Origin of the sequence: Desertivirga arenae (genome assembly GCF_017355785.1) — a bacterium.
Lineage (GTDB): Bacteria > Bacteroidota > Bacteroidia > Sphingobacteriales > Sphingobacteriaceae > Desertivirga > Desertivirga arenae.
The window spans coordinates 288,358-403,700 of record NZ_JAFEWE010000004.1 but is presented as its reverse complement, the minus strand read 5'-3'; the positions used below and the strand labels follow the sequence as shown (position 1 = coordinate 403,700).

109 protein-coding genes (2 of these 109 only partly in view) are annotated in these 115,343 nt (G+C 39.6%); 40 read left to right on the top strand and 69 right to left on the bottom strand.

The genetic code is table 11. The annotated features are described in order from the left end of the window. The 3 genes in view from J4N24_RS11490 to dnaG are tightly spaced (at most 11 nt apart) and all read right to left on the bottom strand, a layout consistent with a single transcriptional unit that may run on beyond the window. Nucleotides 1-904, bottom strand: the 5' portion of a protein-coding gene (locus J4N24_RS11490; protein ID WP_207533829.1) for a glutaminyl-peptide cyclotransferase. 134 nt of this gene lie to the left of the window's left edge; only the first 904 of its 1,038 coding nucleotides appear in the window; its start codon is at nucleotides 902-904; its stop codon lies off the left edge, out of view. An 11-nt stretch (nucleotides 905-915) separates the two neighbouring features. Continuing rightward, nucleotides 916-1,272 (bottom strand): YraN family protein, encoded by a 357-nt coding sequence (locus J4N24_RS11485; RefSeq protein WP_207533828.1) that lies wholly within the window; start codon nucleotides 1,270-1,272, stop codon nucleotides 916-918. Further along, a complete protein-coding gene (dnaG, locus tag J4N24_RS11480) occupies nucleotides 1,273-3,303 on the bottom strand; it encodes a DNA primase (RefSeq protein WP_207533827.1) in 2,031 nt (676 codons plus the stop codon). It lies immediately after the preceding gene. 215 nt (nucleotides 3,304-3,518) lie between these two features. On the opposite strand from dnaG, the gene J4N24_RS11475 reads away from it, so the two are divergent. Beyond that, nucleotides 3,519-4,274 carry a hypothetical protein gene (locus J4N24_RS11475; protein WP_207533826.1) on the top strand — a complete coding sequence of 252 codons (756 nt, stop codon included), beginning with the start codon at nucleotides 3,519-3,521 and terminating at the stop codon, nucleotides 4,272-4,274. A gap of 21 nt (nucleotides 4,275-4,295) precedes the next feature. Here the strand turns inward: J4N24_RS11475 and J4N24_RS11470 are convergent, their stop codons facing one another. The 11 genes from J4N24_RS11470 to miaB all read right to left on the bottom strand — a co-directional run bounded on the left by J4N24_RS11470 (nucleotide 4,296) and on the right by miaB (nucleotide 18,855). Further along, nucleotides 4,296-5,246, bottom strand: a complete 951-nt coding sequence (locus tag J4N24_RS11470) for a hypothetical protein (RefSeq protein ID WP_207533825.1) — start codon at nucleotides 5,244-5,246, stop codon at nucleotides 4,296-4,298. Nucleotides 5,247-5,376: 130 nt separating this feature from the next. Further along, nucleotides 5,377-6,561 (bottom strand): M20 metallopeptidase family protein, encoded by a 1,185-nt coding sequence (locus J4N24_RS11465; RefSeq protein ID WP_207533824.1) that lies wholly within the window; start codon nucleotides 6,559-6,561, stop codon nucleotides 5,377-5,379. A 6-nt stretch (nucleotides 6,562-6,567) separates the two neighbouring features. After that, entirely contained in the window at nucleotides 6,568-9,882 is a 3,315-nt protein-coding gene (gene secA / locus J4N24_RS11460; RefSeq protein WP_207533823.1) for a preprotein translocase subunit SecA, read from the bottom strand. A 194-nt stretch (nucleotides 9,883-10,076) separates the two neighbouring features. Further along, on the bottom strand, nucleotides 10,077-10,877 hold the full coding sequence (locus J4N24_RS11455; RefSeq protein ID WP_207533822.1) for a mechanosensitive ion channel family protein: 801 nt from the start codon (nucleotides 10,875-10,877) through the stop codon (nucleotides 10,077-10,079). Nucleotides 10,878-11,218: 341 nt separating this feature from the next. Further along, on the bottom strand, nucleotides 11,219-12,856 hold the full coding sequence (gene groL, locus J4N24_RS11450; protein ID WP_207422026.1) for a chaperonin GroEL: 1,638 nt from the start codon (nucleotides 12,854-12,856) through the stop codon (nucleotides 11,219-11,221). A 100-nt stretch (nucleotides 12,857-12,956) separates the two neighbouring features. Next, on the bottom strand, nucleotides 12,957-13,232 hold the full coding sequence (locus J4N24_RS11445; RefSeq protein ID WP_207533821.1) for a co-chaperone GroES: 276 nt from the start codon (nucleotides 13,230-13,232) through the stop codon (nucleotides 12,957-12,959). Nucleotides 13,233-13,460: 228 nt separating this feature from the next. Then, nucleotides 13,461-13,793 carry a preprotein translocase subunit SecG gene (gene secG, locus J4N24_RS11440; protein ID WP_207533820.1) on the bottom strand — a complete coding sequence of 111 codons (333 nt, stop codon included), beginning with the start codon at nucleotides 13,791-13,793 and terminating at the stop codon, nucleotides 13,461-13,463. 11 nt (nucleotides 13,794-13,804) lie between these two features. Then, the gene (locus tag J4N24_RS11435) at nucleotides 13,805-15,613 is read right to left on the bottom strand and encodes a DUF8458 domain-containing protein (RefSeq protein WP_207533819.1); all 1,809 of its coding nucleotides are present in this window, start codon (nucleotides 15,611-15,613) and stop codon (nucleotides 13,805-13,807) included. A 30-nt stretch (nucleotides 15,614-15,643) separates the two neighbouring features. Then, nucleotides 15,644-16,051: an LptE family protein gene (locus tag J4N24_RS11430; protein WP_369806225.1), complete on the bottom strand. Its 408-nt coding sequence runs from the start codon at nucleotides 16,049-16,051 to the stop codon at nucleotides 15,644-15,646. A 110-nt stretch (nucleotides 16,052-16,161) separates the two neighbouring features. Beyond that, a complete protein-coding gene (locus J4N24_RS11425) occupies nucleotides 16,162-17,409 on the bottom strand; it encodes a sigma-54 interaction domain-containing protein (protein ID WP_207533817.1) in 1,248 nt (415 codons plus the stop codon). A 24-nt stretch (nucleotides 17,410-17,433) separates the two neighbouring features. Continuing rightward, complete coding sequence (gene miaB, locus J4N24_RS11420; RefSeq protein WP_207533816.1) at nucleotides 17,434-18,855, bottom strand: tRNA (N6-isopentenyl adenosine(37)-C2)-methylthiotransferase MiaB; 1,422 nt, start codon at nucleotides 18,853-18,855, stop codon at nucleotides 17,434-17,436. A gap of 182 nt (nucleotides 18,856-19,037) precedes the next feature. Here miaB and J4N24_RS11415 point away from each other — a divergent pair, with 182 nt between their 5' ends. Beyond that, on the top strand, nucleotides 19,038-20,852 hold the full coding sequence (locus J4N24_RS11415) for a hypothetical protein (RefSeq protein ID WP_207533815.1): 1,815 nt from the start codon (nucleotides 19,038-19,040) through the stop codon (nucleotides 20,850-20,852). A gap of 12 nt (nucleotides 20,853-20,864) precedes the next feature. Here J4N24_RS11415 and J4N24_RS11410 read toward each other — a convergent pair whose 3' ends face one another. Further along, nucleotides 20,865-21,929, bottom strand: coding sequence for a branched-chain amino acid aminotransferase (locus J4N24_RS11410; protein ID WP_207533814.1), 1,065 nt, complete (start codon nucleotides 21,927-21,929; stop codon nucleotides 20,865-20,867). A 236-nt stretch (nucleotides 21,930-22,165) separates the two neighbouring features. On the opposite strand from J4N24_RS11410, the gene queD reads away from it, so the two are divergent. Further along, entirely contained in the window at nucleotides 22,166-22,522 is a 357-nt protein-coding gene (gene queD, locus J4N24_RS11405; RefSeq protein ID WP_207533813.1) for a 6-carboxytetrahydropterin synthase QueD, read from the top strand. On the opposite strand, the gene J4N24_RS11400 is transcribed toward queD, so the two are convergent. From J4N24_RS11400 to J4N24_RS11390, 3 genes are read right to left on the bottom strand one after another with little or no spacing between them, the layout of a single operon-like run. After that, nucleotides 22,519-23,781, bottom strand: coding sequence for a chloride channel protein (locus J4N24_RS11400; protein ID WP_207533812.1), 1,263 nt, complete (start codon nucleotides 23,779-23,781; stop codon nucleotides 22,519-22,521). The genes queD and J4N24_RS11400 overlap by 4 nt on opposite strands. 9 nt (nucleotides 23,782-23,790) lie before the next feature. Further along, nucleotides 23,791-25,083 carry an HAD-IB family phosphatase gene (locus tag J4N24_RS11395; protein ID WP_207533811.1) on the bottom strand — a complete coding sequence of 431 codons (1,293 nt, stop codon included), beginning with the start codon at nucleotides 25,081-25,083 and terminating at the stop codon, nucleotides 23,791-23,793. Nucleotides 25,084-25,143: 60 nt separating this feature from the next. Further along, nucleotides 25,144-26,115, bottom strand: coding sequence for an NAD-dependent epimerase/dehydratase family protein (locus J4N24_RS11390; protein ID WP_207533810.1), 972 nt, complete (start codon nucleotides 26,113-26,115; stop codon nucleotides 25,144-25,146). Nucleotides 26,116-26,245: 130 nt separating this feature from the next. On the opposite strand from J4N24_RS11390, the gene J4N24_RS11385 reads away from it, so the two are divergent. Both J4N24_RS11385 and J4N24_RS11380 read left to right on the top strand, forming a co-directional pair. Further along, complete coding sequence (locus tag J4N24_RS11385; RefSeq protein WP_207533809.1) at nucleotides 26,246-27,427, top strand: formimidoylglutamase; 1,182 nt, start codon at nucleotides 26,246-26,248, stop codon at nucleotides 27,425-27,427. Between the two features lie 18 nt (nucleotides 27,428-27,445). Next, nucleotides 27,446-28,579: a TlpA disulfide reductase family protein gene (locus J4N24_RS11380; RefSeq protein ID WP_207533808.1), complete on the top strand. Its 1,134-nt coding sequence runs from the start codon at nucleotides 27,446-27,448 to the stop codon at nucleotides 28,577-28,579. Nucleotides 28,580-28,655: 76 nt separating this feature from the next. Here J4N24_RS11380 and purD read toward each other — a convergent pair whose 3' ends face one another. Then, nucleotides 28,656-29,930 carry a phosphoribosylamine--glycine ligase gene (gene purD / locus J4N24_RS11375; protein ID WP_207533807.1) on the bottom strand — a complete coding sequence of 425 codons (1,275 nt, stop codon included), beginning with the start codon at nucleotides 29,928-29,930 and terminating at the stop codon, nucleotides 28,656-28,658. A gap of 130 nt (nucleotides 29,931-30,060) precedes the next feature. On the opposite strand from purD, the gene J4N24_RS11370 reads away from it, so the two are divergent. Beyond that, on the top strand, nucleotides 30,061-30,561 hold the full coding sequence (locus J4N24_RS11370; RefSeq protein WP_207533806.1) for a hypothetical protein: 501 nt from the start codon (nucleotides 30,061-30,063) through the stop codon (nucleotides 30,559-30,561). Here J4N24_RS11370 and lipB read toward each other — a convergent pair whose 3' ends face one another. Then, the gene (lipB, locus tag J4N24_RS11365; protein ID WP_207533805.1) at nucleotides 30,562-31,263 is read right to left on the bottom strand and encodes a lipoyl(octanoyl) transferase LipB; all 702 of its coding nucleotides are present in this window, start codon (nucleotides 31,261-31,263) and stop codon (nucleotides 30,562-30,564) included. A 12-nt stretch (nucleotides 31,264-31,275) separates the two neighbouring features. After that, complete coding sequence (locus J4N24_RS11360; RefSeq protein ID WP_207533804.1) at nucleotides 31,276-31,932, bottom strand: 4'-phosphopantetheinyl transferase family protein; 657 nt, start codon at nucleotides 31,930-31,932, stop codon at nucleotides 31,276-31,278. Between the two features lie 171 nt (nucleotides 31,933-32,103). On the opposite strand from J4N24_RS11360, the gene dcd reads away from it, so the two are divergent. The 16 genes from dcd to J4N24_RS11280 all read left to right on the top strand — a co-directional run bounded on the left by dcd (nucleotide 32,104) and on the right by J4N24_RS11280 (nucleotide 49,138). After that, nucleotides 32,104-32,640 (top strand): dCTP deaminase, encoded by a 537-nt coding sequence (gene dcd, locus J4N24_RS11355; RefSeq protein WP_207533803.1) that lies wholly within the window; start codon nucleotides 32,104-32,106, stop codon nucleotides 32,638-32,640. A 68-nt stretch (nucleotides 32,641-32,708) separates the two neighbouring features. Then, the gene (locus J4N24_RS11350; RefSeq protein WP_242691591.1) at nucleotides 32,709-35,423 is read left to right on the top strand and encodes a TonB-dependent receptor plug domain-containing protein; all 2,715 of its coding nucleotides are present in this window, start codon (nucleotides 32,709-32,711) and stop codon (nucleotides 35,421-35,423) included. A gap of 71 nt (nucleotides 35,424-35,494) precedes the next feature. Further along, complete coding sequence (locus tag J4N24_RS11345) at nucleotides 35,495-35,791, top strand: ATP-dependent Clp protease adaptor ClpS (protein WP_207533802.1); 297 nt, start codon at nucleotides 35,495-35,497, stop codon at nucleotides 35,789-35,791. A gap of 296 nt (nucleotides 35,792-36,087) precedes the next feature. Next, nucleotides 36,088-37,356: a PQQ-dependent sugar dehydrogenase gene (locus J4N24_RS11340; RefSeq protein WP_207533801.1), complete on the top strand. Its 1,269-nt coding sequence runs from the start codon at nucleotides 36,088-36,090 to the stop codon at nucleotides 37,354-37,356. A 2-nt stretch (nucleotides 37,357-37,358) separates the two neighbouring features. Beyond that, nucleotides 37,359-37,799, top strand: a complete 441-nt coding sequence (locus tag J4N24_RS11335; RefSeq protein WP_242691590.1) for a c-type cytochrome — start codon at nucleotides 37,359-37,361, stop codon at nucleotides 37,797-37,799. A gap of 2 nt (nucleotides 37,800-37,801) precedes the next feature. Beyond that, nucleotides 37,802-38,785: an aldo/keto reductase gene (locus J4N24_RS11330; RefSeq protein ID WP_207533800.1), complete on the top strand. Its 984-nt coding sequence runs from the start codon at nucleotides 37,802-37,804 to the stop codon at nucleotides 38,783-38,785. Between the two features lie 271 nt (nucleotides 38,786-39,056). After that, complete coding sequence (locus J4N24_RS11325; RefSeq protein WP_207533799.1) at nucleotides 39,057-39,908, top strand: UDP-2,3-diacylglucosamine diphosphatase; 852 nt, start codon at nucleotides 39,057-39,059, stop codon at nucleotides 39,906-39,908. Nucleotides 39,909-39,983: 75 nt separating this feature from the next. Further along, on the top strand, nucleotides 39,984-40,979 hold the full coding sequence (locus tag J4N24_RS11320) for a glycosyltransferase family protein (protein WP_207533798.1): 996 nt from the start codon (nucleotides 39,984-39,986) through the stop codon (nucleotides 40,977-40,979). A gap of 54 nt (nucleotides 40,980-41,033) precedes the next feature. Continuing rightward, a complete protein-coding gene (locus tag J4N24_RS11315; RefSeq protein ID WP_207533797.1) occupies nucleotides 41,034-42,014 on the top strand; it encodes a DUF6427 family protein in 981 nt (326 codons plus the stop codon). 159 nt (nucleotides 42,015-42,173) lie between these two features. After that, nucleotides 42,174-42,917 carry a type III pantothenate kinase gene (locus J4N24_RS11310; protein ID WP_207533796.1) on the top strand — a complete coding sequence of 248 codons (744 nt, stop codon included), beginning with the start codon at nucleotides 42,174-42,176 and terminating at the stop codon, nucleotides 42,915-42,917. Next, on the top strand, nucleotides 42,910-44,208 hold the full coding sequence (bamG, locus tag J4N24_RS11305; protein WP_207533795.1) for a BamG family beta-barrel-assembly machinery protein: 1,299 nt from the start codon (nucleotides 42,910-42,912) through the stop codon (nucleotides 44,206-44,208). The genes J4N24_RS11310 and bamG overlap by 8 nt, the downstream gene beginning before the upstream one ends. Before the next feature lie 2 nt (nucleotides 44,209-44,210). Continuing rightward, nucleotides 44,211-44,762 (top strand): LPS export ABC transporter periplasmic protein LptC, encoded by a 552-nt coding sequence (lptC, locus tag J4N24_RS11300; protein ID WP_207533794.1) that lies wholly within the window; start codon nucleotides 44,211-44,213, stop codon nucleotides 44,760-44,762. Between the two features lie 188 nt (nucleotides 44,763-44,950). Beyond that, nucleotides 44,951-47,041: a SurA N-terminal domain-containing protein gene (locus J4N24_RS11295; protein ID WP_369806223.1), complete on the top strand. Its 2,091-nt coding sequence runs from the start codon at nucleotides 44,951-44,953 to the stop codon at nucleotides 47,039-47,041. Between the two features lie 138 nt (nucleotides 47,042-47,179). Then, entirely contained in the window at nucleotides 47,180-47,695 is a 516-nt protein-coding gene (locus J4N24_RS11290; protein WP_207533792.1) for a DUF2480 family protein, read from the top strand. A gap of 68 nt (nucleotides 47,696-47,763) precedes the next feature. Beyond that, nucleotides 47,764-48,537, top strand: a complete 774-nt coding sequence (locus J4N24_RS11285; RefSeq protein ID WP_207533791.1) for a DUF3108 domain-containing protein — start codon at nucleotides 47,764-47,766, stop codon at nucleotides 48,535-48,537. A gap of 22 nt (nucleotides 48,538-48,559) precedes the next feature. Further along, nucleotides 48,560-49,138 carry a DUF3109 family protein gene (locus J4N24_RS11280; protein ID WP_207533790.1) on the top strand — a complete coding sequence of 193 codons (579 nt, stop codon included), beginning with the start codon at nucleotides 48,560-48,562 and terminating at the stop codon, nucleotides 49,136-49,138. A gap of 65 nt (nucleotides 49,139-49,203) precedes the next feature. Here the strand turns inward: J4N24_RS11280 and dxs are convergent, their stop codons facing one another. Then, on the bottom strand, nucleotides 49,204-51,132 hold the full coding sequence (gene dxs / locus J4N24_RS11275) for a 1-deoxy-D-xylulose-5-phosphate synthase (protein ID WP_207533789.1): 1,929 nt from the start codon (nucleotides 51,130-51,132) through the stop codon (nucleotides 49,204-49,206). A gap of 254 nt (nucleotides 51,133-51,386) precedes the next feature. Between dxs and J4N24_RS11270 the strand changes: the two genes are divergently transcribed. Further along, the gene (locus J4N24_RS11270; protein WP_369806222.1) at nucleotides 51,387-52,148 is read left to right on the top strand and encodes a segregation and condensation protein A; all 762 of its coding nucleotides are present in this window, start codon (nucleotides 51,387-51,389) and stop codon (nucleotides 52,146-52,148) included. A gap of 24 nt (nucleotides 52,149-52,172) precedes the next feature. After that, nucleotides 52,173-53,444, top strand: a complete 1,272-nt coding sequence (gene glyA / locus J4N24_RS11265; RefSeq protein ID WP_207533788.1) for a serine hydroxymethyltransferase — start codon at nucleotides 52,173-52,175, stop codon at nucleotides 53,442-53,444. A gap of 129 nt (nucleotides 53,445-53,573) precedes the next feature. On the opposite strand, the gene J4N24_RS11260 is transcribed toward glyA, so the two are convergent. Next, nucleotides 53,574-55,187, bottom strand: a complete 1,614-nt coding sequence (locus J4N24_RS11260) for an SUMF1/EgtB/PvdO family nonheme iron enzyme (protein ID WP_207533787.1) — start codon at nucleotides 55,185-55,187, stop codon at nucleotides 53,574-53,576. A gap of 230 nt (nucleotides 55,188-55,417) precedes the next feature. Between J4N24_RS11260 and porV the strand changes: the two genes are divergently transcribed. Both porV and ispF read left to right on the top strand, forming a co-directional pair. Then, nucleotides 55,418-56,614, top strand: coding sequence for a type IX secretion system outer membrane channel protein PorV (gene porV, locus J4N24_RS11255; protein ID WP_207533786.1), 1,197 nt, complete (start codon nucleotides 55,418-55,420; stop codon nucleotides 56,612-56,614). After that, nucleotides 56,611-57,093: a 2-C-methyl-D-erythritol 2,4-cyclodiphosphate synthase gene (ispF, locus tag J4N24_RS11250; RefSeq protein WP_207533785.1), complete on the top strand. Its 483-nt coding sequence runs from the start codon at nucleotides 56,611-56,613 to the stop codon at nucleotides 57,091-57,093. Before porV ends, ispF begins: the two co-directional genes overlap by 4 nt. A 13-nt stretch (nucleotides 57,094-57,106) precedes the next feature. On the opposite strand, the gene J4N24_RS11245 is transcribed toward ispF, so the two are convergent. After that, nucleotides 57,107-57,265 (bottom strand): FeoB-associated Cys-rich membrane protein, encoded by a 159-nt coding sequence (locus J4N24_RS11245; protein WP_207533784.1) that lies wholly within the window; start codon nucleotides 57,263-57,265, stop codon nucleotides 57,107-57,109. Between the two features lie 114 nt (nucleotides 57,266-57,379). On the opposite strand from J4N24_RS11245, the gene typA reads away from it, so the two are divergent. Beyond that, complete coding sequence (gene typA / locus J4N24_RS11240; protein WP_207533783.1) at nucleotides 57,380-59,188, top strand: translational GTPase TypA; 1,809 nt, start codon at nucleotides 57,380-57,382, stop codon at nucleotides 59,186-59,188. A 52-nt stretch (nucleotides 59,189-59,240) separates the two neighbouring features. Here typA and J4N24_RS11235 read toward each other — a convergent pair whose 3' ends face one another. Then, entirely contained in the window at nucleotides 59,241-60,731 is a 1,491-nt protein-coding gene (locus J4N24_RS11235) for a lipopolysaccharide biosynthesis protein (protein WP_207533782.1), read from the bottom strand. Nucleotides 60,732-60,782: 51 nt separating this feature from the next. On the opposite strand from J4N24_RS11235, the gene J4N24_RS11230 reads away from it, so the two are divergent. From J4N24_RS11230 to J4N24_RS25880, 4 genes are read left to right on the top strand one after another with little or no spacing between them, the layout of a single operon-like run. Beyond that, entirely contained in the window at nucleotides 60,783-61,784 is a 1,002-nt protein-coding gene (locus J4N24_RS11230; RefSeq protein ID WP_207533781.1) for a glycosyltransferase, read from the top strand. Nucleotide 61,785: 1 nt separating this feature from the next. Further along, a complete protein-coding gene (locus J4N24_RS11225; protein ID WP_207533780.1) occupies nucleotides 61,786-62,508 on the top strand; it encodes a class I SAM-dependent methyltransferase in 723 nt (240 codons plus the stop codon). A gap of 10 nt (nucleotides 62,509-62,518) precedes the next feature. Next, the gene (locus J4N24_RS11220; RefSeq protein ID WP_207533779.1) at nucleotides 62,519-63,415 is read left to right on the top strand and encodes a glycosyltransferase family protein; all 897 of its coding nucleotides are present in this window, start codon (nucleotides 62,519-62,521) and stop codon (nucleotides 63,413-63,415) included. A 13-nt stretch (nucleotides 63,416-63,428) separates the two neighbouring features. Beyond that, nucleotides 63,429-65,450, top strand: coding sequence for a glycosyltransferase (locus tag J4N24_RS25880; RefSeq protein ID WP_207533778.1), 2,022 nt, complete (start codon nucleotides 63,429-63,431; stop codon nucleotides 65,448-65,450). Nucleotides 65,451-65,503: 53 nt separating this feature from the next. Here the strand turns inward: J4N24_RS25880 and J4N24_RS11210 are convergent, their stop codons facing one another. The 4 genes from J4N24_RS11210 to uvrB all read right to left on the bottom strand — a co-directional run bounded on the left by J4N24_RS11210 (nucleotide 65,504) and on the right by uvrB (nucleotide 70,818). After that, the gene (locus tag J4N24_RS11210) at nucleotides 65,504-67,960 is read right to left on the bottom strand and encodes a YfhO family protein (protein WP_207533777.1); all 2,457 of its coding nucleotides are present in this window, start codon (nucleotides 67,958-67,960) and stop codon (nucleotides 65,504-65,506) included. A gap of 190 nt (nucleotides 67,961-68,150) precedes the next feature. Then, on the bottom strand, nucleotides 68,151-68,414 hold the full coding sequence (locus J4N24_RS11205; RefSeq protein ID WP_207533776.1) for a DUF4834 family protein: 264 nt from the start codon (nucleotides 68,412-68,414) through the stop codon (nucleotides 68,151-68,153). A gap of 111 nt (nucleotides 68,415-68,525) precedes the next feature. Then, nucleotides 68,526-68,726, bottom strand: a complete 201-nt coding sequence (locus tag J4N24_RS11200) for a YwbE family protein (RefSeq protein ID WP_207533775.1) — start codon at nucleotides 68,724-68,726, stop codon at nucleotides 68,526-68,528. A 46-nt stretch (nucleotides 68,727-68,772) separates the two neighbouring features. Then, nucleotides 68,773-70,818, bottom strand: coding sequence for an excinuclease ABC subunit UvrB (gene uvrB, locus J4N24_RS11195; RefSeq protein ID WP_207533774.1), 2,046 nt, complete (start codon nucleotides 70,816-70,818; stop codon nucleotides 68,773-68,775). A 243-nt stretch (nucleotides 70,819-71,061) separates the two neighbouring features. Between uvrB and upp the strand changes: the two genes are divergently transcribed. From upp to J4N24_RS11180, 3 genes are all read left to right on the top strand, one after another. After that, a complete protein-coding gene (gene upp, locus J4N24_RS11190) occupies nucleotides 71,062-71,706 on the top strand; it encodes a uracil phosphoribosyltransferase (RefSeq protein ID WP_207533773.1) in 645 nt (214 codons plus the stop codon). 48 nt (nucleotides 71,707-71,754) lie between these two features. Further along, entirely contained in the window at nucleotides 71,755-72,444 is a 690-nt protein-coding gene (locus J4N24_RS11185; RefSeq protein WP_207533772.1) for a YjjG family noncanonical pyrimidine nucleotidase, read from the top strand. 91 nt (nucleotides 72,445-72,535) lie between these two features. Continuing rightward, entirely contained in the window at nucleotides 72,536-73,501 is a 966-nt protein-coding gene (locus J4N24_RS11180; RefSeq protein WP_207533771.1) for a pectinesterase family protein, read from the top strand. A gap of 67 nt (nucleotides 73,502-73,568) precedes the next feature. On the opposite strand, the gene J4N24_RS11175 is transcribed toward J4N24_RS11180, so the two are convergent. The 12 genes from J4N24_RS11175 to J4N24_RS11120 all read right to left on the bottom strand — a co-directional run bounded on the left by J4N24_RS11175 (nucleotide 73,569) and on the right by J4N24_RS11120 (nucleotide 85,297). Beyond that, the gene (locus J4N24_RS11175; RefSeq protein ID WP_207533770.1) at nucleotides 73,569-74,774 is read right to left on the bottom strand and encodes a lytic transglycosylase domain-containing protein; all 1,206 of its coding nucleotides are present in this window, start codon (nucleotides 74,772-74,774) and stop codon (nucleotides 73,569-73,571) included. Nucleotides 74,775-74,824: 50 nt separating this feature from the next. Beyond that, nucleotides 74,825-76,258 (bottom strand): Asp-tRNA(Asn)/Glu-tRNA(Gln) amidotransferase subunit GatA, encoded by a 1,434-nt coding sequence (gatA, locus tag J4N24_RS11170; RefSeq protein WP_207533769.1) that lies wholly within the window; start codon nucleotides 76,256-76,258, stop codon nucleotides 74,825-74,827. 159 nt (nucleotides 76,259-76,417) lie between these two features. Next, nucleotides 76,418-76,600 carry a Sec-independent protein translocase subunit TatA/TatB gene (locus J4N24_RS11165; RefSeq protein ID WP_207533768.1) on the bottom strand — a complete coding sequence of 61 codons (183 nt, stop codon included), beginning with the start codon at nucleotides 76,598-76,600 and terminating at the stop codon, nucleotides 76,418-76,420. A 2-nt stretch (nucleotides 76,601-76,602) separates the two neighbouring features. Then, nucleotides 76,603-76,872, bottom strand: a complete 270-nt coding sequence (gene tatA / locus J4N24_RS11160) for a twin-arginine translocase TatA/TatE family subunit (protein ID WP_207533767.1) — start codon at nucleotides 76,870-76,872, stop codon at nucleotides 76,603-76,605. A gap of 49 nt (nucleotides 76,873-76,921) precedes the next feature. Further along, a complete protein-coding gene (locus J4N24_RS11155) occupies nucleotides 76,922-78,193 on the bottom strand; it encodes a murein hydrolase activator EnvC family protein (RefSeq protein WP_207533766.1) in 1,272 nt (423 codons plus the stop codon). 17 nt (nucleotides 78,194-78,210) lie between these two features. Beyond that, entirely contained in the window at nucleotides 78,211-79,005 is a 795-nt protein-coding gene (lolB1, locus tag J4N24_RS11150) for a lipoprotein insertase outer membrane protein LolB1 (protein ID WP_207533765.1), read from the bottom strand. Beyond that, nucleotides 78,983-80,701 carry a tetratricopeptide repeat protein gene (locus J4N24_RS11145; protein WP_207533764.1) on the bottom strand — a complete coding sequence of 573 codons (1,719 nt, stop codon included), beginning with the start codon at nucleotides 80,699-80,701 and terminating at the stop codon, nucleotides 78,983-78,985. The genes lolB1 and J4N24_RS11145 overlap by 23 nt, the downstream gene beginning before the upstream one ends. A gap of 1 nt (nucleotide 80,702) precedes the next feature. Next, nucleotides 80,703-81,137 carry a dUTP diphosphatase gene (dut, locus tag J4N24_RS11140; protein ID WP_207533763.1) on the bottom strand — a complete coding sequence of 145 codons (435 nt, stop codon included), beginning with the start codon at nucleotides 81,135-81,137 and terminating at the stop codon, nucleotides 80,703-80,705. Nucleotides 81,138-81,299: 162 nt separating this feature from the next. After that, nucleotides 81,300-82,796, bottom strand: a complete 1,497-nt coding sequence (locus tag J4N24_RS11135; protein ID WP_207533762.1) for a lipopolysaccharide biosynthesis protein — start codon at nucleotides 82,794-82,796, stop codon at nucleotides 81,300-81,302. Between the two features lie 30 nt (nucleotides 82,797-82,826). Next, the gene (locus J4N24_RS11130; RefSeq protein ID WP_207533761.1) at nucleotides 82,827-83,111 is read right to left on the bottom strand and encodes an acylphosphatase; all 285 of its coding nucleotides are present in this window, start codon (nucleotides 83,109-83,111) and stop codon (nucleotides 82,827-82,829) included. Between the two features lie 29 nt (nucleotides 83,112-83,140). Beyond that, nucleotides 83,141-84,085 (bottom strand): NAD(P)H-dependent flavin oxidoreductase, encoded by a 945-nt coding sequence (locus J4N24_RS11125; RefSeq protein ID WP_207533760.1) that lies wholly within the window; start codon nucleotides 84,083-84,085, stop codon nucleotides 83,141-83,143. 39 nt (nucleotides 84,086-84,124) lie between these two features. Further along, on the bottom strand, nucleotides 84,125-85,297 hold the full coding sequence (locus J4N24_RS11120) for an amidohydrolase family protein (RefSeq protein ID WP_207533759.1): 1,173 nt from the start codon (nucleotides 85,295-85,297) through the stop codon (nucleotides 84,125-84,127). Nucleotides 85,298-85,431: 134 nt separating this feature from the next. On the opposite strand from J4N24_RS11120, the gene rlmN reads away from it, so the two are divergent. Genes rlmN through J4N24_RS11105 form a run of 3 tightly spaced genes read left to right on the top strand, consistent with a single transcriptional unit; the run spans nucleotide 85,432 to nucleotide 88,601 of the window. After that, nucleotides 85,432-86,481, top strand: a complete 1,050-nt coding sequence (gene rlmN, locus J4N24_RS11115) for a dual-specificity RNA methyltransferase RlmN (RefSeq protein ID WP_207533758.1) — start codon at nucleotides 85,432-85,434, stop codon at nucleotides 86,479-86,481. Between the two features lie 35 nt (nucleotides 86,482-86,516). Beyond that, complete coding sequence (locus J4N24_RS25875; protein ID WP_207533757.1) at nucleotides 86,517-87,215, top strand: ComF family protein; 699 nt, start codon at nucleotides 86,517-86,519, stop codon at nucleotides 87,213-87,215. 3 nt (nucleotides 87,216-87,218) lie between these two features. Then, nucleotides 87,219-88,601: a hypothetical protein gene (locus tag J4N24_RS11105; RefSeq protein WP_207533756.1), complete on the top strand. Its 1,383-nt coding sequence runs from the start codon at nucleotides 87,219-87,221 to the stop codon at nucleotides 88,599-88,601. Nucleotides 88,602-88,748: 147 nt separating this feature from the next. Here J4N24_RS11105 and J4N24_RS11100 read toward each other — a convergent pair whose 3' ends face one another. The 28 genes from J4N24_RS11100 to J4N24_RS10965 all read right to left on the bottom strand — a co-directional run bounded on the left by J4N24_RS11100 (nucleotide 88,749) and on the right by J4N24_RS10965 (nucleotide 113,182). Next, a complete protein-coding gene (locus J4N24_RS11100; RefSeq protein ID WP_207533755.1) occupies nucleotides 88,749-89,405 on the bottom strand; it encodes a DUF4159 domain-containing protein in 657 nt (218 codons plus the stop codon). Nucleotides 89,406-89,442: 37 nt separating this feature from the next. After that, on the bottom strand, nucleotides 89,443-90,144 hold the full coding sequence (locus J4N24_RS11095; protein WP_207533754.1) for a 16S rRNA (uracil(1498)-N(3))-methyltransferase: 702 nt from the start codon (nucleotides 90,142-90,144) through the stop codon (nucleotides 89,443-89,445). An 8-nt stretch (nucleotides 90,145-90,152) separates the two neighbouring features. Next, on the bottom strand, nucleotides 90,153-91,478 hold the full coding sequence (locus J4N24_RS11090) for a hemolysin family protein (RefSeq protein WP_207533753.1): 1,326 nt from the start codon (nucleotides 91,476-91,478) through the stop codon (nucleotides 90,153-90,155). Between the two features lie 3 nt (nucleotides 91,479-91,481). Next, nucleotides 91,482-92,036 (bottom strand): inorganic diphosphatase, encoded by a 555-nt coding sequence (locus tag J4N24_RS11085; protein WP_207533752.1) that lies wholly within the window; start codon nucleotides 92,034-92,036, stop codon nucleotides 91,482-91,484. A gap of 7 nt (nucleotides 92,037-92,043) precedes the next feature. After that, the gene (locus J4N24_RS11080; RefSeq protein WP_207533751.1) at nucleotides 92,044-92,685 is read right to left on the bottom strand and encodes a DedA family protein; all 642 of its coding nucleotides are present in this window, start codon (nucleotides 92,683-92,685) and stop codon (nucleotides 92,044-92,046) included. A gap of 50 nt (nucleotides 92,686-92,735) precedes the next feature. Beyond that, nucleotides 92,736-94,115 (bottom strand): NADH-quinone oxidoreductase subunit N, encoded by a 1,380-nt coding sequence (locus J4N24_RS11075; RefSeq protein ID WP_207533750.1) that lies wholly within the window; start codon nucleotides 94,113-94,115, stop codon nucleotides 92,736-92,738. 26 nt (nucleotides 94,116-94,141) lie between these two features. Beyond that, nucleotides 94,142-95,617 carry a complex I subunit 4 family protein gene (locus J4N24_RS11070; protein WP_207533749.1) on the bottom strand — a complete coding sequence of 492 codons (1,476 nt, stop codon included), beginning with the start codon at nucleotides 95,615-95,617 and terminating at the stop codon, nucleotides 94,142-94,144. A 23-nt stretch (nucleotides 95,618-95,640) separates the two neighbouring features. Continuing rightward, nucleotides 95,641-97,554 carry an NADH-quinone oxidoreductase subunit L gene (gene nuoL / locus J4N24_RS11065; protein WP_207533748.1) on the bottom strand — a complete coding sequence of 638 codons (1,914 nt, stop codon included), beginning with the start codon at nucleotides 97,552-97,554 and terminating at the stop codon, nucleotides 95,641-95,643. 51 nt (nucleotides 97,555-97,605) lie between these two features. Next, the gene (gene nuoK / locus J4N24_RS11060; protein ID WP_207533747.1) at nucleotides 97,606-97,935 is read right to left on the bottom strand and encodes an NADH-quinone oxidoreductase subunit NuoK; all 330 of its coding nucleotides are present in this window, start codon (nucleotides 97,933-97,935) and stop codon (nucleotides 97,606-97,608) included. A gap of 5 nt (nucleotides 97,936-97,940) precedes the next feature. Beyond that, complete coding sequence (locus J4N24_RS11055; RefSeq protein ID WP_207533746.1) at nucleotides 97,941-98,432, bottom strand: NADH-quinone oxidoreductase subunit J family protein; 492 nt, start codon at nucleotides 98,430-98,432, stop codon at nucleotides 97,941-97,943. Nucleotides 98,433-98,473: 41 nt separating this feature from the next. Next, entirely contained in the window at nucleotides 98,474-98,971 is a 498-nt protein-coding gene (locus tag J4N24_RS11050) for a NuoI/complex I 23 kDa subunit family protein (protein WP_207533745.1), read from the bottom strand. 39 nt (nucleotides 98,972-99,010) lie between these two features. Then, nucleotides 99,011-100,084, bottom strand: coding sequence for an NADH-quinone oxidoreductase subunit NuoH (gene nuoH, locus J4N24_RS11045; RefSeq protein ID WP_207533744.1), 1,074 nt, complete (start codon nucleotides 100,082-100,084; stop codon nucleotides 99,011-99,013). Next, a complete protein-coding gene (locus tag J4N24_RS11040; RefSeq protein ID WP_207533743.1) occupies nucleotides 100,084-101,088 on the bottom strand; it encodes an NADH-quinone oxidoreductase subunit G in 1,005 nt (334 codons plus the stop codon). The genes nuoH and J4N24_RS11040 overlap by 1 nt, the downstream gene beginning before the upstream one ends. 20 nt (nucleotides 101,089-101,108) lie before the next feature. Then, nucleotides 101,109-102,476: an NADH-quinone oxidoreductase subunit NuoF gene (gene nuoF / locus J4N24_RS11035; protein ID WP_207533742.1), complete on the bottom strand. Its 1,368-nt coding sequence runs from the start codon at nucleotides 102,474-102,476 to the stop codon at nucleotides 101,109-101,111. 3 nt (nucleotides 102,477-102,479) lie between these two features. After that, nucleotides 102,480-103,016, bottom strand: a complete 537-nt coding sequence (locus tag J4N24_RS11030) for an NADH-quinone oxidoreductase subunit NuoE family protein (RefSeq protein ID WP_207533741.1) — start codon at nucleotides 103,014-103,016, stop codon at nucleotides 102,480-102,482. Beyond that, complete coding sequence (locus J4N24_RS11025; RefSeq protein ID WP_207533740.1) at nucleotides 103,009-104,217, bottom strand: NADH-quinone oxidoreductase subunit D; 1,209 nt, start codon at nucleotides 104,215-104,217, stop codon at nucleotides 103,009-103,011. Before J4N24_RS11025 ends, J4N24_RS11030 begins: the two co-directional genes overlap by 8 nt. A gap of 1 nt (nucleotide 104,218) precedes the next feature. Then, complete coding sequence (locus tag J4N24_RS11020) at nucleotides 104,219-104,722, bottom strand: NADH-quinone oxidoreductase subunit C (RefSeq protein ID WP_207533739.1); 504 nt, start codon at nucleotides 104,720-104,722, stop codon at nucleotides 104,219-104,221. After that, nucleotides 104,723-105,265 (bottom strand): NADH-quinone oxidoreductase subunit B, encoded by a 543-nt coding sequence (locus J4N24_RS11015; protein ID WP_207533738.1) that lies wholly within the window; start codon nucleotides 105,263-105,265, stop codon nucleotides 104,723-104,725. A gap of 108 nt (nucleotides 105,266-105,373) precedes the next feature. After that, nucleotides 105,374-105,754 carry an NADH-quinone oxidoreductase subunit A gene (locus tag J4N24_RS11010; RefSeq protein WP_207421945.1) on the bottom strand — a complete coding sequence of 127 codons (381 nt, stop codon included), beginning with the start codon at nucleotides 105,752-105,754 and terminating at the stop codon, nucleotides 105,374-105,376. Nucleotides 105,755-105,832: 78 nt separating this feature from the next. Continuing rightward, complete coding sequence (locus J4N24_RS11005; protein ID WP_207533737.1) at nucleotides 105,833-107,506, bottom strand: tetratricopeptide repeat protein; 1,674 nt, start codon at nucleotides 107,504-107,506, stop codon at nucleotides 105,833-105,835. Nucleotides 107,507-107,522: 16 nt separating this feature from the next. Then, nucleotides 107,523-108,425 (bottom strand): PstS family phosphate ABC transporter substrate-binding protein, encoded by a 903-nt coding sequence (locus J4N24_RS11000; protein ID WP_207533736.1) that lies wholly within the window; start codon nucleotides 108,423-108,425, stop codon nucleotides 107,523-107,525. Continuing rightward, nucleotides 108,409-108,648: a hypothetical protein gene (locus J4N24_RS10995; RefSeq protein ID WP_207533735.1), complete on the bottom strand. Its 240-nt coding sequence runs from the start codon at nucleotides 108,646-108,648 to the stop codon at nucleotides 108,409-108,411. Before J4N24_RS10995 ends, J4N24_RS11000 begins: the two co-directional genes overlap by 17 nt. A gap of 9 nt (nucleotides 108,649-108,657) precedes the next feature. Beyond that, nucleotides 108,658-109,497: an energy transducer TonB gene (locus J4N24_RS10990; RefSeq protein ID WP_207533734.1), complete on the bottom strand. Its 840-nt coding sequence runs from the start codon at nucleotides 109,495-109,497 to the stop codon at nucleotides 108,658-108,660. Nucleotides 109,498-109,521: 24 nt separating this feature from the next. Next, the gene (locus tag J4N24_RS10985; RefSeq protein WP_207533733.1) at nucleotides 109,522-110,073 is read right to left on the bottom strand and encodes an ExbD/TolR family protein; all 552 of its coding nucleotides are present in this window, start codon (nucleotides 110,071-110,073) and stop codon (nucleotides 109,522-109,524) included. A 24-nt stretch (nucleotides 110,074-110,097) separates the two neighbouring features. Continuing rightward, entirely contained in the window at nucleotides 110,098-110,718 is a 621-nt protein-coding gene (locus J4N24_RS10980; protein WP_207533732.1) for an ExbD/TolR family protein, read from the bottom strand. Nucleotides 110,719-110,813: 95 nt separating this feature from the next. Continuing rightward, complete coding sequence (locus J4N24_RS10975; RefSeq protein ID WP_207533731.1) at nucleotides 110,814-111,638, bottom strand: MotA/TolQ/ExbB proton channel family protein; 825 nt, start codon at nucleotides 111,636-111,638, stop codon at nucleotides 110,814-110,816. Between the two features lie 308 nt (nucleotides 111,639-111,946). Continuing rightward, entirely contained in the window at nucleotides 111,947-112,294 is a 348-nt protein-coding gene (locus tag J4N24_RS10970) for a translation initiation factor (RefSeq protein WP_207533730.1), read from the bottom strand. Between the two features lie 3 nt (nucleotides 112,295-112,297). Beyond that, entirely contained in the window at nucleotides 112,298-113,182 is an 885-nt protein-coding gene (locus J4N24_RS10965) for a diacylglycerol/lipid kinase family protein (protein WP_207533729.1), read from the bottom strand. Between the two features lie 198 nt (nucleotides 113,183-113,380). On the opposite strand from J4N24_RS10965, the gene metK reads away from it, so the two are divergent. From metK to J4N24_RS10950, 3 genes are all read left to right on the top strand, one after another. Then, complete coding sequence (metK, locus tag J4N24_RS10960) at nucleotides 113,381-114,634, top strand: methionine adenosyltransferase (protein WP_207533728.1); 1,254 nt, start codon at nucleotides 113,381-113,383, stop codon at nucleotides 114,632-114,634. Nucleotides 114,635-114,715: 81 nt separating this feature from the next. Further along, on the top strand, nucleotides 114,716-115,276 hold the full coding sequence (locus J4N24_RS10955; RefSeq protein ID WP_207533727.1) for an NUDIX domain-containing protein: 561 nt from the start codon (nucleotides 114,716-114,718) through the stop codon (nucleotides 115,274-115,276). Beyond that, nucleotides 115,273-115,343 carry the 5' portion of a family 16 glycosylhydrolase gene (locus J4N24_RS10950; RefSeq protein WP_207533726.1) on the top strand. Its footprint extends 646 nt past the window's final position, so the window shows 71 of its 717 coding nt (coding positions 1-71); the start codon lies at nucleotides 115,273-115,275; its stop codon lies off the right edge, out of view. Before J4N24_RS10955 ends, J4N24_RS10950 begins: the two co-directional genes overlap by 4 nt.

Below are 115,343 nucleotides of genomic sequence, written 5' to 3'. Positions count from 1 at the left end.
GGCTTGACATATCAAGTTCAGCTTCTACAGCACCATTAGCAGGATTAATGATCACAATCCTGTTCGTCATCCATACATTAGCGAATATTCTACCCTCAATGAACTCAAGCTCATTCAGGTTTTTGACAGCTCCTTTATTGTCGTAAACCTCCAGGGTTTTCTCCTTTTGATAAGTATCCTTACTTAAATAGTATATGTTATTTGTTCCATCTGAATTAAGGACCTTATTACCGTCAAATGCCAAGCCCCAGCCCTCTCTTCCTGCCTGATAAGGAAACTCCTTCAACTTCTGCAAAGTGCGTTTATCGTACACAAAGCCTACACCTTCCTGGTAAGTAATCTGGATTATCTTATCATCAATAACCGTAATTCCCTCTGCAAAATATTGAGGTGCGAGATCTATCTTCTTAATAACTTTACCTGTTTCTAAACTAGCAATCCTCAAGGTTGACTCGCCCTTCAATCCATCACTTTCATAGATTACTCCGTCTTTATATTCCAAACCTTCCGTAAATGAAGAGGTATCATGAGGAAAAGTATTAACAACAGAATAGCTGTATTTAACAGGAGCCGCAGAGGGAAGAACTACAATGTTCGTGGTGACCTCTTCAGCAGCACCTCCTTTAAAAACTTTTGCGGTGATAATATGAGTACCCAAAGTACTGTTTGTTGTGGCGAAATCAACGGGGGTTGTATCTTTCCTGCTTCCCGCGTTAATCGTGTCAACCAGATATTGAATTGAATCAAATGATCCCGCCTCGATGTCTAGTTTAAGAGCGATGGTTTTCCCAAGGGAAACATTAGTTCCTTCTTCAGGCGATAAAAAATAGACGGACTTGTTTTCTTTCTTTGAACAAGCTGCAAGAATGCCAGCGCAAAGAAGAGCGATATATAATTTTCTCATATTAGTGTTCTCTACCAGAAAGCGTCTTCAATATGACGCAGCGTGTGTTCACCCAGTTTGTTAAATAGTATTGCAATTATATCAAAACGGATCTCTCCGTTAAAATTCTTCCAGTAAATATACTGCTCTGCAGCTCTTTTTAAATTTCGCTCCTTAGCATACCCCACAAATTCTTCGGGCTGACCATAATCTACCGAAGTTCTCGTTTTAACTTCCACAAAAATGATCCTTTTATCATGATAAGCTATTATATCAACTTCAGCCCTTGCATACACCCAATTTATCTCCAGGATCCGATAACCCTTATCTTCAAGATAAGATTTAGCGAGTGCTTCGCCTTTAGTTCCTAGATCATTGTGGGCAGCCATTTATTTCACAACTACAGAACCTAAAAACGTTGATATTCCCTTTTCTATTTCCTTCACTCTCATGTAACGCTGCATCAATATTACCTGGTTATCTTCGTCGGTTTCTTTTTGAATCTCCTCGCGAATATTCTTCAATATCTTATCCACTTTCTTCTTTTTGAGGTGAAATATACCTCCTAGAATTGTACCCCTCATATTTTCCGACTCGTGCTTAACATAGATCTTTCTGCTTTCCCGCCAATTTTCACTTAATGCATAAGGAGAGGAAACCAGCGAAATGGCCAAATCAGAAATCTGCTGGTCTCTATGATGAATAAAATCTTGAACGGTAGGCAATTCCCCACGCTCCATAAAATCATTGTATTCCTGAAGGATCCTGGCACAAACAGGACTATCAAACGTAACGTCTGCAAGATTTGATATTACGTAAGGAGCAATATAAGTATCTGTGATATCATCCCAATGCACCAGCTCGTGACCGTAATTTAATAGCAGCCTGATGATTTCTTTTTCCTGCAGCTCTTCTGTCTCCACCGCCTTTTCAGTAGCAAACAAAATTTCATCAGGAGGAGGTAACTCATCAGGAGGATATTGATCTGGCGGGTACTGATCTGTTGGATACTGAGTTGGAGGATATGACGTTTGCGGATAAGGGGATGGGGAAAACTGATTTGAAGACTGATAACCCTGAGAAGAACCGTTATCACTCTTATTATCCCGTTTCAGCCGCCCCATGCGTAGCTTATTTAGCTCTGCAATCAATACCCGCTCTTCTATTTGTAATAAGAAGCTACACTCCCTGATAAACACCGAAGCTTTAATATCGTCAGGTATTTTGGCGATACTCTCTACTACATCGTGAATAACTCCGGCCTTTTTAATGGGATCATTAGCTGCGTCTTTAAGCAGGATACTTGTCTTATAAAGTATGAAGTCCTTCTGGTTTTTCTCAATATACGTTTTGAACTGAGAGCTTCCAACCTGCTGAACATAAGAGTCGGGATCATGGCCATCAGGGAACGAAACTACCTTTACATCCAGTCCTTCCTCCAGGATCATGTCAAGTCCGCGAAGAGAAGCTTTTATACCAGCAGCATCACCATCATAGAGAATCGTGACGTTTTTGGTAAATCTGGAAATAAGACGAATCTGCTCTGTTGTCAGAGAAGTACCGGAAGAAGCGACAACATTTTCTATTCCAGCCTGGTGAACTGAAAGTACGTCTGCATATCCTTCTACCAGGTAGCAATTATCCAGATCACGTATAACCTTCTTTGCTTGAAAAAGGCCGTAAAGGACATTTGACTTATGATATATTTCGCTTTCAGGAGAGTTAACGTATTTAGGAACTTTTTTGTCAGTGACTAAAGTTCGTCCTCCGAATCCTATAATTCGACCACTAATATTATGGATGGGGAACATAACCCGTCCACGGAAGCGATCGTATAACTTCCCTTTATCATTTCGGATTGCCAGTCCGACGGTTTCCAGGAACTCCTCATTAAAGCCTTCCCGCTTGGAACTTTCGATCAAAGCATCCCAACTGTCGGGTGAAAAGCCAAGTTCAAATTTTTTAATAATATCATCCCTGAACCCTCTTTCCTTGAAATACCCCAACCCTATGGTTTGCCCTTCCGAAGTCTCCCACATGGTTTCAGAGAAGAACTTAGCGGCAAAGGAAGAGATGATGTACAAACTTTCCCGGCGATTGTCGGCGGCCTGCTGTTCAGGAGATGCTTCGATCTCCTCTATTTCAATATTGTATTTATTCGCCAGGAACTTTAGGGCCTCCGGGTAAGAGTACTTTTCGTGTTCCATAATGAAGCGAACAGAATCTCCCCCCTTTCCACATCCAAAGCACTTATAAATCCCTTTATTAACCGACACATTAAAGGAAGGAGTCTTCTCATTATGGAACGGACAGTTGCCGATAAGACTGGTCCCTCGTTTCTTAAGATGTACAAATTCCCCAACAACATCCTCTATACGAACAGCCTGCAATATCTTATCTACGGTTTCCTTAGCAATCATCAGCGCATTTCTTAATCCACTTCCTGGTAAAGTTGAACATGCCAATAAATAAAATTGCTGTTTAACAATTATTTTGACCAGGAAATATGCAATGCAAAAATAGCAACATGAATTCGTTTAACTCCATTTTATCTTTCCTATTCTTGATAGAGACAGACAAGGGAGAAAACTAGAGAAAGAAGAAAATATTCATTTTAAAATAATATTTTTATCGTATGAAAAATCTTATCACGACCTTTCTTTTTTCAATACTTTTCAGCACCGTTTTTTCTCAGGCTCTGTTTCCAAAATTAACTAAGAATGTTTCCGATTCTGGTTTTTGCATGGATTGCGGGGATATAAAAGCTACAGCAGACAGCGCTCAGTTTTCCGGTCTTCTTAAATTTATCTCAACTCATAATTATATCAATAAAACCAAAGGTATCGTGAAATTTCAATTATTAATTGATTCGATCGGTCAGGGGAGAGTTCTGAGTCATACCGATACAAACAATACTATACTTGTGCAAAATATAGCACATCAATTAAACAACTTTAAAGGTTGGAAACCCGCGTCGACTAATTCAGTTCCAGAACGTTTGGCTTCTATAATTGTAACAATGGTAATAAGTAACGATAAGATAACTGGCGGGATTGAACGAATAGATTCAACTGATACAGAATTTTATGCTGGAGAAGCCGGAACTTTTTACAATACAGGAAAGCCCGCATTAACCAAACCCAAATCGTACATCAGTCGTAAGACCTATTTGGGCATGAAAACATATAGAACCAAGAGCCTTTTAAATTCAGTGATCTACGGTTTAGGTTTTTCCCCAAGAGATAATTCAGAACAGTGGGGTAGGTTTAACCCCATATCAGGCCTGATTTATGATCCTTTCAACTATAACAAGACACTAAGTCCAATTACCATACAGCAGTTTAAAGTAAATCAGTTTTGGCTTACCCCCTTATATATAACAGGGAACTAGGTATTAATAATAAGCTTTTCACTATTTCTCCTTCTTGTACCCTTTGTGAAGAATCAAAAAGCTTGCTCTTTCCTGTTTTTTGAAAGCAATGTCCCAGTTTCCCTGATAGGTGATCTTGGTAGGAAGTAGTGTTTCACCGTTTTTGAAAGGGGCCATTTCGATATTCATTTGAACATCAAAGTCGAAAGCTAGATTATCCCATTTCATGTCGATGTAACGTCCAAGTATTCGCAAGTCCCTCTTGTCAAATATTGTAACCAGTTCCTTGATCATTAAATCGTCCTTAGTCCATCCGGAAAGACCAGGCTTTACACTAACCTTAAAACGGTAAACAGGAATAGTATCTAAATACATGGCGCTAGAAAATGCATAATCATAATACTGCCTCATGTTGGGGGTGAATATTGCTGTCTTGTTTCCAATGAAAGGTATGCCTTTAATAGGATGGCCAGGACGAAAGATTAACGTCTTCAACTTATCCTTATATGATTCGTTCGAACCTTTACCTTTAACAGCCGGAGCATCCATAGAAGCGATAAAATCGCTGTTATAAGCATTCATAAAGATGTAATCAAACATCTCTACTGTATAAAGTTGATACTTACCATTCTTTTTGAAAATCTTGCCACTATCCTGTTTAGTTAGAAATTGCATCTTGTAAGGCCCCTGATTGTTATGATAGATCTTACGGTATATTTTACCTTCAACCTTGTTCTTTTTATCGTAGGTGAAAATCCGATTTTCTGCAGTAAAGCTGTAATGCATCATATCCCGGAAGGCCTGATAAAAGCTCGTATCATTAAGGATCTTATTGATAAAGGTTTGAGTGCTTAACCTTGCCGCACGGATCACAACGGGTGAATCAAGGGTGATAGTAATAACTGTATCGGGATTGAATCGCTTTATTTGCTGAGCAGAGCCAGAAAACGCACAAACACATAGAAAAAAGACAACAACTAGAATTCTTGTCATAATTAAAGCTTCAATTTAATGTTTCGATTCCTCAACGAGAAGAACAAAAGTTTCGCGACAAGTCCTTAATGATTATTGGCTTAGGAATCCGAATAGAGCAGTAATAATATATGCCTGGGTAACTACTATACTAATTCCCCAAGCGCTTAAGTGCAATATAAGCCATTAAACCGGTACTGGTAGCGAGGGCAGTTTCATCAATATCAAAAGTAGGAGTATGAACGGAGGAGGTTATTCCCCTTGCTTCATTCCGGATACCTAAGCGATAAAAGCAGGCATCAGCAGCCTGGGAATAGTAAGCAAAGTCTTCTGCAGCCATCCAGATGTCCAGGTCTTCTACATTTTCTTTACCTAAATAATTCTCAGCAAAACCACGTACCTGAGCCGTTAAAGCTTCTTCATTCACAAGAAATGGATAGCCGTTAACAATCTTAAACTCACAAGAAGCACCCATACTTTCCGCAATTCCCTCTGCCATCTTTTTCATCCTTTGATGAGCTTCGGCACGCCATTCTTCATTCAACGTGCGGAATGTTCCTTCAAGATAAACTTCGTTAGGAATTACATTCGTTGCTCCATTTGCTATTATTTTACCAAAGGATAAAACGGTTGGCAATTTAGGATCAGCAAAACGACTTACGACCTGTTGTAAGGCAATGATGATATGCGAAGTGATAACTACAGGATCTATGTTCTGCTGCGGTTGAGCGCCATGACCACCTTTACCTGTTACAGTAACATATAGCTCATCAGTCGAAGCCATGTATTTCCCAGATCGGATACCAATTTTTCCAGCATCGATCAGAGGCATAACATGTTGTCCGATCACAGCCTGGGGCTTTGGATTCTCAAGAACACCTTCCTTTATCATTAAGCTTGCTCCGCCAGGAAGCTTTTCTTCTGCCGGCTGAAAAATCAGTTTTATAGTTCCGGCGAAGTCAGACCTAAGGCTTTGGAGGATCTTTGCTGTTCCCAGGAGCGACGAGCTGTGTACATCATGGCCACAAGCGTGCATTACTCCTTCATTCTTAGAGCGATAGGGAACATCGTTTGCTTCTTTTATTGGTAAAGCATCCATATCAGCACGCAAAGCGACGACCGCCTCCGAAGGAACAGCTCCTTTAATAATGCCTACTATGCCGGTATTTGCCATAGCTGTCCATTCTATACCTAACTCATCAAGCGCCGACTTGATATAAGCTGACGTCTGATATTCCTCAAAGGAAAGCTCTGGATTAGCATGAAGATGGCGGCGATGTTTGACAACATCGCCATGTATATCTTGAGCAAGTGCCTGGATTTTATCTTTAAGCATCGATTCTTAATCTAAACCAGCACCATGACAATTCTTATATTTTTTACCACTTCCACAAGGGCAGGGATCATTACGACCTATCTTTTGCTCTGCTCTTACTGGAGTTGGTTTCTCTAACTCTCTTGTATCTTCGAATTCGTCTGAAAAATTATTTGTTGAAGCATCTACTGCAGCCAGCTCTGGCTTAGAGACTTTTAATTTTGACATGTCCTGCTGAGGTTCAGGCTGAGCTTCATGAACTTCTTCTGATTCTTGTACCGGAATTCCTCCTCTGAAAAGGAAGCTAACCACATCCTTATTTACTGATACAAGCATTTGACGGAACAAATTGAAAGCCTCCACCTTATAGATCACCAAGGGATCCTTCTGTTCATACACAGCGTTCTGAACTGACTGCTTCAATTCGTCCATATCCCGTAAATGTTCTTTCCAGGCGTCGTCAATCAAAGCAAGAACAACTGTTTTTTCGAATGCAGTAGTTACCTCTCTACCTCCGCTTTCTACAGCCTTCCTTAAGTTGGCTGCCACTTGAACTCCTCTAATACCGTCGGTAAAAGGAATAATGATATTCTCTATATACTGACCACGCTCTTCGTAAACCTGGGTAAGCACTGGCATCGCCTGTTGACCGATAGCCTGATTCTTACGCTCGTAATATTCAGCAACTTTAGAGAAAACAAGCTCGGTTAGCTTTGCAATATTATTATCAGCAAAGTCTCTATCCGAAATTTCTGCATCAAAAGAGAACACTCTCAGCATTTCCAATTGGAATCCTTCGAAGTTATTTGTCTCCTTATATTCTGTTACAACATCTTCTACAGTATCAAAAATAGTGTTATTTATATCAACAGAAAGTCGCTCTCCAAATAAAGCGTTCTTACGTTTCGCGTAGACTACCGTCCGCTGAGAATTCATTACGTCGTCATACTCCAGCAAACGCTTACGGATACCGAAGTTATTCTCTTCCACCTTCCGTTGTGCACGCTCGATGGACTTGGTGATCATTGAATGCTGGATCACTTCCCCTTCTTCAATTCCCATACGAAGCATTATATTCGATATCCTTTCAGATCCAAATAAACGCATTAGGTTATCCTCAAGCGATACAAAGAACTGAGAGGAACCTGGATCTCCCTGACGTCCCGCACGACCGCGCAACTGCCTGTCTACACGACGGGACTCATGACGCTCTGTTCCTACGATGGCCAGACCTCCAGCTTCTTTAACGCCAGCTCCTAACTTAATGTCGGTACCACGACCAGCCATGTTGGTGGCAATCGTAACTGTACCTGCCTGGCCCGCTTCAGCTACGATGTCAGCCTCACGCTGATGCAATTTCGCATTTAACACGTTGTGCTTAATCCCTCGAAGTTTAAGCATACGGCTTAACAATTCAGAGATCTCAACCGAAGTTGTACCTACCAGAACTGGCCTTCCTGCTTGAGTTAGTGCTGTAATTTCTTCAACTACTGCATTATACTTCTCACGCATGGTACGATACACCTTATCCTCCATGTCCTTACGTTTCTTCTCAACGTTCGTTGGAATCTCGACAACGTCTAATTTATAGATCTGCCAAAGCTCTCCAGCCTCAGTAGTAGCTGTACCGGTCATACCAGCCAGCTTATGGTACATTCTGAAGTAATTTTGAAGAGTGATCGTCGCGTAAGTTTGAGTAGCATCCTCAACCTTCACGTTTTCTTTAGCCTCAATTGCCTGATGGAGACCATCAGAGTAACGGCGGCCATCCATGATACGGCCAGTCTGCTCGTCTACAATTTTAACCTTACCTTCATCGATAATGTACTCGACATCACGCTCAAATAAAGTATATGCTTTTAAAAGTTGATTTACAGAGTGGATACGCTCAGACTTGATAGAGAAATCACGCATTAACTCATCTTTCCTTGCAATTTTTTCTTCCGCAGGAAGATTAGATTTCTCTATTTCAGCGATCTCAGAACCAACATCTGGCATTACAAAGAAATGCGCATCTTCACCCGATGCTGTGATCAGCTCAATACCCTTTTCAGTTAGCTCAACAGAATTATGTTTCTCATCGATCACGAAGAATAATTCAGCGTCAGCTTTGGGCATCTCCCTTCCATGATCCTGGATATAATAATTCTCTGTCTTAGTCAGGATTTGCTTAACTCCCGGTTCGCTTAAGAACTTAATCAGGGCCTTGTTTTTAGGCAAACCACGGAATGCACGGAATAAAGCTAAACCACCATCTGTTGCTGAGGTTTTTCCTTCGTTGATTTGCTTCTTGGCCTCATTTAAAACTGAAGTAATATAATTTTTCTGAGCGTTTACCAAACGCTCGATCCTTGGTTTTAAAACATAAAATTCATGCTCATCGCCACGTGGAACAGGACCAGAAATAATCAAAGGAGTACGGGCATCATCAATCAACACTGAATCTACCTCATCCACCATGGCAAAATGCAACTTACGCTGAACTAAGCTCTCAGGTGTATTGGTCATGTTATCCCTCAGGTAATCGAAGCCGAATTCATTGTTCGTACCGAAGATAATATCTGCCATGTACGCTTTACGGCGTTGCTCAGAATTTGGCTGGTGCTTATCGATACAATCAACAGTTAAACCGTGAAACTCGAACAAGGGACCATTCCATTCAGAGTCACGACGAGCAAGATAGTCATTCACGGTTACGATATGTACACCTTGTCCAGACAGAGCGTTCAGGTAAGCAGGAAGTGTTCCTACTAATGTCTTACCCTCACCCGTAGCCATTTCAGAGATCTTACCCTGATGCAATACGATACCACCTATCAGCTGAACATCGTAGTGGATCATATTCCAGGTAACTTCATTACCCGCAGCGATCCAGGTGTTATGGTGTATTGCTTTATCGCCTTCTATTTTAACGTTAGGTTTTCTTGCTGCTAACTCACGATCGAAGTCTGTTGCAGTAACCTGGATCGTTTTATTTTCTGTAAAACGACGGGCAGTTTCCTTAACAACAGCAAAAGCCTGAGGAAGTATCTCCATAAGCACTTTCTCCAGCTCCTTATCTCTTTCCTTACCAAGTCGGTCTACCTCGTCATATATTTCAGTCTTTTCGTGAATATCTGACGTGTCTTCCGCTTTAGCTTTTAGCTCTTCTACCTCTTTATCTATTGAAGCCAAAGCGTCGGCGATACGAGCTTTAAATTCAAAAGTCCGGTTTCTCAACTCATCATCGCTAATATTGATAAGCTTTGCATATTCAGCTTTAATCTGTTCAACTATAGGTTGTATCTGCTTTATATCGCGTTCAGATTTACTTCCGAATATTTTATTTAAAAATCCTAACATGATTATTTCTGTAAAAATCCTTATTCAGCAACAACTACGCCATCAGCACTTTTAAGCCATTATGGCATGGATTGCAAAATTAGATTAATAAATGAATTATAAGTATTTGAAGCCCAAAAATTAATTACGCCAAATTATATACTTTAACGTTAAAAAATGACAAGAATTTTGCCTGTGATAGAATAAGTTTAGTCTTACATGCCGGGCAGTTTGATCTCGGCCGTCTTAATTTTATCAATCAACCTTTCCTGAATCTTGAGCTTCATATCTGTGAATCCATGTGCGGGCACCCATACATTTAGCAATACTTTATAGCCGTCGCCTTCTAAGGTTCCCACTCCTATACGTGGTGCCGGAGATGGCATAATGCCCCCGAACTCCTTAAGGGTATCTTCAACTACCGGGTAGATCATTTTGAAATCTGTACTATACCCAACCTTTATTTCCACATCGAGCCTGCGTTTACCCTCACGGCTGGTATTTATGATAATCTCGTTCGATAACTTGCTATTCGGAATAATAACTGTCTTATTGTCAAAAGTAGTCACCACAGTATAAAAGATCTCGATGGAATGAACCGTTCCTTCCTGCCCCTGAGCAATAATATTATCACCAACACGAAAGGGCTTGAGAATCAGGATTAGAACACCGCTTGCGAAGTTCTGCAAAGTTCCGGATAGAGCAAGACCGGCTGCAACACCAAATGCTCCGATTACCGTCGTAAAGATCGTTAATTGCAAGCCAGCAATCTGCATTACACAAATAATCAACAGGACCTGGAGAGATATAATAATAATGCTTTTTAAAAAGGGCTGCAAAGACGGGTCCAGCTCCCGCTTCTCCATCGCTGTCGCGAGTAACCTTCTAGCGATCTTAATCAGCCACAAACCAACGACCAGTACCACAAGCGCACTGAGGAAATCGGGACCATGATTAGTAATGAAATCTATTGCTCTTTGCTCCAGAGGACGATTATCTGCGGGTACTTGTGCCATTTAAGGATCTGATATTTGTATTAAAGGTATGAATGACAAATTAACGAAAACAATGTTTGAATTATGAGAACGAACATACAATCAGAAGCTAAAAGATGAAAATCGCCCTCCTACAAATGGGTACCTTGATTCAGTAGAGTTAATGATAAGTCCATAGTGAGTCCATAATGAGTCTGTAGTGAGTCCGTAAAAACTCTAAAAAGTATGGACTCACTACAGACTTACTATTGAATCAATATAAACTCAAAGAAAATCAGGTACTATTTTGAACAAAGGTTTTTTCCAACAAAAAAGCCCCGGAGCAATGCTCCGGGGCTTTTTATATTTAAAGCTTTATGATCTTACATCATGCCGCCCATGCCACCACCCATTGGAGGCATACCAGCACCACCTTTTTCTTCTTCAGGATCGTCAGCTAAAACGCACTCTGTTGTTAATAACATCGCAGCGATAGAAGCAGCGTTCTCTAGAGCAACACGTGATACTTTAGTTGGATCGATAACACCTGCACCAATTAAGTTTTCGTAAACATCTGTACGAGCGTTATAACCGTAATCAGCAGTTCCTTCTTTTACTTTCTGAACTACGATAGAACCTTCGATACCTGCGTTTTCACAGATTTGACGAAGAGGCTCTTCGATGGCACGACGGATGATCTGGATACCAGTGTTTTCATCTTCGTTAACACCTTTAAGGTCAGCTAAAGCAGCAACTGCGCGGATGAAAGCAACACCACCACCGGCAACGATACCTTCTTCAACAGCTGCACGAGTTGCATGTAAAGCATCATCTACACGGTCTTTTTTCTCTTTCATTTCTACTTCAGTAGCAGCACCTACATAAAGAACTGCAACACCACCAGCGATCTTAGCTAAACGCTCTTGTAATTTTTCGCGATCGTAGTCAGAAGTAGTAGTTTCGATCTGAGATTTGATCTGATTAACGCGAGCTTTGATATCATCTGCATTACCAGCACCGTTGATGATAGTAGTATTATCTTTATCTACAACGATCTTCTCAGCCTGACCTAAGTAAGAAAGATCAGCGTTCTCTAATTTATAACCTCTTTCTTCAGAGATAACAGTACCACCAGTTAAGATAGCGATGTCTTCTAACATTGCTTTACGACGATCACCAAAACCTGGAGCTTTAACAGCAGCAACTTTCAGAGAACCACGGATCTTGTTAACTACTAAAGTAGCTAAAGCTTCACCGTCTAGATCTTCAGCAATGATCAATAGAGGCTTACCAGTTTGAACTTGTTTCTCAAGAACAGGAAGCAATTCTTTCATGCTGCTAATCTTCTTGTCGTAGATCAGGATGTAAGGATTGTCTAACTCAGCTTCCATTTTATCAGCGTTAGTTACGAAGTAAGGAGAAAGGTAACCACGGTCAAACTGCATACCTTCTACAGTTTTAACTTCAGTTTCAGTACCTTTTGCTTCTTCTACCGTGATAACGCCATCTTTACCAACTTTGCCCATAGCTTCAGCAATTAACGAACCGATTACTTCGTCATTATTTGCAGAGATAGATGCAACTTGTTTGATCTTATTATTGTCTTCGCCAACAGTTTGAGACTGAGATTTTAAGTTCTCAACCACTTTCGCTACGGCTTTATCAATACCACGTTTCAAATCCATTGGATTTGCCCCCGCAGCAACGTTTTTGATACCAGCAGTTACGATAGCCTGAGCCAAAACAGTAGCAGTAGTAGTTCCATCACCTGCGATATCTGCAGTTTTAGAAGCAACTTCTTTCACCATTTGTGCGCCCATGTTCTCGATAGAATCTTTTAATTCAATCTCTTTAGCTACTGTAACACCATCTTTTGTTACTGCCGGAGAACCGAATTTTTTATCGATAATTACATTACGACCTTTTGGTCCTAAAGTAACCTTAACTGCATTTGCTAAGGTATCAACACCTCTTTTCAGGGCGTCACGTGCGTCAACGTTGTATTTTACTTGCTTTGCCATTTTTTAATAAATGAATTAATGATGAGTTTGAATAAGTGAATGAGTGAATGAATGAATGATAGAATCAACCCTTCATTCCTTCAATCCTTCTGTCATTAGATTAAAGAACTGCGTAAATGTCAGCCTCACGCATAATTAAGTACTCTCTACCATCATAGGTAATTTCAGTACCGGCATATTTGCCATATAAAACTTGGTCACCAACTTTAACAGTTAAAGGCTCATCTTTTTTGCCATCACCAACGGCAACTACAGTTCCTCTTTGAGGTTTCTCTTTAGCTGTGTCAGGGATATAGATACCTGATGCTGTTTTTTCTTCTGCAGGAGCAGCTTCAACTACTACTCTATCTGCGATCGGTTTAATATTTAATGCCATAGTTTAAATATGTATATTTTATTTTCTGTTCGCTAACCGTCACTTATTATGCCAAAGCCTAATTACTGCAATTTTTGCCGTACACCTTGTCAATTTTTCACCTCCTTTAATACTTCGTTAACCAGCATTTAATGTAGGGATGTCAGCTTGTCAGTGGATTGTCAGACAACAAAAAAGGGCCTTCTTTTCAGAAGACCCTGGCTTATTCGGTTGATAAAATATCTAATATTATTTCTTAGTTGTATCTGTAGCTTTTGGAAAAGCTGGAGCGATTGGAGCAGTAGTAGCAGGAGCTTTGATCTGATTCTGTAATTCTTCTGAACCTGATCCTGCACCAGCTTTCGGAATAACTACGTTTATCATTAAAACAACTACCATTAGAGAAATAACTAATACCCAGGTACCTTTTTCAAGGATATCAGATGTACGTTGAACTCCCATAATATTGTTTGAACCAGCAAACCCAGAAGATAAGCCTCCACCCTTTGGCTCCTGTATAAGAATAAACAGGCCAAGAACTACACAAATAACAATTGCTATAACGATAAGTACGTAAAACATATCTTCTGTATTTAATTGATTTTCTTTTCTAATTCAGAAATTTGAGCGGCAAAGTACGTGCTTTTTTCTGGGAATTTCAAACTTAATTTTTTGTAAGTATCTATCGCTTTGTGAAAAAGCATTTGATCAATATAGATTTTAGCCAAAGTCTCAGAAACCAGGTCCAGATTATCTTCAGAACTTTTCTTTGCTTTATTTTCTGTATCTAATTTATTAGCAGGAGGAGGCTTGATGTGGGGCTCCTCAGTTATGAAACGTTCTATAAGTGCATCCTCCCTCTTCTTGCCGGAAAGCGAATAGCTTATCTGAGGTTCCTCAGGAAAAGTATTCAATTCAGGCTGTGCATGGAAGATACTTTCAATGATCTGCTGATTTAATGCGGTGTCTACAGGGGCAGCGGCAGTCATTTTATGGGAAGAAATATAAGGCTGATAATTTATATCATATTCCTTTCTGGTCTTATGAAGCCACCACCGGAAAGTGAAAGGCAAAGTATCATCGTCATACTTTGAAACGTCATCCTGTTCCTTCTCTGGCTCGACCAATTTATACTCATTTGCCTGCGCTGCAACTGGTGGTACAAACTCTGCAACCGGCTCAGTTAAGACGGGCTCTCTTGTCTCCCGGTTTTCTTGTTTTAACGGATCGGCAACAGAGCGATCAAAAACAAAATAATCTTTGGCCGCAATGCTGTCTACGATAAGTCTTTCCTGCGGAATTTCTTCAGCGGAGGCACTTACTTCCTCAACCGGAAGTTGATCCTCTGCATGTTCTACATGGAACTCCTCCTCCTGGTCTTCAATTACTTCTTCTTTATAGTCAGAAAAATCCGGAAGATCAAGATCTGGTATTACTGTTTCAATATCGGTGCCTATGGTTGGAACTATAAGCGGAGCAATAACAACCGGAGTAACATCTAAGGAGATTGAGGTTGAACTCTCATTTGATGAAAGGGCATAATTCTCTTCTTCCTCCTCCTTTACAAGATCAGTGTCTGCCTCCAATTCTTGTTCCTGATAAACAGGAGAGGTATCAAGCTCATTCACCTCAGATATTTCTTCAAAAACCTCCTCATCAATGTCTTGAGAAGCCTGATAATCATCATCAACTATTGACTGTCCAGGATCAGCTGCATCTTGAACTTCGGCATGGATGTCCACCACTTCACTATGTGCGGGCTCCTCCTCGTTCAAAAGCTGAAGTTCAGGGTCAACTTCTCTTTCTCCGATTGCCGGAGCCTCTAACTCCTCCTCACCTCCTGTTTCATCATCTGCTATTTCCTCAACTACCGCATCATCTGGTGCAACCTGGATGCAATCACTTCCAGAAATTTCATTATCCGGGGGAATAGAATCAGCCAACAAAGTCAAAGTACCGTCATCATCAACATCTGCTTCCTGTTCTTCCTGCTCAACCGCCACATTCCCAGGCAAGTGCTCCTCATTTTGTATATTTTCTGAATCGGCGGATGATAGATCACCGTAGTCTGATAATTCAGAAAGAGAAAGTAGTGCAGAAGTTTCAGTTGGTTCTTCAGAAAGAGGCGCAAAAAATAACCTTTGAAGCTCCCCTGATTTTTCTACATATCTGAAAAGTAACTCTCTATTACCGCTGTAGGCTGAAGACAGCTGCAAATTCGCATCCAGATCTTCAGACCTTAATCTTTTTAAAGCGGCAGCCTTAACATAGTAAAAGGCCTGGCAATAGGGGTACCTTGCAATTAATCTTTCAATAGTTTGCAAGTCCAGCGCGGAAAAATTATCCTGAGTGCTGATTAATCTCGCAAATTCTTGTTCTCCGATAATACCAGGTTGTGCCACTATGTTATAATTTAAATCGATGAATTGTTATTACCAGTTCGCAAATGCCCTGTTAAAAATATCCTCAGTAAGCTGTCTGTTAATGTCAGCTATTAATGCCTGCTCTACAGGAGTTAAATTACTTCCCTGAAAATCTTTGAAACGACTGAAAGACTGCTCAAAGCTCTGTTCGGCCACTAACTTATTAGTGTATTTCACACTTACCGTGATCGTTAATCGAGTTGCCTCTGAACGATCGTTCCCTGTAATAGCTACAGGTTTAATACTATAATCCGTGATACGTCCTTCAAATGTTCCGTCTGCATCATCTCCCCTGACGACTGTTAAAGATGATTGATTCCGTATCCGTGTTTTCAAAGCCTCTGTGAACAGAGTACTTAAGTTTGGAACCACAATCGGTGCATTGTTCTCAAAAAAGACAACATTTACAGTCTTCATGTTTAAAGGAATGGAAGCTCCTGAAAAACTGTATATCCAACAGCCTGAAAGGACCAAAGTTAGCGGTGCTATTACTAATAGAAGTTTCTTAAGATTTTTCATTCAGCTTACTAACTCAAGTTTAATTCTTTTATTTTGCGGTATAGGGTTCGTTCAGAGATCCCAAGTTCCTGTGCAGCTAATTTACGTTTCCCTTTGTGCTTTTTAAGGGCTTTTTTAATAAGGTCTGATTCCTTGTCTATAAGGGATAAAGATTCTTCCGCTTCCTCTGTATGATGAGCAATATCATAATCGCTTTTAGGAGCCTGGTCTGGATGATGTATAGTTATGGTAGGTGCAGCTTGTTGCTGAACTTCAGGCATCACTAATTCTACATCGCCGTAAAGCTGTTTCACGAGATTAGGATTGGCTGAAAGGGCTGCAGTGTTGCCTCCATTTTGTATGATCTCTGCCACTAGCTTCTTCAACTCCACCATATCTCTCTTCATGTCAAACAAGACTTTGTAAAGAATGTCTCGCTCAGAGAAGTCTTCCTTTTTGTCCTGACTTACCCTCATTGGTAAATTAGACTGAGGATTTTCCTGAGGAATATAGTTCAAAATATTCTGACCAGTCAAATTGCGATCCTTTTCTAAAACTGCAATTTGCTCCGCAATATTCTTAAGTTGTCTCACATTACCAGGCCAGCTATAATTTACTATCATTTGTTGAGCCTCTGAATCCAGTTGAACCGATGGACTCCGGTATTTATTGGTAAAGTCTGATATAAACTTTCTGAACAAAAGATAAATATCCTCCTTTCGCTCGCGTAAGGCAGGAATTTTAAGCGGAACAGTATTTAAACGATAATAAAGGTCTTCCCTGAACTTGCCATTCCTCACCGCGTCATAAACATCTACATTAGTTGCGGCAATAACGCGAACATCTGTTTTCTGAACCTTAGAAGACCCAACTCGTAAATATTCCCCTGTTTCAAGTACCCGCAAAAGACGAGCTTGAGTTCCTAATGGAAGTTCGGCAACTTCATCGAGGAATATTGTTCCACCATTAACCACCTCAAAATATCCCTTACGAGCTTCATGGGCTCCGGTGAATGAACCCTTCTCATGACCAAATAGTTCTGAATCAATGGTCCCTTCAGGAATAGCACCACAGTTTACAGCAATAAAAGCACCATGCTTCCTTGCACTTAAGTGATGTATAATATGAGAAAAAACTTCCTTACCGCTTCCACTCTCCCCGGTAATGAGAACAGAAATATCTGTTGGAGCTACTTGCCGTGCTATGTCTATAGCCCTGTTTAGCAGGGGGGAGTTGCCAATAATACCAAAGCGATTTTTAATATCTTGAATGTCCATTGTTAGATGCTAGGTCCGAACTAATTACTCCGCTATTTTGCCAATAAGCGTAGCTGTTGTACATCTCTCGACAAGCACATTTACGTATTCTCCTGGCTTAAATCTTTCATCCACTGGGAAAATAACAGTTGCATTCAGGTCGTTTCTACCCGCATAATCGTTTTTGGATTTCTTTGAGTAGCCATCTATCAAAACCTTCTGAACTTTTCCTACCTGCGCCAGCATATTCCGGTGAGAATGCTGTTGTTGCTTGTCAACGATCTCGGTTAAGCGACGCTTCTTAACTTCTTCCGGGATATCGTCTTCAAAACGTTTTGCCGCCAATGTCCCGGGGCGTTCTGAATACATGAACATATAAGCATAGTCATACACTACATAATCCATCATGCTTAATGTATCCTGATGTTCTTCTTCTGTTTCTGTACAGAACCCTGCAATTATGTCGGTTGAAATAGCACAGCCAGGAAGAATGCGGCGAATAGCATCTACCCTTCCTTTATACCATTCTCTATCGTAGGTCCGGTTCATAATATCAAGAATACGAGAATTCCCGGATTGTACAGGCAGGTGAATGTACTTACAGATATTTTCATACTTGCTCATAGTAAACAGAACTTCGTCTGTAATATCTTTTGGATGTGAAGTTGAGAAACGCACCCTCAGTTCGGGACTAACAAGTGCCACCCTTTCCAACAACTGAGCAAAGTTCACCGAATCAGAACCATCTTCGCTGCTCCATTTGTATGAATCGACATTTTGACCCAATAAAGTGACTTCGCGATAACCCTGGTCATAAAGATCCTCTGCTTCTTTAACTATTGAGTAAGCATCACGGCTCCGCTCCCTTCCTCTCGTAAATGGAACCACGCAGAAAGAGCACATATTGTCGCAACCTCTCATAATTGAAATGAAAGCACTTATTCCATTGGAATTTAAACGAACAGGGCTAACATCTGCATAAGTCTCCTCGCGGGATAACAGAACATTTACTGCTTTATTTCCATCATCAACCTTATCTATCAAATTCGGGAGGTCACGATAAGCATCTGGACCCACAACTACATCTACCAGCTTTTCCTCTTCAAGGAACTTAGCCTTTAAACGCTCTGCCATGCAACCGAGCACACCCACTATTAGCCCAGGATTTTTAACTTTTACACTTGTAAATTCTTTCAGACGATTACGAACACGCTGCTCAGCATTTTCGCGAATAGAACAGGTATTGATAAAAACTACATCTGCCTCTTTATAGTCAGAAGTGGTTTGAAATCCCATATCCATCATGATAGAAGCAACAATCTCACTATCAGAAAAATTCATTGCGCAACCGTAGCTTTCGATATATAGCCTCCGTGCATCATTCTTTTCTGTTTTATTCTCCAGCATCAACGCTTCACCCTGCCTTGCTTCATCGTGCTCTTTTTCACTTACCTGCGTATTGAACATCTTTAAAAAATTTTAGGAACCAAAAGTACAAAACATTTCATTAAATGACAGGTTGGCAGATTATGTATTTTTTGCAATAAAACAAGTTCCAATTTGCTCCTAAAATAGTTTTTGATATTTCCCCCACCATAAAACCCTGAATAAAAAACGTATGTTTAGACGGTCACAAGGGTGATTTAAGAATGATAAGTACAGAAAAGCGGCAATTTAAATTTTCAAGGCGTTTTAAAGTGGTAATAGGTCTCGTCCTTGCATTCCTTTTTGTATTGTTCTCTGCTTTGCTCTATCTATCCATAAAACTAGAGCCCATTGTGGCAATGCGCTTAAAGGAAACTGTAAAGACCTCGACAAATGGCTTGTATAGCATTAGCTTTTCGGGAATTCACTTAAATCCATTTGCGGGCAGTATTAAAATCGACAATGTCGAGTTCAGACCTAATGATTCGACCTATCAAAAACTATTAAAGCAGAATTTGCACCCCACTCACCTTTATTCTATAAGAATTGCAAGTCTTACATTAAAAAAAGCTCATCCTATCCAAGTGTATTTTGACAGGGAGTTGCATTTAAAAACCTTGCATATAGACCGTCCGGTTGTTAAGGTTTACTACCAAAACCCAAGGAACGACAATAACGAGCCGGAAGATAAAAGAAGCACCTGGCAACGCCTCTCGAAGTATTTAAAAGTTATAAAAATGGAGGAGATCATTTTCGACAACATTAACTTTCAATACATTGACAGAAGTTCAGGTAAGCCTGAAATAGACGGCGTCAAAAACCTTTCAATAAATATAAAAGACCTGCTGATAGACTCACTGAGTGAGCAGGACAAATCGCGTTTTTATTTCACCAAAGAAATCTTTGTCAGGATTAAAAAGCATGAATATGTAAGTCGCGATAAGCTATATAACATTACCTTTAATGACCTCTCGATATCTTCTTCCGCCCGATATGCACTTGTAAGGGGTTTGCAGATAAGCCCACGGTATCCCGACATGGAGTTCTACAAGCATGTAAAAGAACGTAAAGCACGAATGCATCTCACTTTAAATGCGGCTCAATTACTAAATATAGATTTTAAACGATTAGTAACTAAGCGTCAATTGAGAGCATCATCTCTAACTTTATCTAATGCTAATCTCAATGTTTTTCTCGATCTGCGAAATAAAAGGCCAGAGTATGACCGGGGAAAAAACTTTCCACAGCTGGCACTACAAAGGTTAGTACTAAATACTACTATTGACACTGTTAGTATTTTAAACTCGGCTATTACTTATTCGGAATACACCCCGGTGACCGCACGCAGAGGCAAAGTATTCTTTAATAAGATAAATGCGTCTATTTATAACTTTAGTAACGATTCAAGTAATTTAAGAAAGCATCCCTGGGCAAGAAGCAAATTTTCTATGCTCTTTTATGGTAAGAGTAAGCTTAGTTTAAAATTGAACTTCAACTTACTCTCCCCCATGTACAGCTACAATTATTCAGGACAGCTCTCGGCTATGAATGCTAAAAACTTCAATCTTTTAAGTCGCCCATTAGCACTACTCCGCATTAATGCTGGCAAAATAAGTGGGGCAAGCTTTTCCGTAAATGCTAACTACAGGAATGCAAAAGGTAAGCTCATATTAAAATATAAGGATTTGAACATTGGACTATTAAGGATTGACAGCAACAAAGTATTACATAAACAAATGCTCCGCTCTTTGGTGGCAAATAATGTATTACTGAAAGAGGCAAATCCATCTTCTAATGGCATAGTAAGGATTGGACAAATAAATTACTCCCGGCCTGATTCAATCGCATTCTTTGGTTTCATGTGGCAAAGCATTTACACGGGTTTAAGAGAAACTATTGGACTTAGTCAGGAAAGAGAACAAGAATTGGTTGATCAATTTAGGAGCTTTAATCAAAAGTCGCCTGATGAAAGAGACCGGATAAGAGGGAAGAGGAAGGTAAGAAGAAAAGACAGACGTACAGCAAAAATGGCCCGGTAAGGGGCCATTTCTTTATATTTTATAATTCCAACCGAAGTCATCCGGCACGAGACCGTAGCGCATATCCGTTAGTGTTTTAAGTGCTTTCGTCGAAAACTCAGCTTTAGCCGGATCTGGAAGATGATAAAGTTGTCCTTCATATCCAATAGTCGCAATAGATGTCACGGTAGCAGCAGTGCCCACTCCGAATGCTTCCGTTAACGAACCACTTTTTAACCCTTCAACTATTTCTTCCACAGAAACTCTTCTTTCGTCAACAGGAACGCCCCACTTGTTAGCAAGTTGTAAAACTGTATCGCGGGTTACACCTTTAAGAATTGTATCGCGGGTAGAAGGAGTTACCAAAGTACCGTTAACCATGAACATTACGTTTGCAGCACCAAGTTCTTCGATAAATGCATGATCTTTAGCGTCAGTCCAAATCAATTGATCAAAACCCTCTTTCAATGCCTCCATAGCAGGGAACAAGGAACCAGCATAATTACCGGCAGCCTTTGCATAACCAAAACCACCTTCACTTGAACGGGAATATTTCGTTTCTATCTTAACCTTTAAGGGCTTTGAAAAATAAGCACCAACCGGACAGGTGAGTACCATGTACTTATATGTTTTCGATGGAGCTACTCCCAGGTAAGGGTCTGTAGCGAACATAAAAGGACGGATGTAAAGGGAGGTTTGTGGAGCCGTTGGCACCCAATCACGATCTACATCTACAAGAGCAGCAATACTTTTAACGAAAATATCTTCAGGCAACGAGGGCATACACATCCGCTCAGCTGACTTATTAAAACGTTCGGCGTTTTTATAAGGCCTGAAAGTAACTACACTCCCGTCTTGTTGTTTAAAAGCTTTCAAACCTTCAAAGAATGTCTGGCCATAGTGAAGACTGGAAATAGCAGGACTAAAACCTAGGTCTCCAAAAGGGACAATTTGAAAGTTCTTCCATTCTCCGTCTTCATAGTCTGCAACAAACATATGATCAGAGAAGATCTTCCCGAAAGGCAAATCACTAAAATCTGTTTGAGATAAACGGGAAGCTGTAGTTTTGGTAATTTTTATATCAAGTGTATCAGTCACAACGATCTTTTTGCTATTTGAGACAACAATCTACAAATTAACAGTTTTTTATCGAAACTCTAAACTGTTTTTTAAGGGCTTGAGAAGGGTCAGCTAAATTGCCTCTCTATTAAAAGGCTTTGTTCATGACAGTTCTTTATGCTAAACTAGCAACTTCAGATGACTTATCTGAAGAAGTAAATTTGTGACTGCTATCATTTTTCGTCCCCCTGCAAGCATTCAACTTTGCAGGCAATATGCTATTATATAAAACATTCACATTCGACTCTGCACATTACTTACCGAGGGTACCTGCAGGACATAAATGCGCCAACCTTCACGGCCACACTTATACATTAAAAGTTTTTGTAGAGGGAAAGCCTGACCCTATGTTGGGTTGGATAATTGATTTTAATGATCTAAAGAACGCAGTATCCCCAGTTATTGAATTACTGGACCATAACCTTCTGAATGAAGTTGAAGGGTTAAATAATCCAACAAGTGAAATGCTGGCTATATGGCTGTGGAATAAGGTAAGTGCTAACCTGCCAGGATTAAAACGCATTGAACTTAAAGAAACTCCTGGTTCAGGTATTATATATGAGGGTGCCTAATTACTATTTAAATCCTTCAATCGTTTTCGTTTATGTAGTCCCCATATAGCGTGTTTTGGGGAACCTACCTGCTGAGATGAATAAATACCGGTATGTCCGGAAAAAAGATATGCAATAATACAGGCTATTGCAATGAAAATGCTGTGCTCGCTTCCGAACAACTCTATACCCATCAGGATACAAGCTAAAGGGGTGTTAGCTGCTGCTGCAAAAACTGCTACAAAGCCCATTGCTGCTAATAAGTCAGCAGGTAAAGGAATAAAAAGGGCTATAGCACTACCCAAGGTTGCTCCGACAAAGAACAGTGGTGTAACTTCTCCTCCCTTAAACCCACTAGCCAATGTCAGGCTTGTCAGAAGGATTTTCAGCAGGAAAAAATAGAGTGGCTGGCGACGGCTAAAACTTTCAACGATTGTCTCCACTCCTAAACCAGCAAAGCGACCTTTATCTATAACTAAGAAAAGAACTACCAGAATAATGCCACCAACAAAAGGTCTGAGTGGCGGGAAAGAGACCTTATTAAAGAATTGTTTAAAAAAGGGGATTGCATTTGTAAACAGCCAACCGCCCAAAGCAAAAATAAGCCCGGCTGCAATAGCAAGCAGGAAGGGTATTACAGTAAGTTCTGTAGAGGAACTGATATGGTAATGCGTGTGATGTGCCCCCCATAACTTGCAGATAAAATCACCAGTAATGGCTGCAAATAAGGCCGGTATAAGCGACTCGTAGCGCATCTTTCCAATAATATATACTTCAAGAGCGAACACTGTTCCAGCGAGAGGAGTACCAAAAACCGAAGCAAACCCAGCACTAACACCACAAACCAGCAAAGTTCTTCTATCTGATAGACTAAATTGAAAAAAGTGATTCAGCTGATCAGCGAGAGAGCCACCCATTTGCACAGCCGTCCCTTCCCTACCTGCTGAGCCTCCTGCAACGTGAGTTAATAAGGTTCCGATGAGAACTAAAGGAGCCATCCGCCAGGAGATCTTTTGTTGGGGCTCAATAACTTCATCAATTATTTGGTTGTTCCCTTTCTCCACATCTTTCCCCAAATAATAATAGATTAGTCCTACCAAAAGGCCTGCGACCGGTAGAAAATAAAAAAGCCAGGAGTTTTCCTGGCGTATGCTAGTTGCTTCTGCTAAAGAAATTAAGAATAAGGCAGAGGCACTGCCTGCTAGAATTCCTACCAAAGTTGCCAGCCCTAACCATTTAAAGGTAAAAAGCAATAAATCAGGCAGACCTTTGGGCAACATAGGCTACAATTAATACAGTACTCTAAACTTTATTGTGTGATCTATCTCCTTGAGTTCTTTTAAAACCTGGCTATCGTATTGCGCACTCACATCGGTAATAACATAACCGATCTGAGGATTCGTTCTTAGGAACTGCCCCAGAATGTTAATGTTGTGACGTGCATACACCTGGTTGATCTGAGCCATGATACCAGGAACGTTACTGTGGATATGGATCAAACGATGTGCATCCTTAACTTTAGGTAATTGGAGATTAGGGAAGTTTCCACTTAAGTGGGTATCGCCATTGTTTATGAAATCGGCCATTCGCTTTGGAATGAACTTGACGTTCCTTGGATTATTCTTATAATCATCAAATACCACAATCCCCATTTCCGTTGCAATATCATGAGATAACTGAAGACGGCTATTTCCAAGATAGCCCAGGGTTTTCAGCTTTACCGCTCTTTCCAGCACTGAATCCGGAACAGTTTCGCCATCTCCAAGTAGCAACATCCCTACATCAGCCACATACTTTTCTTCAAAGGTATCTTTATGTCTTATAGAGAATCCATCTTTTTTAAGAACGTTAATTGCCTCTTCAGGAACGTTTCCTACAATAAGACAGAGGATACGGTTCTTGGGATAAGAAATAGCACTGGGTAATTTATTCACATATAGAAACTCGTCAAAGCTAGGCGTGATATGATCTGCCTTTTCTGTTACGCTTTTACGTGATATATTTTCAGTGTAAGCATAAAACTTTTGGATAAGACCAGACTCCTTTAATTGAAAGTCGGAGTAACCGTCCCCAATACCATAGATATTTCCCTGAAGGTTCAGCTCGCGAAGCAACTTCACTTTACCACCCTCCATAGAAAGGGGATTCTCCTCATCATATCCGATAATATTACCATCCTCGTCGAATTGGAAAGTATTTGCGTAGATATTCTCTTGTTTGATGCCATATGGAAGAACTACAGGAGTTATAAATTCTTTAAAACCACCGGAAACAATAAGTACATCGTCAGCGTGCTTTTTGAAGAACGCGCGGTTACGTGAGAAAGATGCAGAAACCTTCTTCTTTAAACGGCTTACCAAAAGTTTCAAATGCTCCTGGTTAGCATGAAGAAGTTTTACCCTTCCTGATAAACTTTCGCGGAAGGACAAACGTCCCTCCATTGCAGCATTCGTTAAATCTTCAATTTCTTTATAAATCCTTTCGCTTTCAGGATGATCCTTTAAGGAAATACGCACTAGCTCATCCAATGCTTCAACTTGCGTAAAGGTGCTATCGAAGTCTATAATGTAAAAATTCTTCATTATGTTTATGGAACGGTTTGGTACCGAAATAAAATTTGCTGCAAATGTAACAATAGAATATTATCTATTTAATTTACTGGCAATTTCTTCTAGGGTTTTATTATAAGGTTTATAAGTAAAGTCAGGAAAAGCTTTCAGGATCTTCTTATTAGAATACTTTCTAACTTTGGTAGAACTACGTGCACTATCTCGGGTGAGAGAGTAATTCTTCCCAGTAAATAAAGATAGCAAGTTCGCACCTCTCCATGCTAGTTCAAGCATCCAGGGCTTTGCTTCTATAGATGGTGGCTTTACAGCCATACTTTTAGCCGCTTCTGTAAAAAGTTCTTTAGAAGTTACATTACAGGCATTAAGAATAAACCTTTCTCCCGAAATTTCACTATCCATTAGTCGGATCATTGCATTAGCCACATCTACCACGTCTACGATCCCTACCATATTATTGGTGTAAAATTTCAGGCCCCTTTTTATCATCTGAAATAGTTGTCCGGTTCCCTTTGTTCCCGCATTCTCACCCAGGATAAGCGATGGATTAACTATCACAGCATCTAAGCCTTCCGAAATTCCCCGCCAGACCTCCATTTCGCTTTCATATTTAGAGATGGAGTATCCATTTTGGGTACCGTCGAATTCCCATTGGGAGCTTTCTGTGATTACATCTTCTTTTTTGGGTGCGCCTAAAGCTGAAACCGAGCTGACATGAACAAGTTTCTCCACACCATGATCAAGAGCCAGGTTTACGATATGGGCGGTGCCTTCCTTGTTTATTTTTAATAATTGTTTTTTATAAGCAGGATCAAAAGAAACAAGAGCAGCACAATGATAAACCCTGGTAATTCCTTGAAAAGCCTCTTCCAGCGAGAAATAATCTACGATATCAGCAGTAACCCACTCAATTTCAGTATAAGGTTCTAAAATTTCAGGAATCCGGGAGGTGCTGCGTTTTAGGGCACGAACAGCTTTACCACTATTAACAAGTTGTTTAACTAATTCTGAACCCAGGAAACCTGTTGCGCCTGTTACCAGTATCATCCGGCGTAAAATTTGAAAATGCTTTCAAAAGTATTTAATAAAGTTGATATTTGAGCTATTAAGGGAGATGCTTGTAAGAGCCTGTGAAAATTCCCAATAAACTTAAAGTACTAATCCCCTAAAAAAACAGATGTCTTTAGCAGATTTTTTTTCACCTGTTGACGTGAATAAATTTAGTCCGGAAAACTTTTTTTCCGGTCAGTTGGGCAGTAAGGTGGAAATTTTCTCAAATGAATTCCCTGATTTAGAGGGAGAGAAATTTGACATTGCAATAATTGGCGTTTTAGAAGACAGAAATGCTATAAATAATCGGGGGACCGGCCTATCTCCAGACTATATTCGTGAAAAGCTATATAGTCTCTACGAAGGCCCTTACTCGACCCGCATAGTAGATCTTGGGAACATAAAGGCCGGACACAGCATTACAGATACTTATATTGCCTTAAAAACTTCGGTATCTGAGCTAATTAAAAAAGATATTCTTCCCATCATAATAGGAGGTGGACAGGATTTAACCTATGCTCAATATATAGCATATGAAGATCTTGAGCAGAAAGTCGACCTGGTGGTTATAGACCCCAAGTTCGACCTGGACGACTCTGTAGAGTCGGAAAGCCTTGAGACAAAATCAAGTGCATATCTTAACAAGATCTTCCTCCACCAACCGAACTTCCTGTTTAATTTTAGCAACATAGGTTACCAAACTTATTTTGTTAACCAGGAGAGCTTAAGGGTAATGGAAAAGTTGCTTTTTGACGTACACCGTTTGGGAGAGTTTGTAGGAAATATGCCATTAGCGGAACCTATAATCAGAAATGCTAGCTTAATTAGTTTTGACATTTCTGCTATTCGAGCATCAGATGCTCCGGCAAATGCCAATGCCACTCCAAATGGATTCTACGGTGAGGATGCGTGTCAGATCTGCCGGTATGCGGGAATGAGCGATAAACTAAGCTCTATTGGATTTTATGAATTTAATCCTGCATATGACAAGAATGGACAAACAGCTATGCTGCTGGGGCAAATGCTATGGTATTTCATTGATGGCTTCTATCATCGCAAAAAAGACTTTCCTCTCCAACCAAAATCGCAATACTTAATCTACAGAGCCTCTCTGAAAGACAACAGTCATGAGTTGGTTTTCGTAAAAAGTAAAAAATCCGACCGGTGGTGGATGCAAGTACCCTACCCTACCGGAGTTTCAGGAAACGAACGGTATCATTTAGTACCCTGCCAGTACGAAGATTACCAAATTGCCGTTTCAGGAGAGATGCCAGACTTATGGTGGCGAACCTACCAGAAGCTGGTTTAATTAATAATTCTATTTAAAATGAAGAAACTCATCTTTACACTGTTGCTTAGTCCGCTTTTTTTGCAGGCCCAGCAGAACTTTAAAATACAGGGAAAGATTGCAAACATCGGTTCTCCTGCCAAGGTTTTTCTTACTTATAGTAAGGAAGGGGCGCAAGTAGCAGACTCTGCTCTTTTAAAGGACGGAGCCTTTTCATTTTCGGGAACCACTGATCTAATTACCTATGCTACACTCGTTCTGGATTATAAAGGTGTTGGCATTGGAAATCTTAACCGAAAAACAAAAATAGATGTGCTACCTGTCTACCTTGTTGAAGGAACTACAGTATTAAAAAGCGCAGATTCTCTATCCAAGGCTGTTGCTACAGGTACTCGAATAAATGAAGATGGGCAACGGTATTCAAAATTGCTGAAATCAGTTAACGAAAAAATCGTGGAACTGAACCGTGAGTACGAAAATGCAGCGCCTGAAAAAAAAACATCCGAAGAATTTCTCCAGGGCTTGCAATCGCGCTATGATGGTTATCAACAGGAACGTGCTGAAATAAATAAAAAATTCATCAAAGAGAATCCCGACAGCTTTATAAGCTTTATGGCCCTCTATACCATCGCCGGACAAAGCCCTGAAGGACCTGAAGTAGAAGCTATTTTCAATTCGCTTTCGCCTTCTATTAGAGAGAGCCGTGAAGCAGCGGCTTTTAAAAAGGCGCTTGATAATAGCAAACGAACTTCCATCGGTGCTATGGCAATAGATTTTACTCAGGCTGATCCTCAGGGAAAGCTTGTTAAACTTTCCGGTTTCAGAGGAAAATACGTATTACTTGATTTCTGGGCTTCATGGTGTGGACCTTGTCGTCAGGAGAATCCAAACGTGGTAAAGGCTTTTAACACCTATAAGGATAAGAATTTTACCATCCTTAGCGTTTCGTTAGACAGGGAAAATGGAAAAGAAGCCTGGCTAAGAGCAATAGACAATGATAAGCTTACCTGGACGCACGTATCTGATCTAAAATTCTGGAATAATGAGGCTGCTGTTAAATATGGCATCCGCTCAATCCCTCAAAATTTCCTGATAGACCCAAGTGGAAAAATAATAGCTAAGAACCTTCGGGGAGAAGAACTACAAAGCTTTTTGTCAGATCTTTTTAAATAAAGACGACTCAGTGACTGCATATAAGAAAGGGGCAAGCGATGAAACGCTTGCCCCTTTCTTTTTAACTAAAAGGCTCTTATAGCAAATCGAACCCAATATCTGTCCTGAAGTAGCGGCCATCCCAGTAGATCCTTCCAGCATCAGTAACTGCTTGTTGTACCGCATCAAACATGGTATCACTGAGTGCAGTAACTGCCAATACACGCCCGCCTGCTGTTTTAACCATCCCATCTTCCAAAATAGTACCTGCATGAAAGACACTGGAGCCTCTCACATTTTCAGTTCCGGTAATTACTTTACCCTTTAAATATTCTCCTGGATAACCACTTGCCACCAGCATAACCGTTGCTGCAGTTTTAGATGAAACTATTAGTTCCTTTTCCTCAAGATTTCCGTTCGCCACGCCCAAAAGCAGATCTACGAAATCACTTTCAATTCTAGGCATAACACTTTCCGTTTCCGGATCGCCCATTCTAACGTTATATTCAATTACAAATGGTTCTCCTCCGCAATTCATCAAACCGATAAAGATGAATCCCTGGTAAGGAATAAGGTCCATTTTTAGCCCGTGAACGGTAGGTTTGATGATCTGATCCTCCACCTTCTTCATAAACTCAGCATCGGCAAAAGGCACAGGAGAAATAGATCCCATTCCTCCGGTATTTAAACCTGTATCACCTTCTCCTATCCTTTTATAATCTTTTGCCTCAGGTAATATTTTATAAGACTTACCATCGGTCAAAACAAATACTGAAAGTTCAATTCCTGACAGGAACTGTTCGATCACAACACTGCTGCTTGCTTCGCCGAACTTCGCATCCTGTAACATAGCAACTAATTCAGTTTGCGCTTCCTCTATCGTCTGACATATCAAGACCCCTTTACCTGCAGCCAAACCATCTGCCTTTAGTACTACAGGGAGCGGATGCGTTTCAAGGTAAGAAAGTCCATCCGAAAGGCTTGCCTTGGTGAAAGTAGCAGATGCTGCGGTAGGAATGTTATGGCGGCGCATAAAGGCTTTAGAGAAGTTTTTACTTCCCTCCAATCTGGCACCTTCCTCACGTGGCCCAACAACAGGGATGGTCCTTAATTCGTCATCAGCAAGAAAAAAGTCGTGAATGCCTTTTACTAGTGGTTCCTCAGGCCCCACAAGTACCAGCTGAATGGAGTTTTTCAGCACAAAGTCTTTGATTGCCTTAAAATCGGTAACCTTGATATTTACGTTCTTTCCGTAAGCCCCTGTTCCTGCATTTCCCGGCGCTATGTATAACTGACCAAGTAAAGGACTCTGAGAAATCTTCCAGGCAAAAGCACTTTCTCTTCCGCCAGAACCAAGTAAAAGAATATTCATGGCTGCAAAGATAGAATTATGTTCTTGCTGTTCAATGCTTATAATGAATAGTTAGGCAGGAGAAGCTTTGTTATCCATCAACTTAAATCATTCGGGTTTTATCAAAAGATACTTATATTGTTTGCCAAAGATGGATGAAATCAAGAATTTGCCAGTCTATAAAAAAGCAAAGGAACTGCTCACCCTGGCAGAACATATTGCTGAATACCTGAAAGAGAACGAACAACGAAGGGATCTGCAAGGTCAGATAGTAGGTAATGCTATGCTGATAGTAGTTAAAATTTCAGGAGCGGAAGCATCAGAACTTTACTCTCTTAAAATGGAAAACGCTATTCGAATTAAATTTGCAGTGAGAGAAATGTTTGAAGCTGTTTTATTTGCACGACTCCTAAAAATAAATCATAATGACTATGTGCAGCTTGTTAGGAATTGTGTAGAGGAGTTTCGTTTGGAATTTATAAAGTGGATCAGAACCTTCAATAGCACAAATGATTATAAAGATGACTGGGGTATCCGCTTTCTAGTTGATCCAAAGGATAACTTTGAGGTTAAGATGGTCCAGACAGAAGTAAGGGATATTGACTCTGACGATTGGGGCGGTGTAGATTGGGATTTTGACGACGAAGATTGATTATAGTAATGTCATTCCAAACAAGCCTGCAATTTTACTTTTCAAAACCACTTTTACCTCTTCAATATCCATTTTTCTACCTAGCTCCCTTTCCATTGAAGTTACGTCCTTATCATCTATCCCGCAGGGCACTATATTTTTGAAGTATGCCAAGTCTGCATTGACATTAAATGCAAAGCCATGCATAGTTACCCAGCGACTGCATCTTACTCCCATTGCGCAAATCTTTCTTGCTTTGTCATTATCTGCGTCAAGCCAGACACCGGTATAGCCTTCATACCTTCCTGACTCAATCCCGTAATGTGCCAATGTTTGTATAATAGCTTCCTCAAGAGTTCGCAAGTAGAGGTGGATATCAGTAAAGAAGTTTTCTAAATCTAGTATAGGATATCCAACGATCTGACCAGGACCATGGTAAGTAATATCGCCGCCACGATTGATCTTATAATAAGTGGCCTGCTTATCTTCCAAGCCATGTTCATCCATTAGCAAATTTTCAGGCTTTCCGCTTTTACCTAAAGTATAAACATGCGGATGTTCTACGAAGAATAGATAATTATGTGTGGGGGTATGCACTCCGCTTACACGATTTTCTGTCTTCTGATTAACTATTGAGCTTAATACCTCTTCCTGCTTATCCCAGGCTTCTTTATAGTCAATAACGCCCCAGTCCTGAAAAAAAACCTTCTTATTTTGTTCCACTTCATTCAATTATTAAGAAACCAGCTCTTTACAACCGGTAACATAACCAATCATGTAATCCTTAAAAGCCTCGTAATGTACGTCGAAGCTTCTGCATTCCTGATCTGCCTCCAGTATAGCAGTTAAACTTCCCTCCTCCTGACACTCAAATTGCTGGAGGCGAATATTGTCTCTGAATGAAACTGTTTTCTTACCCTGTAACTTATAGACAGCTTCTTTTGCACACCAGCAGATGTAAAGATGTTCTATTCTTTTTTCAGGATCTATAAAATTAAGCTCCTCGTTTACCAGGAACTTGCCAGCTACACGTTCAATTTTGGTTTTAACTAATTCTATGTCAATGCCTACTGGCTTGTCTTCGCTGATAATTACTGCTGCATAGTCAAATGAGTGACTTAATGATATATGATGGGGAAAGTTAACAAGATAAGGTTTGCCATGTTCATCGACCTGGCAATCTATATACTTCCCGGTATTTAGCATTTTGCGAAGCAACACCCTGGTGCTTAGCCAATGTAAGTTCCTCTTACCATTATTAAGAGTTTCAATATAAGCTTTCTCGTCTTCTTTCAGTTGAAGTTGAGAATAGAGCTCCTCGGCACTTTCTTCTATCTTCCACACCCCAAATGCCGAAGTGCCGTCTAAATGCTTGTAGTAAGCAAGGGCCATATTTAATAATTTTTAATATTAAAGGCTTCAGAATAAACTAGCTAAATCCCTTTTCTGTTTCCGGAAAAACTTTTGCAAAAATACGCTTTTAGGCCGGAAATTCCTTCCTCATCCTCTCCATACATTCCTTCTGAAAAAAATACGTAGTTTTATCCCAAACCTTCAGTTGTTATGATTCTTTCAGATAAGCTTATTTTAGAAGAAATAGAAAAGGGAAATATCATTATTGAGCCATTTAAAAGGGAATGTTTAGGCACCAATTCTTATGATGTTCATTTGGGAAAATATCTTGCTACTTATAAAAACAGAGTACTGGATGCAAAGCAACATAACGAAATCGATCATTTCGAAATTCCAAAAAGCGGATTTGTTCTTCAGCCCGGAACACTATACCTGGGGGTGACTATGGAATATACTGAAACTCATAAACATGTTCCATTTCTGGAAGGAAAATCCAGTACCGGCCGCTTGGGAATAGACATTCATGCTACGGCAGGTAAAGGTGATGTAGGCTTTTGTAATACGTGGACGTTAGAGATTTCGGTAGCTCAACCAGTGAGGGTATACGCAGGAATGCCAATCGGGCAGCTCATCTACTTTGACGTTGCAGGGGAAATTGAAATATTTTATAATTCGAAAGGTAACGCCAAATACAATAATAAAACCACTCGTCCGGTGGAAAGCATGATGTGGAAAAACTCTTTTTAATATAGAAAGTTTAATCTAATAAGAGCCTCAATTTTAGTAAATTGAGGCTCTTGTAATTTATAAGCCTCATGAACCTTCGAAATATAATGTGCCTGATCGGTTTACTTATCAGCACCTGTTTTTGCTTCAGCTTTATTCATAAAGAGGACGACCCGCTAAAAAACCTCCTTGCGAAACTGTCGAAATATAACGCAGAAAATGTAGTTGAAAAGGTGCATTTGCATACAGATAGGCCATATTACGCTATCGGAGATACTATTTGGTTTAAAGCCTATGTAGTGATTGGAGAAAAAAACCAGCTCTCGGCTCTCAGCAAATTTTTATATGTAGACCTTATTAACGAGAAGGACTCTGTAAAAAAGTCGTTAAGATTACTCCTGAACAATGGTATGAGCAAAGGGGATATAGTTCTGGGAGACTCGTTGACGGAAGGTAATTACAGGTTAAGAGCATACACCACCTGGATGAGAAACCAGGGAGAATCTTTTTTCTTTGACAAAACCTTCGCTGTAGGTAATGTGCTGACGAATCAAATTATAAGTACAGTAAACTATAGCTTTTCAAAAGTAGGTGTACGGGAAAATGTAGTGGCAGACCTTCAATATAAAGATATCAATGGTAGACCAATTGCTAATAAAGAAGTAACTTATTCAGTTCAACTTGATTTCAGGAATATTGCCAGTGGGAAAGGTATGACAAATGCAGAGGGATCACTTCAAATCAAATTCACTAATGCCCAACCCTTTGTATTAAAAGCAGGAAGGATTAGTACAACGGTAAAACTGGATACTAAGACTGCAGTAAATAAAACCTTTCCGGTAAAAAGCACTTCGTCGGAAAGCGATGTTCAGTTCTTTCCCGAGGGTGGAACTTTAGTTAATGGTATTAGAACCCGCGTTGGATTTAAAGCCCTGGGTTCAGACGGACTTAGCCGGGAAATTAGCGGTTACATTAGCGATAATAACAACAATCGTATCACTGACTTTAAATCGGAGTATGCAGGCATGGGTTCATTTCTCCTTTTACCGATAAAAGGTTCATCCTATAAAGCATTTGTAAAATTTGCTGACGGATCGGAAAAACAGGTCGACCTGCCGAAGGCTGGGAATGAAGGATATGTCCTTTCAGTTAACAATAGTAATGCGGATAACCTTTTTGTTAAAGTTACAGCCAGCGAAAATTTGTTAAACAAGGGCGATCTTACCTTAATTGCCACAAACAATGGAGTGGTCCAATATGTGTCAAAGAACAGGGTTGAGAACTCAGTTTTTTCAGGAACTATTCCTAAAAACCGTTTCCAAAGAGGAATTCTTCAGCTTACTTTATTCTCATCAGATTACCAGCCTGTGGCAGAAAGATTAGTCTTTATTAACAAAAATGATCTTGCATTAAGTATAAAGACGGATAAGGCGAGCTATGGAAAAAGACAAAAAGTAACTGTAGATCTGGCCACCTTAGACTCTGGTAAAGCTGCAAGAGCAGCCCTTTCCATAGCAGTGATCAACGAAAGCACAGTACCTTTTGATGATATAAATGAAACTAGCATTCTTTCAAATCTGCTTTTAACTTCAGATTTAAAAGGTTATATCGAAAAACCCAACTACTATTTTACAGAGCCTCTGAGTTCACAGAAAGTTGGACATTTGGATAATCTAATGCTTACTCAAGGCTGGCGAAGATATTCCTGGAAGAGTATTGTCAACAATTCGTATCCTAACCTTACTTATAGCCCGGAAAGAAATATAACATTAAGTGGCAGGGTAGTAAACGCAAATGGTAGTCCTGTAATTGGGGGAAATGTTATTCTTTTACCAGCAAAAGGCAAGGTTGCTATTACAGATACCATTACAGACAAAGAGGGACGGTTCACCTTTCCGGGATTAAGCTTTAACGACAGTACAACTTTTGTCCTGCAAGCAAGAAATACCAAAGGGAAAAAAAATGTTTATATTGAAATTGATGCACTACCTGGAGAGTTAGTTTCAAAAAACAGAAATGCAGCGAGTCTGGAAGTTAATGTGAACCAGAGCCTCATCGGATACCTTAAAAAAAGGAGCGATGATTTTGAGGAGATGAGAAAGAATGGTTTGCTAAGAAAAAGTATAATGCTGGCAGAAGTAAAGGTTGCTGAAAAAAAGCCGGTACTAACTAATTCAAGTAATCTGAATGGCGCCGGTAATGCTGATGCAATAATTAAAGCTGACAAATTAATAAACTGCCTTAACCTGGCCCAATGCCTGCAAGGGATGGTAGCAGGAATCATTGTACAAAACGGCATTGCCTATTCTACCCGAAGTATGTACAGCTCTTTCTCTGGCCTGGTCCCTATGCAATTAATAATTGACGGAATGTATGTAGACCCCACTTACCTGTCTATAATTGCACCTCAGGATGTAGAAAGTATAGAAGTTTTAAAAAGCGCAGGAAATGTTGCCATCTATGGAATTCGTGGCGGAGGAGGAGTGTTGATTATTAATACGAAGCGAGGGGAACGAAATTTATCCTACAGAAGACTATCTCCCGGGATTGCGTCCTTTAAACCTCAGGGGATTTTTTCATCCCGGGAATTTTATTCACCTATGTACGCAACTCCGACAGCAGAACAACTAATAGACCGTAGAAATACGATTTACTGGAACCCTGATGTTATTACCAACGAAGATGGAAAAACGTCCTTAAGCTTTTACACGGCAGATGAACCGGGAACCTATAAAGTAGTAGTGGAAGGATTGGATGCAAAAGGCTCTTTAGTAAGGAAAATAGTAAGATTTATCGTTTTGTAATTCTCCTACTTATTATGGAGCCCTAAAAAGAAGGTTTACTGTTCATTCTTTTTTGCTTAATTTTGCGCCTTATGAATATTCGTTTGGCTGATACTGATACACAGGTAGAAACTTTTACTCTTGAAGAAGTTTTAGCAGGATTAAAAGTTAATCATCGTCTAATTCTTTGGAATGACGAAATCAATACCTTCGATCATGTTATTTATTGCCTAACTAAATATCTGGATTACTCAGATCCGCAAGCTGAAAAAATAGCATGGACGGTCCATACAAAAGGTAAGTGTGAGGTACTGGAAGGCTCATTTACTGAGTTGGAGGTGTACCGCAAAATTCTTCAGCAAGAAGGATTAACGGTAAGTATAGATTAAAAAAGCATTGATAGACCAGATCAATTTACAAAAACGGAACCAGTTCTGATACTACGATTATTCCTACTAAAGCTTTATCTTTTAGCTTCCGAAAAATCGATTACATTTGCATTTGAAAAGGCAGCATTTGTTGCAGGGGGATCCACTTCCTCTATCCTTATGCAACCTGACACACACCAATTATAAAGATTTTGCTACTTAGCAAACAATCGGGAGGATTAGGGAATTGATTAATCAAATTTCCCCTGACCACCTCGAATTGTAGGTTAGTAAAAACTATAAATATTTCAAACACGATGAAAAACAATCACACTCGTTTGAAGATTGCGACACTCAGCCTTGCTCTGCTTTGTTCCATTACAAAGGCTCAAACAAATAAGAAAGCAGAACAATTCAAATTACCCCAAGGATTTAATATTTCTGTTGCCGCAGATGATGTTGGCAGAGCCCGCCATATGGCAATTACTACAGACGGGGCAATTTATGTGAAACTGGCACGACCGGTAGATGGTAAGGGAATAATTTTACTTGAAGACAAAGACGGCGATGGCAAATTCAACCAAAGCTCCGGATTTGGGAATTACGGAGGCACTGGGCTGTACATTAAAGATAATTACCTGTATGCTTCCTCGAACAGTGAAGTTTTCAGATACAAATTGGATAAAGATCAGCGTGTCGTTGATCCGTCAAAGCCGGAGAAAATTGTTACTGGATTAATTGATCGCCGGCAGCATGAAACCAAGTCAATTACTTTGGATAATAATGGAAACCTGTATGTGAATATTGGAGCTTACTCTAATTCATGTCAGGAAGCCGATCGAAGAGCAGGATCGCCAGGACGGCCTGATTGTCCAATCCTGGATTCAGCAGGAGGGATATGGAGGTTTAAAATAGATCAGCTAAACCAGAGCTATAACAACGGATCACGTTTTGCCACAGGCTTAAGAAATGTGGTAGGCTTGGACTGGAATCAACAAGACAACTCACTCTACGTAATGCAGCATGGAAGGGATCAGCTGGATATGTTTTCCCAATTCTTCAATAGCAAGCAGTCGGCAGAATTGCCAGCGGAGTGCATGTACAAGTTAAAAGAAGGTGACAATGCAGGCTGGCCTTACATGTACTATGATCCCTTTAAGAAGAAAAAAATGCTTGCTCCTGAATATGGGGGCGACGGAACAAAGGAAGCTAACAATAAGTTCATTGACCCTGTCGTTGCTTTCCCGGCGCATCTTGCACCCAATGGTCTTTTGTTCTATACAGGTAGCCAGTTCCCGGAAAGATATAAAAACGGAGCATTTGTTGCCTTTCATGGTTCATGGAACCGTGCTCCTCAGCCACAGGAGGGATACTTTGTAGCTTTTGTTCCCTTTGCAAACGGGAAACCTTCTGGGGAATGGGAAATTTTCGCGAACGGCTTTGCAGGTGTGAGCGTGGTTAACAGTCCGCGTGAGGCCGTACATAGACCCTGCGGGTTAGCATTAGGGAAAGATGGTTCTCTCTATGTTTCTGACGATACGAAGGGGACCATTTTCAGAATTACTTACAATAAAAACTCGAAATAAACTTGAAAAAAATACTTTACTCAGGTCTGCTTTTCATTGCTTTTTTTGCCTTGAAGACAGTTACTGCTCAAACAAAAAAACCTCTGGCCAAGCCTAGTGCAACAACCAACATTAACGCATCTATTCAAAGAGGTAAAGCTGTATATGCTACACTTTGTGTTGCCTGTCATCAAGTTGATGGAGGTGGAGTACCAAATTTGAATCCACCCCTAATCAAAACATCTTATGTATTGGGCGACAAAAAACGCTTAATAAACATTTTATTAAATGGAATGCAAGGTGTAGACATAGATGGAGAAACTTATTCTAATGTAATGCCACCAGTCTCTCAATTTTCAAATCAGCAAATTGCCGACGTGTTAACTTATGTTAGAAATAGCTTTGGCAATAAGGCAAGTGCAGTTACTTTAACTGAAGTTAATTCTTTAAGACCTAAAAAATAGTTATGAGATATAGAAAATTCAAAGATATAGAGATATCGGAAATTGGTTTAGGCACCTGGCAGCTGGGCAGTGCTGATTGGGGACAGATATCAGATGAAGATGCTTTTAAGATATTAAACAGCTTTATAAATGCAGGGGGAAATTTCATTGACACGGCAGATGTATATGGGATGGGAATCAGCGAAAGCATTATCGGTCGTTTTTTAAAAACAACGGATAAAAAGCTATTTGTCGCGACCAAGTTGGGACGTCGAGGTGACGAAAGTAACGGATGGCCCCAAAACTTCAGCTACGACTCCATGAGGAAACATGTAGAATCCTCTCTTAAAAACCTTGATGTGCAGTCACTCTTCCTGGAACAACTGCATTGTATCCCCCAGGAAGAATTAGCATCGGGGAAAGTGTTTGATCATTTACGCCGGCTTCAGGAAGAGAAACTTATCCAGAACTGGGGAGTAAGTGTTGAAACGGCCGAAGAAGCATTATTATGCCTTGAGCAGGAAGGCTTGGCTTCCATTCAAATCATTTTCAATATTTTTCGTCAACACTATGCGGAAGAGTTTTTTGCAAAAGCTAAAGCAAAAGATGTCGCTCTAATTGTAAGGGTACCTCTTGCAAGCGGACTTCTTTCAGGGAAGTATAACGAAAGCACTCAGTTTGCGGCGAACGATCATAGGAATTACAATGCAAATGGAGATTCCTTTAACGTAGGAGAAACCTTTTCAGGAGTTGAGTTTCAAACCGGTGTGAAACTTGCACAAAAAATAGCAGGAATGCTTCCTGATGAAAGAACTGCTCAATGGGCTTTGCGGTGGATATTGGACCACCCGGAAGTAACCACAGTTATTCCCGGAGCGACAAAGGTTTCACAGGTTGAAAGCAATGTAGCTTCATCTGATCTGCCTTCCCTGCCTCAGGAAATGCATGAACAGCTAAAGGATCTGTACCAGAAAAATATCAGAAGTTCAATAAGAGGCAGGTTCTAGGAATTGTACCGCTCATAAGTGAATAAAGCAGTACCTGATACTACTTTATTCACTTATTTACCTGCACCTAACTTATCATTAATATATTCCTTACTGCAGCTTAACTTTCTGCTAATCATCCTTATGTAGCTTAGCCTCCAGAATGGCAAACCACGATTTAATTTGTTATGGCATCTTGCTCCTGCTATTGACCTTACTCATCATTGTGCTGAACCATTTTGAATTAATCTTTACAGATGAAGAAGATTAAGGCTTCTACAAATACGGTTAAATGGCTAAGAGAGAAATAGAGGTTGTAGTAATATCGGATGTGCATCTTGGCACTTACGGCTGTCATGCAAAGGAATTGTTAAAGTATCTGAAAAGCATCAACCCAAAAACGGTAATCTTAAACGGAGACATTATTGACATCTGGCAATTCAGTAAAAATTACTGGCCTGAGGCACATATGAAAGTAGTGCGAAAAATCATGAAATTCATAGCTGATGGAACCCCTGTTTACTATCTTACCGGAAACCATGATGAGATGCTGAGGAAGTTTACAGATATCTCCTTTGGAAGCTTTCATCTAGCCAATAAACTGATACTAAACCTGGGCGATCAAAAAGCATGGATCTTCCATGGTGATGTTTTCGATGTAACAATGCAACATTCAAAATGGCTGGCTAAATTAGGCGCCATTGGTTACGATACCCTGATCCACTTAAACAGCTTTGTAAACTGGGTACTTACTCGTCTAGGGAAAGAGAAAATGAGTTTCTCTAAAAAGATAAAGGCAAAATTCAAGGATGCTGTAAAGTTCATAAATGATTTTGAGAACACGGCAGCAGAACTAGCCATTGATAAAGGCTACAATTACGTAATTTGTGGCCATATTCATCAGGCAGAGATAAGAGAAATAGGTACTGAAAACGGGAAAACATTATACCTCAATTCGGGAGATTGGGTGGAGAGCTTAACTGCACTTGAATATCAAAACAATGCGTGGACCATTTATAAATATTCCTCCGAGCAGTTTTTGGAAGACAAAAATGAAGACGAAACCCGGCAGGAAAACGAAGAAATGCAGGATAAATTGGATGTAAAGCGTTTACTTGAACAATTAAAAACGGAATCGTTTTAGTATAATATCTCCTGATTCTATATTTTCGCTAAATAGCGTTCACGTAACAGGAACCGATTAAATGTAAGGAACAGAATGCGGATATTATTTGCAGTGCAAGGTACTGGCAATGGGCACATCAGCAGGGCCAGGGAAATTATCCCGGCGTTGAAGAGCTTTGGCCATGTAGACATCTTGATTAGCGGAACACAGGCAGACGTATTGCCAAATGCTCCCCTGCAATTCCGTTTTCATGGTTTTAGTTTCGTCTTTGGAAGAAAAGGTGGCGTTGACTATTGGAAGACCTACCGAGCAATGAATCTCCCTCGTCTATGGAAAGATATTCGCTCACTTCCTTTGAAGAACTATGACCTTATCATCAACGATTTTGAGCCTGTAACAGCCTGGGCATGCAAAATTCAGGGACGACCAAGTGTGGCTTTAAGTCACCAGGCAGCATTTCTATCCCAAAAAACACCCCGCCCTTCTGATAGCTTCCACTGGGCTGAAACTTTGTTCAAACACTATGCTCCCACTACTCATAAGATTGGATTTCATTTTGACAAATACGATGATTTTATTCATACCCCAGTTATCAGGAGTGAAATCAGGAATCAGGAGATCAGAAACTTTGGACATATTACCGTATACCTACCCGCTTACCACGATAGGTATCTGGTAGATTACTTAAAAAAGATCCCTGAAGTAAGATGGGAAATTTTCTCAAAACATTCTAAACAGATCTACACCGATAAAAACATTTTTGTTCAGCCCATTAATAATCAAAACTATAACCGGAGTCTGGCATGTTCAGCGGGTCTGCTTACTGGTGGAGGATTTGAAAGCCCATCCGAAGCACTTTTCCTTGGAAAAAAAGTAATGGTGATTCCTATGAAAAACCAGTACGAACAGCTTTGTAACGCTGCTGCTGCGAAAGATTTAGGTGTTCCCGTAATCTATCAACTTAAGGAAAGCAATATCCCTACCCTAAAACATTGGCTTACTACAGATAATTTTATTAAGGTTAGCTATCCTGATGAGACGCGTGGTATTGTAGAAAAAGTTATTAAAGATTACAGTTCTAAATCCTGATCAATATTTTGCTTGTTTTAAGTAATATTGCACGGCAATAGAAAGCAGCAAAGGATGATAGATTTTTTTAGAAGACTTAACCCCGTCAGCCTCTTAATAATCATTATTATCGCTGCCTTTCTAAGGGTAGGTGTACTTCTTCAATTACCCGAACATCTGGAGTTCACGTTATTGGAGACCTATGCAGGCACACTGCTCTCTATTCCCTCCGGAGAGTTATTTAGTCCATCTGCAAATCTTTTTTTCGCAACGATTATTACGATTAGTCAGGCTGTCATTTTCAACAGGATTGTTAATAATTATAACTTACTGGGTAAACCATCTTTTCTTCCCGGCCTGATGTACGTCACAGTTTCCAGTTTACTGGTTCCTTTCGTTGTTCTAAGTCCCGCGCTCTTATGCAATTTCCTGATGCTTTGGCTATTTAGCAAGTTCCTTGTTATTTATAGAAAGGAAGAGGCACGATCTGTTATGTATGATTCGGGAATGATCATCGGATTGGGGACCCTTATTTACTTTCCCTTTATTGGTATGATACCAATGCTATGGATAGCATTGATTATTTTCAGGCCGTTTGAATGGAGAGAATGGGCCTCGGGAATCATTGGATTTTTCACGATATATTTCTTCCTGGCTGCGGCCTATTATCTGAACGACTCTTTTCAACAATTTGCCCAGCTTAAAGTCCCGCTGGCCGCGGCATTCCCTTCTCTGTTTAAGCTGAATATATATGACTATATAGTACTTGCACCAGTATTAGTAGTTCTGGTTTTGAGCGTATATACGCTGCAAACTAAGCTTAACAGAAGTAGCGTTCACATTAGAAAGTCTTACCTGATAGTTTTTATTCAGGCCATTTTTAGTATTCTCTCCTTCTATATAAAATCCGAGTACCATGCCTACCATTTTATATTAACTGTAGCACCCATATCACTTTTCATGGCTCATTATTTTATGTATGCCGGGAAGCGATGGTTATATGAAAGTATGTATCTGATCCTGTTAGGTTTTATTATTTACTTTCAATTTGTGTAGAAAAATTTTTTACCTCTAGGAAATTATAGCTTAACCTTTTTTAACAAATTAAAAGCTTTGCTCAAACGAGTTTTTGATAATTTTGTAAAGCGGTCTGTAATATCCAAACTTAAAAAGTGAATACTAATTTACTGCAGTAAGAAAATTTGTTTTACGTAAATGCATAATTTGATTATTGATATAGGTAATTCCTCGGCAAAACTCGGACTCTTCTATAATCGAAGCATTGTGAAAACTTATTCTTTCCGGGAATTGGGACCACAGCAGATCGAAGAATTCCTTGAGGGTGAAAAAATCAATTCATCCATACTCTCTACAGTAAAGGCTGGAGTTGAGAATATTGAAGCTTATCTTTCTCATATATCCAGGTATATAAGATTTTCAACAGAAATAGAAATGCCTGTTAAAGTGCATTACAAAACCCCGAACACTCTTGGTCTCGATCGTCTGGCTGCTGTAATTGGAGCGAATTCGCTCTATAGAAATAAAAATTGCCTGGTTATTGATTCAGGAACCTGCATAACTTATGATCTTGTTGATAGTGATGGGAATTATTATGGAGGAAGCATATCTCCGGGAATTAATATGCGTTATAAAGCTATGAATTCATTTACGGGCAAGCTTCCTTTGGTGGAGTTTAATCCCAGATTTAGCGAAAAAAATGGATCGGATACCAAAACTTCTATGATAAGTGGAGTTCAAAACGGTGTAGTTTATGAAGCTTACGGCTTTATAGAGAGTTATTCAAGACAGTACTCTGATATAATAATACTCCTTTGTGGCGGTGATTTCAATTTCTTTGATACACAGCTTAAAAATAGCATCTTTGCCCAAAATGTAAAAACCGTACCCGATTTAGTTCTGATAGGTTTGAATGAAGTTATAAAACTGAGAAATGATTAAATTATATAAAAATATATTTCTGGCTGTTGGCCTTCTTGCAAGTATTAAAACCTTTGCACAATCCTCAACCAACTCACCTTATTCACAATACAATCTTGGGCAGTTAAGCGAATCCCTACTTCCTCAAAATCGTTCTTTAGGTGGAATTGCAGCAGGCTTGCGCAAACCTGGCACGTATAATAATGTTAACCTTGCCAATCCTGCTTCATATTCGGCAGTACGGATAACTACATTTGATATTGGCCTTTATGCAAACGTAACCTCTTTGTCTAAAGGAGGCGCCAAAGAGAATAGCTTTACCGGTGAACTAAATCACCTTGTATTTGCGGTGCCGGTGACCAAAACCTCGGCTTTAAGCTTTGGAATATTGCCGTACAGCACCATGGGGTTTAAATCAAGGGTATCTGGAAAGATATTAGATACTATTGATATAGACAAAGTTCATAATGGTAAAGGCGGAATTTCAAAAGCTTATTTAGGTTATGCTGTTCAAATCGGAAAGCATTTTAGTGTGGGAGCTAATGGTTCTTACTTATTTGGAAAATTAGAGAGAAACAGAGATACAGAGTTTCCTACAGATGCAACTTTCATCAACTCCAGGAATCAGGTTAAACAGAGTATTGGTGGTTTGAGCTTTGACTATGGGGTACAATACTTTACCAATGTTTCTAAAAAACATAAATTAACTTTGGGTTATGCTGGTACAGCCGGATCAAAGGTTAATCTGAGTACGACGCTTGTTAGTGCAAGGTATACTATAGACGCGAGCGGAAATGAGAACATTGCTCTTGACTCTACTTATTTCAGCGAAAAGGCTAGTCAGAAATTAAAGCTTCCAACAACTCATCGTTTCGGATTTGTGTTAGAAGAGACGAACAAATGGCTTGTGGGCGCTGACCTGACGTTAGGGAAATGGTCTGACTATCGTGAAGGTTCAACCAATCCAAACTTGCCTAATACTATAGGAGTAGCAGTAGGTGCACAAATCACCCCAGACATTACCGCTGTAGGAAGCTATTTTAAGCTGGTAGATTACAGATTCGGGGTAAAATATGACAAATTGTATATCAATAACGAGATTAACAATAAGGATATCAATCAATATGCACTTTCATTAGGATTAGGTTTACCTCTTCCGTCTAACCGTTCTACTTTCTACAAAATCAACCTCGGTGTAGAACTGGGACAAAGAGGTACAACTGAAAACAATCTTGTTCGCGATAGATTTGCTAATATTTATCTTGGATTCACTTTAAATGACAGATGGTTCCAGCGCTATAAATTTGATTAAGTTTGAAAAACTTTATTTTCATTGCCTGTATATTTTCTCTACTGCTTCTTTCAGCGTGCGAAAATGATCTGAAAGATGTGGAAAGGATAGCGTCTAATAAAACATCTGTTCCCGTAGATAAATCAAGCGGTGTCACCATTATTTACAGTGATTCTGCTGTTGTAAAAGGCAAGCTTATTACACCTGAATTAAACAATTACACGGAACAGAAGCGCTATGAGATGCCTAAGGGGCTTACAATAATCTTTTACGACGATAAACAGGAAGAATCTAGTCGGGTAGTAGCCGATTACGGCATCCGGTATGAAACAGAAAAACGGGTAGAGTTAAGAAAAAACGTTGTGGTTACCAATGTAAAAGGAGATGTTTTCAAATCCGAAGAGCTTATTTGGGACGAGAGTAAAAGAATGTTCTACTCAAACCAACTGGTTAATATCATCAAACAGGACGGGACAAATATTAAGGGATCAGGCTTTAGAAGTGATGAAAACTTTGATAATCCTATTATAGATCGGGCCTACGGGGATATTATGACGGGTGACAAGCTTAATTAAAGGACTGATACTATTTCATACAATTACAGTTAATCTAAATCTGCATATCTAACAAATTAACCAATAGTCGTTTAAGGACAATTAATAAACAAACAAGCTTCCTATTTTGTATTAGGATTTTTTTGTAAAAATTGTATCTTGCGCCTCTTTTTTAAAGCATAGAATAAAGTTTATACTATATGGGAATAATGAGTTTTTTGCGAAACCGTGCTGGTATTATCCTGGTAGCGGTAATCGGTTTGGCAATTGTAGCTTTCTTGATCGGCGATGCTGTTAGGCTAGGCACACCTTTCTGGAGAGCGAGCCAGAATGAAGTAGGAGAAGTTGCAGGCAAAACAATTAGCGCAGAAGAGTTTAGAGCGAAAGTTGAACAGAATGAAGCTAACTTCAGGCAACAAATGGGTGGAAATCTGAATCCTCAGATGACCTCATACATTGTCGAAAATACCTGGAACCAAACTGTATCTGAGATCTTGTTAGATAAAGAGGTAAAACGTCTTGGCATAGAGGTAGGTAAGAACGAGCTGAATGACATGCTTTTCGGGAAAAATCCTCACCCTCAAGTTGTACAAACTTTTGGAAATCCACAAACAGGGGCATTTGATAAAAGCCAGTTGACTACGTTTCTTAATAACCTTAATTCCCAGCCAGGCAATAGTGCTATCAAGCAACAATGGGAAAATTTTCTTCAGGGACTTAAGCGTGACCGTTTGTATTCCAAATATAATAACCTGGTAAAGAACAGTATTTATGTAACTTCACTTGAAGCACGTGACGATTATAATAATCGTAACAAGCTTGCTAACTTTACTTATGTATCTCTTCCTTATTCATCTATTGCAGACAACAAAGTAACTCTTACAGACGAAGACTATCAGCAATATTACGACGAGAATAAGAATCTGTTCAAAAACAAGGAGGAAACCAGAAACTTTGATTACATCACCTTCGATGCCAGACCTTCTAAAGCTGACTCAGCGGCTATTCGTACTGGAATAACCAAACTAGCTAATGATTTTAGAAGTACAACTAACGATTCACTGTTTGTGAGCGTTAATGCTGATTCAAAAGCTCCTATTACTTATGCAAAAAAAGGTCAATTAGACCCTGCCTTAGATTCTCTTGTATTCAAATCAACCGTGGGTACTGTTGTTGGGCCGGTATTCAGCAACGGAGCTTTTAAAATTGCTAAAGTAATTGATGTTAAAACAAGTCCAGATTCAGTAAAAGCAAGCCATATCCTGATTAATCCAGCTACTGAAGGTGGAGCAGATAAAGCTCGTGCTAAAGCAGATTCTCTTCTTGCCCTTATTAATAAAGGAACAAGCTTTGCTGAATTAGCGACAAAATTCGGAACAGATGCAACTAAGGATAAAGGTGGTGATTTAGGTACTTTTGGAAGAGGAGCAATGATTCCGGCTTTTGAAGAAGCTGTATTTAATGGAAAGCCGGGGGACTTGAAGGTGGTGACTACACAATTCGGGGTACACGTAATTCGAATCGAGAAACAAGTTGGATCTTCTTTAGTAGCAAAGGTTGCTATTGTTGACAAGAGTGTTGCTGCTAGTAACCAAACACAACAGGCAGCTTATGCAAAAGCTTCCAGCTTCCTTGGTTCTGCTAATAGTGCAAAAACTTTTGACGAGCAAGCATCGGGTCAGAAGTTAAATAAACAAATTGCTGAAAATGTTACTGCCTCGCAGTCTTCAATTCCTGGTTTAGAAAATGCGCGTGAATTGATCAGATGGGCATTTGAAGCTAAAGAAGGAGATGTTACTGATAAAGTTTATGAACTTGGAAATAATTTTGTAGTAGCAAAACTATCAGACGTGCGTGAAAAAGGAATTTTACCACTCGGGAAGGTTAAAAAACAGATTGAACCAGTTGTTCGTAACCGCGTTAAAGGACGTATGCTTTCAGAACAACTAGCTAAAGCAGGAACTTCAATAAGCCAGGTTGCCCAAAAAGTAGGAAAACCTGCTACTCCGGCTCAGAATGTGGTATTTGCAAACCCTATTATCCCTGGTGTTGCTCAGGAAAACAAAGTAGTTGGAACTGTATTTGGTTTACAACCAAACAAAATATCTAAACCAATTATCGGTGAGCAGGGAGTGTACGTTGTCGTAGTTAATAGCTTTTCAAATCCAGCTCCTTTAACTAACACTGTTAATCAGAAACAGCAAATTGCTCAGTCTGTTAAACAGAGAGCTCAAGGACAGGTGTTTGAGGTTCTTCGCGATAAAGCAGAGATCAAAGATAACCGCATCCGTTTCTACTAGAACAGTGCGATAAAAGATTGAAACCGGAAGATGATCTTCCGGTTTTTTTATTTTCAAACCTTAGCTATTAGAGAATTTTACACAAGCTTAACTCCTTATCAGTCATTTGGTAATACCTTTGCATTGACTTTAAAGGATATGGAAATACAGGAAAACATTATAAATAAAGTAGCTCAAAGTGGATTAATAAGCTTTGACCTAGCAGATATCTATCCAGCGGGAGAACGAATTGTTTATGATATAAAAGACAACCTTTTTCATGGGTTAATTTTAAAGGAGAAGGACTTTAGAGAGTTCATTAAACAACACGACTGGACCCAATACCAAGGCAAGCATGTTGCAGTTACCTGCTCAACAGATGCCATTGTACCTACCTGGGCTTACATGCTTTTGGCTAACAAAATGACTCCATATGCTTCAACCATAGTATTTGGTTCTTTAGAAACCCTGGAAACCCTGATTCTTGAAAAGGCTATTAATAGCATTGATATTGAAAAATATAAGGATGAGCGAATTGTCATCAAGGGATGCGGTGATATTAATATTCCTGTTTCAGCTTATGTTGAATTAACTGCAAGATTAACAAAAGTTGCTAAAAGTATAATGTACGGAGAACCCTGTTCAACAGTCCCAATCTATAAAAGAAAAGATTAAGGGAAATGCAACTTTAAACCAACCTGCATTCGTCTTGTCAGTATAATGATGGGACGGAGAAATTACATATGAAGAGATTATTCACACTTATATTATTTGCACTGGTAACTCAGTTTGTTGTTGCACAATCGCTTGATAGCAAAAGCGAGCCTGTTTTTAAGCCTGGTGAGACATTGAAGTATCGTCTGCGCTATGGTTTCATTACTGCTGCAGAAGCCACCTTAAAGGTAGAAGATACAGATCTGAAGCTGAGCAACAGGCCTGTTTTTAATTTAGTGGCGCAAGGAAAAACCTCAGGAACTTTTGATATTTTTTATAAAGTAAGGAATCGGTATGACTCCTTCATTGACAAGGAAACCTTCCTTCCTCACTTATATACTGAGAACATTCACGAGTCTAATTACCGAAGGAAAGATAAAGCCCGGTTCTATCAGGATCAGCATAAGGTTGTTGCTAATAAGGGAACCTTCAAAGCTAAAGATCAAACCTTTGATGTTGTTTCTGCCTATTACTTCGCCAGGAACCTTGATATGTCTGATGTAAAAGCTGGAGCGCCCCTAAAAATGTATTACTTCCTTGATGATACCGTGGCCTCGCTGGAGATAACCTATATTGGAAAAGAAAGGGTGAAGACTGCCTTGGGATATTTTAATTGCTTAAAATTTAGTCCAACTATTCAGCCTGGCAGGATCTTTAAAAAAGATAGTAAGCTATTTCTATGGATAACAGATGATGGGAATAGGATCCCTGTTAAAGCTCAGGTAGATATCCTCGTTGGTTCGGTAACAATGGAACTTACTTCAGCCAATAATTTGAAATACCCCCTTAACGTTAATAAATAATCATCATTAGTAATAATTAAGCATGATAGAGATACAGCACACTTTAGTGCATGAGGATGTCTTCAGTGAGAATTTTGTGTGCAACTTAGAAAAATGCAAGGGAGCATGTTGCGTTGAGGGTGACTCAGGAGCACCCTTGAGTAAGACAGAGCTTAAAGTACTGGAGGAGATCTACCCTCTTGTAAAGCCTTACATGACCGAGGAGGGCATTAAGACTATTGAGGAATACGGAACCTGGGTAGAAGACTTTGAAGGCGACTATACCACTCCTTGCGTGGATGGGAATAAGGAATGTGCGTATGTGATGTGGGAGAACGGTATAAGTAAGTGTGCTATTGAGAAAGCTTATCTAGAGGGGAAAATCCATTGGAAAAAACCAGTATCATGTCACTTATATCCTATCAGGATCACAGCTTATCCTGAGTTTGAAGTACTGAATTATGATCGATGGCATATATGTAGCCCGGCCTGTTCTTTTGGCAACTCCCTTAAAGTTCCTGTGTATAAGTTTCTGAAAGAGCCATTGATCCGAAACTACGGAGAAGATTGGTACAAAGAGGTAGAAGAGGCTGCAGAATTTTTGAAAGAGCAACAATCCTAAAAGAAAAAGGTGGATGTACATTAGAGCCCATCCACCTTTTTCTCTTTTGTTATAACCTAATATTATTAACTAGCAAGAGTTTCCGTCCTTCTGCTAATAGCCATATTCCTTACAGAGGCTGCAATTCCATCTGCATCAAATCCACATTCAGCCCATAACTCAGCCTGTTCTCCATGCTCAATAATAGAATCAGGAATCCCAAGACGTGTTACTTTCGATGAATAACCCTTATCAGCCATGAACTCCACAACTGCACTACCGAAACCTCCTGGAAGACATCCGTCTTCTACGATAATGACTTTATCAAACTTCCGGAATACTTCATGCAGCAAATCTTCATCAAGAGGTTTCACAAACCTCAAATCGTAATGTGCAGGATAAATACCTTCTTCATTTAGCTTGAGAGTAGCCTTTACAGCTTCGTTACCAATGTGCCCTATGGTCAGTATCGCAACATCCTCTCCATCACACACTTTTCGGCCCCGTCCTACCGGAATTGCATTTAATGGTCTTCTCCAATCGGTTAGTACCCCTTGCCCTCTAGGATAACGAATTGAGAATGGTCCCATATTATCCTGCTGGGCTGTAAACATGAGGTTTCGCAGTTCTTCTTCATTCATTGGAGCAGAAACAATCATATTAGGAATACTCCGCATATAAGCCAGGTCATACGCGCCGTGATGTGTAGCCCCATCTGCTCCTGCAAAGCCACCTCTGTCAAGACAAAAAACGACATTAAGCTTCTGCAGTGCTACATCGTGAATCACCTGATCATAAGCTCTCTGCATGAAACTGGAGTAGATATTACAAAAAGGAACAAGGCCTTGGGTGGCAAGACCTGCCGAGAATGTTACAGCGTGTTGTTCTGCAATACCTACATCGAAGGCCCGCTTGGGCATAGCCTTCATCATAATGTTTAAAGAGCTTCCTGAAGGCATAGCAGGGGTAATACCCATGATCTTTGGATTAGCTTCTGCCAGTTCAACTATTGTGTGCCCAAATACATCCTGATATTTTGGTGGCTGCGGCTTTTCAGACACCGTTTTTTTAATCTCTCCCGTGATCTTGTCAAAGAGGCCCGGGGCATGCCATTTTGTTTGATCTTTTTCTGCTAGCGCAAAGCCCTTACCTTTCACTGTTACGCAATGTAACAGCTTAGGTCCTGGAATTTCCCGCAAATCCCTCAAAACCTTAACCAGGTGCTTCACGTCATGCCCATCAATTGGCCCGAAGTAGCGGAACTTAAGGGCTTCGAAGAAGTTGCTCTTCTTTAACAGAGTACCCTTAATGCTCTTTTCTATCTTTTTAACGACGGTATGTGCATTTGGCCCCAGCTCGGAGAGCTTTCCAAGAACATGAGATATGTCGTCTCTAAACTTATTGTATTGCCTTGAAGTTGTTATATCGGTCAAATACTCCTTAAGTGCACCAACATTCGGATCAATAGACATACAATTGTCATTCAGGATCACCAAAAGATTAGAGTTCTCTATTCCTGCGTGGTTTAATGCTTCGAAAGCCATACCGGCTGTCATTGCTCCATCACCAATTACAGCGACGTGCTGACGGTCCTTCTCACCTTTATATTGAGAAGCTACTGCCATCCCTAAGGCTGCGGAGATTGAAGTAGAAGAGTGACCTACACCAAAAGTGTCATATTCACTTTCAGCCCTTTTAGGGAAACCACTAATTCCTTTATAAATACGGTTTGTATGAAAAACTGAACGTCGTCCTGTTAGTATTTTATGGCCGTAGGCCTGATGCCCCACATCCCAGACAAGTTGATCGTAAGGTGTATTAAGAATATAATGTAAAGCGACAGAAAGCTCAACAACACCCAGACTGGCGCCAAAATGTCCGCCATTAACAGAAACGACATCAATTATATATTGACGTAACTCCTGACAAACCTTCTCAAGGTCGTTGTCGCTAAATTTCTTCAGATCAGAAGGAAAGTTTATTTGCTCTAATAGTTCTCCCGCCTTTACTTCCATACTGGTAGGTTGTTAAAAAATAAACCACAAATTAACTCAATAAAATTGACAAAATATGACTGGATTGAGTTTATTTACAAACCGTATACAGGCTCATTAGCTCAACAGATTGTCATGTTCAACGCTTTCAATCAGGGATTGTTCTAAATTCTACCTGTCGGGATGGTAATAAAATAAGCATCGTTTCCTCCAGCAGAATCTTTTCGTACTTACAATAAGAATATAACCCCCATTTTTTTTATTTTTGCCTCGCGGTGATACAGCAAGAAACTTTCGCAATAAAGCTGCCACAGTTTGAAGGCCCCTTTGATCTTCTTTTGTTCTTCATTGAACGGGATGAGCTGGATATTCACGACATTCCAATTGCAAGAATTACAGACGACTTTCTCGGTTATATTCAACAACTGAATGCCCTCAACATTGAGATTGCCAGCGAGTTTATCTTCATTGCAGCTACGTTAATGCGCATAAAAGCAAAGATGCTTTTACCCCGCCCTGAACTTGACGAGGTTGGGAATGAGGTTGATTTGAAGAAAGACCTTGTGCAGAAGCTGATTGAATACAAAAGATTCAAACAGGTTTCTGAAGAGCTCAGAGTGCTGGAAGCAGAACGATTCAAGCAGGAAAAACGTGGAAATATTGCTGAGGATCTTAAACTTGCGGCTGAAACATCTGAAGCTGGAGAAGAGCTATCTACGTTAGGTTTGTATCGTTTATTACTTGTTTACGAACGAATGATGAGCAGATACAGGAGCAGAAGTGTTGACGCAACTCATACAGTTGTACAATATCCCTATACTATTGAGCAACAAAAAAAGGTGATCGGCGAGTTATTAAGTCTCAACGAGAAAATTGATTTTCAACAGATGCTGAGGAATTCAGAAAACAGGGTGCACTTTGTGTACAATTTCCTTGCGGTGTTGGAAATGTTGCAACAGCAATTAATATCAATTCAGACAGGTCTAGGTTTTAATGATTTCTGGGTGTCGAACAAAAAAAATACCGAATTAGAGTAGTTTATAATTAATCAAACATAAGTAATGAAGAAAGATAAAGTTATCTTTAAGCTGATTGAAGAAGAACTGGAGCGCCAGGAAAGCGGTCTGGAGCTTATTGCTTCTGAAAACTTTGTAAGCAAACAGGTAATGGAAGCAGCGGGATCTGTCCTTACAAACAAATATGCAGAAGGACTTCCGGGAAAGCGTTATTACGGTGGCTGCGAAGTTGTAGATCAAATTGAAACAATCGCAATTGAGCGCGCTAAAGAACTTTTCAACGCAGCGTGGGTAAACGTTCAGCCTCACTCAGGGGCACAAGCAAATGCTGCTGTGATGCTTGCATTGCTTCAACCTGGTGATAAAATCTTAGGATTTGATCTTTCTCATGGAGGACACTTAACTCACGGTTCTCCTGTTAACTTTTCTGGTAAGCTTTACCAACCATTCTTCTACGGAGTTGAAAAAGAAACTGGAAGAATCGACTACAAGCAACTGGAAGAAACTGCTCTTAGAGAGAAACCGAAATTGATAGTATGTGGTGCGTCTGCTTATTCACGTGAGTGGGATTATAAGTTTATCCGTGAAGTAGCTGACCAGATAGGAGCTTTAGTTTTGGCGGATATTTCACACCCTGCTGGTTTGATCGCTAAAGGGCTTCTTGATAATCCGCTACCGCATTGCCATGTTGTTACAACCACAACGCATAAAACGTTGAGAGGACCTCGTGGTGGAATGATCATGTTAGGTAAAGACTTTGAAAATCCTTTCGGTTTAAAAACACCTAAAGGTGAAATCAGACCGATGTCTTCACTTCTTGATATGGCTGTTTTCCCTGGAACTCAGGGTGGACCATTAGAGCATGTTATCGCTGCTAAAGCTATTGCCTTCGGAGAAGCATTAACAGACGACTATTTAAAATATGTAACACAAGTTAAGAAAAACGCTTCTGCAATGGCTGACGCTTTTGTAAGTCGCGGTTATGAAATTATTTCAGGAGGTACTGATAATCATTTAATGTTGATTGACCTTAGAAATAAAAATATTACGGGTAAAGTTGCTGAAGCTGCTTTACAGCAAGCTCATATTACAGTTAACAAGAACATGGTTCCTTTCGATGACAAATCGCCATTTGTTACTTCAGGAATTCGTGTAGGTTCAGCAGCAATATCCAGCCGTGGTTTGAAAGAAAAGCACATGGATAAAATTGTTGACCTGATCGATACTGTTATCCTGAATTCTGATGACCAGGCAGCTCTTAAAAAAGTTCGCAAGAAGGTTGAAGAGTTAATGGAGGAGTTCCCTTTATACAAATAAAGAATTCTGATCAGATTTACTATAATAAAAATAATGCATAAGAGCCTGGTAATTTTTACCGGGCTTTTTTTGCTTATAACAGAAAAGCCCGAAGACATCTCCCCGGGCTTTCTCTATCTTAAATAGTACTTACTTCTTTGAAAGTGATTTAGCAGCCTTTGAAGGTGGCTGACGGAATTGAGGCTTGCCTTTCGGATTAATCTCGGCTGTACCCACCATATTCATGGCACATCTGAACCCTACTTCTGCACTCGACTCATCTTGTTGCATAAATCTTCTTGTCGCAGGGTTTAACCAATAAGCTCTGTCATTCCAGGATCCTCCCTTATAAACCTTTGACTGATCATTAACCAGGGTAGAGGTACCGTAAAGTTTCGCGTTTACCGTGTCTCTGAATCCTCGCATATCCGGATCGAACGGCTTGCCTGCGATAGCTGTATTTTTAGCGGAATCAACAGCTCCGTTCAGTTCCTTCCAAGATTGCTTCTTCCTTGAAGGAGCGGCATCTTTTATTGGTTTACCGTATTTATCCTTGGCATAAACTCCGGTATTTCTATCGGCCAGACGCTTGTTTACATACTGGTTACCACGGAAAGGGTTAAAATCTTCGAAATCCTCGAAAGATAACTTTCTGTAAGTATCTCTCACCCATTCGTTCACGTTCCCTGCCATGTTATACAAACCGAAGTCATTAGGAATGTAACTCTTTACAGGTGCAGTAATATCGGCTTTATCGTTAAGATAGCCACCAGTACCCATATTATCACCCTGCCCTCTTTTAAAGTTAGCCATGATCAAACCTCTGGTACTTTGTTTAGCTGAACGTACACCTAAACCATTCCATGGATATATCTTACCATCATTGATGTTCTCGTATTCAGTATTTCCAGCCAAAGCTAAAGCTGCATATTCCCACTCAGCTTCACTAGGAAGTCTGTAAGGAGGGGTTAAAATCCCATCTTCCAATCTCGCTGGGCGTGTTGGAGCTCCTCCCTTTTTTGCACCTGCACCAGAAGCCTGAGCATTTGGACTTAGATCTTTGATCATCCTTTTTCCATCTACTCCTTCTCCTCTGATCTGCCCGTTTAAATATATATCAGTATTGAAGGGCTCAGCTGAAGCTGTTGATGCACCCGCTGCCTGGCCTTTTCCTTTACCTGTCTTAGTTTTAAAATCAGCCAGAATACCTCTTTCCCGAAGTATGCCTTCGTTCACATGATCTGTACGCCATTCACAATAGGCAACCGCTTGTTCCCAGGTAACACCCACTACCGGATAATCCTGATATGCAGGGTGACGTAAGTAATTGTCTACATAAGGCTCATTATAGGATAATGGACGTCTCCATACAAGAGTATCAGGAAGTGCGTTATAATATAGTTCCCTGTCGTTCGGAAACTTCTGACGAAGATCATAAAGATATTCCAGCCAGTCTACGTTTGAAACTTCAGTTTCATCCATATAGAAAGAGGCCACCGAAACCCGTCTTCTTACGTTATCAAATTCATAGGATAAATCCTGATCAAGGCTACCACCCATAACGAAAGTTCCTCCTTCGATAGCAATTAAGCCCGGACCTGCACCTGGCTTAACTTTTTTTGCTACCTGAAAACCGCCGTTGTATTTGTCATTATACTTCCAGCCGGTTTTTGTAGAAGCGCCTCCGCTTTTGCTTTTACATGCAGTCCCAAACAATCCCAGCACAAGCAACCCCGTTGTAAAAACTATTGATATTCTTTTCATTTTTTATTATGAGCATTAATTGCTAAAAGTAGCTATAAATCATTAACATAAAAAAATGATTTAAGCAGATGTGTAATGTGTTAACAAGCTCCTGATACGAAAACATTAATTAAGGGTTACGAATTTTATTAGAAAGGATCCTGTAAATAAGAGCATATAACAGACGCCACTTTTTCGTCTTTATGCCCAAATAATTGTTGTTGTAAACGTTTTTTTAATACTTTTAAAGCATGAAAGGTTATAACAAGATAATTAAGGCGTTGTCTTTATTTATCCTGACATCTACTTCACTTGATACTATTGCACAAAGCACGGTCGATGAAACAACAACAGACGGACGATCTGGAAGCAGATTAATACAAACAGGTGTGCCGTTTTTATTGATTGGTCCGGACTCACGAGCTGGAGCAATGGGTGAAGCTGGTGTTGCGGTATCACCTGATGCCAATGCAATCCATTGGAACCCATCAAAGCTTGCTTTTACTCAGGGCAATGGGAGCGTTTCATTATCCTATAGTCCTTGGCTGCAAAGACTCGTTCCTGATATAAATTTGGCTTACTTAAGTGGTTACTATAGAGTTGACGACAGGAATGTGATTGGAGGAAGCCTTCGTTATTTTTCTCTGGGAGACATTGCCTTAACTAATGAATCCGGGCAATCCACGGGAAGTTACAGTCCTAATGAGTTTGCCATTGACGGAACTTTTGCCCGAAAATTTGGAGAGAACTTTTCACTGGGAACAGCCCTGAGGTTCATAAGGTCTAATCTGGGATCAAATATGGTTACAGGTAATGGTCAGGCAAAACCAGGAACAGCATTGGCAGCAGATGTTTCGGCTTATCTTAAGAAAGAAACCGTTTTTTTAGGATATGATTCGCGATTAGCGGCCGGACTGAATATTTCAAATATTGGAAATAAGATCGAATATGTTGAAGGAAGCAATAACAAAGTATTCCTTCCCACGAACTTTCGTTTAGGGGGAGCAGCTACGTTCTTCCCTGACGCTTTAAGCGAACTTACCTTTGCTCTTGATCTTAATAAATTACTAGTCCCCTCTCCTCCAGTAACAAGGACGGAAGACAATGAAACAGTTATTGTATCGGGACGAGATCCCGCAACCCTATCTGTGCCATCTGCAATATTCGGATCTTTTACAGATGCACCCGGAGGTTTCAAAGAGGAGATGCAGGAAATAAGCTATTCGGCAGGACTAGAGTACGTTTATAACAAGCAGTTTGCATTAAGGGCAGGCTATATTTACGAAAACCCGAATAAAGGCAACCGGAACTACTTGACACTTGGGGCAGGACTTCAGTACAATTATTTTAATCTTGACTTTGCCTATATTTTGGCTAATCAGCAAAAATCCCCGCTTGCCAATACACTTAGATTTTCATTAGCGTTTACCTTTGCTGAAAAAAAATGAAAATAAGAGTAGGTTTTGGATTTGACGTCCATGAATTAAAGGAAGGACACCCTTTTGTAATGGGCGGCGTAAAATTAGAGCATCATAGCGGTGCTTACGGACATAGTGATGCAGATGTGTTGCTTCATGCAATTTGTGACGCTTTACTTGGAGCAGCAAACTTAAGGGATATAGGTTATCATTTTTCGAATAAGGACGATCGTTGGAAGGGGATAAGCAGCTTACTTTTACTGAAAGAATGTGTAAGGCTTATTGGAGAAAAAGGCTGGACTATCGGTAATATTGACGCAATGATATGTCTTGAGGCACCAAAAGTGAATCCACATGTACCTGAAATGAAAAGGCATATAGCTGAAGCAATTTCAATTTCTGAGGAGGACATCTCAATTAAGGCTACTACAAATGAAAAAATGGGTTTTATCGGTAGAGAAGAAGGTGTTGTAGCCTATGCAGTATGTCTGATAGAAAAGAAAGCATAAGCTTCTTTAAAGACTAATCTTGTGACTCCTTTTCAATTTCCGAAAAGTCAATTCCGCATTTACAACTAGTACCGCAGCCATTCTGTGGACGGGCATTCCTGTAAATACTTCTTCCAATATAACTCACTGCAATTAGAAACAAAGCAGCCACTAACAGTTCCTGGAGTTCCATAAACAAAGTTAAACTTTTGTTAATGCCTGATTGTCATTAGTTTTCAAGTTTATAAATACAAGGAAATACAAAAATAAAACGCTACCTTTGCGCAAATTTTGAGAAGCATTTTTCATGCAGAATATTAGAAACATTGCGATTATCGCACACGTTGACCACGGTAAAACTACTCTGGTTGATAAGATTTTACACTCATGTGCAATTTTCAGGGACAATCAGGAGACTGGTGAATTGATCCTTGACAACAATGATTTGGAGCGTGAACGTGGTATTACCATCGTTTCAAAGAACGTGTCTGTAAAATATAAAGACGTTAAAATTAACATCATAGATACTCCGGGCCACGCCGACTTTGGTGGCGAGGTGGAACGTGTATTGAAAATGGCCGACGGAGTATTACTACTTTGTGATGCTTTTGAAGGTGCGATGCCACAAACTCGTTTCGTAACACAGAAGGCTCTTTCCCTTGGATTGAAACCCATTGTGGTGGTAAACAAGGTAGACAAAGAGAACTGTCGCCCGGAAGAAGTTTATGAGCAGATCTTCGAACTGTTCTTTAACCTTGATGCAACTGAAGAGCAATTGGATTTTCCGGTTGTTTACGGATCGTCTAAGCAAGGTTGGATGAACACAGATTGGAAAACGCCGACTGACAACATCTTCCCTCTAATGGATGCTATCCTGGCGAATATTCCGCCTGCTCCGGTATTTGAAGGTACTCTTCAAATGCAGATTACATCTCTGGATTATTCTTCATTCGTTGGTCGTATTGCGATCGGTCGTGTTGCACGTGGAGTGATAAAAGAGAATCAGCCAGTATCTCTGGTTAAAAGAGATGGTAAGGTTGTAAAAAGCCGGATCAAAGAACTTTATACTTTCGAAGGTTTAGGAAAAGTTAGAGTTCAGGAAGTAGGTTCTGGTGATATTTGTGCAGTTGTTGGTATTGAAGGTTTTGACATTGGTGATACAATTGCTGATTTTGAAAATCCTGAGCAATTAGAAGTTATCAAAATCGATGAACCAACCATGAATATGTTGTTCACGATAAACAATTCCCCATTCTTTGGTAAAGAGGGTAAATTTGTAACCTCTCAACGTCTGCGCGAGCGTTTATACAAGGAAACCGAAAAGAACCTTGCATTAAAGGTTGTTGAAACTGAGTCTCCTGATGCTTACCTGGTTTACGGAAGAGGTATTCTTCACTTGTCTGTATTGATCGAAACTATGCGTCGTGAAGGATATGAGTTACAAGTAGGACAACCACAGGTTATCGTTAAAGAAATCGATGGGGTTAAATGTGAGCCTGTTGAGACTTTGATCGTTGACGTACCAGGAGATGTTGCAGGTAAAGTTATTGAACTGGTTACTCAACGTAAAGGTGAATTACTGATCATGGAACCAAAAGGAGATCTTCAGCATCTTGAATTTGAAATTCCATCCCGCGGGATCATTGGACTGAGAAACAATGTTCTTACCGCGACAGCGGGTGAGGCTATCATGGCGCACCGCTTCAAAGCATATGAGCCGTGGAAAGGTCAGATCCCTGGAAGATTAAACGGAGTACTGGTATCGATGGAGAAAGGCTCTTCGACAGCTTATTCTATTGATAAACTACAGGATCGCGGCCGTTTCTTTGTTGACCCGGGAGCTGAAGTTTATGAAGGCCAAATCCTTGGGGAGCATATCCGCGATAATGACCTGGTGATAAATATTGTAAAAGGAAAGCAGTTGACTAACATGCGTGCATCAGGAACAGATGACAACACGCGTATTGCACCTGCCATCAAATTCTCTCTGGAAGAAGCAATGGAATATATCCAGGCTGACGAGTACATAGAAGTAACTCCTCAAAGCATGCGTTTACGTAAAATCTATCTGACAGAAAACGAGCGTAAGATCAACGCAAAGAGATTTGCACAATAAGATAGCAGTAATTATTGCGAATAAAAAATAGGCCAGACTGTAAAAGCTTGGCCTATTTTTTTTTGATGTAATCAAGACCTCTTGCCAATACCGAATCAGCGATGTTATTAATGTCTTCGGAGACTCTGGTAAAATAAATGCCAGCGCCATAAAGTATTGACACTACAATTGCTTTGCTAACCGAATCTAAGTAAGGGTTGCCGATGTCGGGTATGGATACAGTGATGTAGTATACTATAACTCCTATTACAAAAATAATTGGAAAACCCTTAGTATAGGGCTGCATTTCAAAGGCTTTATAAATAAAGATCAACCTAAACAAGTTGAAGACAAAATAAGTACCAGCAACTGCCATAGCAGCACCTGTAATCCCGAAGGGAGGGATTAAAAGTAAGTTGAGGAGAATAGTTACCCCCACAAGTACCAGATAAAATAAAGAGTCGTACTTGAAATATCTTGACGTAGCGAGTATTACTCCATTTATCCCCGTTGCTGAGTCTATTATACTTGCCAACCCTATGTAAAACACCACATATTTACCTGCCGCATATTCTGGAGGAAGAACCTTAAAAATGTTATCAATATTGACCCAGATAATCGTAAAGATAAAAACTGCAGCAATAGATTGATTAGAACAACTTTTCCTGTATATCATCCGGATATTAGCCAAATCATTACTTTTCCAAGACTCAGAAACAACTGTATAGGCGATACTATACAACGATCTTGCAGGCAATGTGATTACTGTACCAAAATAAAGTGCTATAGAATAAATTCCTGTACTGTCTAACCCGAACTTACCATTGATCATAAATTTATCTATATTTTCTACTATTAGGGGAGCAGACCCTGTTAGAATAGCAAAAAGACTTATAGAGACCAGCTTCTTTCTCAGATCTTGATCTATAAACTGGAAATCTGATTTCAGGTTCAACTGCTTCCTCTTGTACAATTTCCAAGCTAGCAGAACGGTTGGTATAAGGTTAGCGAGCAGCCACAGGGGCATAAAAACACGAAACTCAACAAACCTGAAGGCAACGAATAATACTGCCAAAAGGATAAAAACCCTTTTCGCAAACTCTCGCAGAACTCTTCCTGACACAGTATCATACAAACGTTGAGCATAAAGGTCGAAGACGTTAAAATACAAGGTAAACAGAGTTAAGGGAATTAAATACCAATAATATTCTTTAAAAATATCTGAATCTTGTGCCTCCTGATTAATAATCTCGTCTTTTAGAAATACAGCAATTACAGTAAACAATACAAAACCGATAAAACCAACAAGGCAGAACAAGAAAAGGTAGCCGTGATGGTTATTCTTCTCATCTCTAAAGTGAGGAAAATAGCGAGTGGTGCCATTAAACCCTAGAATAGCAAATTGCGCAAACATGAGCGACGATGAAGAAAGGATACTTGTTAGCCCTACTTCTTCTGGTGAGAGGACCCACGGCTGTAATATGCTTGTAGTAAAAAAACCTATTAAGATACCAAGGTACGAGTAGAACGCACCTTTAACAGTTTGCTGTTGAATAATTCCCATCCAATAATTGAAAATCGCACCTTCAAAATTTTAATTTATTTTTGGCGCTACATGGCAAAGATAGAATATAAAGTTTGCGTGGTGACAGTGACCTATGGTGATAGATGGAAATTTCTGGAACAAGTTCTGAAAAGAGCTTTAGAATCAGAGATAGTAACCAATATTGTTGTAGTAGATAATGCATCTGTATATTCGGTTGAAAAACACATCAAAGATCTTGGATCAGATAGAATAATTGTATTAACGCAGCCAGAGAATCTTGGATCTGCAGGTGGTTATAAAAAGGGATTAGAATATGCTTCATCTATCGAATGTGATTTCGTTTTCCTTCTTGACGATGATAATCTACCTGATCGATCTTGCCTGGAAAACTTGCTTGCAAAGAGAAAAGCGGTTGAAAAAATAGAAGATAACGACGCACTATACTGTATGCGCGAAGATCGGAAGCAGCATGCGAAAATAGCCAAAGGAGAAGACCCTTATCGCTTCTATTTAACAACGGACAATTTCCTGGGGTTTAACTTTCTCAAGATTCCTTATAACCAATACAAAAAACTTAAGGATAAGATCCTAGCTAGAAGTTCAAAAACTTTAAAAGAAGCAGCTAAAATCCCTTATGTGCCTTATGGTGGTCTTTTACTTCCTAAATCCCTGTTACAGCGTATCGGATTTCCAGATGATCGGTTCTTTCTTTATGTTGATGATACCGAGTATACTTATAGGATTACATCAAAGGGATATTCTATATGGTTAATCCCTTCCTCTAAAATTATTGATATAGACAAATCTGTTGGTATTGATTATAGAGCTGCATGGTACCGCTCCAGACTTCTGGACCTTTATTCCTTCAGAACATATTATCATGTCAGAAATATGATTTACTTCAATAATCGGTTTGCATTCAAAAATAAAATCGTTTATAGTATTAACAAGCAATTATATTTGGGAGCACTGGCTATTTCAAGTATTCTAACTGGAAAAGGGGACGAATTTAGAAGTATAAAAGGGGCCGTTGAAGACGGAAGTTCTGGAAAATTAGGAAAAAAAGATTAAAATGATTGATATAAAAAGGTATGACATAATCCAGGCCTTTCTGGACAAGATCAAACAAAAAAAGGGTAAGGTTAATTATGTGGAAATAGGTGTGCAAACTGGCTTTTGCTTTTTTAAAATTAAGGCGGATAAGAAAGTTGCTGTTGATCCCAACTTTATCATTAAGCCAACCAAAAAGATTAAAGCTTATCTAAACAACTTTTCAAATTTCAATAATGTCTTCTTTGAATTAACCAGCGACGACTTTTTTTCACAAAAAGCAGATTACATAAAGGAAATAGGCGGAATAGATGTAATATTTGTGGATGGCTTACATATGCATGAGCAAGTTGTGGTCGACGTAGAAAATTCGCTGAGATTTTTGAACGAAGGCGGCGTAATATTGATGCATGATTGTAACCCAGCTTCTTATGCAGCATCAGTTCGTGGCTATTCCCCTATGGAGATCAGAAAAAATCCGCCTCCAGGATGGACAGGGGAATGGAATGGAGATACCTGGAAAGCCCTGGTTGAGTTAAGATCAAGGAGGAAGGATCTTAAGATAGCTGTATTTGATTGTGATTACGGAATTGGATATGTAGTTCCGGGTAAACCGGAAAATGGTTTGGACTTTAATGTAGAGGAAGTAAAAGCCTTAACATACGATAATTTAGAACAGAACCGGGAGCATTACCTTAACCTGAAAGAAGCTAACAAATACAAAGAGTACGTATCTGCTTTATAAGTTATGCCTTATGAAAGCATTAGCCCCAATAGCCCTATTTGTTTACAACAGACCTGAACATACCAGAAGGACAATCAAATTCCTGCAACAGAACTTTCTGGCAAAAGAGTCTAGACTTTTTGTTTTTTCTGATGGCCCAAAACGGGGACATGAGCCTTATGTAAATGAAGTTAGGGAACTATTAAAAGGAATTGAAGGATTCAAATCGGTTGAAGTAGTAGAGCGGGAAAAGAATTTGGGACTTGCGGATTCTATCATTGACGGCGTGACGCGGCTTACGGAGGAATACGGAAAGGTAATTGTTTTTGAAGATGACCTCTTATCTTCCCCTTACTCTCTGCAATATTTCAACGATGCTTTAAACCACTACGCGCTTGAAGAAAGGGTAATGCACATCTGTGCCTATATGTATCCTTTAAAGAATGCCTCTACCCTACCAGAAACCTTTCTCTACCGGGCAGCTGGCAGCTGGGGCTGGGCAACATGGAAAAGAGCCTGGGAATACTTCGAACCGAACATTGATAAAATCATTCAACAGTTTGATTCGAGCAAGATCAACGATTTTTCTATTGATCGTACTATGAACTTCTGGAAACAGGTGAACGAGTTTAAACGCGGTCAGAACAATTCATGGGCGATCCGCTGGTATGCTTCCATATTTTTGAAAAATGGTCTTTGTCTGAACCCTGCGCATTCACTTATTGATAATATAGGCCATGATGGTACCGGAGTACACTCGGGAAAAAACTCTATGTATTCGGTGAGTATAAGCAACCATCACGTTTCATACTTCCCGGAAAAGATCGAAGAAAATCGGGAAGCGTACCTGGCCATCAGAGAGTTTCTTAAACATCGTAAGGGGAATCTGTGGCAAAGGATAGTTAGATTTGCCCGGGAAAAATTTTAATCCTCTGCATTTAATGAAAATAGTTCACCTTAATACCTATGATGGAAATGGCGGTGCCGGAAGAGCTTGTTTAAGGTTAAATCAAGCGTTAAATGGCCAGGAGGGAGTTTCGTCGGAGGTATGGGTTGGGTTTAAGTTTGGCAAAAACCCACATATTAAAAGTTTTCGAGATGGCAAGATTGCAAAAGCAATTGCAGTCTTCGGAATACTTCTGGAAAGATTTATTTCTTCCGCTTATGCAAAGAAACTAAAGATCCCTTTTTCAATACCCGTCTGGGGTATCGATCCGACTACACATCCTGTTGTTCAAGAAGCCGATATTATTCATCTTCATTGGGTAAACCATGCCTTTTTACGACCGCAAGATCTGGAAAAGCTTGCTAGGCTGAACAAACCTATTGTCTGGACGTTTCACGACAGCAATGCGTTTACAGGAGGATGCCATGTCCGCTATTCATGCGACCACTTTGAAAATGAATGTGGTAACTGCCCGATCTTAAAGGCCACGGCAGACAATGACCAGTCCCATAAGATCTGGAAGTCTAAGGAGAAAGCTTACGCGGACCTCAGTTTCACTATTGTAGCTCCCAGCTTTTGGATGAAAAATTCAATAAAACGAAGCAAGCTTTTAAAAGACCGGGAGATCCGGGTAATTCCAAATACTCTTGAAACCTCTGTCTTCAAGCCTTACGGTAAAGCTCATGCCAGGGAACATCTTAACCTACCAGCCAAAAAGTTTATCATGCTTAGCGGATTTATGCCATCTCGTAAGGATTTACATAAGGGCACCCCTTATTTACTTGCAGCACTGGACATTTTAATAAAAAGCGAAGCTTGCCGTGCAGAGGATGTTGAACTGATCGTATTTGGAAATCGTGACGCCGAGAACGTTCCGGCATTTCCTGTGAAAACCACTTTTCTTGGTACAATATCTAATGATGACCAGCTAGCGATCTGCTATAGCGCTGCTGACGTTTTTTTAACCCCTTCCTTAGAGGATAACCTCCCCAATACAGTAATGGAAAGCCTGGCTTGTGGAACGCCTGTTGTTGCTTTTACTACCGGCGGAATTCCGGATATGGTTAAACATCAGAAAAATGGATATCTCGCTGAATATAAGTCATCAGAGGACTTCGCAAAAGGCATTGAATGGGTGTATAAGTTCGCAGATAAAGAAGCTTTAAATAAGACTTCAAGACTAATGGTGGAAGAGCAATTTTCAGAGGAGGTTATCGCAAAAAAGCACCTGAATGTATACAAACAGTTACTGGGCCATGATGTGCCATTTAAACCTTTACTTTCGGTTATCACCATTGTTTATAATAATGTTCGTGATATTGAGAGAACGATACAGTCTGTAATTAATCAAAGCTATTTCAGGATTGAATATATTATAGTAGACGGTGGTTCTACTGATGGCACCATTGAAATCATCAGAAAATATAGAGATCAGATAAGTGCTTTCATCTCCGAGAAAGACAATGGCATTTATGATGCGATGAACAAAGGACTTAAGCTGGCGACTGGTGATTATGTTTTGTTCATGAATTCGGGCGACGAAATATATGATACTGATACCGTAGAAAAAGTCTTCTCGTGCAATCCTCACGCAGACGTCTATTATGGAGAAACCGAGATGTTCGACGATACATGGACAAGCCTGGGAAAAAGAAGACACGAGGCACCTCAGGAGTTAACCATAGGAAGCTTTAAATACGGTATGAGTGTGAGCCATCAAGCGATATATATTAAGCGATCCCTTGCTTCTACATATGACACCTCTTATCAATTAAGTTCAGATATCGACTGGGTCTTGAATGCGCTGAGTAAGGCAAAGAAAGTCGTTAACACCAGGACCTATGTGGCGAAATACCTTGTTGGAGGTATGTCTAAGAAGAAACACCGGCAGAGTTTAATAGAGAGGTTCAGAATTTTTTCCAAATATTATGGATTGATTCCTAATCTCCTGAACCATGTGGTTATTGCTAAAAATCTTATTCTTTACTATTTGAAGAACAAGCGAACAAATGATTGATCACAAAAAAAGGGCAATCTGCAGATTACCCTTTTTTTACGAAGTAAAAGCAATTAAGCTTCCTCCTTCTTTTTCCTACTTTCTTTAAAGCCTACCGCTCCTAAACCAATTATCATCAATATTGAAGCAGCAAGTGATATATTCTCACCTGTGTAGTAAGACGTGGGTTCGAATCTAAATTCGAGCTTATGGTTACCGCCCGGAAGCTGAGCTGCCCTCAAGATATAATTCGCTCTAAAGTAAGGGATTTTAACCCCGTCGACATAAGCGTTCCAGCCCTTTGTATACCAGATCTCAGCAAATACAGCGATAACATCATTAGGCGCTGTGTACTCGTAAGTGAGACGATCAGGGTGGTAGCCAGTTAACGAAATAGAAGCATTAGTAGTTGTCCCTAGCTTCTTCTCGTTAATCAAGGGCTTAAATTCTTCACTTACAATAGCTTCCTTCTTCGGGTCAAAGCTGTTTATTGCCGTCATCTCCTCATCAGCGTCCTTAACATAGAGAACGTTGGTAATAAACCAGGCATTCCCGCATGCTGTTGCCCGATTAACCATCTTCTGAGATTGTCCATCCGGACCTGTAGTGATGACATACTTAGTGTTAAGCATATCCAACACATCCTCATTGATGGCATTATTAAACTGCTTCGAAATAACCTCCTGATACCGTTTCAACTTTGCTGCATGGTATCCTCCGACTGATTTATGAAAATAGGAAGTATAAGCACTGGAAAACGGATCCGTTGTTAAGTCAAGTACACGGTAATCCAATGTCTGATCCCTTGAAATCAACTGATCTACTTCACGAGGCTGAAATACCATATCTTGCTTTTCTACAAATTTGTCATTGTTAAGATATCTTTTGTCAACACTCCAAAGATCAATGAGAACAAGTGCGAATAATAGAATGAAAGAGAGCTCTGATTTTAACCTCCTTTGGATTAGCGCCCAAATTATAGTAGCAGCGATAGCAACAAAAACCAATGACCGTATGGCATCCATTCTGGCCAAACTTTCACGGTCAGAAATTAAAGCATTTGCTACGATATTTGCAATGCCTTGATCGCCGAATGCCTGCGTAAGCTGATCAATGAACGACTGGTGAGTAGAAGTTTTGAAGCTTAGCAATAAGCTCGGAATAACAATTATAATTAACAGGATACCTCCGGTAATGTAGCAAGCAAGCTTAAACTTCTTCAGCAATTCTTTAGAATCTACCTTATCCGCTGTCAGGTCTCGAACTGCCAATACCGCCAGTATAGGGAACAACAATCCGGTTACAGCAAGGATAGATTCAACGGCTCTAAACTTGTTATAAAGTGGAAAATAGTGGAAGAATAGATCAGAGATAAGCGGGAAGTTTTTACCGAAAGACAAGAACAAAGTGAGCACAACAGCTCCCAAAACCCACCATTTTATTCTGTCCCTAACTATTAATAGTCCCAAAATAAACAAAAAGCAGATAGTTGCTCCAAAGTAAAAGGGGCCGGCAGTGTAGCTCTTTTCCCCCCAATAGGTCGGCATTTGTTTCGCAATTCCTGCAGCCTGGTCAGCGGGAACCCCTTTACCAATCAATGCTTTTGCAACCTCTGAATTTTCGTCCAGGTTTCCAACAGAAGAACCTCCGTAAGCATTAGGAACCAAAAACGTAATATTCTCCCCTACTCCCTGGCTCCAGGCGTAAGCATAATCCTTATCTAACCCGTTAGAAGGTTTATCTCCTTCTGTTTTCAGGTTAGACTTACCTCTGATAGACTCTTGTCCATACTCGTAGGTTGTCCAGAGAAGACTTGTATTTACAGCAACACCAATTATCACAGATATAGCCAGAGTACCTACGGCCTTAGCAAAAAGAGGGAGAGTTTTATTTTTAATAGCATGGTAAAGCTCAATACCAACTAGAATCAACAAGGCTATAAACAGATAATATGACATCTGAATATGATTGCTTCTGATTTCCATCGCCATGAAAAAGGCTGTTAATGAACCGCCTAAAAGATATCTACCTCTAAGTGTGAGAATAATACTTGCAACTAGAGGAGCAAAAAAAGCAATGGCTAAAGCCTGGTTTGCATGACCTGCTTCTATAATTGCAAAGTTGTAAGAAGAGAACGCAAAAGCAATTGCTCCTGCTGCTGCTAGCCAAGGCTTAGCTTTTAATACGCAAAATAGGAAATAAGCACCGACAAGATAAAGGAGAACTGTGTCTATGGGACTAGGAAAAACGGCCTTTAAAGATGAAATAACATAAGTGGTAACATTCTTGGGAAACCTCATCCATATTTGGTAGGCGGGCATCCCACCGAACATAGAATTGGTCCAGAGAGGTGCTGTACCGTCTTTCTCCCGGAAATCCATTATTTCCTTTTGCATTCCTTTCGCCTGAAGCACGTCGTGCTGATTAAGCACCTTGCCCTGAATAGCTGGTAGGAAGTAAACGAAACACACTAATATAAACAGTCCGATAATGGCTAGATGAATACCATTTCTTTTAAACCAGGTCGTCATTCTTCAAAAATTGTTGGGTATCAAAAATAGAAAAAAGGATAGATGTACAATGGAATATTTTAGTAGCCACGCAAATAAACTACTGATGGGATGGTACTACAAAAGAATTAAGTGAATGGGCTCGAAGCTACAGTATATTAATAAGTCGAAAAAAAGGTTCTTAAAATGCATTAAGAACCTGTACTGACTTTTATTTTACCTCTTCAAAGTCAATAAAGTCGCCTGCTTTATCAGCAGCCCTGGCTTCCTTATCTTTCGGAGGGACATAATCAACTGATATCTTACCAATAGGTTTTTGTTGCTGGTAATTCTGCTGGCTTTGATATTGAGCCTGAGCGTTTTCCTGAGCTTTGCTAACCACCTTTTGAAACAACATGGGTAAAAGCAGTTTAACGATCTGCTTTATCAGCCACATTACCAAGATGGATATAAATAAAAATTTAATTACTGCCATTTTTAAACGTGTGCAATTTTGACTACAAATATCTTCAGAAGTTTCTGAAGCTATTTAACGTTGCAATTCTATGATAATTATCTTTTATCAGCAAGATCAAGGCCAATCTATTTACTCCTCGTCGACAATTGAAGCTACCCTGCCGATTTGTCCATCTTCGAGTCTTACTTTAATGCCTCTTGAATGGAAGGAAGAGCTAGTTAATAAATCTTTTACGACACCGCGTGTAAGCTTTCCAGTCCTTTGGTCTTTCTTTAATATAATATCAACCTCGAGACCTGGATATATATCTTTTCTATTTTGTCCGTTCATTTTTTTTATGATTACATTGATTGAAATAGGATTACGCCGATTTTTATCAAGGTGCTTTTTTTGCAAATTTATCCTCCATCATCTTTTCCAGGGCAAACATTTCGTCCCTAAGTTTTGCGGCTAGAAGGAAATCCATATCTTTTGCTGCAGCCATCATGTCTTTCTTCGTTTTATCGATCGCCTTTTGAAGCTCAGGCTTACTCATGTATTGGACTATTGGATCAGCTGCAATAGACTCCAACGTATCAGCGCTATCAACATAAGCTTTCTGCACCCCACCTTTAAAATCAACCACAGAAGTTTGTTCAATAATCGCTTCACGGGATTTACCTACCGTTCTAGGTACAATTCCGTGTTCCTCGTTATATTTCATCTGTTTCTCTCGCCGGCGATTTGTTTCCTCAATAGTGATACGCATGCTCTCAGTAATTGAATCAGCGTACATAATAACTCGTCCCCTATCATTCCGCGCAGCACGTCCGATAGTCTGTATCAAAGAACGTTCTGATCGTAAAAAGCCTTCTTTATCCGCATCTAAAATTGCAACCAAGGAAACTTCCGGCAAATCCAGTCCCTCTCTTAACAAATTTATTCCAACCAGCACATCAAATTCGCCCAATCTCAAGCCCCTCAATATCTCAACTCTTTCGAGAGTTTTTACTTCTGAGTGAATGTACCTTACACGAATACCAAGTCTGTCCATGTACTTGGTCAGCTCTTCAGCCATTCGCTTAGTAAGCGTTGTAACCAAAATCCGGTCGCCTTGCTTAACCGTTTGTTCAACTTCCTCCAGTAAGTCATCAACCTGATTAATTATAGGCCTCACATCTATCGGAGGATCTAATAATCCAGTAGGTCGAATCACCTGTTCTACAACCACCCCTCCTGTTTGCTGTAATTCATAATCGCCGGGAGTTGCACTTACATAAATAGTCTGCGGTGCCAGTCGCTCAAATTCCTCAAAGTTCAGAGGCCTGTTATCTAAGGCCGCTGGTAATCTGAATCCGTAATCTACCAACGACATTTTCCGGGACCTATCTCCACCGTACATTGCCCGTATCTGAGGAACAGTAACGTGACTTTCATCTATAACCATCAGGTAATCATCCGGAAAATAATCCAGTAGGCAAAATGGACGCATACCGGGTTGTCTACCATCAAAAAAACGTGAGTAATTTTCAATCCCGCTGCAATAACCCAACTCACGGATCATTTCAAGGTCGTAATTAACTCTTTCTTCCAGTCTTTTTGCTTCCAGAAAGCGCTGCTCTTGCACAAATTGTTGTTTCCTTACTTCCAATTCTTCCTGTATCGCCCAAATGGATTGATTAAAACGATCTTTGGGGGTAACAAAAAGATTGGCTGGGTAAATAGCCATGTGAGACATTTTTTCGAGGGTCTTACCAGTAGAGGGGTCGATAGTCATCATTTCCTCGATATCGTCTCCAAAAAAACAAACTCTGTACGCAAAGTCCATGTAAGGAGGGTAGATATCTACAGTATCTCCCTTTACCCGGAATGTCCCTCTTCTAAAATCAGCTGAAGTACGGGAATAAAGGATCTCAACAAGGCGGTGTAAGAATGAATTTCTACTGATCCTTGTTCCAACGGCGATTTTGAAAACTGAATTGGAGAAGTCCTCCGGGTTTCCCATACCATAAATGCAGGATATGGACGATACAACAATTATATCCCTTCTTCCCGACATTAATGAGGACGTTGTTCTCAGTCGCAGTTTTTCAATCTCCTCATTAATCTGGAGATCCTTTTCGATATAAGTGTTTGTAGTAGATATATATGCCTCAGGCTGGTAGTAGTCATAATAAGAAACAAAATAGTTAACAGAGTTATCTGGAAAAAACTGTTTGAACTCTCCATATAGCTGCGCTGCTAGTGTTTTATTATGACTAAGAATCAAAGTAGGCTTTTGAGTTTGTTGAATAACATTAGCAACGGTAAATGTTTTACCTGACCCCGTTACTCCTAAAAGCGTTTGATAATGCTCTTCACTCCTAACTCCCTCAACCAACTGCCTTATAGCTTCTGGCTGATCTCCGGTGGGCGAATAATCAGATATAAGTTTAAAATCCATGCAATATCAAAGATAAGCATTATAAGAAATTTGGAAGGTAATTAAAAAGGGACCACCTCGTGGCCCCCCGATAAACCTTATTTAACAATCATGAAAGCCTGGCTTTCGAGGTATGAACGTTAGCCATTGATAATTAGTTTCTTAAAAAAAATAATTGTTGTTTAGTAAAATAATTCATCCCATGATCTCACTTTTAGAAAAGATATCTGTTCCTTCAACACAGAATGCTTAATTTTAAATATCATGTTTGTACTAAGTAACAACTCTTCCGTAGCAAATAATTTTATAGCCGAGTTACGCGATGCCAACATTCAGGTAGACAGCATGCGGTTTAGAAGAAATATGGAGCGCATAGGCGAGATCTTCGCTTACGAGATAAGTAAAACTCTTATTTACATTGAAACTGAATTTGAAACACCTTTAGGTACAGCTGTAGTTCCTATTATACAGGAACAACCTGTTCTTGCTACTATTCTAAGGGCAGGACTACCTTTACATCAGGGACTACTTAATTTTTTTGACAAAGCCGATTCTGCTTTTATTGCAGCCTTTCGACAGGACACCAAAGGCGGCGGCTTTACTATCGTGAAAGAGTATGTTTCAAGTCCCGACTTAAACCACAAAGTTGTAATAATATCAGACCCTATGCTTGCTACAGGACAGAGTATTGTTTTAAGTTGTAAGGAGCTATTACAGCAGTATGAAATTAGACAACTTCATATTGTTTCTGTCATTGCAAGCACTGAGGGAGTAGCTCACGTACGCGCTAACCTGCCTCATGCAAAACTCTGGCTGGGGGCAATTGATGATGAAATGACCACGAAAGCATATATTGTACCTGGGCTGGGAGATGCAGGAGATCTTTCATTCGGGCAAAAAGACGGATAACCTGTTTTTCATGCTCAGTCGAGGTAAATCTTTCGGATATTTGCAGCGATGTATAAGCATATATTTTTCGATCTGGATCACACGATCTGGGACTTTGATAAGAACGCAGAAGAAACATTAACAGAACTATTTGAAGTTTATTCTCTTTGTGACCTTGGCGTTTCATGTTCAAAAACTTTCATTGACATTTACACAAAGAACAACCATGAGCTTTGGACTGCTTATCATTTAGGAAAGATCAGCAAGCAAGAATTAAGGGAAACAAGATTCAAAAAAACGTTTCTTGATCTGGGCCTTCTGCCGGAGACAATACCTGCCGCTTTTGAAGACGATTACGTTCGTATTTGCCCAACGAAAACAAACTTATTCCCGGAAGCACATGAAACCCTTAAGTATTTGAGTTCCAAATACAGTCTACACCTTATATCAAATGGTTTTAAGGAATCAACTGAAATGAAGATTGAATTAAGTGATCTCGGGAAATATTTTGAAAACATTATAATTTCCGAAGTGGTAGGCGTAAATAAGCCAGATAAAGCAATTTTCGAATTTGCTCTTAAGAGCGCCGGAGCTAAAAAGGAAGAAAGCCTAATGATTGGGGATAGTCTGGAGGCTGACATTCGAGGGGCCTTGGCTTTTGGAATTGATGCTATCTATTTTAATCCTGAAGGTAAAGCCACTCCTTTAGATATTGAAAGAGAAATATCTCATTTAAAAGAATTGAAAGTTTTGTTATAAATGATGAAGGTTTACAGCTAAATCAGTTTCAGTTGTAATCACAAGGTAGTGACCTCTATTTAAGAAACCTATTAATACCAGTTATACTTCTATGTTAAAATTAACTCGTTATTTTTTTCTATTACTTTTTATCTTTTCATCTCCTTTATCATATGCAAGGCAAACAGAAAAGTATGATTTCATTGTAGCACAAGATGGAAGCGGAAATTTCAAAACCGTTCAGGATGCAATTGATGCAGTGCCAGATATGAGAAAGAAAACTACTACCATTTTTATTAAAAAAGGTATTTATAAGGAGAAGCTTATACTGGCTGGCTCAAAGCAGATGGTCAAGTTTATAGGTGAAGATGTTGACAAAACGATCCTCACTTTTGATGATTGGGCACAGAAAAAGAATCGCTTTGGAGAAGAGATTGGAACATCTGGTTCATCAAGCTTCTTCATCTACGGAGACAACTTCTCAGCCGAAAATATCACGTTTCAAAATTCTGCTGGCCCGGTGGGTCAAGCTGTAGCAGTATGGTCAGCGGGAGATAAAATGATGTTTAAAAACTGTCGTTTTCTTGGATTTCAAGACACCCTTTATACCTTCGGAAGAGGCAGCCGGCAGTATTATAAGAACTGCTATATTGAGGGTACTGTAGACTTTATTTTCGGTTCATCAACAGCGGTATTTGACAACTGTGAACTTTATTGTAAAAAATCTGGTTATGTGACTGCGGCCTCAACTCCCGATACCACCAAATACGGATACGTATTCTTAAACTGTAAATTAAGTGGTGATGGAGCGGATGGCTCCTTCTTTCTCGGACGCCCATGGCGACCTTTCGCGAAGGTTGTATTTATAAATTCCACAATGAGTAAGGTTATTAACTTAAAGGGTTGGGATAATTGGGGGAAAGACTCAAACGAGAAAACCGCATACTTTGCAGAGTATAAGAACAAGGGAGCAGGGTTTAAACCGGAACAGCGGGTACAATGGTCTCATCAGTTAAGCGAAAACGAGTTAAAGGAATATACTTTGGAAAATATCTTCAGAGGCTGGATCCCTTATTAATAAAAAAATATACAACGAAAAAGGCGCTTTCTGTAGAAAGCGCCTTTTTTAAAAATCATGACTATTCCTAGCTTTGAACTATTTTTAAAACCATTCCAGGCTTTACTGAGTAATGCTTCAGTTTGTTTAAGATCTTCACTTCTTCCTCAGTAGAATTAAATCTCTCTACAATAGAGTCAAGAGTATCGCCCTCCTTCACTCTATACATGATATAAGTGTTAACGGCTTTGTACTTCGCCTGACTAGCCTTAGCAGCCACGTTAACAGTTGCAAGTGTTGTCTCGACCGGCACAATATAGTCGAGCTTTAACTCATACTTTAGTTTTCCCGGCTTCTTACACTCATCAACCAATGCAGAGTAAATATAATCTTTGATAACAGGTATAACCAATTTTTTTGGAGCAGAAGAACATCCATTCACAACCTGGTTTTTGTAAGCAGCGTTTAAAACACACAGATCGGATAAATTAACATTAATTGCCTTAGCAACGCTTTGTAAACTAACAGGTCTGTTAACTGATACTTCTTTAGTAAATATACCGAAGTTTGGCTCGGACGAATAAATTCCATGTTTTTTAGCATTATTCATCAAGTAAACAGTGGCAATAAAAGCAGGAACATAATTTTGAGTTTCAACAGGTAAATACTGTCTAAGAGACCAATAATCTGTTAAACCGGGATTATTTTCCATAGCCCAGCGGATATTATTCCTACCACAATTATAAGATGCAATTGCCAGTAACCAATCTTTATACATCCCATAGGATTCCAGCAAATAATCTGCAGCGGCATTACATGCAAGCACCGGATCTCTGCGCTCGTCGATAGTATCATTAATTGCTAAACCATATTTCTTTCCTACCGGCTCAAGAAATTGCCAAAGGCCACCGGCTTGTGCTGTAGATGTAGCGAATGGATTCAGTGAAGATTCAACTACTGAAAGGAATTTTATCTCTTCAGGAACACCTTTTGACGTGAATACCTTTTCGTAAATAGGGAAATAATATTGAGATAAACCCAGCATCCTGGAAAACCTGTCACGATGATTACTTAGATAATAATTAATCATTTTCCTGACAGGCTCATTATAACTCAAAGGCACAGTCTTTGTGATACTCTCTAAAGTTCTCCTATACTCGGAAGGGTCTATTGCCTTCTTTTCAGAAACACTGGATTTTACAGATACAACCTTCTCTTTCCCTGAGGTAGTCAGGGACAATAAAGTAAAACTTAGTGCATAAAAAATTACTTTAATACTTCCTCTTCTCATCATTTTTTCAAGTAAATGCTTTATAGCCAGACATCTGACTACCTTTTACCCATTTAATGAGCTTTTGTTACATCTAAAAGATATTTAGAAAAAGCCAGTAATTCAGCCTCACCAAACCGCTTCCCTATAAACTGGACTCCCAAAGGTAAATTATTATTTGTTTTTCCCAAAGGCAATGAGATTGCAGGTATTCCTGCTAAAGAAGCCTGAACTGTAAATATATCAGCTAAATACATTGTTACCGGATCATCGGTTTTCTCTCCTATTCCAAAAGCAGGACCAGGAGTGGTTGGAAGAAGTATAAAATCGTGGTTCTCCAAAATCTCATCCGTCTTTTCCCTGATTAACCTCCTAACTCTTTGGGCCTTTCCATAAAAGGCATCATAGTGACCAGCACTAAGTACAAAAGATCCAAGTAATATACGACGTTTAACCTCTGCTCCAAAAGCTTCAGAGCGTGACTTTTTATATGTAGTTTCTAAATCTATAGCATTAGGACTTCTATAACCATAGTGAACTCCGTCATACCTTGCAAGATTAGATGAAGCCTCGGCCATAGTTAAGATATAATAAGTTGGAACCACGTAATCCAGGTACGGAAAGGATATAGGTTCAACCGAGTGGCCTTCATCCAATAATTTCTGGATCGTCTGCTCCGTTAGAGCTTTAACTTCTGGATCCAAACCATCTGAAGACAAAGTTTCCGGAAGATAGGCTATCCTTTTCTTTCCTGAAAGCGAAAGTTGCTGTGAGTATTCTGGAACAGGGAGCTGAGAGGCAGTACTATCATAGTCATCATGACCGGCTATTACTTCCATCAATAAAGCTGCGTCTTCCACAGTGTGAGTAATAGGACCGACCTGATCAAAAGAGGAAGCATAAGCTATAATACCATGCCTTGATACGCGACCATAAGTAGGTTTCAAACCTACCACTCCACAAAACGCCGCCGGTTGTCTTACCGAACCTCCTGTATCTGTCCCTAAGGATGCAAGGCACAAACCAGCCTGTACAGCTACTGCTGAACCTCCTGAAGATCCGCCGGGCACCTTCGAGTTATCTGCATCATTCTTAACAGGTCCGTAATAGGAGTTCTCATTAGATCCCCCCATAGCAAACTCGTCACAATTTTGCCTGCCTATAATAATAGCGTCTTCCGCCAACAGACGCTCTACCACGGTAGAGGAAAAGATGGAGGTATAATTTTCAAGGATTTTAGATCCTGCGGATACCTGATGCCCCTGATAACATATAAGATCTTTTATTCCTACCACCATGCCAGCAAGTTTACCGCCTGATCCATCCAGTATTTTCTCATTTACTACAATGGCCTGCTGTTTTGCTTCCTTTGCATAAACCTCTACAAAAGCATTTAAATGCCTTTTGTCTTCTATACGCTCTAAATATGTATTTACAAGCTCCAACAACTGGAGTTTGCCACTTTTGATATCGTTTTGTACGCTGCTTAGAGAAGTGTACTGTTCCATGCCGTGAAGGTAAGAATTTCTAGTCAATGATGCTAAAGCCGCGTAGATTAGGGCTTAAATTGGCAGAAATATAAGAGAATTGTGAAGCGTGGTAATAGGTAAAAATAAAAAAGCCTCATTTACAGTCTGCAAATGAGGTTGAATCTTCAATGTTAAGAATTAATAAGACTTTCCGCTATCGTTAGCGTCGCCGTCTTTAGCATCTTTAAATTCTTTAACTCCTTTTCCCAAACCTCTCATCAGTTCCGGAATCTTTTTACCCCCAAATAGTAGCAGAATGGCTAGTATAATAAGGATAATCTCGGGAGCTCCTAATCCTGCCAATAAAATTGAGTTTACCATAATTATGAATTTGTATTTGCCTCATCGGCAGGTTTACTTTTATTTACGTTATTATCCATGTCAACATTAAGATCGTCATTCACAGCATTTATATTCCTGTGAATTTCTCTCTTAACACCTTCTGAAGCGTCCTTGAATTCCCGAATGCCTTTCCCTAATCCCCGGGCCAGCTCTGGCATCTTCTTACCTCCGAAAAGTAACAGAACAACCCCTAAAATCAGGATCAATTCCGGCGTTCCTATATTTAGAAACAATAAAACTGAATTCAACATCTTATCTTAGTTTTTACAAATATACGTAATAAATGAACCAGTGGATTCATTAATTTGCCAGCCAACTTTCAGGATTTAAAGGAGTTGAACCTTTCCAGACCTTAAACTGCATTTCTGTTGTTCCGTCCTCTGAGTCTGTAGCAACGACACCTATGGTCTGCTTTAGCGATACTTTCTGTCCCCTTGAAACACTTACTGATCTCAAGCCTGAATAAACTGAAAAGTATTCTCCATGTCTCACCAACACAAATTGTACATTAGTTGCAGGAATAGTTCCAACCTGAGCAACCGTTCCATCAAATACAGCTCTTACCGCTGCACCTTGAGGTGTCCGAATTGTAATACCATCATTGTCAATAGTAACACCTTCCCCAACCGTATGCCGTCCAAATTGTTCCGTTGTTGTTCCGGTAGCAACAGGCCAAGGTAAGCGTCCACGATTACTTAAAAAATCGGAAGAAAGCTTCGCTGCTTCAGGAGTGGCGGCCAATACACTAGATCCTGAAGAGGAACGAGTGGTAGTAGGCACCTCCCTATTTTCTGCCCTGGCTTTAGCTGCGGCAGCTCGTGCAGCTTCCTCTTCCCTCCTGCGAGCTTCTGCAATTTCACGCGCAATTGCAGCATTTAGAGCCCGTGTTAAACTTGCCGCTTCCCTTTGTTTCCTCCTAAGCTCCTGTTTCAGCTGGCTTTCCTGCTTACTGAGCTTACTCAATTGTTGCGCTTTATTACTTTTTTCCTTACCTAGCGTTACCTTTTCACTTTCCTGATCATGAAGTAAACTATTTTTGTTTCGCTTGTTTCTATCAAGCTCAACTATCTTAATGCCTAGCTCATGGGCAGTTTGCTCAATGTATTTTGCTTGCTTTTTACGATAATCTCCAAATTGTTGTAAGTACTTAAGACGCTTATATCCCTGATTAAAGTCCCGGGATGCAAAAATGAACATCAGCTTACTATAAGCGCTTTGATTTCTAAAAGCGAAAAGCACCATACTTGCGTACTCTCTTTTAAGCTTATTAAGCTGAGTCTGTAACGATCTCACTGTACTCGTATTCTCCGAAATCTCGTTATCCAGAAGTCTTATTTCCGAATTGATAGTCCCTATCTTCTCTTCACGAAGCCGTATTTGAGCATTTAAGGCATTAATCTGTTTTAGAGACAATCTTTTATTACTTGAAACTTCACTTTGAGAGCGTCGTAGCATTTCAATTTCCCGAGACAATGCCTCCTTTCGACGCTTTAACTCTGCGCTGCTCTGAGCGAAAGTTGTAGCAGATAGTAGTATTAATCCAAAAAAAAGAAACAGCCTTTTAAAACTCATGAGGCAAATCTATCTATTTAATCTTTTACAGTAAACCTTTTAGGGACATTGAAGGGAAAATCTACAGGTTCATCAATTGAAACACTATTATACCTTAATGCTATAGCGATAGTTTTATTATTAGCTACTGAATTAATATTTACAATTTGAGGCAGCTCTTGATTATTAATTACACCAAAACTATCGTAAGTAACACTTAGCTTCTGACCATTTGCATTGTCTGTGACCTGATTTTGCAGCATGTTCCTTCTATTGTTGAAAATCATATTATACATGAGCTCCGATAGTTGACCCTTAACCTCTACCTGGCTAGCTGTTGCAGTAAAGCTAGCTGATTCGGTTAAAGTATTAGGAAAAGCGTTTGCGGTAAAAAGTCCTTGTATTGCCTTAAAATCAATTTGCCTTGATGTAAACTGGTAAATGTAACTAAACGGCTTTCTCATATATTCATTTTGCAGCCTGTTCATGATTTTAATACTATCAGGAGTAATTAAAGCTCTTGCAACCTCCAAGCCAGCAATAGCCGTTACTGAAACCCATATAGTTTCACTATTTTTTATCCGGATCGACATACTCACATCATTGCTGTTGTTATTAATCTTTAAGTCAGCCTTTGCTTTTATAGCTAAAGTGTTAAATGAGGGTTGTTTCGCCTTTAAGCTATCTATCAGATCAGAATTGTTAGCCGCAGGCTTCGTTATGACCGCAGGAACTGAAGTAGTTGGAGGTACTAATGTTTTTTTTGCCTTACAGGATGTAAATACAACTAATGCCAGTCCAATTGCCAGCTTATTCAAGATATTTTTTTTCATTAACTTTCTTTTCAAGAATTTCTGTTTTAACCCCCAACTCTTTTGCCTTCTGCCACTTCTCAAAAGCTTTATCCTTTTGACCTAAATGATATAATATATCTCCCCAATGTTCATATAGGACACCACTTCGGGGATTATTCCCTACTGCTTTCTCCTGCCAAACCAATGCTTGTATATATTTTTTTTGTTTGAATAGCACCCAGGCATACGTATCCTCGAAGGAAGAGTTATTTGGCTTCAACTCGTTTGCTTTTAGGGCCATTTCTGCTGCCGTTTCCAACTTTTCACCTCTTAACGATAAATAATAGGCATAATTATTCAATACATAAATGTTAATAGGATTAGCAGATAATGCCATGTTATAAGCTTCGTCAGACTCCCTATATTGCCTAATTCCATTATATGAATCACCAAGAGAAGCATAAACCTGGGATAAAAATTCTTTATCATCAATCTGCAATTGCGTAGCATTTTTCAAATAGGAAATAGCTTTATCTGGCTTGCCGCCCTGCTGATAGGCTAAAGCTGTAAGATAGTATAAGGCTGCCTGATTGGGGAACAATGTTAAGGCTTCTTCTCCGTCTTTAATAGCCGTAACATAATCTGATCGACTCAATTCAATCCTTAATAATTCCTCCCATACTGAGTAAACCTGATTGTTTATCTCAAGTGACTTCTTAAGGTTTAACTCTGCTTCTTCTAACTTGTTAGACCTAAATAATAAATCTGCATAGACCGCAAAACTTCTAGCCTCACCAGGATGAGCTTCTGTTAAAACCTTACCTAGTTCTAAGGACTGCCTCTGGATCTCCGGTTGTTCAAGCTTTGGAAAAAGTGACAATACAATTCCGATTTTGGGTTCAGCCTGTAATGAAGGATTTCTAAAAGCTGCTTTCAATTCAGTAAACGCTGCTTCTGTTTTTCCCTGCTTATTATACAGATCAGCCAAACTCAAATTCAGAAAAGCATTAGCATTGCTTACCTGCTTTGCTTTTTCAAGTAGATCTACCGCTTTTCCAATATTTCCGTTTTTCTCATAAACTTCACTTAAAGTAAGGTAGTTTCGAATGTCGGCGGGATTTGCTTTGATTAACTTCTCTATTTCAACTGCAGCTTTGTCTGAATGACCGGTTTGTTGATAAATTCTCTGCCGGCCATTGATTAATTCATTTGACACTCCAAAACGCTTCTCTACCTCATTATAGACCCCTTCCGCTTCCTTATTTTTATTCAATAAAACTAAAGTGTTTGCCTTATCAAAATAATAATCAGGATTATTGGGATCAAGATGAATCAGATCAGTGAATACCAAAGATAACTGCTCAAAATTTCGGTTCTTTTTATAAATATCTGCAAGAAGTAGCCAATACCACTTGTTAGTGGATTTAACTGTTACAGCATCCCTTGCATACTTTTCAGCACTGCCTTCATCCTCCTGCTCATGGTAAATGCTTGCTAGCTCGTATAAAGCAGCATCATTCTGAGGATCAATTTGTACAATCTCTTTAAAATACAATTCAGACTCGCCCACTCTGTCTATGGTCTTAGCCCGCAATCCATTAAAAAACTTTTCGCGCACTAATGCACTGTCTTCTCCAGTAAGCACCCGTCCCACTACGAACACAGCAGATTTATTTTGCTGTGCAAAGCTTAATCCACCTATAATACTTAACAAAAAAGTCAGTCTTTTCACCATACTATTTACCGGTATGTCCGTACCCTCCAGCTCCTCTCGATGTTTCGTTTAATATCTCAACTTCACCCCAGATAACCTGCTCATGCTGAGCCACAACCATTTGCGCTACCCGTTCTCCATCATTAACAACAAATTCAACATCAGAAAGATTAACTAAAAGGATTTTTATTTCTCCACGATAATCAGCATCTATAGTCCCGGGTGAATTTAAAACAGTGATACCATGCTTTAATGCTAAACCGCTTCTTGGCCTGATCTGTGCCTCAAACCCTTTTGGAAGTTCTATAAACAGACCAGTTGGAATAAGCACTCTTTGCAATGGTTTAATTACAACTGCACCTTCGGGCAGAAAAGCCCTTAAATCCATTCCAGCAGAAAGTTCTGTTTGATATTCTGGTAGTAGATGAGTTGACCTGTTGATTATTGAAATCGTCATTATTTATGAAAGTTCTAATCACTCTTTATTATGAAAAATTCTTCGCAATTCCTTTCCACTTGCGAACATTATGCTGGAGGCCTCATTCTGAAAGTCTTGTTTCTTCCTATATCCCAGGAAAGGATCTTAAAGTCGCCTTCGTCCCCGGTCTCTGAATTTTGCTCATGAAGTTTTTCTTTGAAGTATTCCTTTTAGGTTATTCTTTTCAAAGTAAATTGTTCCAATTGCAAATATCAGCAGCAACAAATTACCGATAATTAAGCTTCTATGAAAAACATTAAAAGATAAAATTACAATGACAATAGATGTGAGAAGATAAGCCAGGTTCTTTTTAAGATTGTATGGAATCGGATAGTTTTTTTGGCCTAAGATATAAGAAAGGATCATCATAGATGCATAAGCTGCTAAGGAAATCCATGCAGAGGCCACATAACTGTATTTTGGGATAAGAATAAAATTAAGAACGATAGTAAGTGCAGCCCCTAAACTTGAGATATAAAGACCAAAACGTGTTTGATCTGATAATTTATACCATATGGAAAGGTTCATATAAATTCCAAGGCACACGTAGCCTAAAATTAAAACTGGCACAATATGGAGTCCAGACCAGTATAGTTCCCTCTGAGAAGCTGAGCCACCGGGAATGAAATATTTAAGAATTTCAATATTTGCTACAATGCCAGCAAAGATAAAACAAACTACTATCACGAAATAGTTCATTATAGTAGCATAAGTTTCGCCAGCGTCCTTATTTTTAGCATGACTGAAGAAAAATGGTTCAGCCCCAAGCCGGAATCCCTGAATAAAAATGCTTAGGAAGATAGCAAGTTTACAAACTGCTCCATATATTCCAACTTCCTGATCTCCATAATCTCCTCCAAGGATTTGTTTAATGGCAATTTTATCCAGATTTTCATTAACAATGAAAGAAAGATTAGCAATAAGAACAGGAAAACTATAACCTAGCATTTGCATAACAAGGTTTCTGTCATATCTCCAGACTAATTCGAGCAACTCAGGAATTAGCAATAAAAAGGTTATTAAACTTGCAAGAAGGTTCGAAATGAATACGTAACCAACCCAATGTGGCCGGAACCATGCGAATTCCCAATATCCGCTTTTTAATCCCCAGGGTATGACATACAAAAAAAAGAGATTTAAACCAACGGTAAATAGAATGTTTACAATTTTAATTAATGAATATCGTCCTGGACGTCCTTCCGCCCTTAATTTAGCCGCTGGGATAACAGCAAGAGCATCAAGTACCAAAATCCAAATAAAAAGCCGGATAAAAATTTTATAATCACTAATGCTCGCAGCTCCGTCAGCATGCATCCATGCAGCAATATCTGCAGTGAAAGCGAAGGTTAAACCAAGAAACGCAATTGAAATGATAGCTACGCTAAAAAACGTTGTAGAATACACTTTCTTCTTGTCTTCAACTTTGTTTAAATACCTGAAGAAGGTGGTTTCCATTCCAAACGCCAGCAATGCATTAAGCACTGATGCCCAAGCATACATTGTAGTGAATATTCCGTATGTTTTTGCGGGATATAAATTTACATAAATTGGGGTCAAGATTGAATTTAGTAATCTTGACACTACTGTTGTTAAGCCATAAACAGCAGTTTGTCCTGCAAATTTCTTAAGAGTTGACAATTTCCGGAAGGTATATGTTACAAATTTGAATTACCACAAGAAGTTTTTCTTAACTACTTCAAAGTTACTATAGTTTTTCAGTTCAGCTTCAACAACATCTACACTTTCAACCACAGCTTTTTCCGGTCCTTCATTGCACCATTCAAGGAAATTTTCCAGAGAGAAGTCATCCCCCTCTGCTTCGATCTGAACAGATCCGTCTTCAAGATTCTTAACGTACCCTCTTACCCCAAGTTGATCAGCAACTGCTTTTGTTGCAGCCCGGTACAAAACTCCCTGCACTTTACCTTTAACTTTTATAGAATAGTGTTTCATCAAATTAAAATCTATTATCTTAAAAACTTTCACCAGTCAAATTCGCAAATCCTGCTTTTTGCTCTTTCAAACTCAAGTACAATACCTTTTAAAATTTCAGCAGCTGGCCGAACTTCCTTAAGGATACCTGACACTTGACCAATCTCAAGCTCTCCTGCTGCCAAATCCCCCTCAAAAATTCCGAGCTTGGCACGACCTTTACCTAGGATTCCCCGGAGTATTTCTTTGTCTGCCCCACGGAGTTCGGCCTGCTCGATCTCACTTGAAAAACTGTTTTTAAGTAAGGGTACAGGTGTAAGAGATTTAAGGCATAGGCGTGTATCTCCCTCCCCTGCTTCGATTACTTTCTGCTTAAAGTTCGCATGGGCTGAGGATTCCTTTGCCACAGCAAATGCAGAACCTATCTGGACACCTTCAGCTCCCAAAGCCATAGCTGCAAGCATTGTTCTCCCAGTGCTAATTCCGCCTGCTGCAATAACTGGTACTGATATCTGTTCTTTTATCAGAGGAATAAGACACATTGTAGTAGTCTCTTCACGTCCGTTGTGTCCACCAGCCTCGAAACCTTCGGCCACAACAGCATCAACCCCGCTTGCTTCCGCTTTCTTTGCAAATTTACTATTAGCTACCACATGCACAACGGTTATACCAGCGTCTTTAAGTCGGGATGTAAAAATTGCTGGATTTCCTGCTGAAGTAAAAACCACCTTTACATTTTGCTCTATAGCGACGTGAATCTGCTCTAATGCATGTGAATAAATTAGGGGAATGTTTACCCCAAATGAATGAGGGGTAGCTGCTTTACATTTTATTATGTGCTCCCTCAAAATTTCAGGGCTCATCGACCCAGCACCTATTAACCCAAGTCCCCCAGCATTACTTACCGCTGAGGCCAAACGCCAGCCGCTGCACCAAACCATGCCCGCTTGAATGATTGGGTATTGAATTTTTAGAAGGGAGCTTATTGTATTCATCGCTGCAAAGGTGAAGATTAAGCGATAATACTAAAAGTACTAAATAAGTTTTTGAACTTCTGAATCAGGGGTTAAACGAAGATCATCAACATTCTTAATTAGATTAAGACCTGGTTTTTTACCTTTTTCAATGCTTCCAAACTTGTCATCTATTCCAAGGAACTTCGCACCATTCAGCGTTGCCCATTTAATAGTGTCAGTGAAACTCAAATTTGGAAAATGTTCATGGATAGTTTTTAACTCTGAAAGAATACATAAGTTCTTATTAGAAGCTAAACTATCTGTCCCAAGAGTGATAGTAACATTTTCAAAAAAGAACATGTCAGCCTTGGGCAAACGGCCTTCAATATATAAATTAGCATTAGGACAGAAACACCAGGTAATATCCCTTCCAGACCTTCTTGTAAAATAAATATCTTTCATGCTGGTAAAGGTATTATGAACCAGCAAAACTTTCTGTTGGGCAGCAAGCAAAGGCACAAAACTTTGAATAGAATTGCGCGCCTGAGGTTTAAAGAATTCGATGTCAATACCCAAGTCTTTATAAAAATCCAGAAACTCCCCAGTTTTATACCGGTAAAACTTATTTTCTTCCTCGGTTTCCTGATTGTGAATACTTAATAACTCTCCCGCCTCACCGCAAAACCTACTAATGAATTTAAAAAGCTCTTTACATACAGAATAGGGTGCATGTGGAGATATAGAGGCACGGAGTGGCTTAAACTCTTCAAGCAGATTATTCCCAGCTCTGAAGGCTTCCTTGGCTCCATCGGGTTGAAAACAAATTAATTCAATGAAAGTATGGTAATAGAGTTTGCTATTTAGCTTGGCGTCCTTTGTTTGAGCCGTGTTTGATATATCAGCAACGGCAACAATACCGTTTTTATACATTAAAGCATCAGCATCAAACATTGGCTGAAATACATCCTCTGTACTTCTTCGGGCTTTGATCACTTCCTTTATGAAGGGAATAAGGCTAAGTCCTGTTGGAATACGATTTTTAAGATAAGAAAGTTCGAGGTGACAGTGAGTATTAACAAAACCAGGAACAATAACTCCTTCGTATCGCTGAATATTAGCATCAGAAGGCAGTGCGGCTTTCCCATTGAAGAGATCGAGTATTTCCCCACCCTCATCCACGACTACAACTCCATCTTTCAATGGCAGACTTCCGACTGGTAGAATATAATCTGCTGAATAGTAAGTCCTCATAACATGTTTTTCTGTAACTCATCAAGCCCCATAGCTACAGGAGAAGTATTGCTGTTACAACAACAATTATAGGAAAAATTTTTATTACCTCTTTTTTTATCAAAATTTTATCTTTAAATAAGTAAATTTGCATTGTGAATGAGGCACTTGTAAAAAAGGATATTCGGAATATAGCATCTACCGACCTGATAAAACTTCTTGGAGAAATAGGAGAACCTGCTTTTAGAGCAAAACAGATTCTTGAATGGCTCTGGGCGAAGTCCGCACATAGTTTTGACGATATGACTAATCTTTCAAAAGCTCTCAGGGAGAAATTGAAAGAGCAGTTTACGATAAACGCAGTAAAGGTTCACCAATCACAACATAGTTCTGATCAGACTATTAAAAATACATTCAGCCTTTACGACAGCAACATTATAGAGGGGGTCCTAATCCCTACCTCTGATAGGATGACGGCTTGTGTTAGCTCTCAAGTTGGCTGCAGCTTAACTTGCAAGTTCTGTGCTACAGGCTACATGGAACGTAAAAGAAATCTTGATCCAGCTGAGATTTATGATCAGGTGGTGTTGATTGACAAGCAGGCAAAGGAAAAATACAATCAGCCTCTTACGAATATCGTATACATGGGGATGGGAGAACCCCTTTTGAACTATGCAAATGTTCTAAAATCAATAGAGCGGATAACTGCTGAAGATGGACTGAATATGGCAGCTAAACGCATTACTGTTTCAACTGCAGGTATAGCGAAGATGATTAAAAAGCTCGGGGATGACCAGGTGAAGTTCAATTTGGCTCTGTCATTACATGCGGCTAATGACAAGAAACGTAACGAGATTATGCCTATTAACGAGCAAAACTCTCTTAAGGCCTTAGCTGAAGCGCTCAAATATTACTTTCTAAAAACTAAGAATCCTGTTACTTACGAATATATCATTTTCAATAACTTCAACGACAGTATACAGGATGCTATGGAATTAGCCAAATTCTGCAAGCACCTCCCATGTAAAGTCAATATTATTGAGTATAATCCTATATCTTTTGCTGACTTTGAGAACGCCGGGGAAGACAAAACAGAAGCTTTTGCTAATTATTTAAAAAAGCAGGGCATTATTACAAATATACGCAGAAGCAGAGGAAAGGATATTGACGCAGCCTGCGGACAGTTAGCAGTAAAGCAACAATAATTTCCTTTGCAAAAGATTTTCTGTAAATTGTTGCTGTGAATCTTCTTACACAGAATATCAGTGATTTTTTTTCACTCTTCTTTCCTGAGGTTTGTGCTGGTTGCGGGTGTTCCCTTGTGAGTAATGAAGAGGAGATTTGCACGGGTTGTTTGGTTAACCTCCCATACACAAATTTCCATTTAATCCCCGATAATAGTGTTGCCCGGCAATTTTGGGGAAGAGTTCCGTTTACTTTTTGTGGTGCATTCCTTTATTTTTCTAAGGGTACAAAGGTTCAAAACTTGCTGCATCAGCTGAAATATAATAATAGGCCTGACGTTGGAACGAAACTTGGGATAGCCTATGGGAAACAACTATTAGAATCATCATCAATTGTACTTCCGGATATTATTGTTCCTGTTCCACTTCATCCTAAAAGACAAAAAAAAAGAGGTTACAATCAAAGTGAGTCATTTGCTCAAGGCTTATCTCAATCTCTTAATATTCCTGTCAACACATCTTGCCTTCAAAGAGGAACTTTTACAGCAACACAAACAAAGAAATCACGATTTCTAAGGTTCGAAAATATGAAGGATGTTTTTACTCTTTCTTATGGAGAGACATTGCAAGGGAAACATATACTATTAGTCGATGATATTATTACTACAGGAGCTACAATAGAGGCCTGTGCCCATCCTATATTAAAAGTTTCAGGAACAACAATTAGCATTGCAGGGATTGCTTATACTGGTTAATTAATGAAAATCATAGACCGATGCCTTTTGCTTTTGTTTGGAGCACTCATAATTCTTTCGTGTAGGAAGGAACACAACAATGCTTATGATCCGGAAAAGCCTTTGACATTTTCAAATGACACGATAAAATTTGATACAGTTTTCACATCAGTCACTTCAACCACGCAGCGTTTAAAAATATTCAATTCGTCGAAGGAAGATGTGATTATTTCAAGGATAAATTTAGCTGGAGGAGATAAGTCGTCCTATGAAATCAATATAAATGGAATTTCAGTTGAAAACCTGGAAAACTTTAAAATTAGAGGAAGAGATTCAGCTAATCTTTTTGTCCGCCTGAATATTCCCCCCACAGACAGATCAGCTCCTTTTCTGGTAGCTGATTCACTTAGCTTTACTACTAATGGTCGATCCCAGATAATCCAATTACAGGCTTTTGGACAAAATGCTCGTTTTATCCGTGGAACAACAATTTCAAAAGATGTAATCTGGGATAAACAGTTTCCTTACCTCATCTATGACTCAGTGAGAGTTGTTTCAGGAACTAAGCTAACTATTGGGAGAGGGGCCAGAGTATACTTTCATAAAGGAGCCCGACTTTCTATTGCTGGTACGCTGAAAGTAGAAGGTACAGTAAATGACTCCGTTACATTTGCAAGTGATAGAAAAGAAAAGCTTTATTCAGAGGTACCAGGGCAGTGGGATGGAATATTTTTCTTAAAAACAAGCTCCAATAATTTTATTAACCATGCAACTATTAAAAATGCTCTTATAGGTCTAAGTATTCAAGAGGGACATGATGATGCAAATCCGAGACTTACTTTGGTAAATTCAGTAGTGAAGAATATGGAAGCTGTAGGCGTCCTTGGCTCTCATACCTCCATCACTGGCTTTAATAACTTAATTATAAATTGCGGTAAACACCTTATTTATTGTAACAATGGAGGGAGCTATAATTTTAAGCAGAACACTTTCGCAAACTATTACAGCTATGGAATCAGAAGTACAGCTTCTCTATTTTTTAGCGACTACCTATCATCAGGCCCGGGTAAGAGCACTAACCTCATTCTAATTAATAATATCATCTGGGGTAATCAGACTGAGGAATTAAGCCTGGATGAAAAAGGCCAGGAATTTGTTCGCATAATACGTTCGAATCTGATTAAGTCGAGGGGAAAACACCTTATAGAGGGAACAAATATTTTTAATTTAGATCCGTCTTTCAGGGATTTAAACAGACTAAACTTTAACCTTACTACCAACAGCATTGCTGCTGACAAAGGAGAAAACCTGAGCTCAGACCTTGACTTTCAGAGCTGGTTAAAGCTGGATCAAAACAACAGACAAAGATTATTCCCTTCAGATCTAGGCTGTTACGAAATATTCTAATTTTTTTAAAAAATATCGTAACCTTTTTATGTGTTATCTAGTAAAAGTAATCGAGAGCGTTAATTTAGATAGAAAGAGCTGGAAGTCACAAACGACCAGCTTTTTCTTTTTTTATAGACCAGCAATCTGGTGCTCTCTTAAAGAATTTCATTGTGTTAGTGCGAACTGGACAACGTTAGCTCCCATCCTTAAAGCTTTTTGCCTGGTTTCTTCAGAATCTCCGGTATAAGTTCCTGCATCCTCCCAACCATTTCCAAGATCACATTCATAAGTATAGTAACACACTAGTCGACCTTTATATATCAAAGCAAAGCCCTGAGGCCGCTTCCCATCATGCTCATGAATTTTGGGAAGTCCTAGTGGAAACTTAAATTTTTGGTTGTATATAGCATGAGAACTAGGTAACTCAACAAAGCTCAATTCAGGAAACACTTTTTTCATCTGAGGCCTTATAAACTTATCTAATCCATAATTATCATCTATATGAAGAAAGCCACCCGCTATCAGATATTTTCGTAAGTTAAGCACTTCCTGATCAGAAAACTTAATGTTTCCGTGGCCAGTCAGATATACAAAAGGGTAATTAAATATATCATTACTCCCTACCTCTACAACCCCTTCCTCCAGATCCAGATTTGTTCCAAGGTTTTTATTGCAAAATTGAATCAGATTAGGAATAGCTGTTCTGTTAGCATACCAATCTCCCCCTCCACTATACTTCAATTTTCCCAACTTGTAGGTCGGTTGCGAAAAAGACAAAAAGCTTACTATAAACAAAAGGCAAGTAAAAAATAACTTTTTCATCAGGTTTCTATATTACAAGAGGTTTGAACACTTATATCTACCTGTTCAGAAAATTTACTTCAAAACAAGCTTCAAGCGCTGCAGTTTCGGTCCTCAGTCTACTTGACCCTAACGTAATCGCTTTAAAATCATTACTTTTAGCAAGTTCTATTTCATCTCCTGTAAAATCACCTTCAGGACCTATGAGAACCGTATAATGGCCTTCGAGCTGGATAGCTGACCGCAGTTCGAGCTTTGGTTCATCCAAACAATGAGCTATGAACTTATTGCCATAACCTGCCGATCCGACAAAATCACTATACTTAGTAAGTGGATTTAATTTAGGATGATACGCTTTTAACGACTGCTTTACCGCTGATGTAATGATCCTATTTAATCTTTCGAGCTTAATTTCCTTTCTTTCAGACCGATCGCAAAGGATGGGCGTTATTTCGTCAATTCCAATCTCTGTTGCCTTCTCTAAAAACCACTCAATTCGCTCAATATTTTTAGTCGGCGCTACAGCTATATGAAGGAAATGATTTCGCCGGTTAAACTCCCTTTTAACGTCTGTTATAAGCAACGTTGTTCGTTTTGGATTCGGATCGATGATTTCCGCCGTATAAAAGCCTCCCTTACCATCTATAAGATGCACGACATCCTTGGTGACCAATCGTAATACTCGAATACAGTGTTTGCTTTCCTCCTCGTTTAAGGTATAATTCTCACCATTAACATCAGGGGTATAAAAAAGATGCATAAGATTAATTAATGCAGATCAACAGCGTCTTCGGGATTAATCTCCAGATCTAGCTTAACAGACTCAATGTTTTGTTCAGTCTTCTTGAGGACAGTAATTGTATAGCCATAAAAATCCTTTCTCTCGCCAACTTCGGGGATTTTTCCAAAAATATCACTTACCAAACCTCCTACAGTATCATAATCCTCGTCTTCTGGAAGATCATGTGGAAGATATTCATTAACGTCATATATTGTTGCAGATGCATTTACAATAAATTCATGTTCCGATACCTTTTCGACAATCGGCTTCTCTTCATCAAACTCATCCTGAATCTCTCCAACCAGTTCCTCAACGATATCTTCAAGAGTAACCATACCCGCAGTTCCTCCGAATTCGTCAAGTACAATAGCTATCTGAATCCTTCTTAATTGAAACTCTCCAAGAAGATCGTTAATTTTTTTTGTTTCAGGAATGAAATAAGGTTTTCTGATAAGATCTTTTAGGATAAGTTCTTTATTGGCCGCTACTATAGGTAGAATATCTTTAGCATGTACAACACCTACAATTTTATCGATGGTATCGTCATAAACCGGAATACGTGAATAACCTTCCTTAATTATCGTTTGTAACAATTCATCAGAGGGAGTATTTATTTCAATACCCGATATTTTCGTTCGGGGAACCATGATATTCTTAACAACTCTCTCATTGAAATCGAAAACATTCTTAATCAGTTCATGCTCGTTGACATCTAATGCGCCCGTCTCTTTCCCCTGATCCAAAAGATATTGAAGCTCCTCAGAACTGTGGTTTGCTTCGTGTCCACTGATAGAATGAATACCGATTGCACGAAGTATTAAATTGGCAAACCCGTTAAGTAACAATATAAATGGTCTGAAGACCAGGTAAAAGAAATGCAATGGGAGAGAAACTCCCATCGTTATCCCAATTGGTTTTTGTATTGCCAGGGATTTAGGTGCTAATTCTCCAAAAACAATATGCAGTATGGTAATAATTCCGAAAGCTACTATTGGTGATATAGTCTCTGAAAACGAAGTAATTACCGCAGGACTTGCATTAAATGAGATTAGTATGTTACTAATGATATGTTCCATGACTTCCTCACCAACCCATCCCAGGCCAAGAGAAGCAAGAGTTATCCCTAACTGTGTAGCAGCAAGATATCCATCCAAATGTTGGAGGATATGCTTTGCTGTTTTTGCCACTCTATTACCTGATTTTGCCGAAACTTCAATTTGCGAAGCACGCACTTTTACAATAGCAAATTCTGCTGCAACGAAAAAGCCGTTCAGGAAAACAAGAAAGAATGTAAGGAATATCTGAAAAGCCATTATTTAGACATTAGTAACAAAAGTACTGTTATATAGTTCAATACTTTCCTGAATTATCTTATAGGCATATTCCCTGCCATGAAGCTGCTCAATAGTCACATTTTTATGTTCGAGCGCCTTATAGTCCTGGAAGAAACGAACGATTTCCTTCATTGTATGAGGAGGTAAATTTTCAAGATCCTCAATATAATTAACAGACATATCGTTCTTTGCTACGGCTATGATCTTATCGTCTTGTTCTCCATTATCAACCATATGCATTACTCCGATCACTTTAGCTTCTATCATAGACATAGGAAATACATCTACAGAACAAAGTACCAAAATATCAAGAGGGTCTTTATCGTCGCAATAAGTTTGTGGGATAAATCCATAGTTTGCCGGATACATCACCGAAGAAAATAGAATCCGGTCAAGACGCAAGAGACCGAAATCTTTGTCGACTTCGTATTTTGCCTTTGAACCTTTTGGTATTTCAATAATAGCAGTAACAGAATTAGGCACGTCCTCTCCAGGAGTTACTCTATGCCAAATGTGGTCTTTATCTTTAATGTCCATTTTATTTCTATTTGTTTTTTTGCGATAGGATTCTGCTTCTTATATAAGTCCAAATTAGTGGAACTGCAGTTACAACTACAAATCCAGCTATGATGTACATCAGATACTCATTAACTTGTCTCTCAAACTTCATCCCTAAAAAATATCCTAACAATGTCAATGAGACGATCCATAAAACTGCACCAATAATATTATAAATAGCAAATTTTATAAAATTAACATTTATAAGACCCGCTACTATAGGGGCAAAGGTTCTGACAATAGGGATAAAACGTCCCATAATCAAGGCAAAGGCTCCCTGCTTATTATAATATTCCTGGGCTGAAATGAGATAGGCCTTTTTAAAAAAGAAAGAATCGTTTTTCTTGTAGAGAACGGGTCCCGTCTTCTTGCCGAACCAATATCCAACGAAGTTGCCACAAATTGCCGCAAGGATCAGCCCGGCAATTAACAAGAATATGGACACGTCAAGCTTATTGGTAGCGACGAACATCCCTGCCAAAAAGAGTAAATAATCTCCCGGCAGGAAAAATCCAAAAAACAATCCGGTCTCGGCAAAAACTACAAAAAGGAGAACGTAAAATCCCCCTTCTTTAAGTAATATTTCCGGATCTATTAGCGAATGGATCGATTCCCAGAGTTCGTGCATAAGTGAATATCCGTAAATCTACGAATATTAATAATATTTTGTTTGAATAATCAAATGAGTCTTGTAATCAAATCAGGGTATATTCCAAGAATTACAGTAGCAATTGCAGAAACTGCCAAAACGAACTTGAACAGGGGAGACACAACCAGTTCGTTGCGTTCTGCAGGTCTGAAATACATTGCTATTATCACTCGGAAATAATAGAAAATACCAACTAAAGCATTTAAGACCGCAAATACAGTCAGGTAAATATGATAACCTGCTAATGCACGGCTAAACATCATAAGTTTTCCTATAAAGCCAGCAGTTAAAGGAATCCCAGCAAGAGACAACATTGCAATAGTTAGCGTAAAGGCAAGAAAAGGATTCTTCTTAGATATACCATTAAAGCTGTCAAAACTATCGTTTCCGACCTGACGCTGAAGAACTATTAAAACTGCAAAGGCAATGATGGAAGCAACCGAATATGCAGCCGCATAGACAAAAACAGAACTATCAGATTCGCTATTAAGAGAAATCATAGCAAATAGCATATAGCCAACATGTGAAATACTGGAATAAGCCAACATCCTCTTAAAATGCTGCTGGTAAACAGCTGTTACGTTTCCAACAAGCAGAGACAAAGCAGCGAATGTTACAAATATGGGGATCCAAAAAGACTGTACCGGAGAGAAGCATACCATAAACAAACGCAGGAAGGCTGCAAATCCAGCTGTCTTTACCACCGTACTCATGAAAGCGGTAACTAAAGCAGGCGATCCTTCATATACATCTGGAGCCCAGAAGTGGAAGGGAGCAGCACCAACTTTAAAGCTTAATCCTATAATCATCAACAGTATTCCTGCATAAAAAATGGGAGAAACCTGCTGTGGATTTTGAATTATATAACTGCGAATAGCCTCAAGATCAAATGAACCCGTTGCTCCATATAATAGGGCAACTCCGAATAATAGGAAACCCGTCGAAAAAGCCCCCATCAAGAAGTATTTAAGGGCAGCCTCATTAGAAGCAAAATCTTTTTTCTTAATACCTGCCAAAATATAGAGACTCACTGACATAATCTCAATCCCGATGAATAACATGGTGAGATTATGGAAAGAAACCATAACAATGATCCCGGCAAGAGCAAAAAGAATAACAGCGTAATACTCGGCAACATTTTCGCTTATCCTTTCAAAGTAATCCTTCGAAAGAAGGAAAATCAGAAGAGTTGATATGATAGTGATCGCAGAAAAAGCTACAGCATACTTGTCAAAAAGCATCATTCCACTGTATATTGGTTCTGCAAAAGTATCCCATTGGGATACTGCCAAACCTAAAGCTGCTAACAAACCTATTAAAGTTACCGGCAGCAAAGCTTGCTTCGCCTTAAACAGGCCAAGATAAAGAACAAGTATTGCTAATAAAGATATCGTAATTAATGCACTCATTTTCTATTTGTATCGATTGACCTTGTTTAAAAACTAGAAACGTTTCCAATCTTACCGTTTACCAAATCAATAAGAGATTTGGCCGCTGGCTCAGAAATATTCAATATAGGATTAGGGTAAATACCTATAAGTATAACCAGACCACAGATTATAAAAAGCACTACTTTTTCATTTGCGTTTATATCCCTGAAAGCCAGGGTAGCTTCATTTGCATCTCCAAGCATAACTCGTTGATACATTCGGAGCATGTAGACTGCGCCGAAAATAATTGTTAAACCTGCTATGGCTGCAGCGTAAATATTGTAATTATATACCCCCATTAACAAAAGGAACTCACCAATAAATCCATTTGTCAAAGGAAGGGCCACTGTTCCCAGAAGGACAATTAGAAACCCAATAGCGAAAGTTGGAGCAGACTTTGCGATCCCCCCCATTTTATCAGTGTCACGAGTATCCAGTCTTCTTATAATAATATCCAGGATAAAGAACATTCCTACAACATTCACACCGTGGCTGATCATTTGGATCATAGCGCCCTGGAGTCCATTGAGGTTCCAAACGAAAATACCTGCTGCTATAAGCCCTACGTGGCCTATTGAAGAATATGCCACTAATCTCTTTACATCTTTTTGTGTAAATGCAATTATTGAGGCATAAACGATTCCAATTATTGAGAGAACAAGAACAGTAGGTCCCCAATGAGCAAATCCAAGAGGAGCTACCGGAATAAGCCATCTTATAGCTCCGTAAATACCCATCTTCAACATTATACCCGAAAGCAACATCGTACCTGTTGTGGGTGCTTCAGTATAAGTATCAGGCTGCCAAGTATGAAATGGGAAAACTGGCATCTTTATAGCAAAAGCTAAAAAGAAAGCAAGAAATACCCAGCTTTGAGCACCAGCACTCAAAGAAGCCTGATAGAAGGACTGAAGATCATAGGTTTTATCTGCAGTTTGCTGAGCCATATAGATCATACCTACTAACATGATCAAGCTTCCCGCAACGGTATAAATGAAGAATTTAATATTAACCTTAATTCTATTAGGCCCACCCCAAATTGCGCAGATAAAATAGATAGGGATAAGGGCAGCTTCCCAACCAACGTAAAACAGGAATGCATCAAGAGCCGTAAAAACTAATAGAAGCCCAGTTTGCATGAATAGGATCAGGCCATAAAAAGCGCCGGGATTCTTATACTCGTGATTGAAGCTTGCCAGGATGATCAAAGGAATCAAACCATTTGTAAGCAATACTAAAATCATGCTAATCCCATCAATACCAACATTGAAACGAGAGCCCATAGAAAGGAACCAGGGGTAATCTACTGTAAATTGAGTACCAGCGCCTGGATCGAACTCAGATAAGAGATAAGCGGTTAAGCCAAGTGAAAACAAAGACCAAATAAAAGCTACCGTTTTAGCTAGTTCCAGTTTACCTAAAAGACCCACGATTGCTGCACCGACAACGGGCAGAAATATAAGGAGTAAAATAATTTCCATTTATTCTATTCTTATCCCTCTTGTTAAATATTTAAAAAGCCATAAGCTAGTAAAGCAACGATACCTGCTATCATCATGAAAATATAAAAACCTATATTCCCCGTTTGAAGTAACCTTAATCCCTTACTTGCTTCAGATGCTACCTTACCAAACCCGTTTACAATCCCATCGATTAAAGTTTTATCCACTATCCGGTAGAAAAACCCGGAAAGTAGGTTCAGTGGTTTAGCAATCACAAAGTCATATAGTTCGTCAATGTAATATTTGTTATAAGACAAATTAGCTAATGCGCCCCTATCGGCGGTATCAGGAACAGGTACGTGACCGTTCTTAGAATACCGAACATAAGCAATAATGGCCGCCATCACGGCTCCAATTACTGAAACAGCCATAAGCACATACTCGGTATTATGATCAAGTACTGCTGTTTCATGAACTTTTGTAGAAGATGCATAGAAGACAGGTTCAAGGAACCTTGCTAACCAATGGTTCCCATGAAGCACTTCCGGCACACCAATAAAGCCCCCCACAATTGACAATATAGCCAATACGATTAATGGAAAAGTCATTGACCCTGGGGACTCATGAAGATGCTCCTCTTGTTCTTTAGTCCCTCTGAATTTTCCAGAGAAGGTCAAAAACAGCATTCGGAACATGTAGAAGGCAGTGAACATAGCTCCAACTACTCCAAGTACCCATAACAGTTTGTTGTGTTCATAGGCATGTGCAAGTATCTCGTCTTTAGAAAAGAATCCAGCGAATGGAGGAATACCAGAGATTGCAATAGTACCGATTAGCATTGTAGCATAGGTAATTTTAAGCTTAGAACGGAGCCCTCCCATAGATCTCATATCCTGCTCATTACTAACTGCATGTATAACCGATCCAGCGCCAAGGAACAGCAAAGCTTTAAAAAATGCGTGAGTAATCACATGAAAGAAAGCTCCCGTATAGGCACCTACACCTAAACCTAAAAACATATAGCCGAGCTGTGATACAGTTGAGTAGGCTAATACCTTTTTAATATCTGTTTGGGTAATCGCTATTGTTGCTGCTAATAAAGCAGTAGCAATACCAATTATCGATATGATATTAAGAGTGAAAGGGGCAAGAGTAAACAGGATGTTAGATCGCGCTATCATATAAATACCAGCTGTAACCATAGTTGCAGCGTGAATTAACGCAGAAACTGGAGTCGGACCAGCCATGGCGTCCGGTAACCAGGTAAACAAAGGAATTTGAGCCGACTTTCCTGTAGCCCCAATAAATAATAGTATAGTGATAAGGACTATGATATTGTTATTGGGAGCAAGGTTAGCTGCCTGTGAAAAAACAGTGCTAAACTCGAGGCTTTTAAACATTGAAAAAATCAGGAAGATACCAATCAGGAAACCTAGATCTCCTATCCGATTCATCACAAAAGCCTTTTTGGCTGCGCTGGCATATGATGGATTGCTATACCAGAAGCCTATTAGTAAGTATGAACAAAGTCCAACACCTTCCCAGCCTATAAACATTACCACATAATTTGATCCTAAAACAAGTAGCAACATAAAAAACACGAACAGATTCAGGTAAGCGAAGAACTTAGCGAATCCGGAATCGTGATGCATATAGCCGATCGAATACACGTGAATAAGGAAGCCAATTCCCGTCACAATTAGTAACATCAATGAACTAAGAGGATCTACTTGAAAGGAGAAGGAGATTTTAAGGTCTCCAACCTGGATCCAATCAAATAATGGATATACAACTGATTTTACTGCACTGTCATTAAGTTCAGTAAAAATACCGATGCTAACTATAAACGAAAGCAAAACCATTACGCTGCCAATAAAACCAACAGCACTTTTTGGCAAAACATTCCGCCCCAATCCGTTTATAAGGAAACCGATAAGAGGTAATAAGGGAATCAACCAGACTAAATGTGTAAACATGAACGCTTTGTATTACGTTTATCTAAAAGCTTTAACAAAAATTATTAGGAGTTACCACTTCAACCGATTCAAGACATTGATATCAGTCGAATTTGTATTCCGGTATATCATTACAATGATCGCCAGACCAACAGCAACCTCCGCTGCAGCAAGTGCCATAATAAAGAAAACAAATACTTGTCCAGATGCATCCCCTCTATACGCCGAAAAAGCAGTTAGAAGAAGATTGACCGCATTCAGCATCAACTCCACGGACATAAAGATCACAATAGCATTCCTGCGTATAAGTACACCAATTACTCCTATTGTGAAAATAATAGCACTGAATAAAATATAATGATTAAGAGGAACTCCCTGAATAGATTGTATAACTGATTCCATTTTATTTACTTAGGGTCTTTTTTAGCTAGAAGAACGGCCCCTACCATCGCAGAGAAAAGCAGTATAGAGGATACCTCAAAGGGTAAAAGAAATTCATTAAAGAGAACCTTTCCAAGGTTCTTAACTAAGCCAATGCCTGGATTTTTCAACACTATTGGAGCAGAAGTATCAACCGCCCTTAAAGACCCAACCAAGGTTACTAATAAACAGAGTCCCGCTACCACTCCCGCAATCTTAATCAAATTAGACTTCATCGGTTCCGTATCCTTATTAAGGTTCAAAAGCATTAATACGAAAAGGAAAAGAACCATAATGGCGCCCATATAAACAATAAAATTAACTATTGCCAGAAACTGAGCATTTAATAATATGTAGTGGATTGTAAAAGTGAAAAAGGTTACAATCAAGTACAGTACACTATGAACCGGGTTCTTGGAAAAGATTACCAGTAGTGAAAAAAAGATTGACAGAAATGCTACTAAATAGAATAGGTTCATTAATTCTATGATTATGTATAGCCCCACTTGGGGGCATTGTTTTAAGATTTAAAAGGGGATTCTACTAACTTATCTTTCCCGTAAATAAAGTCTTTCCTAAGGTAATCTGCAGTAACTACAGGACCATCAAGATAAATCGCTTCTTTCGGACACGCTTCCTCACATAACCCACAGAAAATGCAGCGAAGCATGTTCACTTCGTATACAGCAGCATATTTCTCCTCCCGGTATAAATGCTCTTCTCCCTTTTTCCTTTCAGCAGCTGTCATTGTGATGGCCTCAGCAGGACATGCTAAAGCGCAAAGCCCACATGCAGTGCAACGCTCCTTCCCATTTTCATCTCTCTTTAGGGAGTGCATACCCCTCCAATTCTCAGAAACAGGCCGGGTTTGCTCCGGATAAAATACCGTTTCCTTCTTTTTAAACATATGGCGAAAAGTAATGGCCAAACCTTTGAATATGGAAGGAAGATAAATCCTTTCCATAAAGCTCATGGGCTTCTGCTCTAATACTTTTTTTCTGTTACTTAATGATTCCATCTATCCTCCTTCTCCCTTTTGGGGTGAATCTCGCTGTATTTATAAATAGTTGATTATATTAATAACGATCCCGGTGATTACGATATTTGCAATGGCAAGCGGAATCAAAACTTTCCAACCCAAATGCAATAATTGGTCGTAGCGAAAACGCGGAATGGTCCACCGGATCCACATGAAGAAGAAAATAAAGAAGAATATCTTCATAAAAAGTACCACCACTCCTAGTATAGCTGCTAATGTAGGTCCGAATGCAGAACTAGCCAAATCCATAAAAGGATAATTATACCCACCCCAATAAAGAGTAGCCATTACGGCAGAAGACACAAACATGTTGATATATTCTGAGAAAAGGTATGCTCCCAGCTTGAAACCAGAGTACTCCGTATGATATCCTGCCACAAGTTCGTTCTCACTTTCGGGTAAATCGAAGGGCGTCCTGTTACATTCCGCAAACGCGCATATAATGAATAATAAAAAGCCCAGCGGCTGCTTAAAGAAGTTCCACGTGAAATATCCGCCATCCCAAATATAACCACCCTCCCAAAAACCATGTTGTTGGGCTGCAATATCTTTAAGCGATAATGTCCCAGACATCATCAATAGAGCAATCAGTGAAAGTCCCATTGCAATCTCATAACTAATGTTTTGAGAGGCTGCACGGATAGCTCCCATTAAAGAAAATTTATTGTTTGATGCCCAGCCTCCGATCATTATACCATAAACACCTAAGGAAACAACACCAAAGATGTAGAGAATTCCTACGTTAATGTCTGTCACCTGCAGCTCAATTACACGTCCGGCAACCTCTATTGATTGCCCCCATGGAATTACAGCACTGCCTATACACGCGGTGAGTAAAGCCAAAGATGGTCCTAAAATAAATAGGAATGCACTCGACTCAGCAGGTATTATTTCCTCTTTGAAGAACATCTTCCCGCCATCTGCCAGGGGCTGCAAAGACCCGTGCCAGCCTGCACGATGTGGGCCAACACGGCCTTGAAGAAAAGCTGCAATTTTACGTTCAGCAAGAGTGGAATACGCAGCTACACCTAATGATATAGCGAAAATTACTGTTACAAGAACTACCTTTTCAATTAAAAATGCTACTTCCATTAAAGTTTAGTTGACCTTTCAAATTGTTCTTTATTCGCCTCCAATAACGCTGGATTTTTTCTCACGACAGAAGGAGGCATGAGCTGCGTATAATGGTTGGCCGAAATCACAGAATGCGGATTTATCTTTCTTGGACCTTCTATAACCCAATCACTGGTTTTTTTGGTATCAAATCGGCAAGTATTACAAATGAATTCTTCTACCTCTCCGTACTCATCCTTCCGGGCAGTTACCCGGATCACATCCTCTCCTTTATACCAGAGTGTAACTTTACCTGAACAAGTAGGACAATCGCGATGAGCATCTACCGGTTTAGTGAACCAAACCCGGTTCTTGAAACGGAAAGTTCTATCGGTTAACGCTCCAACTGGACATACATCTATCACATTACCTGAAAAATCGTTATCAATCGCTTTCTCAATGTAAGTCGATATTTCTGCGGCATCGCCTCGCCCTAAAATTCCGTGAACACGTTGTTCTGTAATTTGATCAGCTGTGTAGACACACCGGTAGCACAAGATGCACCGTGTCATGTGCAACTGAATCTTATCACCTATATCAATACGATCAAATGTTCTCCTTTCAAACTCATAACGTGTAGCTTCGGAACCATGCTCATATGACAGATCTTGCAGGTGACATTCACCAGCCTGATCACAAACAGGACAATCAAGAGGGTGATTAATAAGCAATATTTCTACAACACCCTTTCTAGCTTCTGTAACTTCCGGAGAGGTAATGTTCTGCACTTCCATTCCATCCATTACAGTGGTTCTGCAAGAAGCCACCAGCTTAGGCATCGGACGAGGATCTTTCTCAGATCCCTTACTAACTTTTACTAAACAGGTCCGGCATTTTCCGCCACTACCTTGTAGTTTGGAATAATAACACATGGCAGGAGGTACTATATCTCCTCCAATTTGACGAGCTGCATTCAGGATTGAGGTCCCTGCTTCAACGTCAATTGTTATTCCATCTATCGTAACTTTAACTTTATCAGACATGTTAAAGGTTTCCTCTCAAATTAACTTGCTGCAACATTTTCCAACTTTGGAAGCGGATCTGCGTAATGTGCAAGACCATAGTTCCTGCTTACGGCTTCCTGTGGATTTGTTACATGCCATTCAAACTCATCCCTGAAATGACGTATTGCACTCGCAACTGGCCACGCGGCTGCGTCTCCAAGCGGACAAATAGTATTTCCTTCAATCTTCTTTGATACATCAACCAAAAGGTCGATGTCGCTTAACTTACCATGCCCATATTCAAGCCGGTGCAGTACTTTCTCCATCCATCCAGTTCCTTCACGACACGGAGAACATTGTCCGCAGCTTTCATGGTGATAAAACCTTGAGAAATTCCAGGTATTACGTACAATACACTGATCTTCGTCGTAAGCAATAAAGCCTCCGGAACCTAACATTGTACCTGAAGCAAATCCCCCATCTGCTAATGACTCGTAAGTCATGAGACGAGGCTCATTATTTACAGTTTTTAAAATTAAATTGGCCGGTAGGATAGGTACAGAAGAACCTCCTGCTACCACTGCTTTCAAACGCTTGCCGTTTGCTATACCTCCACAATACTCTTCCGAGTAAAGAAATTCCTCGACAGAAACACCCAACTCTATTTCATAAACACCGGGCTTATTAAGATTACCAGAAGCTGAGATCAACTTAGTTCCAGTACTTCTTCCTAAACCGATCTTCGCATACTCCTCTCCGCCGTCATTGATGATGGGTACAGTAGCAGCTATAGATTCGACGTTATTTACTACTGTCGGACAATTATACAAACCTGAGATCGCAGGAAAGGGAGGTTTAATTCTCGGATTTCCACGTTTCCCTTCCAATGATTCAATTAATGCAGTTTCTTCACCACAGATATAAGCTCCACCTCCGGGTTGAACATAAAGTTCCAGATCAAATCCAGAACCCAGGATATTCTTACCCAGAAATCCAGCGTTTTTTGCCTCTGCGATTGCCTTTTCCAGAATACGAATTTGAGGCATCATTTCGCCTCTGACATAGATATAAGAGGTATTTGCGCCAAGAGCAAAACTAGACACAATCATCCCTTCAATTAAGGCATGAGGAATATGTGTCATCAAATACCTGTCTTTAAAAGTACCTGGCTCTGATTCGTCGCCATTACATACCAGATACCTTGGTTTACCCTCTGGTTTGGCTAGAAAACTCCATTTCATACCAGTTGGGAATCCCGCACCTCCGCGACCACGTAAACCGGATTTCTTTACTTCTTCAACCACGTCTTCAGGGGACATTGCTCGCAGCACTTTCTCAACAGCGCGGTAACCACCTTTCTGACGATAGACTTCAAAAGTGTTAATTCCGGGAACGTTTATATGTTCTAATAATAATTTACGTCCCATTTCTTAATTGATTTGAGGCTTTTCGACCGTTTTCAATCTTAAACTATCAATTAACTCATCAACTTTAGCTTCATTAAGGTTCTCGTAATAAGTATAGTCAGGACCAATCTGCAGCACAGGTGCCATTCCACACGCGGCCAGACACTCTACTCCTCTCCAGCTGAACAATCCATCCTCAGTCACCTCACCCTCCTTAACACCTAATTTCTGCTCAATATATTTCATCATCTTATCAGCTCCCACAATACTGCAGGGCCCGGTTCGACAAACCTCTAAAACATACTTTCCTTTAGGTTCGAGGAAAAACATGGTATAGAAAGTAGCCACCTCATAAACTTCGATTGGCTTGATGTCAAGATAGTCGGCTACCTTATTCATGGCCGGCGTACTCACCCAACCATATTCAGCCTGAACAAGGTGAAGAACAGGCAACAAAGCCGATTTCTGTTTTCCTTCCGGATATCGGGCTACAATCTCGTTGAACTTTGATATAAGTTCTGGACTAAAAATTACTTCTTCGGTATCAGATATCTTAAGCATCTAATTCTCCTGCAATTACGTTTAAACTACTCATGTTGATGATAGCATCAGAGAGAAGCATTCCGCGACTCATCGGAGCGTACATCTGATAGTTTATAAAACTTGGACGGCGGAAGTGGAGCCTGTAAGGAGCCCGTCCTCCATCGCTGATCAGATAAAAGCCAAGTTCTCCGTTTGCTCCTTCTACACAATGATAAACTTCAGCCTTCGGCACATCTACTTCACCCATCACTATTTTGAAATGATAGATCAGCGCTTCCATGTTATTATAAACCTCTTCTTTAGGTGGGAGATAGATCTCGGGAACGTTTGCGTGGAAAACACCCTTAGGCTCCTTCTCAATTTTATCCAGAGCTTGTTCAATAATCCTCAAGCTCTGCCACATCTCCTCGTTCCTTAATATATAACGATCGTAAACATCGCCTGTTGTTCCAACTGGAACGTCGAAATCGAAGTCCTCGTAAGAACTGTACGGTTCATTTACTCTCACGTCGTAATCCAAACCAGTAGCTCTTAAAATGAGGCCCGTCCAACTATAATTTAAAGCAGTCTCCGTTGTTACGGGAGCTACTCCAACTGTGCGATCCATAAAGATCCTGTTCCGGTCAAACAAGTTCTGGAACTCCTTCAATGCTACTGCATAATCTTTTGTAAACTTACGGATCTTCTGAAAGGCAATATCATTGAAATCTCTTTCAAAACCACCAATACGACCTATATTGGTCGTTAGGCGGGCTCCGCAGATCTCCTCATAAATTTCATAGATGTGTTCGCGCTGCTCCATTAAATACAAGAAGCCTGTATAGGCTCCAGTATCAACGCCCAAAATCCCGTTACAGATCAGGTGATCAGCAATACGGGCTAGTTCCATTACAATAACGCGCATGTAGTCAACACGCTTTGGCATTTGTATGCCAAGCATCTTCTCGACCGTCATATGCCATCCCATGTTATTTATCGGTGAGGAACAATAGTTTAACCGATCAGTAAGGGGCGTTATCTGATAATAAGGACGGTGCTCAGCAATCTTTTCGAATGCACGGTGAATATACCCGATAGTCGAAACTCCGCTTATAATCTTCTCACCATCCATCTCCAACACGTTCTGAAATACACCGTGCGTTGCAGGGTGCGTAGGACCAAGGTTTAACGTAGTCGTCTCCTTGCGGTCCAGATTTTCTATAATAGCGGGTTGATTCATGTTATCTTCCGAAGAAAAAGTCTTTTTTATCTACACGGTTAGGATCCTCAAGAGGAAACTCTTTCCTCATGGGAAATGCCGTCATATCATCAACATTTAAAATACGAACCAAATTCGGGTGACCTTCAAAATTAATCCCAAAAAAGTCAAACGTTTCACGTTCCATCCAATTAGCCCCCTCCCATAGAGTAGTTGCAGTAGGTATCGTAGGATTTAGATCAGGTAATGACACTTTGATCCTTACGCGAACATTGTTCACAAAACTGTGGAGATGATATACTACAACAATAGGAAGTGAGTTTTCCGGGTAATGAATAGCTGTAATATCAGTCAGGAAAATGAACTGAAGTTCCTTATCTTCCTTTAAAAATTTCAGAATATCCTGAATATCTTCTTTTGTAGTCTCGAAAGTTAACAGGCCATAAGGTTCTGCCGGAACAGATATCTTTTCTCCGAACGAATTACTTAATTTTTGAAGTACAGCCTGATTGCTTATTTTACCCATTTACTGGATTCCGTATTTATTTAATAGTTCTTTATATTCCGGGGAGTTCCGGCGTCTTAACGACTCGTTTCTCACCAGGTCCTGTAATCTCAGAATTCCATCAAGAAAAGCTTCAGGCCGAGGGGGACATCCGGGTACATAAACGTCGACAGGAATTATTTCATCAATACCCTGAAGCACTGAATATGTATCAAAAATACCTCCACTTGAAGCACATGCACCAATAGCGATCACCCACCGTGGCTCTGCCATCTGAATATAAACTTGCCTTAAAACGGGCGCCATCTTCTTTGCAATCGTTCCCATTACCAATAACATGTCTGCCTGACGCGGCGAAAATGATGGTCTTTCAGAACCAAAACGGGAAATATCATAGTGATTTCCCATCGTAGCCATAAATTCAATACCGCAACATGATGTAGCAAACGGTAAAGGCCAAAGGGAATTAGCACGTGCTAAGCCAATAACTTTATCGAATGATGTTGCAAAAAACCCTGACCCCTCAATCCCTGCTGGGGCTTCTGCTAATTTTATATCACTCATTGTTAGTCATGATTATAAAAATTCATTTCATTTCAAGAAATGAATTTCAAAGTTACAAAATAGTGTAGTTTAATAGCTGGAAAAGCAGTCTATTTAGAAACTGTCTAACTAATCCCAGTCCAACGCCTTCTTCTTGATGATGTAGATGAAACCAAGAAGAAGAGTTCCCATGAAGATAAACATCTCTATAAGACCTTCGAATCCAACTTTACTAAAGTCGCGGAAGTTCACAGCCCATGGGTACATGAAGATCACTTCCACATCAAATAATACAAACAAAATTGCGACCAGAAAATATTTGATAGAAAAAGGCTGACGAGCATTTCCAACAACTTCTATCCCTGATTCGAATGGCGTTAGTTTTTCCTTGGTTTTGCGCTTGGGGCCAATAAGGTGGGTTAATACCATTGTAAAAACCACAAATCCTAGAGCGACAAGCATTTGTATAATTATTGGGACATAATTAACAGCAGTGCTTTGCGTTTCCATTAAATTAAATATCGTTGCTGCAAATATAAACTAAAAGAGCCGGAATAATCCGGCTCTTTTTTCTCTTATTTAAATTTTTTATTTACTACCACCAAGCGCTTTCATCGCATCAGCAGCATATGAATTGGCTGGATCAAGGCTTAGGGTTTTATTGAGGTATTCTTTAGCTTTACCTGGGTTAGATTGAAGATAAAATCCTGCAATGTTATTGTAGGCATCTGTCAGGTCTCTTTTATTTTTAGGGTCTGTCAGATTCTCAGGCTTTGCACTTAATACTTCTACATACTTTTCGAAGTAAGGAACTGCAAGTCCTTTCGGGTTCTTCTCGTTATCCAGGTAACGGTTAACTCTTGCGCGATATAAGTAAGCTAACGCGTAAGTTGGCGCCAAGGTATTAACTTTACTGAAAGCAGAGTCTGCTTGAACTAACAAATCTTTTGCCGCTGCCTTTTCAGCAGGAGCTTTTCCTACATAGTCAAAGTAATTTGAGTATCCCACGTAGAAATAATCAGTTACAGTATGGCTGGTAGTCGGACCCTGAACAGCCAAAGCATACAGTTTCGCAGCATCACCATACTTCTTGTCTTTAAAAGCCGCAGCTCCCAGTGTACTAAACTCTTCAGCTAAAGTAGAGTCCTTATCAATGGCTTTCGAAAGGTTAGTGTAAGCTTCAGGATCTCCTGTTTTCAACTGTGCCTTTCCTAAGTAAGCATAGTCCCAAGCAATCGTTCTCCTGGGTTCAACTTTAGACATAAAGTCTTTTAAGGCTTGAACGCTGGCAGGATAATTTCCATTCTCATAAGCTGAAATCCCTAAATAACGGTAAATTTTAGGATTTGAATTATCTTGCTTCACCATCTCCTGTGCTTCTTGCTCAAGAGCCTTCCAGTCTCCCTTGTATACTAACAAGTCTGCATAGCGTACTCGCGAGTCTACAGATCTATCCGTATTATCAAGATACTTCTTATAATTATCCACTGCGGCTTGTAGTCTCGCATTTTTCTCAGCTTCCGGTGCACCAAAACTCCATCTTAGATTAGTCTCAGCTAATTCTCTATATGCAGGTCCGTATTTAGGATTGATAGCAAGAACGCTGTTAAACTCATCTGTTGATTCTTTAAAAGCCTTAGTCATACGATTAAGAACGCCAAGCTCTATTTTGGCTCTTAATAAATTCTTGTCAAGTTCGAAAGCTGTACGGTAAGCGCCATAGGCCTCTCCGTGTTTCTGCTGACCACGGTATAAATCACCCAGGGCCAGGTAAACCTCTGCGTCCTTCTCATCCATGCTCTTCGCCTTCTCAAGATACGTCTGCGCGGTTGTATAATCAGGCTTTTCAGAAGCTATTAAAGCTTTAGCCGCATATATATAAGGATCGTTATCCTTTTTAGGGGCAAGCGACACAGCCTTCTCAAAATTGCCCTTCGCTGCAGCAGCGTTATTATTGATAAGATCTATTGCACCTAAACCGATATAATTAAAGGCATCTTTCCCATCGGCAGTTACACCCTTGGTAAAAACAACCTTAGCTGAATCAACATAATCTGTTTTTAAATATACGTTACCTAAAAAGAAATAATTCTCAGGAGCAGCAGGTTGCGCTGCTATAAGCTTTTTTAAGATTGATTTAGCTTGCTGATATTGCTCCGCATCTATTGCTTTCTTTGCATCAGCAATATTTTGCGCAAAGGCTGATGTACTCACAACACCCGCTATCAGACCTGCTTGTAATGCCTTTTTAATTAATTCCATAAGTTCAATTATAATTTTATTTAATGAAGATTTCTCTTGATGGTAGGCTGTCCGGCAGCAATCCTGATTTTAAAACAATCCTCTGACCCCTTTCACTAGCAAGGAAAGAAGCAAATCCCGTGCCCAATCCAGGTGTACCCTGACAGTTAATAATATACAAATTCCTACTTAACGGATATAATCCTAACGCAAGATTACTCTGTGAAGGTTTATAGAAAGCATCGCTTCCAGGCAGTCCCTTCAAATTCTTAACTTTCAAAATTCTTACATCTTTCACCAACTCCTCCACATCCTTCCCTGGGCTTTTTATCCAATTAACTCCTATAACACCTAATGCACCTTTATTATTGTGTACATACTTAATTACTTCAGAGTTTGAATTCAAGGCATATATTCCTGTAGCCGGTAATTGATCAACTTTCGCAAGTTCTTTTAAGTACCTCACAGTACTCGAATTTGCGTTGTCGAAGACAAGTTTTAATCTTTTGCTTTTACCCTGCATGGTCGCAATGAGCTCTTCTACTGTTATTGTAGAATCTACCATACTCCGATTAGCAATAAGAGTAACTGCATCCACTGCAAAGCGGTTCATCCGAATCTTAATTCTTTTTGACTCGAAAACTTTAGCTTCTTTAGGTAACAATGCCCTTGTCATGATCGCAATGTTTACTTGATTAGACAAGAAGGTATTTAAAAGTTTATTCTCTGGCTGAAAAATAAATTTAATCGTTGCACTTTGATAACTATTGCTGAATACGTCATATTGATCTTGCACAATAGGTGCCAGACTTTCATCAACAACAATCTGGGTGGAACCAGAAACGGCTGTTTCTTCGACACTGGTCTTATTACTCTTGTTTTGACATGAAGCCAAAACAAAAACAGTCAGAGCTATAAGCAATTTAATCTTCGTCATCATTACTTGTCGCTGAGTTCTTCATTTCCCAAAAAAACCTAAATAAAGCGTAAACTATCAGTAAAGCACCAAAAGCGATTTGATAGGGACGGTCGATGTTCAGTGTAAAGAACTTTGTAAAGATGACCAGCAGCCCTAAAACAAGGAAAAACGCAATTCTGATAAACCTAAAAACAAACAGAAATCGCTTTTCGGGCGATTTCTGCTGACTTTGTCTGTATGACATTGTATTATTTTATTGAGCTTCTAAGTTCAATACGATTGGAATAGTATAACTCACCCGTACTGGACGGCCATTCTGAATACCAGGATTCCACTTTTTAGATTTCTTAAGAACCCGAATAGCTTCTTCCCCTGTTCCCATTCCTAGATCTCTTACAACTTTGATGTCAGTAAGACTTCCATCTTTCTCAACTACGAAGTTCAAAATTACCCTTCCTGATACTCCCTGCTCTTTCGCAGCAGCTGGATAGTTGTATGATTTTCCTACATATTCGTAGAATTTATTCATACCCCCAGGGAATTCTGGCTGAACCTCAATGTTAGCTACTTCATACACGCCGTTATCTTCTACAACAGCAGCTTGTTGAGTAGGAGGAGCTTCACCTACAGGTTGATCGATACGAACCTCAGCATTTGGATCCCCTTCAATGGTTTTCTGTCCAGGGTCTTTAACTGCAAGTTCTTCCTGACTAGGTGGCTCTTCTTCACGTACCTGCTCTGCCGGTACAACAACCGGAGGTGGGAACCTCACTTGATCCACACGTGGTTTCGGTGGCTCTGCTGCCGGAGGCGGCGGAGGAGCCTGCTCATCGACAGGTGGAGGTGTACTTAACACAACCTCTGTCTCTATTATTCTCTCTTGCTCTTCTTCCTTTTCGCCCATCAAGCTTTTAATCTTAGCGGCGATTAAAGGAGAACTAACAAGCAAGATAAAGCATATAGCCCCTATAACCAGAGACTTATTGGTGGTTTTGGCATTCTCTTTACGAAGCACATATGCTCCGTAAGCCTGATTTCGTCCTGTAAAGACTACGTCAAGCCAAACCGGGTTAAAAATATCTAACTTTGCCATTTTCTTCTTTTATGGTACAAATAACTAGTAAAGTCCGTCTCGCTTTAACAAACCAATTTCCGGCTCGCTGATGTCTACAATTGCGTAAGTACCACCACCAACACCAATATTAGTGATTTTCATCTCGTCAAGGATATCTACCAGGTTCTTGTAGTTTGCTGCATCGCTAGCTTTAATAAGTACGATTAAGCCTTTTCCGGTTTTAGATTTGATCTCTTTAGATTTTTCTAAAAGAGCTTTCCTAATCCCGTTCTTTCCGTAGTTATCAACCTGGGGAGATGTTAGTGGGTTATCAACCAAGCCAATATACCATTCCAAGCGATCACCCTTACCAAGGAGGATGGTCATAGTGCGGTTATCAGCAACGTCGAACTTATCGTCTGTTTTTTCGTCTTTATCCGGCATTGCAAGGTCCATCGCTTGTGGCTTTGCAAGTGTAGTGGTAAGCATAAAGAATGTGATCAGAAGGAACATCAAGTCAACCATGGGAGTCATATCCACACGTGCACTCTGCTTCTTACTTCTAACCTTGCCACCCTTTTTCTTACCTCCACCGGAGGTGTCTAATTCTGCCATTTCTAATATTTTATAAGGGTCGAGTTAATCGAGTCCTTCTAGTGAAGTAATTAAACTAAATTTGTTTACCTCTTGTGACTGTAGAATGTCAATGATCTTTTTAACTACTTTGTAGTTTTCTTTTGAATCCCCTTTAATCGAAATTCTCAATTCTTTATCATTTAATTCTTTAGTAGCATACCGGGCGTTATAAATCCACTCACGCAATTCAGAAGGGTTTCTTCCTACAGAATCAGTAGGGATTCCTACCTGAACGCCTTCTTTATTTCTTTTATCGTTTGGTAAAGCGATTAACTGTTTTAACTGCGAAATCGGAACTCCGAAGTTATCCATTAAAGAAAAGCGCTTCTTCTCCTGATCAGTAAACTGGATATTATAACGTTCAGCCATTCTTTCCAGCATGCGTATGCGAACAGGCTGCCCCGCAACACCAAAGAAAACTTTTCCCTGCCCAATGGTAAGGGTAGCTATATCAGTGGTTGGTAATTTAATTTTAACAGTCGACGAAGGAGTATCCACCGGCAGTGGCTCAGGTTGACGTGCAGTAGCTGTTAAGATAAAAAAGGTTAACAGCAGGGATGCCACGTCACACATCGCCGTCATGTCGATTACTGTGCTCTTTCTGGGAACTTTAACTTTAGGCATCTTTTTATTTTATAATTGATTCCTGTATGCTTTTATATAGTGATGAAAAAGTCCGGGAGATTCCATAAAGTCCCGGACAAAACTTTCACTAAATTTTATTTATGAGTACTTGCGTATGTCTGTACAATTGAAAATCCTGCTTCATCAATTGAATAAGTTAACTTATCGATTTTTGAAGTAAAGATGTTGTACATGATAATTGCAACAGTTGATGTAGCGATACCTGTTGCTGTATTGATCAAGGCCTCAGAGATACCATTCGCAAGAGCAGCCTGGTCAGGAGCACCTGCAGTAGCTAACGCAGCAAATGATTTGATCATACCTGTTACTGTACCTAATAGACCTGTTAATGTACCTACAGAAACCAGAGTTGCAATGATTGTAAGATTTTGCTCCAACATTGGCATTTCAAGAGCTGTAGCTTCTTCGATATCTTTTTGGATTGCTAATGAAGCTTGTTCGATATCTAAGTTCGGATCTGCTTCAACCTCACGGTATTTCTTCAGACCTGATTTGATTACGTTTGCTACTGAACCTTTTTGTTTATCACACTCTGCTACTGCAGCTTCAATATTTCCGTTTGATAGAAATCCTTGAATTCTCTTAACAAATGCTTCAACATTTCCAGTACCTGCAGCTTTGCTGATTACAAAGAACCGCTCGATTGAAAACACGATTACCATTAATAGCATACCGATAAGGATTGGAACGATGATACCACCTTTGTAAACCATTGCGAAATAGTTTCCTGGAAGTGGGTGGCCTTCTGGATTTCCACCTTCAAAATTTGACGGACTTCCCATAACAAATTTCCAAAGTAGAACTCCAATTACAATGCAGAATACCATTGTAAGACTTGCAAAAATACTTGAACCTGAGCTTTCTTTCTTAGCTGTTGTTGGTTTTGGTGCGGTTGCCATTTTCTCTTAAAATTTAGTTTTAGTTTTAGTTTTTAATTATAGTATATAAAATTGATATGCTAAATAAGTAATTGCCTTTTGGCAAAAAAAATCTTCTTTTTTCAATTATAAAACGCGCAGCTAATTTTCATCTTCTTCTATCAGCGGTATCGTCAGATTGGGCAAAGAGATGCTATTTCCCCTTGATTTGCCGCCTCCTCTATATTATTTTACAATGAAAACTATTTTTTTCTTTAATTACAAGGCGCAATATAAACAGATTTCAATTAAAAAGTCAAAAATCCATTACAATTGAATCTCAGTGCGGATTACCCTCCCACTTTCTTAACTTTGTATTCATTTTGTTTTAACAATTCAATAACCTTATCCCTGAAATCCCCCTGAATAAGTATCTCACCATCTTTTGCCGAACCACCTACGCCGCATTTTTGTTTCAAAAACTTACCCAGTGCCGCAATATCTTCTTCTTTTCCGACAAAACCAGTGACCAAAGTCACAGCTTTCCCTCCTCTTTGCTTTTTATCTAGCTGAACTCTCAAATCCTGCTGTTTAGGAGGTATAGTAATCAGTTCCTCCTGCGACTCATACTCATAGGCGTATTCCGGATTGGTAGAATAAACCACGCCACTGATGTTCTTGTTTTTCTTTGACATCATTATTTAATGTAAAACTTTTAAAGACAATGGTTTTATGTTAGCTAGTATATCTCCGTTCACCCTTCGCGGTTCTCCGTCTAAATGAATCACTTCGGGAGTGTCAACATTCGTAGTCTTTATACGTATATTTTTCCCTTTTATTATTTCAACATATCTCGATTTCTCTGAAGTTTTACTAAAAAGATGATAAACCATTACCGGAAAATGATACAGCGGAAAGGGCTTTACTATGCATAGATCCAGTAATCCGTCTTTTAATGAGGCTGTTGGAGAGATATAAGCATTATTACCATACTGGGAAGAATTAGCGATACTGATCATAAAGGCATCCCGCTCCATCCTCTTCCCATCTATCTCAATCAGGTACTTTTTGGCCTTATAATTTAAGATTTCATTAAAGGTCGTTTTTACATAGCCTTTGAAACCTCGCTTCGGCAAAGTAGTGAACTGGTAGCTAATCCGGGCATCGAACCCTACTCCGCCCATATTGAAAAACTTGTAGCCAGCTAACTCTGCTGTGTCAATTACCTCTATTTTAAAACGATTCAGAGCCTTTAAAGCTCTGTCCGTCTTCAATGACACATTCAGGGAACGAGCCAAGCCATTACCCGAACCGAAGGGAATGATCCCCATAATACTATTTGTTCCTTCTACTGCAGAGGCAACTTCATTGATAGTACCATCACCGCCAACTGCCACTATAACATCTACACCTTCACTTGAGGCCCTTTCAGCTAAAGTAAAAGCGTGACCAGCCCGTTGCGAAAACTCGAATTGCGGATCATACAACTCAGGATCCAGGATCTTATCAGCAAGAGATTGAAAATTTCTCTTGTTCTTCCCTCCTGATATGGGGTTAATAATGAATAGTATTTTCTTCTTTAACACTATAGCGAAATAAGCTTTAATTTTTCATAAATTAAAAATTATTGTACTTTCGCATTGCAAAAAAGGTGGATTGATTTGCTATGCCAGTATACTGGCTCTGATTGCAACCACGTAAAAAAAAGTGCTAATCTATTACTATTTTTTACTTCCCTGCAATCCGGCGTCCCCCTTAAATAGAACATTTTAACTCAAGTTTTTATGCCTTATTTATTCACGTCCGAATCCGTTTCAGAAGGGCATCCTGATAAAGTTGCCGATCAAATATCAGATGCTTTAATCGATAATTTTCTTGCATGGGACGCAGACTCTAAAGTGGCCTGCGAAACCCTGGTTACTACCGGTCAGGTGATATTAGCCGGAGAAGTAAAGTCCAGTACTTATCTCGATGTTCAAAGGATAGCCCGGGAGGTAATTAAGAAAATCGGCTATACAAAATCAGAGTACATGTTTGAAGCGAATTCCTGCGGTGTGTTATCTGCTATTCATGAGCAATCAGCTGATATAAACCAGGGAGTTGACCGTAAAGAAAAACAAGAACAAGGAGCGGGGGATCAGGGGATGATGTTTGGTTATGCCACAAATGAAACCGACAATTACATGCCTCTTGCACTCGACCTTGCACATAACTTGCTGATCGAACTAGCTGCATTAAGAAGAGAAGGTAGCGATATCAATTATTTACGTCCCGATGCCAAATCTCAGGTTACTATCGAATACAGTGATGATCATAAGCCTATCCGAATTGATTCAATAGTGGTTTCTACTCAGCATGACGAATTCGACACGGAAGAAAACATGCAGAAAAAGATCAGGGAAGACATCATAAATATTTTGATCCCCAGAGTTAAAGCGAAATTAAGCGCTGAACTTCAGGTCTTATTCACTGATCATATAAAATACCATATTAACCCTACGGGTAAATTTGTAATTGGCGGGCCTCACGGTGATACTGGCCTCACAGGCAGAAAGATCATCGTAGATACTTATGGAGGAAAAGGCGCACATGGCGGCGGTGCATTTTCAGGTAAGGACCCCTCTAAAGTTGATCGTTCCGCAGCTTATGCAACTCGCCATATTGCTAAAAATCTTGTAGCAGCAGGCATTGCTGACGAAGTATTGGTTCAGGTTTCTTATGCTATCGGAGTTAAAGATCCTATGGGCATTTATGTAAATACCAATGGAACTTCTAAAGTAGATCTTACAGATGGAGAAATCGCGCAAAAAGTTGGAGAACTATTTGACATGACTCCTTTTGGAATAGAAAGCCGCTTGAAACTGAGAAATCCTATTTACTCAGAAACCGCTGCTTACGGACATATGGGAAGGAATCCTCAGATTGTATCAAAAACCTTCGAAGGAGCAAATGGAGAAAGGCGAGAGGTTGAAGTAGAGCTCTTTACCTGGGAAAAACTAGACTACGTTGACAAGGTGAAACAAGCCTTTGGAAAATAATTTGAAAGCCTCCTGCCAAACAGGAGGCTTTTTCAATTTGTATCTCCTTTTAATATTTATAAATACACTACTTATCAGCAGATGGTTGACGAAACAAAAAACCCCTGGACTACGCTTTCGGGTAAGGAAATTTATGATAATCCCTGGATTAATGTAACCGAATATCAGGTTATAAACCCCTCAGGAGGAAAGGGAATTTATGGTAAAGTGCATTTCAAAAATTTTGCACTTGGTGTCCTTCCGTTGGATGATGAAATGAATACCTATCTGGTAGGGCAATATCGCTACACTTTAAACCAGTATTCGTGGGAAATACCTGAAGGTGGAGGCCCTTTCGGTATAGAACCTCTTGAATCGGCAAAAAGGGAACTGTTGGAAGAAACGGGACTTACAGCCTCTGAGTGGACGGAACTTATGCCATTCCATCTATCCAATTCCGTTTGTAACGAATTCGGATACATCTATCTGGCACGGGGATTAAAACAAGGCGAAGCAGAGCCTGAAGAAACAGAAGATCTCCAAATAAAACGACTTCCATTTGAGGAGGCATATCAGATGGTTATCGACGGAAAAATAACTGACTCTCTTAGTGTTGCTGCTATACTTCGAGTTAAGATCATGATCCTTGAAAATAAAATATGATACCTGGCTGGAGACTGCTCCTACTTGCTCCAGCTATTCTTCTTTTTAATGAGATCTATGGCCAGGA

What these genes read in the sequence shown, in the direction of transcription:
- J4N24_RS11485 (WP_207533828.1), bottom strand. Translation starts at nt 1,272, where the DNA reads ATGGCTGCCCACAATGATCTAGGAACTAAAGGCGAAGCACTCGCTAAA.
- dnaG (WP_207533827.1), bottom strand. Translation starts at nt 3,303, where the DNA reads ATGATTGCTAAGGAAACCGTAGATAAGATATTGCAGGCTGTTCGTATA.
- J4N24_RS11475 (WP_207533826.1), top strand. Translation starts at nt 3,519, where the DNA reads ATGAAAAATCTTATCACGACCTTTCTTTTTTCAATACTTTTCAGCACC.
- J4N24_RS11470 (WP_207533825.1), bottom strand. Translation starts at nt 5,246, where the DNA reads ATGACAAGAATTCTAGTTGTTGTCTTTTTTCTATGTGTTTGTGCGTTT.
- J4N24_RS11465 (WP_207533824.1), bottom strand. Translation starts at nt 6,561, where the DNA reads ATGCTTAAAGATAAAATCCAGGCACTTGCTCAAGATATACATGGCGAT.
- secA (WP_207533823.1), bottom strand. Translation starts at nt 9,882, where the DNA reads ATGTTAGGATTTTTAAATAAAATATTCGGAAGTAAATCTGAACGCGAT.
- J4N24_RS11455 (WP_207533822.1), bottom strand. Translation starts at nt 10,877, where the DNA reads ATGGCACAAGTACCCGCAGATAATCGTCCTCTGGAGCAAAGAGCAATA.
- groL (WP_207422026.1), bottom strand. Translation starts at nt 12,856, where the DNA reads ATGGCAAAGCAAGTAAAATACAACGTTGACGCACGTGACGCCCTGAAA.
- J4N24_RS11445 (WP_207533821.1), bottom strand. Translation starts at nt 13,232, where the DNA reads ATGGCATTAAATATTAAACCGATCGCAGATAGAGTAGTAGTTGAAGCT.
- secG (WP_207533820.1), bottom strand. Translation starts at nt 13,793, where the DNA reads ATGTTTTACGTACTTATCGTTATAGCAATTGTTATTTGTGTAGTTCTT.
- J4N24_RS11430 (WP_369806225.1), bottom strand. Translation starts at nt 16,051, where the DNA reads ATGAAGACTGTAAATGTTGTCTTTTTTGAGAACAATGCACCGATTGTG.
- J4N24_RS11425 (WP_207533817.1), bottom strand. Translation starts at nt 17,409, where the DNA reads ATGGACATTCAAGATATTAAAAATCGCTTTGGTATTATTGGCAACTCC.
- miaB (WP_207533816.1), bottom strand. Translation starts at nt 18,855, where the DNA reads ATGTTCAATACGCAGGTAAGTGAAAAAGAGCACGATGAAGCAAGGCAG.
- J4N24_RS11415 (WP_207533815.1), top strand. Translation starts at nt 19,038, where the DNA reads ATGATAAGTACAGAAAAGCGGCAATTTAAATTTTCAAGGCGTTTTAAA.
- queD (WP_207533813.1), top strand. Translation starts at nt 22,166, where the DNA reads ATGCTATTATATAAAACATTCACATTCGACTCTGCACATTACTTACCG.
- J4N24_RS11400 (WP_207533812.1), bottom strand. Translation starts at nt 23,781, where the DNA reads ATGTTGCCCAAAGGTCTGCCTGATTTATTGCTTTTTACCTTTAAATGG.
- J4N24_RS11395 (WP_207533811.1), bottom strand. Translation starts at nt 25,083, where the DNA reads ATGAAGAATTTTTACATTATAGACTTCGATAGCACCTTTACGCAAGTT.
- J4N24_RS11390 (WP_207533810.1), bottom strand. Translation starts at nt 26,115, where the DNA reads ATGATACTGGTAACAGGCGCAACAGGTTTCCTGGGTTCAGAATTAGTT.
- J4N24_RS11385 (WP_207533809.1), top strand. Translation starts at nt 26,246, where the DNA reads ATGTCTTTAGCAGATTTTTTTTCACCTGTTGACGTGAATAAATTTAGT.
- J4N24_RS11380 (WP_207533808.1), top strand. Translation starts at nt 27,446, where the DNA reads ATGAAGAAACTCATCTTTACACTGTTGCTTAGTCCGCTTTTTTTGCAG.
- purD (WP_207533807.1), bottom strand. Translation starts at nt 29,930, where the DNA reads ATGAATATTCTTTTACTTGGTTCTGGCGGAAGAGAAAGTGCTTTTGCC.
- J4N24_RS11370 (WP_207533806.1), top strand. Translation starts at nt 30,061, where the DNA reads ATGGATGAAATCAAGAATTTGCCAGTCTATAAAAAAGCAAAGGAACTG.
- J4N24_RS11360 (WP_207533804.1), bottom strand. Translation starts at nt 31,932, where the DNA reads ATGGCCCTTGCTTACTACAAGCATTTAGACGGCACTTCGGCATTTGGG.
- dcd (WP_207533803.1), top strand. Translation starts at nt 32,104, where the DNA reads ATGATTCTTTCAGATAAGCTTATTTTAGAAGAAATAGAAAAGGGAAAT.
- J4N24_RS11350 (WP_242691591.1), top strand. Translation starts at nt 32,709, where the DNA reads ATGAACCTTCGAAATATAATGTGCCTGATCGGTTTACTTATCAGCACC.
- J4N24_RS11345 (WP_207533802.1), top strand. Translation starts at nt 35,495, where the DNA reads ATGAATATTCGTTTGGCTGATACTGATACACAGGTAGAAACTTTTACT.
- J4N24_RS11340 (WP_207533801.1), top strand. Translation starts at nt 36,088, where the DNA reads ATGAAAAACAATCACACTCGTTTGAAGATTGCGACACTCAGCCTTGCT.
- J4N24_RS11330 (WP_207533800.1), top strand. Translation starts at nt 37,802, where the DNA reads ATGAGATATAGAAAATTCAAAGATATAGAGATATCGGAAATTGGTTTA.
- J4N24_RS11325 (WP_207533799.1), top strand. Translation starts at nt 39,057, where the DNA reads ATGGCTAAGAGAGAAATAGAGGTTGTAGTAATATCGGATGTGCATCTT.
- J4N24_RS11320 (WP_207533798.1), top strand. Translation starts at nt 39,984, where the DNA reads ATGCGGATATTATTTGCAGTGCAAGGTACTGGCAATGGGCACATCAGC.
- J4N24_RS11315 (WP_207533797.1), top strand. Translation starts at nt 41,034, where the DNA reads ATGATAGATTTTTTTAGAAGACTTAACCCCGTCAGCCTCTTAATAATC.
- J4N24_RS11310 (WP_207533796.1), top strand. Translation starts at nt 42,174, where the DNA reads ATGCATAATTTGATTATTGATATAGGTAATTCCTCGGCAAAACTCGGA.
- bamG (WP_207533795.1), top strand. Translation starts at nt 42,910, where the DNA reads ATGATTAAATTATATAAAAATATATTTCTGGCTGTTGGCCTTCTTGCA.
- J4N24_RS11295 (WP_369806223.1), top strand. Translation starts at nt 44,951, where the DNA reads ATGAGTTTTTTGCGAAACCGTGCTGGTATTATCCTGGTAGCGGTAATC.
- J4N24_RS11290 (WP_207533792.1), top strand. Translation starts at nt 47,180, where the DNA reads ATGGAAATACAGGAAAACATTATAAATAAAGTAGCTCAAAGTGGATTA.
- J4N24_RS11285 (WP_207533791.1), top strand. Translation starts at nt 47,764, where the DNA reads ATGAAGAGATTATTCACACTTATATTATTTGCACTGGTAACTCAGTTT.
- J4N24_RS11280 (WP_207533790.1), top strand. Translation starts at nt 48,560, where the DNA reads ATGATAGAGATACAGCACACTTTAGTGCATGAGGATGTCTTCAGTGAG.
- dxs (WP_207533789.1), bottom strand. Translation starts at nt 51,132, where the DNA reads ATGGAAGTAAAGGCGGGAGAACTATTAGAGCAAATAAACTTTCCTTCT.
- glyA (WP_207533788.1), top strand. Translation starts at nt 52,173, where the DNA reads ATGAAGAAAGATAAAGTTATCTTTAAGCTGATTGAAGAAGAACTGGAG.
- J4N24_RS11260 (WP_207533787.1), bottom strand. Translation starts at nt 55,187, where the DNA reads ATGAAAAGAATATCAATAGTTTTTACAACGGGGTTGCTTGTGCTGGGA.
- porV (WP_207533786.1), top strand. Translation starts at nt 55,418, where the DNA reads ATGAAAGGTTATAACAAGATAATTAAGGCGTTGTCTTTATTTATCCTG.
- ispF (WP_207533785.1), top strand. Translation starts at nt 56,611, where the DNA reads ATGAAAATAAGAGTAGGTTTTGGATTTGACGTCCATGAATTAAAGGAA.
- J4N24_RS11245 (WP_207533784.1), bottom strand. Translation starts at nt 57,265, where the DNA reads ATGGAACTCCAGGAACTGTTAGTGGCTGCTTTGTTTCTAATTGCAGTG.
- typA (WP_207533783.1), top strand. Translation starts at nt 57,380, where the DNA reads ATGCAGAATATTAGAAACATTGCGATTATCGCACACGTTGACCACGGT.
- J4N24_RS11235 (WP_207533782.1), bottom strand. Translation starts at nt 60,731, where the DNA reads ATGGGAATTATTCAACAGCAAACTGTTAAAGGTGCGTTCTACTCGTAC.
- J4N24_RS11230 (WP_207533781.1), top strand. Translation starts at nt 60,783, where the DNA reads ATGGCAAAGATAGAATATAAAGTTTGCGTGGTGACAGTGACCTATGGT.
- J4N24_RS11225 (WP_207533780.1), top strand. Translation starts at nt 61,786, where the DNA reads ATGATTGATATAAAAAGGTATGACATAATCCAGGCCTTTCTGGACAAG.
- J4N24_RS11220 (WP_207533779.1), top strand. Translation starts at nt 62,519, where the DNA reads ATGAAAGCATTAGCCCCAATAGCCCTATTTGTTTACAACAGACCTGAA.
- J4N24_RS25880 (WP_207533778.1), top strand. Translation starts at nt 63,429, where the DNA reads ATGAAAATAGTTCACCTTAATACCTATGATGGAAATGGCGGTGCCGGA.
- J4N24_RS11210 (WP_207533777.1), bottom strand. Translation starts at nt 67,960, where the DNA reads ATGACGACCTGGTTTAAAAGAAATGGTATTCATCTAGCCATTATCGGA.
- J4N24_RS11205 (WP_207533776.1), bottom strand. Translation starts at nt 68,414, where the DNA reads ATGGCAGTAATTAAATTTTTATTTATATCCATCTTGGTAATGTGGCTG.
- J4N24_RS11200 (WP_207533775.1), bottom strand. Translation starts at nt 68,726, where the DNA reads ATGAACGGACAAAATAGAAAAGATATATATCCAGGTCTCGAGGTTGAT.
- uvrB (WP_207533774.1), bottom strand. Translation starts at nt 70,818, where the DNA reads ATGGATTTTAAACTTATATCTGATTATTCGCCCACCGGAGATCAGCCA.
- upp (WP_207533773.1), top strand. Translation starts at nt 71,062, where the DNA reads ATGTTTGTACTAAGTAACAACTCTTCCGTAGCAAATAATTTTATAGCC.
- J4N24_RS11185 (WP_207533772.1), top strand. Translation starts at nt 71,755, where the DNA reads ATGTATAAGCATATATTTTTCGATCTGGATCACACGATCTGGGACTTT.
- J4N24_RS11180 (WP_207533771.1), top strand. Translation starts at nt 72,536, where the DNA reads ATGTTAAAATTAACTCGTTATTTTTTTCTATTACTTTTTATCTTTTCA.
- J4N24_RS11175 (WP_207533770.1), bottom strand. Translation starts at nt 74,774, where the DNA reads ATGATGAGAAGAGGAAGTATTAAAGTAATTTTTTATGCACTAAGTTTT.
- gatA (WP_207533769.1), bottom strand. Translation starts at nt 76,258, where the DNA reads ATGGAACAGTACACTTCTCTAAGCAGCGTACAAAACGATATCAAAAGT.
- J4N24_RS11165 (WP_207533768.1), bottom strand. Translation starts at nt 76,600, where the DNA reads ATGGTAAACTCAATTTTATTGGCAGGATTAGGAGCTCCCGAGATTATC.
- tatA (WP_207533767.1), bottom strand. Translation starts at nt 76,872, where the DNA reads ATGTTGAATTCAGTTTTATTGTTTCTAAATATAGGAACGCCGGAATTG.
- J4N24_RS11155 (WP_207533766.1), bottom strand. Translation starts at nt 78,193, where the DNA reads ATGAGTTTTAAAAGGCTGTTTCTTTTTTTTGGATTAATACTACTATCT.
- lolB1 (WP_207533765.1), bottom strand. Translation starts at nt 79,005, where the DNA reads ATGAAAAAAAATATCTTGAATAAGCTGGCAATTGGACTGGCATTAGTT.
- J4N24_RS11145 (WP_207533764.1), bottom strand. Translation starts at nt 80,701, where the DNA reads ATGGTGAAAAGACTGACTTTTTTGTTAAGTATTATAGGTGGATTAAGC.
- dut (WP_207533763.1), bottom strand. Translation starts at nt 81,137, where the DNA reads ATGACGATTTCAATAATCAACAGGTCAACTCATCTACTACCAGAATAT.
- J4N24_RS11130 (WP_207533761.1), bottom strand. Translation starts at nt 83,111, where the DNA reads ATGAAACACTATTCTATAAAAGTTAAAGGTAAAGTGCAGGGAGTTTTG.
- J4N24_RS11125 (WP_207533760.1), bottom strand. Translation starts at nt 84,085, where the DNA reads ATGAATACAATAAGCTCCCTTCTAAAAATTCAATACCCAATCATTCAA.
- J4N24_RS11120 (WP_207533759.1), bottom strand. Translation starts at nt 85,297, where the DNA reads ATGAGGACTTACTATTCAGCAGATTATATTCTACCAGTCGGAAGTCTG.
- J4N24_RS11105 (WP_207533756.1), top strand. Translation starts at nt 87,219, where the DNA reads ATGAAAATCATAGACCGATGCCTTTTGCTTTTGTTTGGAGCACTCATA.
- J4N24_RS11100 (WP_207533755.1), bottom strand. Translation starts at nt 89,405, where the DNA reads ATGAAAAAGTTATTTTTTACTTGCCTTTTGTTTATAGTAAGCTTTTTG.
- J4N24_RS11095 (WP_207533754.1), bottom strand. Translation starts at nt 90,144, where the DNA reads ATGCATCTTTTTTATACCCCTGATGTTAATGGTGAGAATTATACCTTA.
- J4N24_RS11090 (WP_207533753.1), bottom strand. Translation starts at nt 91,478, where the DNA reads ATGGCTTTTCAGATATTCCTTACATTCTTTCTTGTTTTCCTGAACGGC.
- J4N24_RS11085 (WP_207533752.1), bottom strand. Translation starts at nt 92,036, where the DNA reads ATGGACATTAAAGATAAAGACCACATTTGGCATAGAGTAACTCCTGGA.
- J4N24_RS11080 (WP_207533751.1), bottom strand. Translation starts at nt 92,685, where the DNA reads ATGCACGAACTCTGGGAATCGATCCATTCGCTAATAGATCCGGAAATA.
- J4N24_RS11075 (WP_207533750.1), bottom strand. Translation starts at nt 94,115, where the DNA reads ATGAGTGCATTAATTACGATATCTTTATTAGCAATACTTGTTCTTTAT.
- J4N24_RS11070 (WP_207533749.1), bottom strand. Translation starts at nt 95,617, where the DNA reads ATGGAAATTATTTTACTCCTTATATTTCTGCCCGTTGTCGGTGCAGCA.
- nuoL (WP_207533748.1), bottom strand. Translation starts at nt 97,554, where the DNA reads ATGTTTACACATTTAGTCTGGTTGATTCCCTTATTACCTCTTATCGGT.
- nuoK (WP_207533747.1), bottom strand. Translation starts at nt 97,935, where the DNA reads ATGGAATCAGTTATACAATCTATTCAGGGAGTTCCTCTTAATCATTAT.
- J4N24_RS11055 (WP_207533746.1), bottom strand. Translation starts at nt 98,432, where the DNA reads ATGAACCTATTCTATTTAGTAGCATTTCTGTCAATCTTTTTTTCACTA.
- J4N24_RS11050 (WP_207533745.1), bottom strand. Translation starts at nt 98,971, where the DNA reads ATGGAATCATTAAGTAACAGAAAAAAAGTATTAGAGCAGAAGCCCATG.
- nuoH (WP_207533744.1), bottom strand. Translation starts at nt 100,084, where the DNA reads ATGGAAGTAGCATTTTTAATTGAAAAGGTAGTTCTTGTAACAGTAATT.
- J4N24_RS11040 (WP_207533743.1), bottom strand. Translation starts at nt 101,088, where the DNA reads ATGTCTGATAAAGTTAAAGTTACGATAGATGGAATAACAATTGACGTT.
- nuoF (WP_207533742.1), bottom strand. Translation starts at nt 102,476, where the DNA reads ATGGGACGTAAATTATTATTAGAACATATAAACGTTCCCGGAATTAAC.
- J4N24_RS11030 (WP_207533741.1), bottom strand. Translation starts at nt 103,016, where the DNA reads ATGCTTAAGATATCTGATACCGAAGAAGTAATTTTTAGTCCAGAACTT.
- J4N24_RS11025 (WP_207533740.1), bottom strand. Translation starts at nt 104,217, where the DNA reads ATGAATCAACCCGCTATTATAGAAAATCTGGACCGCAAGGAGACGACT.
- J4N24_RS11020 (WP_207533739.1), bottom strand. Translation starts at nt 104,722, where the DNA reads ATGGGTAAAATAAGCAATCAGGCTGTACTTCAAAAATTAAGTAATTCG.
- J4N24_RS11015 (WP_207533738.1), bottom strand. Translation starts at nt 105,265, where the DNA reads ATGAGTGATATAAAATTAGCAGAAGCCCCAGCAGGGATTGAGGGGTCA.
- J4N24_RS11010 (WP_207421945.1), bottom strand. Translation starts at nt 105,754, where the DNA reads ATGGAAACGCAAAGCACTGCTGTTAATTATGTCCCAATAATTATACAA.
- J4N24_RS11005 (WP_207533737.1), bottom strand. Translation starts at nt 107,506, where the DNA reads ATGGAATTAATTAAAAAGGCATTACAAGCAGGTCTGATAGCGGGTGTT.
- J4N24_RS11000 (WP_207533736.1), bottom strand. Translation starts at nt 108,425, where the DNA reads ATGATGACGAAGATTAAATTGCTTATAGCTCTGACTGTTTTTGTTTTG.
- J4N24_RS10995 (WP_207533735.1), bottom strand. Translation starts at nt 108,648, where the DNA reads ATGTCATACAGACAAAGTCAGCAGAAATCGCCCGAAAAGCGATTTCTG.
- J4N24_RS10990 (WP_207533734.1), bottom strand. Translation starts at nt 109,497, where the DNA reads ATGGCAAAGTTAGATATTTTTAACCCGGTTTGGCTTGACGTAGTCTTT.
- J4N24_RS10985 (WP_207533733.1), bottom strand. Translation starts at nt 110,073, where the DNA reads ATGGCAGAATTAGACACCTCCGGTGGAGGTAAGAAAAAGGGTGGCAAG.
- J4N24_RS10980 (WP_207533732.1), bottom strand. Translation starts at nt 110,718, where the DNA reads ATGCCTAAAGTTAAAGTTCCCAGAAAGAGCACAGTAATCGACATGACG.
- J4N24_RS10975 (WP_207533731.1), bottom strand. Translation starts at nt 111,638, where the DNA reads ATGGCAACCGCACCAAAACCAACAACAGCTAAGAAAGAAAGCTCAGGT.
- J4N24_RS10970 (WP_207533730.1), bottom strand. Translation starts at nt 112,294, where the DNA reads ATGATGTCAAAGAAAAACAAGAACATCAGTGGCGTGGTTTATTCTACC.
- metK (WP_207533728.1), top strand. Translation starts at nt 113,381, where the DNA reads ATGCCTTATTTATTCACGTCCGAATCCGTTTCAGAAGGGCATCCTGAT.
- J4N24_RS10955 (WP_207533727.1), top strand. Translation starts at nt 114,716, where the DNA reads ATGGTTGACGAAACAAAAAACCCCTGGACTACGCTTTCGGGTAAGGAA.